The sequence below is a fragment of the Parapedobacter brassicae genome, assembly GCF_051400755.1.
Classification (GTDB): domain Bacteria; phylum Bacteroidota; class Bacteroidia; order Sphingobacteriales; family Sphingobacteriaceae; genus Parapedobacter.
Genome location: NZ_JBLFFL010000009.1, coordinates 1 through 88,072 on the forward strand (window position 1 = coordinate 1; position 88,072 = coordinate 88,072).

Here is an 88,072-nt window from a genome sequence, read left to right on the forward strand (position 1 = left end):
AATATCATCATGCTGGAGAGATTTCCAGAATTAAGTCAATTATCGTTAGCCCGGTTCAAGGTAGATACAAATCTGTACCGATTTCGGATTTCACGCATCGATAAAGATAAACATGCAGAAAAACAACTCTTTTGGCACTTGAACCACGGCCTTGTGAAATACATTACAGAGGAAGGTGAAGTTTGGAGGCGACAACTCGACAACTCGGCAGCCTTATCATTTTGAAATTTTTTTTGCTTTGAAATTCCGGATTATTCACGTAACATTACAGTGGATTGGGATATCTATTTTGGAAACTTGACAAACAGCCTAGACCGAACAAATTACTGCGAATTTCAACCGAACATTAAAGGATGGCTAGAATTTTACGTTTACCCCTGACCTATTGCTGCCTGTTTTTTGCGGTGGTGCTGATGCCCTTGGCGGGAATAGCCCAGCAACCGGATCGGATTGCTCAATTGGAGCAACGGCTGAATGATCTTTCGGTGCAATTGCCGGGGCTGGAGGAGAAGGTGACCCTTTCGGTCTCTGGAGCCTCGGCGCAGGAATTCCTGCGTGCGCTGGCGGAGGCGGCAAACCTGAATATCAATGTGGATCCGACCATCGAGGCCCGCATCTATAACAATTTCCAATCGGAGACGGCGCTGAATGTCCTGCTGTTCATCGCGCAGGAGTATAACCTGGACATCAATTTTATCGGCACGATCCTGTCCGTCCGCCAGCTGAACCCGCTGGATTACCGGTTGCCGAAGCCAATCGCGGCCGATTACAATGCGGACCTGGGCCAGCTGACGCTATCGCTGGAAAATGACAGCCTGGTGAGCGTGGCGCGCACCATCACGCAGAAGACCGGCACCAACGTAATCGTGACTAATGAGCTGAATAGCAAAACGGTGACGCTGTATGTGCAAAATATGGAACTCCCGGCGGCATTGCGCCAACTGGCGTTTAACAATCAATTGAAGCTCGCGGAAACGGCTGATGGCGCATTCGTATTCCTTCCGCTGGGCCAGCGGGAGGAGAATTTCATCAACAGCGATGCGGAACTGGCCACCCGCCGGATGCCGCTCTCGGCACCTGTGGAGGGGGGCATGGAGGGGCAGGGGGGTACCTTCTATGTGGAGGCTCGGGGCACGGAGGGACAGGATTCTATTCCCTTGCTGGATGTGGAGGCGAGTAATACACCGATTGAGGAGGTGATCAAATATGCGGCGGATCAGGTGAATGCTAATTATTTCCTGTTCAGCCCGCTGCAGGGTACCATCACCACGCGGCTGAAACAGGTGAGCTTCGACGACTTGCTGACGGCGCTGCTGCGGGGCACAATGTACTCCCACAAAAGGGAAAATGACATTTACCTGATCGGCGAGCGCCGATTGGAAGGGCTGCGGGAGATGCAGGTCATCCAATTGCAGAACCGATCGATCGATACGATACAGGCGATGATCCCGGCGGAATGGAGGCAGGGGATCGAGATCAAGGAGTTCCGGGAGCAGAATACGTTGCTGGTAGCGGGTCCGTCACCGCAGGTGAATGAAATTGCCGAGGTGGTGAGGCGATTGGATACACGGGTGCCCATGGTGCTGATCGAGGTGACGATGCTGGATATCCGCAAGGGGTATAACATCAAAACGGGCATCACCGCGGGAATTTCCGACAGTGTACGTACCGGGGGCACGATATTGCCGGGCGTGGACTATACGTTTGGCGCGGCGTCCATCAATGATTTTCTCTCCCGGATCGGCACGGGGGCATTCAATCTGGGGCGGGTGACGCCTAATTTCTACGTGACCTTGAGCGCATTGGAAGATAATAATAATGTGGAATTGCGGTCCGTGCCCAAATTGTCTACGCTCAATGGGCATACGGCCACGATGAGCATTGGCAGTACACGGTATTATCGCCTATCCACGCAAAACGTAATGGGTTCATTCAGCCCGCAGACGGTGGTGACCGAGCAGTATAATGAAGTCAATGCGGATATGACGATCGGTATCAAACCCATCGTATCCGGTGATGAACAGGTGACGCTGACCATCAACATCGACATCTCGGATTTTACACAGGATACGCCCATCGACGAGCCTCCGCCCACGACGACGAGCAAATTTGAATCGATCATCCGGGTGCGGAATGAAGAGACGGTGGTGCTGGGCGGGATTGAGCGTTCTGAAACGCTGGACAATTCGTCGGGTATACCGGTGTTGTCGCGTATTCCGATATTGAAATGGCTGTTTAGCAGCCGCAGTAAGGGGCGAAACAAGATTGTTTCGGTGGTATTCATCAAACCGACCATTATCTATCAATAAGTAAGTGATCATGATTGCCGCGGTAGGATCATACATGAGGCATATCCCGCAACTGGCGGGGGTGGAGCTGCTGCTGGCTGATGGGGAGCTGTTTGTGGCCAATGTGGTGATGGTGAAGCGGAGCGGGACGAAGGTAACGTTCGTCAGTGGTGAATACGGGTTGACCGATTTTAGAGCGATAACCAAGCATATACCGCAGGGGATACCGGTGGTGCTGACCGTCGGCGGCCGGGGGGTGATTCACCGGGCGCTGGATAACGGACATCATCAAAACGACTTGGATGGCCTGAAACAGGTATTGCCCAATGCGAAGGTGGATGACTTCTATGTGCAGCGGGCGGAGTTGGGGGGATGTACGATGGTATCCGTGGCGAGGCGGAAACTGATCGACGATATCATCGCGCAAATGGGTAAATGGGGGCTTCCGCTGCTTGGCGTAAGCCTGGGGCCGTTTGCCGTCGATCTCTTTAAGGGGTATCTTTTTCCCGACGATGCGGAATCACGGACAATTGGCCGGCATCGGTTTACAATTCAGCAGGGTATGATCGCGGCGTACAACCTGCTTGGCGAGGAAGCTGCGCAGACTGCCCGTCGGGTGGATATTGGCGGGGAACAGTTGAATGAATGGCTCGTACCCGCATTTGCGGCTGCGTTTGGCGCGATCAGTGAGATTGCGCTGTACCGGCTACCCATCTCCGCGATCGAGCAGCAGGCTGCGGATTACCGGCAGCGGTGGGCATTCCGGCGGTCGGGTACGGTGCTGATGGTGCTTTTCCTATTGGTACTGCTGGTAAATGCCTTCTATTTTATGGATTACTCGCAAAAGGTAGCGGGTTTTGCAGGTAGTGATGCGCTGACCATCCAGCAGGAAATCGATAAGCTGCGGAAGCAGTCTGCCGAGCGGGAGACCCTGCTGGAAGGGCTGTGGCATGACGATGCCGCCCGCTGGGGGATGGCCTTCATGGCCGATCGCATCGCGGGGACGCTTCCAGAGGGTGTGCGCCTCCGTGAGCTGGCCATATATCCCCGGGATGAGGCGCTGAGCCGCAAACAGCGGCGGCCGGTGCACATACCATCGGCCATACGGATCAGGGGGACCTGCGGCGACATGCCGCAGGTGAACGACTGGATGAAACGGTTGCGGTCGCTCGCCTTTTGCGAGGATGTGGAGATTGAGGAGTATGGGTTTGATGAGCAGGACAAGGTAGGGGTGTTTTCATTGCAGATGCGGTTGATGCCATGATGCAGTTTTGGGAGACATACGATTGGCGCACCAAAAACCGGCTGCTTTGGATAGCGGCGGTGTTGTTCGGGGTGGCATGCTACCAGCTGGCGCTCAAACCGACCCTGCGCCTGCGTGCGGAGTATCGGGAGCTGCGGACAGGGGAGGCCGCACGGCAGGCCAACATGCAGGTGCTGGCGGAGCTGCGGGCAAGTGCCAACAAGGCGGGGCAGCTGTTCGATCTGGACGATGCGGGAACAGCAGTGGATACCTTGCTGTCGGAACCGGAGCGGATAGCGCTCTTGGCCCAGCAACGTGGCGTGGAGGTACGTAGCCTGCCTGCACCGCAGCAATTGGACGCCGAGCTGCTGCGCCTGTATTATACGGAATATCAAGTGGAGGGTGTATTTGTGAATGTGCTGCAAATGCTCCGCGACATCGAGCAACAGCAAGATATCCAGGTATTGAGCGCTTCTTTTGTGAAACAACCTAATCCCGCCACCCGGGCACCGGAATTGGTGCTGCACGTGCGGACGGTGAGATTAGTCAACGATTAATGGATGATGAAGACGATAATCCCATACTTATTTGCGGCGGTCACACTTGCAGTGTGCATGCTGGCCGCCTGCTCGGATTTTTTGGAAGAATCGATCGCCGATGGCGGCGTGGAACTGCTGTCGCCGGGTGCCGACGCACAGACGAATGTGTATGTCGTGAACTTCCTATGGGAGCCGCTTGACCATGCCCTGCAATACCGGCTGCAGCTGGCTTCGCCATCATTCGACTCGGTGGCGCTCTTCCATGCGGATACCACGTTGGAGAAAACCGTATTCAGCATCAGCCTGCCACCGGGCGAATACCAATGGCGGGTGAAAGCCCTCAACGGCAGCAGCGAAACGGCTTATACCACGCGGGGATTTACGATACACGAGGCGGCGCTGAGCACGCAGACCGTGCTGCAGGTGACCCCACCGGACAACTTCATTACCGCAGAAAGTGCGGTGGACATGAGCTGGCAGGATATTTTCAGTGCGACGAACTACCGCTTGCAGGTCGATACGAATGGATTTGCGGATGAAACGGAATTGGTGTTGGAGCGGGTGGTAGACGGTGAATCGTTCGCCTATGATCTGCCCGAGGAGGCGGTATACCAATGGCGGGTGCGTGCCGAGAACGACACGGCGCAGTCCCGGTGGTCTACTGTGCGCAGGGTCATCCATGATCGCACGCCGCCACCGCCACCCGTGCTGACCGCCCCTGCCAACGATGCGCAGGTGAACCGTCCGGTGAATTTGCAATGGAGCGGCGGAGAAGGGGCAGTTGCTTACCGGGTATATGTCTACAAAAGCGACTCCACGCTGTACAGCAACCAGTTTCCAGTACAGCAGGAAGCCACGTCCTACACCTTGGATGCCGGTGCCCGCGGCGAACGCCTGCTTTGGCGCGTGCGGGCCATGGATCGCGCGGGGAATGAAAGCGCATACAGCGGCTGGCGGAATTTTGTGATCAGATGAACAAGAAGCTGACCTATCCGCTGCTGGTGCTGGTGCTCATCCTTTGGGGGGTGATTTTCTATCGCATCTTCTCCGGATGGTCTGATGAGGAAAGCGCAATGCCCCTGCCGCAACGCCTGGCGGAGCGGGTGGCACCCGAGCGTCCGGTGGATGACAGCCTGTTGCTGGATTACCGGGACCCCTTTCTGGACAATGTGGACGGGGAGACGCCGATGATGACGGAAGACAGCCTGGCCATGGCATATGAATATGTCGAAGAAACGCCCTATGTCGACTGGTCGCAGGTACAGTATCTCGGTTCGGTAAACAGCACCGGAGGTAAGGCCGTTGCACTGGTGAGCATCAACGGAAAAGAATACATGCTCAAACCCGGGGAGACCGTAGACGGCTATACATTAGTGGGGCAAGTAGGGAGTTCAATTGCGGTGCGCTATCAGGGACAGGTGGGTACCATAGCCCTACAGGGACAATAATTGCTATCAGATGATGATGAAACGATATTTTTTGGAGAGGCCGCGGCAAGTGATGCTGTGGGTTTGCATAATGGCCAGTATATCCCTGGCTCATGAAGCCAAGGGACAACGCTACCTGGAGGAAGCCATTCCCTACCGCAATACAGCCCTGCTGCGGACAGCCGATGGCCTGATCGAGGTGACCTTCACGCAGAGGGATTACATCGGCCGGGCAACGCCGCAGCTGACCTACCATTCGTACTACCGCGACAGCATCTACCATACGCAGGGCGGATACCATGGTCATCCCCTGCACGGCATCTACGTGGAACGGTATGCCAACAGGAGCCCGAAGGTGCTGGGGCGCTATGCCTATGGCCTGCGGACCGGAAAGTGGCAGCATTGGGATGGCAACGGAGTGCTCCGCAAGGTATCCCGCTGGAAAGAAGGACAGGAAACAGGAGCGTTTGCATTATATAACCAATCGGGTAAGCCACAGCAGCGGGGCTATCTCCGCGATGGGAAATTTGACGGTATCGTCATTACCTCCCATTCGGGAGACAGCGTAAATCGGGAAAAGAAACGCTACCGGAAGGGGGAAGAAGTGGCGATGGATGAAGGCAGTTGGCTTGGTCGGATGTACGATAGATGGAGGGTGTGGTTTCAGTAAATTTCTTCTTGGATAATTCAAGTTATTTCATTAACATTACATGGATTAAGACATCAGCCTAAACAAGTGTAAGATTCCAGTAGCAAGGTATTAATTGGCTAATGTGTGTGGGTGCATAGGTGTTCGCCATCGTGTATTATGCGCCGTGGTCTCCTATGGGTTTCCGTAGACATCAATTTAATTATAGCCATGATACTTAAATCTATGATCGCCTCTTTGGCCATTTCCCTTACCGGCGCATGCTGTTTTGCACAGAACACATTTCCGACCTCAGGTAACGCTGGGATCGGGATCACATCGCCCTTGGCCATGCTCCACATCCGAACGTATACTGGGGCTGCTCCCACTTACCCCTCTACTACGAGTAGAGGAGATATTTTTGGTGTCCTGCAAGCGGATAACAACGCGATGGAATTGGGGGTTGCCAAGGGCTCCAACACGCGAAGGGCCTGGATCCTGGCCCGCCACGCCAGCACAGCAGACTTCGGACAATACTATGCGACGCTTCACCTGCAACCGGCGCTTGAAAGTACAACCCAGTATCGGGGTGTGGCCATTGGTTATCCCGCCTCTTCCACGATACCGCTACAGGTAGGCCTCGTCGTCAATGGCAATGTCGGTATCGGCACTACCGACCCCCAAGCCAAACTCGCCGTAAACGGCAACATCCTCGCTAAGGAAGTGAAAGTAAAGACGGATATCTCCGTGCCGGATTACGTGTTTGAGCCGGATTATGAGCTGCCTGCACTGGCCGACGTAGGGGCCTACGTAAAGGAGCATAAGCACCTGCCGGAAATCCCTTCGGCGGCGGATATTGAAAGGGACGGACTGGACCTGGCCGAGATGAATCTGCTGTTGTTGAAGAAGGTGGAGGAGCTGACGCTGTATTTGATTGAGAAGGATGAACAACTAGCAGAATTCAAGAAAATATTCATGGAGAAGCTAGAATCGATTGAGCGGAAATAATAAGTTATATACGGTTCTCTAAATTATATATAAAATGATAGTCAGACTTAAACTTATCCGGTGTGTATTGATGATACCCATTAATATCATTGTTCTTGGCGTCACCGACGGATTTTGCCAAAATACCTTAAGGCCAGCCCAACAGGTGATACCGCCTTCGCCGACGGCGGGGGAACTTGCCAAATACATCACCTATCCGGTGGATCTAAGCAATGGGTTGGTCAAGATCAGCATTCCCTTGTATGAAATAGTCGATGGCGATATCCGAATACCCATCACATTGAATTACCACGCGTCAGGCCTGAAGGCAAACATCAGGTCTGGCGACTGGATAGGAGATGGGTGGAGCCTGAGTACCGGACCGACGTTGTCGCGGAATATAAACGGAGGGCCGGATGAGCTATCTTATTACCATGACATGCTTCAAAATCCGCAGCCAACCTACCAGCAACTAAACCAGGTTGTCAACCAGGAAAAGGACATTGCACTGGATGAGTTCTATTATTCGTTGTTGAATACCGCCGGTCGGCTCTATTTCAAGCGGGTTACCAGCACGCAGCTGAAACCGGTTGCCATCCCAAGGGATTCGATAGAGGTCTCCCTTCCCCAAGCAAACAATCACACGAATTTCATCGATATAGCCGATACAAAAGGACTGCAGTATCATTTCGGGGGGACAGACCGAAAATTCAAAGATTTGATGAACAACAGCTACGGTGTATCCGCAACGGAAGTAGCAACAGCCTGGAAAATCAATGAAATCCATTCTCCGCTGACCAACAGGACCGTCACTTTTGAATATTCCAGCAATATCACCGAAGTTCCATTTTACCGGAATATCGATGACGTGATCATGCTGGATAACACATCCTGCCAGTGCACGAATACCATACCGGCCGTAAGGGTTACAAATGGTTCGAGTGAAAACTACTACCGGTTTAATTTAACCACAAACGAACTGGAACTTACGAATCCAGCTAACCTGTATTTGCCTCCGGGCTATCAATTTCCGATACGGGGAGTCCAGACAATCACGCAATACAATTCCTATATAAACACCATCCGTTTCGGCGGAGGCCGGGTAACGTTCACGAAGAGCGAAGGCGGACGTAAAGGGTTGACTTCCATCCGTGTTTACGACAAAAGCGATGCGCTGGTCAAATATATTGAGTTTATTCAATCGACTTCAGGAACCCCGGCTGTATTGACCTTGGATGAAATCAGGATCAATTCGCTTGAGACTTCGGAGGTCGAGAAATATAATTTTTTATACACTGGGTCGCTTCTGAACAGAGAAACACGTTCCGTCGATCGATGGGGGTACTACAACGGGGTCAACAATAGCACCTTGGTGCCTGCGATCGCTACCCAGGCAACCTTCAATAACTATCCAAGTGCAAGTACGCTGGTTTCCATAAACATACCGGGGGGCAATCGGGAGCCTAATGAGACCTCTATGAAACAGGGTGTTCTAACAGCGATTATCCATCCTACAGGAGGCAGAACCAACTTCGTCTACGAGGCTCACCGATATCAGGATAACGGGAATACCAAGTTGGCGGGAGGTTTGAGGATCAAACAGGTCCAGCATGTGTACGAAACCGGAAAGATCGTTTACCACAATTACAAATATAGTACATTGGGTACCTCGATTAACGGAGCTGGATTGCTGAATGTGGTCGAAACGGGGAATACCTATCCCCCTATGGATAACTTCTATCACTACGCCGAGACCAATTGCTTGCAATTCAGTGGATCCTCGTTGCTTTCATCCACGTTCAAGGAGCGGCGTTGGACCGAAAATTCCATGATCAATCTGTTTTCAGAAAATGGTTCCAGCGTAAGCTATCCCTATGTGACCGAGGCCATTTCTTCGGATGCAAACGGAAACAACGTAATTGGGCAAAAAAGACATATTTTCGATATTTCTCCATCCTATCCCATGAAATATCAGCAGACCAACATCATCCTGGATTCCAAGGATGGTTGGAGCAAAGGAAACCCACAATCTAACACCTTTTTTAAAAGCGGCAGTTCATTGGATACGGTCTTGCACAAAAACTTCAGCCATGACCGGGATTTCGGCTACGGGGATGCGGACAACAGAATAAGGCAGTACTACGTCTATAAATCCAACCGGATTTACGGAGCAAGCGAAGATGCCGTTGCAGAGCAGCATAAAAAGATAGAATTTGTTTGGAAAGATCTCAGCACCGGACATAATCGTTTGGGTGGAGAGGATGAACATACCTATAGCGCCAACGGAACCATCAAGGAGCAAACAACCTATGGCTATGACGTCTACGGAAATATCAGCAGTGTGACCAAGAAAACCAGCGGGTCGCTCAATGGAAATGAGGTCACAACGACGATCTATGCAAAGGACATGGTTGATCAGGCGCGCGATCCGAATGGGATATATGCAAGCATGGTGGGTAGCAATATCGTGGGCGTCCCGATAGAGGTGAAGACATACAGGGGCAGCGTTTCAAGCGCCAACCTGCTGACCACAAACACCACGCAATATGCTAGGTTTAACAATTTGTTTTTTGCGCCGAAGGAGCTCATCAGTAAGAACATAGCTGCTTCATCGGACCGGAAGACCTTGATGAATTCGTATGATTCATTCGGCAACCCATTGGAAATCAAAAATATGGATTTACTAAGCACAGTTTATCTCTGGGGTTACAATGGGCAATATCCGGTTGCAAAGGTCGAAAACGCTACGTATTCAGAGGTGCTAACGGCTTTGGGAGGAGGGACCACGGCGACCAATATCCTCAGCAGCCTGAATTCGGTAACGGTCAGCGACCAGACCATCAATACGCATATTCAGACGATCCGGACCAATCTGGCCAAGGCACAGGTAAGTACCTATACTTATAAGCCGTTAGCGGGGATGACCAGCGTGACGGACGCTCGCGGAATCAAGGAATACTACCAATACGATGGTTTCCAACGATTGCAGCGTGTGCTGGATTTCGAAAATAATGTACTGAAAGACTATCAATACCACTATAAACCTTGATATGAAACGCATATTGTTATATTTTTTGGGGATGTCCCTCACTTCGCAGTTGCTGGCTCAAGAGACGGACATCGTCCTTTCCAGCTATAGCGGGCAGACCACCATCACAGCCCTGAACAGTATCAGGCTGACAAACGGATTCCATATTCCCGCCGGAAGCAATGTGACCATTTCCATTCAGCTTATTCCTAATGTCGGGAGCGCAGTGAGCAGCAACCAGAATTACATCCTAACCCGAACATTCCGGGACAAGGTGCTGGAGGGAGCACTGAACAGTGTCTGGACGATAGACAAGGAAAACCAGACCATCCAATACTTTGATGGACTTGGCCGAGCCATCCAGACCGTGGAGCTCAAGGCCAGCCCGGGCTACAAGGATATCGTGCAACATATCGAATACGACGGATTCGGGCGCGAGGCCGTGTCCTACCTGCCCTATGCGACCAGTAGCAGCAATGACGGGAGCTATAAGACTACTGCCAAAACAGATCAACTGAATTTCTACAAGACCACCGGCTGGGACGCACACGTAGCCAAGACAGACCAGCCATACGCGGTGACGGTATTCGAGCAGAGCCCCTTGGATAGGGTATTACAGCAGGGAGCTCCCGGCAGCGTATGGCAGCCCGCAGGAAGCCGAACGGCCTCTACGGGCCGCTCGGTGGACACTGACTACGGAGCCAACTTGGGGAGTGGTACAGAAGCCGTCAAGCGATGGACGGTCAGCGCTTCGGGAGGGGCCAGCGGCACGACCAATTATGCTGCAACCACGCTGTACAAAACAATAACCAAGGATGAGAACTGGGTAACGACCAACGGAAAAAGCGGTACCGTAGAGGAGTACAGGGATTTTGATGACCGGCTGGTACTGAAGCGGTCATGGAACGGGAGCAGCCAGCTGAATACCTATTACGTGTACGATGATTTCGGAGATCTCCGTTACGTGGTTCCACCCGCGGTGACAGCAAGCAGCTTTACGGAGAGCGATGCCAATTTCACGAATTACATTTACGGGTACAAATACGATGAAAAACGCCGCGTAGTGGAGCAAAAAATCCCCGGAAAAGGCTGGGAATATATTGTTTACAACAAGAATGACCAGTCAGTACTGACACAGGATGCCAACCAGCGGGCCAAGACCACCAAAGAGTGGCTGTATACGAAATACGATGCCTTCGGCAGGGTGATCGAGACGGGCGTATTCACGTCGAGTGCCACGCGCGCCACGCTTCAAACCACCCTGAACAGCGAGGCCAGTACAGCACTCTGGGAGACCAGGAGCAGCGCAGACTACACCAACATCAGCTACCCACGGAGTTCGAAGACCGCGCGGACTATCAACTATTATGACGATTATACATTCAACGGCGCGTCCACGGCCGCGCTGCAGCCATCGGGCATCACGCGTAGCCAGAAGGTCAAAACCCTGCTGACCGGCAGCCGAGTCTACCGAACGGACGGTACGGCGCCACTGCTGACCATTAGCTATTACGACGACCGGGCTCGCCTGATCCAGACCGCCTCGCAGAACCAGTTGGGCGGCACAGATTATGTAACCAATACCTACAGCTTCGTCGGCGAGTTGCTTACCAGCAAGCGGGAGCACAAGGCATCTGCCAGCGGAACGGTCACGACCATATTGACCAACAACACGTACGACCACGTTGGCCGGCTGGCTGAAACCCGAAAGAAAGTCAATACCCAGGCGGAGATCGTACAGAGCAAGCTCACATACAATGAGATCGGTCAGCTCCGTCAGAAAAACCTGCACGTCAATAGCAGCACCGCTATGCAGGAAGTGCTTTATACCTACAACGAGCGCGGGTGGATGACGGGCATCAACAACCCGAACAGCGTGACGGACAAGCGCCGGTTCGGCATGCAGCTGGGCTACGCCAACAGGGCAGGGACCTATAACGGCAATATCGGCACGGCGGTGTGGAACACCAAGGTGGCCCCTTCGCAGATACAGCTCCCGGTACAGACCTACACGTTTGACTACGATCCGCTGAACCGCCTGAAAAAAGGAGCTTACAGCGCCACGGGTAAGGCGAATTTCTACAACGAGGAGCTGGTCTATACCAATATGGGCAATATCGACAGCCTGCGCCGCACCAACGGCAGCACCGGCTGGTACAATCGGTTCAAGTACAACTACACAGGTAACCTGCTCAACAGCGTAACCGATGTAGGCACGGCTACACTGAACAACAGCTACACCTACGATGGCAACGGCAACGTGATCAGCAATTCGCGTTTTGGTATCACCAATATCGAATACAATTACCTAAATTTACCGGATAAGTATGTCAAGGGTTCGCAGAACCTGACCTATACCTACGATGCCACCGGCAGGAAACTGACCAAGCAGCTGGGCACATCGGTGACCCAGTATGTGGACGGCATCCAGTACAAGGACGGGGCCCTCGAGTTCATCCAGACAGAAGCGGGCAGAATATTGCCCAACGGCAGTTCTTTCATTTATGAGTATTTCCTCACGGACCACCTGGGCAATGTACGCGCCATGGTCGACCATACTGGCGCGGTGAAGCAAATACAGGACTACTACCCGTTCGGCATGGAGATGAACCCGGGCAATGCATATTCCGGCTCACCGATGAACCTGTATAAATACAACGGCAAGGAGAAGCAGGTGGAGCTGGGCTTGGATCAGCTGGATTACGGGGCAAGGTTCTATGACCCGGTGATCGGGAGGTGGGGCGTGGTGGATCCGCTGGCGGGCAATCATCATGGGTTCTCTCCGTATGCATACGTACTGAACAACCCGATGATTTTCATCGATCCGTTGGGACTGGACACGATAAGCGTGAATAACCTCAGCATGGCCACGTATAAAGAGGAGGATGTCGTCCGATTGGATGAGGTGTTCCTTAACCTGGGAGACCGCAACCGAGCGAACGCTTTCTCGACCGTGTACAGTGAGGTAAAGGAATCTTACAGGAAGAATGCCGGAGGACTGTTTATGGGGTATCCGGATAACCTACTTAAGCGGGCTTCCGAAGACTTCTATCGGAAATACTATGAAGGCAATGAGGTGGATCCGTTCACCAAGCGGGCGATACCGGGGAGCGGCGCACTGGTGGATGCCAATTGGGTGATCGATCTGGGGGTTGGTGGGGTGACCGGTGGACTAAGGGCGCTTGCCGCGAGGGGAATTGCTAGGGGGACGAGTAACCTTGCGATACGCCCTGACATAGTGCTAAGTGGGGGAAGAAGCGGGCAATTAGTTAAGACGTTAACAGGCCCAGCAAATAGCGTTATAAAAGGAGGTCAAGGAAGAATTTTTATTACGGATAACTCAGGGAAAGTTGTTTGGGATATAACTAAAGACAGAGCAAAATCGGTAATTCCTGGACAGGGCTTCGGACCAAAAGTTACACCAACACAAGAACAATTAAATCTATTAAATCAAGTATGGGGGATTTGATCATGGGCGATAAGTGGAAAACATCCGTAACCGAATTAATGACAATATTTAGAGGGGCATTACTGTCAATCATTCCATGGCTTGAAAAAGCAAAAATCAAATGGAAAGAAAGCGAGGCTTACGATGACTGGGATAATATAGCAGAATCTCTTTATAAGAATATCGTCTGTTCTTCACTAACTGGAGAAGTTGCTTCGGAATATGGAATTGCTAAATACAATTTTAACTATGATAATTATGCATCAATAGATTTTATTGAGGTAAGGGTTGATAATTCTGAAAAGAAATTCGCATTCGTAGCCTTTCAAAACAACGCTTCTCCGTTGGACAGCGTTAAAGTAGCCGAACTCGATAAAACGAATACGGTTATTGATTATACTAATTTAAAGTTTGGTGGCTTAAGGTTTGTTTTTGCAAGGAATATTGATGGTAAACGGGAACTTGTAGGTAGTGTTGAAATTGAATTGTAGATAAAGGTGTTAAGAAGCCTCTGAGCGCATTAGACAAGTAAAAACGTATTCAAAGTATATCAACCAGACCTAAAAGCGGCGATACCGATTATATTAAGTGGGCGGATGATGAATTGATCTAAAGCTTAGGACATTGTAAAACGGCGGAAAAAACGCTGAGCGAGTTACCGCATTAGAAGACATACCAATTGCTATGGATTATGATGCAGTTACTTCCCACTTACCCTCATCCCAACAAAAGAAATCGCCGAAATTCTTGAGATTATAAAAGAAGAGACGAAGCCGGAGAAGGTGATCCTATTTGGAAGCCATTCTTTGGACAACTGGGAGGAGATTGTGGAGCGGATTTGTATTTGCTTAAGCACAAGAGTACGCTCGACAAGATTCCGATATTTTTGGATAAGCGGGTGTTCCAGCTTATCTTCAAGGTTTCGGAAGGAGCAAAATTAAAGAAGGAGGAACGTATGGCTATATGAAGCAAGCTTGAAGTGACCTCCTCCTGATCCCGAGTCATCCTAAAGTAGAGAATTCGGTGTTATTGACCTCCGGGGCTTTTAGTTGACGACACTCCCCTAAAACTTAAACCCCACCGTCAAAAAAACACTATTCCGGGAATTATTAACATCCACGATGGGGCTGTAATGCTCGTTGGCATCATCCAATACATACGGGTTCAGGCTGTACTCCTGCGATAGATTTTGGTAAGCCAGATCGAAGTATACATTGTTGATGCGGTAACCCAAGCCCGCAGAGACTGTCTGTGTAGTGGATTCAATGTCTTGATAGGGGCTGCCGGTATGCCCATAGCCCGCGCGCACCAATAGCGCCGGAGCGATCATGTACTCACCGCCAACCCTGAAGTTGACCGCGCTGCTATACATATCGCCGATGCCGCTGTTCATCTCGCTATCGGTGGTGGAGTTGACCGACGAAAACCGGATACTGGAGTAATCTACATATTCGACATCCGCGCTGATGAGGCCTTCGCCCAGTACGGCAGCAACGCCGCCGCTCAGCCGGTAGGGGGTACGCAGGGTGTAATCATAGTAGGTGGTTTCTTCGGGGTATTCCAAGCCGTCTTCTGTGCCGTCAGTATAGTAATTGGTCACCCCGAAATAATCGGTATATTCATTGGTGAGCTGATACCAGGTAGGGGTGGTGGCGGTGATGCCGATCTGCACTTGGCTGATGGGCCGGTAGATAACACCCAGCTTGGCGTTGAAGCCATTGCCGGTGGTGGTCGACCAATATTCCTCATCATAGGCATACTCCGACTCCAGTAAGGGATTGTATATGTCATAGTCAGCGTGTCCGGCATCGACAAACCGCGAATCAGGATTCATGTTGTAGATGTAATCGAAATTTTCGAAAGCCCCATCCTCCATAAACAGTTGATTGACATCATGGTTGATGCGCGAGAAGCCTGCACTTGCGCCTATATATAACTGATTGCTGTAGTTGGCGCCGAACGATACGTTGGTCTCTGACTGAAAACCGGTGGCGCGGTTGTAGACGGTCTGTACGTTATCCAGCGTGGTCATGGGCACATAATAACCTTCAAAATCTTCATCGATCATCCCGGATTGCCAGCCGAAATCACCGTGTACCGTGCCGCCCATATAGGTCATGAAATCGGAGATGCTGCTTTCGGAATTCACACCGGTATATCCTAAGGTGCTGTTGAAGTTATTCGTTTTGGTGTATCCGACGCCAATGTTAAAATTGAGCCACCCCGTGGTGAGGCTACTGCCCCGCGCTCTGCGCGTGGGGATATGGAAAACGGCCCCTAGCTGATCGAAACCGATCCGGTCTACGCTGTTTTGACCATTGGTGCCGAAATAGCTGGCTTTGTTTAAATCATTGATATAATCAAGGGATATACTGACATCGGATTGGCTAAAGAAGCCAAGGCCGGCGGGGTTGCCCGAAATGGAACTTAAATCGCCGCCCAGCGCGGTTTGTGCATTTCCTAAGCCTTTGAAGCGGGCCGTAGCACCCGATTGGGGCTGTGAAAACCAAAGGACATCCTGTAGGTACTGTGCTTGGACGGCCATACAAACTGCGCCTGACAACAATGCGGAGAGTACAATTCTTTTGATAGGTGTATTCATATTCATGGTTGGTTATGAGTGATGCCGATTATCCCCGGCCCCTGCCGCCTCCACGGCTGCTGCCTCCGCTGCTCCCGCCACTACTGCCTCGGCTGCTGCCGCCTGATGATGAACCAGAAGACCGCGAGGGGGGTGATACCGAACCGCCCCGGCTACCGGATGACGGCCTTGGCGCTACGCTGCTGGGCCTTGATGGCCGTGCTTGCTCAGCACTGGGACGCCGGGAAGATGATGGCTGTGCCGGACGGGCGCTGCTGCCTGTGGGACGCCGTGTTGATGTCGGTCTTGTCGATTGCCCGGCTGGTCTCGCCGTTTGTCCGGCCGGCCTGCGGGAAGTACCGCTCCTCACGCCCTGCGTAGTGCCACGGGTGCCGCTGCTTGGGCGAACGGCTTCGCCCGTGCGAACGCCCGACGAACGGGTGCCGCTGCGTACGCCAGGAGCTGCGCTGCCGCGTGTGGCCACCGTACGGGTAGATATGCGCCCGCTGGCATCACGGGAGATCGCCGTACGGGTAGACGAACCGGCCGTACGGGATGTACGGGTACCCATCCGATCACGTGATGACGAACGTACCGCCATCCGACGGTTATCAACATAGGCATAGCCGGGATAATAGCCGCCCATGCCGCCCCAGCCCCAATTGCTGTAAGCGTATGGTCCGCCAAAGCCCCTGCCGTAGTAGGGTGAACCCCAGCCCCAATACCCACCATAATAGGGGTTATACCAGCCGCTGCCCCAACCAAGGCCCCAGCCCATGCCAAAACCGAGATTCCAGCCACCGCCCCAGCCCCAGCCAGGACCATACCAGCTGTTGAATCCGTACCAGGGGTCAAACCAGGGATCATAGTATCCCAAACCCGGTGTGTTATAATAGAACCGGTTTATCCGGTTAGCATATTCGCTGTCGCTATATTCGTCTGCATAATATTCATTGTCATAGCTGGTATCCGCATATTCATCCGCATAGTATCCGTCTTCCGCGTATTGATCATCCTGTACCGGCTCCTCTTCGTAATAGTAATCCGGACTTTGGTAATTTTCTTCCACAGCCCGGGCGTCCGTATTATAGACATCGTCGCGGAATGCAACTTGCCGTGAAGTGCTACATGCCCCCAAGAACAACGAGATGCTTGATAAGGTCATTATACTGACTATCAATCTGTTGGTTTTCATGTTTATGTTCCTTTCGTTTGGTTAAAGCCCACTTTTTCTCTGTATAGACGCCATTTAACGCGATTGGTTTAATCCCGGCTCATTTTTTTGTTCGGTAATTTGACAAAAGGGACTACCTTTGCTTGGCAAAATTTTAGACGCGCTTCGACGGTGCGTCCATCCGCAAAAGTTAAACTTTTTTTATCAAAAATCCACTATGAGCAAAGGAATTACAAGCCGCGAAACGGATTATTCCCAATGGTACAATGAACTCGTCATGAAAGCAGACTTGGCCGAGCATTCCGCTGTAAGGGGATGCATGGTGATCAAACCTTATGGATATGCCATATGGGAGAAGATGCAAGCCGCGTTGGACAAGATGTTCAAAGACACGGGCCACAGCAACGCTTATTTTCCTTTGTTTATCCCGAAATCCTTTTTTTCGAAAGAAGCTTCACACGTAGCGGGCTTTGCCACCGAGTGCGCGGTGGTGACGCATTACCGGCTGAAGAATGATGGCTCGGGTAATATCGTGGTAGACGAGGATGCCAAATTGGAGGAGGAACTCATTGTGCGGCCTACCTCGGAGACCATTATCTGGAACACGTATAAAGGATGGATCGAATCGTATCGCGACCTGCCGATTTTGGTCAACCAGTGGGCCAATGTGGTCCGGTGGGAAATGCGGACCCGCCTGTTTTTGCGCACCGCCGAATTTCTATGGCAGGAGGGACACACCGCACACGCTACCCGGGAGGAGGCAGTGGAGGAGACCGAGCGCATGCTGGATGTATATGCCGACTTTGCCGAAAACTGGATGGCCTTGCCCGTCATAAAAGGGCGCAAGACCGAAAATGAACGGTTTGCCGGGGCATTGGACACCTTGTGCATAGAGGCACTGATGCAGGATGGCAAGGCGCTGCAAACGGGTACCTCGCACTTCCTGGGGCAGAACTTTGCCAAAGCATTTGATGTGAAATTTACTGCCAAAGACGGGAAACTGGACTATGTATGGGCCACCTCGTGGGGCGTGTCTACCCGATTGATGGGGGCGCTGATCATGGCCCATTCGGATGACCAGGGACTGGTGCTCCCCCCGAAATTGGCACCGATACAGGTGGTCATTGTACCCATCTACAAAACCGACGAGGAGCGACAGGCGATCGGCGCGGTTGCCGATGCGCTCATCGGTGAATTGAAAAGCAAGGATATTTCGGTGAAGTATGACGACCGCGATACACACCGCCCGGGATTCAAATTTGCCGAGTGGGAATTGAAGGGCGTACCGGTACGCGTCGCCGTCGGGACGCGTGACATGCAACAGGGTACGGTGGAGATCGCCCGCCGGGATACCCAAACCAAGGAGACGGTACCCCAAGCCGGCCTGGCCGATCGGATAGCGGGCCTGCTGGAGGACATGCAGCGCAGTATCTACGACAAGGCGGCGGTCTTTCGTGAAGCCAATACGGTGGAGGTCAATACCTACGACGAATTTAAGCAGGTGCTCGAAGGGCAGGGCGGTTTCGTATCTGCCCACTGGGACGGAACCGTCGAAACGGAGAAACTCATCAAGGAAGAAACCAAAGCTACCATCCGCTGTATCCCGCTGAATAACATAGCGGAAGCGGGTACCTGCATACGCACGGGGAAACCCTCTACACAGCGGGTGTTGTTTGCGAAGGCTTATTGATGGGTCACTTTGCCGCATTCCGCACATCAGAAATTTGCAATAACCATGGGATATAAATTCGCAACAAAGGCTATCCACGCCGGACAGCATGCCGACCCCACGACGGGAGCGGTGATGACACCGATCTACCAAACATCGACGTACCAGCAGGCTGCACCGGGCGATCATAAGGGATATGAATATTCACGGGGTACTAATCCTACTCGTAAGGCATTGGAAGATTGTATCGCGGCATTGGAAAATGGCCAATATGGCTTGGCGTTTTCCAGTGGAATGTCAGCTACGGAGACGGTGCTCAAATTGCTTAAACCGGGTGATGAGGTGATCACGGGGGATGACCTCTACGGCGGATCCTATCGGATTTTTACGAAGGTATACGAACAGTACGGCATCAAATTCCATTTTGTGGATGCTTCCGATCCGGAGAAGATCGCCGAAAAAATAACGGCTAAAACGCGCCTGATATGGGTGGAAACACCGACTAATCCGACCTTGAAATTGGCGGATATTGCCGCGATCGGACAGGTTGCCAAGGGCGCAGGGGTACTCTTTGCGGTGGACAATACCTTTGCCTCGCCTTACTTGCAGAATCCACTGGACTTGGGGGCGGACATCGTCATGCATTCGGTGACGAAGTATATCGGCGGGCACTCCGACGTGGTGATGGGTGCATTGGTCGTAAACGATAAGGCACTGTACGACAACTTGTTCTTTTATTACAATGCCTGTGGGGCGACGCCGGGTCCCCAAGATAGTTTTCTGGTATTGCGGGGCATCAAAACGCTCCACCTGCGCATGCGGGCGCATTGCGAAAATGGCCGTAAGGTGGCCGAATACCTCAAGAATCATCCCCGTATTGAGCACCTCTATTGGCCGGGATTGGAAGACCACCCCGGTCACGCCATCGCTAGGAAACAGATGCGTGATTTCGGTGGAATGATATCGATTGTGTTGAAAAACGCATCGCTGGCGGATACGTTCAGCGTAGCCTCATCTTTTAAGGTATTTACGCTGGCGGAATCGCTCGGCGGGGTGGAATCGCTCATCAATCACCCGGCCACGATGACCCATGGCTCGATACCTAAGGAGATCAGGGAGAAAGCGGGGGTGGTAGATAACCTCATCCGCATCAGTGTGGGCGTGGAAGATATTGATGACCTATTGGCGGATTTAGCGCAGGCGTTGGGGTAATGTCGTTCGATATCAAAGATTTTCTGGACCGCAAGGTAGACGAATACAACCGGCCGGCGTTTATTGATGGTGACCCGATATGCATTCCGCATCGGTTTACACGCAGGCAAGATGTGGAGATCATGGGGTTCTTTGCAGCGGTGCTGGCGTGGGGACAGCGGAAGACGATCATCAATAAGTGCACGGAGCTGATCGCCCGTATGGATGGTGCGCCTTTTGATTTTGTGCAACGCCATCAACCGCATGACCTCAAGCATTTGCTGGGGTTCAAGCACCGCACGTTTAATGACACGGACCTGCTTTACTTCATTCATTTTTTTCGCGCGCATTACGGGCGGTATGATTCGCTGGAGGATGCATTTATCCCCCGTGCGACTCACACTGAATTTCGGGAGGAGTACTTGGAGGTGTTTCCGGTGATTGAGGAGGGGATAGGGCTTTCCTCTTCGGTTTGCTATATGGACCGGCTACAGGGGGCTGCCTTCGGGGTGGAGCAGGCGTTGAATAATTTCCGTGCTTATTTTTTCAGCCTACCGGACTATCCCGCGCGCACACGCAAGCACATCAGTGCGCCGCAGCAACATTCGGCATGCAAGCGCCTGAACATGTTCCTACGGTGGATGGTCCGCCAGGACGATAGGGGGGTGGATTTTGGCTTGTGGACGCGGCTAACACCCGCACAGTTGATCTGTCCGTGTGACGTACACGTCGAACGGGTTGCACGGCGATTGGGGTTGATCCAACGGAAGCAGTCTGATTGGAAAACCGCGATGGAGCTGACGGAAAACCTCCGGCGCTTGGATGCTGATGACCCGGTACGATACGACTTCGCGTTATTCGGGTTGGGCGTCGAAGGAGAGATGTAAGGGAGATACGGTTTTTTTGCCTATGTTTGTGTTGACGAACCTGTATCATCGGTATGAAGAAGATTAGCGTTTCAACGATTGTCACCATTGTTTTGGGGTTATTCATTGTTGTGCTGGCATTGACGCCAGACACGCGCGCGTGGGTAAGCCGGGGTTTGATGGCCATGGGCCTGTATAAGCCCGACCTCACCGCCGGTGCGGATCAGGTGGCGCAGCCATCGGCCGGGGCAACAGGCAAGCCGTCCGTGTTTTTTACCGATGGTGAAGGTCATCGTATCGATGCGGCCAATCAGCAAGGAAAGGTGGTGTTTATCAATTTCTGGGCGACGTGGTGTCCGCCTTGCATCGCGGAGATGCCTTCCATCGATAAATTGTATCAGCAGTTTAAGGACAATGAGCAGGTCGTCTTCGTGATGGTAGATGTAGACAACCAATACGAAAAATCAAAGCAATTCATGGATAGCAAGAAATTGAGTTTACCCATACACGTTCCGTCGGGGGAAATTCCCGGAAATTGGCTGGGCAGCGCTATCCCCACGACGCTCATCCTCGATAAGCAAGGGCAGGTAGCCACACGCCATGAAGGCATGGCGGACTATAGTCGACCGGAAGTTGCGGAATTTATCCATAAACTGATTGCGGAATAACCCCTTATCGGCCGTATACTGCTGGATTGACACAGTAAGGCAGGGGGTTGCCTTGGAGACCCGCGAGGAGGTTTTCGACCGTGAGCTGCATCATTTTCATTCGGGTTTCAAGTGTTGCCGAGCCAATGTGGGGCAAGATGGCTACATTAGGCAGCTCGAGGAGCGGATGATCAGGGGCCATTGGCTCGGGATCTGTAACGTCTAGACCGGCACCCCAGATCATCCCCTGTTCTAATGCCTCGAGGAGGTCTTGTTCCTGATGCAAGGCCCCCCTTGCCGTATTGATGAAAATGGCGGATCTTTTCATGTTGGAAAACACATCGCGATTAAATATGCCTTTGGTCTCGCTGCTGAGGTTGGCATGTACACTGAGTACGTCGCTGTGCTGTAGCAATTCGTCAAACGAAACCCGACGAGCGCCCAGCGCTTTTTCGGCCAACTCGTTATGCCCTCTATTGTGGTAGATGACGGGCATATCAAAGGCATAATGGCAGCTCTTGGCCATTTCATAACCAATGCGCCCCAATCCGTATATGCCGAGGGTTTTGCCTTGCAGGTCTACCCCAAGATCGGCCATGGGGTCAAAAAACCCCCAATGGCCACGTAGAATTTCCTTGTGTTTATGGATGGCCTTGCGCGCGACATTCTGCATCAGCAGGAAGGCGGTGTCGGCCGTCGCTTTGCTCAGTACACCGGGCGTATTGCCGATCGGAATGCCAAGCATGGTGGCCTCCGCCACATCGACGTGGTCGTACCCTACGCTGCACACTGCAATGACGCGGAGGTGGCTGCAAGCCTTCAGGAAATGCTTGTCAATGCGATTCCCGCCGACACTGAATAATGCATCACTGTCCAGGGTATGCTGGATCAATTCGTCGGGGGACAGGTCACGTTTCGCTGTCCATTCGGAAAGGGTATAGCCGTGATCAGTTAATGCTTGTTTAATGATTTCGGGGACTGCTCGGGTGATAAAGATGTTCGTCATGATTGGAATGATAAATGTACGGTTTTTATTTTTTTAACAGCGACATTTGTCTTAGGTTTGCGCGAACAAACGCGTAAGTAGTAGCATGACCCGGCAGGAACTCATCCATCAAATCAAAACGAAGCGCTCTTTTTTATGCGTGGGCCTCGATACCGATATTGACCAAATCCCGGAACACCTGCTTGATGGTGAAGATCCGGTTTTTGAATTCAACCGCCAGATCATCGCGGCTACGGCCGATGTATGTGTGGCCTATAAGCCTAATATCGCATTTTATGAAAGTCGGGGCGTAGCGGGCTGGAGAAGCTTACAGAAGACATGGGCGGCACTGCCCAAGAACTGCTTGAGCATCGCCGATGCAAAGCGGGGCGATATCGGCAATACGTCCAGGCGCTACGCACAGGCGTTTTTTGAAGAGGAGGTATCGGGACTTGGCTTTGATGCCATTACCATTGCGCCGTATATGGGGCATGATTCGGTGCAGCCGTTTCTTGAATTTGCCGGGAAGTGGGCTATTGTATTGGCGCTTACCTCGAACGCCGGTGGACTGGATTTTCAGCCGATCCGGGATGAACAGGGGGCGCAGCTTTTCGAGCGGGTTATCCAACAGACCAATGCCTGGGGCAGCATCGACAACCTCATGTATGTCGTAGGGGCCACCCGCGGTGAAGCCTTTGCAACGATCCGCAAGCATGCGCCCGAACATTTTCTGTTGGTGCCGGGCGTGGGTGCGCAAGGAGGGAGCCTGCACGATGTCTGTCGATACGGAATGAACGCCGACTGCGGCTTGCTGGTAAACGCCTCACGGTCTATCATCTACGCGTCTAAAGGAGCCGATTTTGCCGAAAAAGCACGGCTGGAGGCATTGGCCCTCCAGCAGGAAATGGAAGCGGAACTGGCCGCCAAAGGTATTATTTAACGGAAGCAGCGGGTTTTAGCCGTTTATCGTGGCTACCCATGATGCAAAGGCTTCCATGAAATCCCGCAGGAATTTCGTGGTGGAAGCATTGACAAGGCTTCCGTCATCTCCGAAGAGTTTGTTTGCATGGCCGATATAGGCCTCGGGCTGTGCCATGGTGGGTACATTGAGATACGCCAGCGCCTGCCGCAGGTGATGGTTAGCGCCAAACGCGCCGATGGCGCTGGGCGATACACTCACGACTGCCGCCGGTTTGCCATTCCATGCGCTCGCGCCGTAGGGACGGGACCCCACGTCTAGTGCATTTTTAAGGACACCGGGTATCGACCGGTTATATTCAGGCGTCACGAACAAAATACCGTCGCAAGCCTTGAGCTGATTGCGGAAAAGTACCCATTCTTCGGGGGGCGAATCGTCAAGATCTTCGTTATAGAACGGTAATTTGCTGATATCCATGAGCTCGGGCTGGAGCGATTCTGGTGCGAGCGCGATCAGTGCGTTCGCGGTTTTCCGGTTAAAAGAAGCCTGCCTGAGGCTCCCTACATAAACTGCAATTTGATAAGCCATCATATACCTATAAGCATTATGGCGTCAAAAATGTTTGCAATTTATTGATTATCCGAGGAAGGTGACCAATACCTTGTCGATGCGGTTGCCGTCCATGTCCATCACCTCAAACTCATAGTTCTGCCATTGCATCCGTTCGCCGGCGGTCGGCATGTGGCCCAGTTTCAGGAGGACGAGCCCGGCGATGGTATTGATGTTTCCTAGGCCGTTTTCTTCTTCTTCTGAGGCGTCGATGTTGAGTACCGTAAACAGGTTGTCGAGTTGGTACTGCCCGTCGATGAGCATGCTGCCATCCTCGCGCGTTACCATTTCAGGTCGCTCGGCCGTGTCGCCGTCTGAAATATCCCCGACAAGACTGCTGAGTATATCATTGATGGTGACAATGCCTTGCAATGATCCGTATTCATCAAGTACGACGGCCTGGTGTATTTTGGAATCCTTGAATTTGTTGAGTATACTATAAGCAGAGCTATTTTCATGTACATAATTGACGGGCTGCGTCAGCTGCGTGAGGTTGATCGGTTGCTCGACCAGGTATTGCTTGAGCAGGAATTTGATATGCACCATCCCGATGATCTGATCCAGCCCGCCTTTACATACAGGGTACACGGTATGCCCGCTGTCCAGAATGGTTCGCTTATGCTCTTCATATCCGTCATCGATATCCAGCCACACGATGTTGCTGCGGTGGGTCATCAAATTGACCGCCCTTTTATCACCAAGACTGAAAACACGGTCGACAATTTCATGTTCAATGTGTTCAATCGCTCCAATATCAGCCCCTTCATCCACTAATGCCTTGATCTCCTCCTCGGTTACCGCGTGTTGGGACGTCTTGATGCGGAGCAATTTGACGATCCCTTCGGTGGTGGCGCTAAGCAGCCATACAAAAGGCGCGACTACTCGGCTGACAACATGCATGGGAAAGGCCACGACCATGGCGTATTTCTCCGGAATGGCCAGGCCGATGCGTTTGGGTACCAATTCGCCCAATACCAGCGTAAAGAACGTAATGCAGATGACCACGATGAGCACAGAAATCTGGGAGCTATAACCATCCAGCCACGCCACCTCGGAGAGGTGAACATCTAAGCGCTGGGCGATGGTGGTGCCCCCGAAAATACCGGTCAGGATGCCGATGAGCGTAATGCCGATCTGTACGGTTGAGAGGAATCTGTTGGGCGAATCCTTCAGCTTCAGGACCTGTTTGGCGGCGGCGTTCTTCCGGTCTGCGAGCACCTGCAGGCGCGCCTTCCGGCTCGATACAATGGCGATCTCGGAAGCGGAAAAAATGCCATTCAAAAGGATTAACGCTAATATAATCAGCGACTCTGTAAGCATGAAGCTAAGATAATAATTAATTTAGACTTCCGCCAACGCCAGCTTCTTCGGCTTTTTGACCTGTTGCTTCAGCAATGCAATATTAACCACCTCATGCATCTCGGTGACGTAATGGAAGGATAGATCCTTGATATAACTTTCTTTGATTTCGAGCACATCTTTCCGGTTGGCTTTCGAAAGGATCACCTCCTTGATATTGGCCCGTTTGGCAGCCAGAATCTTTTCCTTTATGCCGCCCACGGGCAGTACCCGGCCCCGCAAGGTGATTTCGCCGGTCATGGCCAGTTTATCCTTGACCTTGCGCTGGGTGAAGCTTGAAGCCAGGGCGGTGAGCATCGTAATACCCGCCGATGGACCGTCCTTGGGCGTAGCGCCTGCAGGTACGTGTATGTGCACATCCCACTTGTCAAAGACGGCATAGTCAATCCCGAATTCATCCGCGTTGGCCCGAAGATAAGCCAGGGCAATGCTTGCCGACTCTTTCATGACATCGCCCAGGTTGCCCGTGAGGGTCAGTTTGCCTTTTCCCGGACTCAAACTCGATTCGATATACAGGATATCACCGCCAACTTGGGTCCACGCCAATCCGGTGACCACGCCGGCCACTTCATTGCTTTCATAAAATTCCTTGTCGAATATCGGAGCACCGAGGATCCGCTCGACGGCCTCAGCGTCGATCTGTTTCGGCAGCGGATCCTCCATCACGATATGCGTAGCAATGCCGCGCACGATGGAGCCGATTTTTTTCTCCAATCCCCGAACCCCCGATTCGCGGGTGTATTCATCAATGATCTTCTCCACTACCTTGGGGCGGATCGAGACGTCGATGGCCTGAAGGCCGTGCTGTTCCCGCTGCTTGGGGATCAGGTGTTTCTTGGCAATTTCGATTTTTTCCTCAATGGTGTAGCCGTTGACCTCGATAATCTCCATACGATCGAGCAGCGCAGGTTGTATATTGCTCAATGAGTTGGCCGTAGCGATGAACAGTACATTTGACAGGTCATAGTCCAGCTCGACATAATGGTCGTAAAACGCATTGTTTTGCTCAGGATCAAGCACCTCGAGCAGCGCAGAAGAGGGATCGCCCCGGAAGTCGCTCCCTACTTTGTCGATTTCGTCAAGGACAAACACCGGGTTTGACGCGCCGGCTTTCTTCAGCGACTGGATAATGCGTCCGGGCATGGCACCGATGTATGTTTTCCGATGCCCCCTGATTTCGGCCTCATCCCGGATGCCGCCGAGGGCCATCCGTGTATACTTACGACCAAGCGCCTTCGCGATGGATTTGCCCAGTGATGTTTTCCCCACGCCCGGAGGCCCCACCAAACAGAGGATGGGCGCCTTCATGTTGCTTTTCAACTTCAATACGGCGAGGTATTCAATGATCCGCTTCTTTACCTTCTCCAAGCCATAGTGATCGCGGTCCAAAATGCGCCGTGCGCGGTGCAGATCGAAGTTATCTTTGGTGAACGCTTCCCAAGGCAGTTCGAGCAGCAGTTCCAGGTAGTTGACCTGCACGGAATAATCCGCGGCCGCCGGGTTGATGCGCGCTAACTTATCGAGCTCCTTGGTGAAATGTATATGGACGTCTTTTGACCATTTTTTGGCCTTGGCGCGCTTGCGCAGATCTTCCATCTCCAGGTCGGGCGTGTTGCCGCCCAGCTCTTCCTGAATCGTCTTCAATTGCTGATTGAGGAAATAGTCGCGCTGCTGCTTGTCTAAATCGCCCCTGACTTTATTCTGTATCTGGTTTTTAAGCTCCAGCAATTGAAGTTCCAGGTTAAGCTGTTCCAATACTTTTGATGCCCGTTTATCCAAGTCTGCAATTTCGAGCAATTGTTGCTTGAACTGCACATCCGTATTGAGGTTGGAGGAGATGAAGTTGATCAGGAATGCCGGACTTTCGATGTTTTTGATGGCAATCCCTGCTTCGCTGGGGATGTGCGGCGAAAGCTGGATGATTTGCAACGCCATCTCTTTGATGGATGAGATAAAGGCATTAAACTCCCTGGTGGATTTATGTTTTTTCTCTTCAAACCGTTCGATTTGGGCCTTGATGTATGGCTCAGCCTGGATCAGGCCACGCAATTTGAAACGCTGCTTACCCTGGATGATCACGGTGGTGTTGCCATCGGGCATTTGCAGGATCTTGATGATCATGGCCACCGTGCCAACCTTGTTGAGCTGCTCAAACGTCGGGTCCTCTATCGCCATATTTTGCTGCGACACCACGCCGATGATGCGATCGCCTTTATAGGCGTCCTTGACCAGCTTAATGGATTTATCCCGGCCTACGGTGATGGGGATGACCACGCCGGGGAACAAGACGGTATTGCGCAAGGGCAGGATGGAAAGCGACTCCGGCAAGTCGGCATTGCTCATCTCATCCTCATCTTGCTGGCTCAACAGGGGAAAGAATTCCGTGTCTTCATTGATGATGGGTATTGCCTGGTTAAAATCGAATGGATCAAAATTGCTCATGTATATCTTCTTATCGTTATTGGCGCCATATTGGCAGCCATCAATCGTGCGAACCTTAAACTATATGCGTTTACTATCAATCGCAATGCCTATGCCAATACCTCGCTTTCCAAACATTTCGCTAATAAGGCATGCTTGCTGAAAAAAAGTCAGCTGCTTGGGCAGCATATGGCACGTTTACGGCCGGTATTAATTGGGCAATATGAACGCTAATATATAAAAAGGCTTAAGAAAGCGGGGGCAGGAATAATAAAATAATTCTTTTCAAGTTTTAAGTAAAAGCGTCTACGGTGTGGCACCGGAGCAAATTGTATTTGAACGCAATTATGAGTATGTTTGTACGTAGGGCGATTTTGTAGCACGGAAATTGCAAGGGTGACCTCGTATTGGTGATGGAGCAGTCGTGCAGACCGGATTTTTTTATAATTTAAAAGTGATGAATAAATTGAACATGTTTCTTAAAAAATTTAATCGAAGTGTACTGGGCGGAGTCTTGTGTGTGACGGTATTGGCTGCGCACGGCCAGACAACAGAAACGGCCCCGAGCAATCCCAACGTGCGGTTGGGACAAAAAGCGTTGATCGATGGTGATTTTAAAGCGGCCGCCAATCATTTACAGAAAGCGCTTCCAGCGGAAGCGGGCGATCCGGACGTGATGTACATGTTGGGGTATTCGCAATATCAGATCGGGGAATACCGGAAAGCGTTGGAATCGTTTGGCAAAGTGGTGCAGTTGCTTCCGGATCATGAGTCGGCATATTACTATCGGGGGAAAGCCAGTAATATCCTGGCGGTAGAAACCGATATGAAGATCAGTTCCAGCAGTCGGGAAAAAATGCTGACGGCGGCCATTGCCGATTATACCAAAGCCATTGAGCTAAACGCGGGTGACGTGAAGTATTATCAAAACAGGGGCATTGCCTATCGCGACTTGGGTATATTGCTTGGAACCTCCGGAACGGCCAATTACGATAAAGCGGCGGCGACATCGGCTTATGACAAGAGCATCGCGGATTTCGAACGGGTGCTGGGCATGACCCCCGGCAAAAAAGATATCCAAACGGAAATCAAGAAGGCAAAAATATACCGGGATAACCTCAAATAGATCTTCCCCGTAAAAAAAAATAGAAAGGCTTCGGCAGATGTGTCGAAGCCTTTTTTATGGCATCTGGCCGATCACGGTGTAATCGGTTTTTCCAATGATGCGTACCTGTTGCTGTTTGCTGATGCGGTACAACGAATCGGGATAATAGTCGAGTTCTTCCAGGGTGTTGTAAAGCATGTTGTCGACCCGATTGGTTACATGGATGTGCTTGACGGTACCATCGGTATGCTTTTCTACGATGATCCGTTCGGTACGCAATGCAGGGTCTATGCGGGTATAGGTAAGGGTGGAATGGGTGCTATCCCGCTGATAGCTGCCCTGCCACGCTGGCTTGTTGATATCTGCATCACTAAATAAGGCGAGCTCCTTTTGCCAGTCATCAATCCGGATATCGCGGCTTTCGGCCTCGCCGTTTTTGGATACGGTCTTGTGGATCTGCGGTGCCTGCCGGTCTAATCGCTCCGCCTCTTGGCGGAAATAGTTTTCCAGGCTGAAGTAAGGAGCTGTTTGACGGATACCCTCCACATCCGGTGGTGCACAGGATAAGCTCCAAGCCAAGATGGCGCCAGCCGAACATGCGCCGAAAACCGTGTCGCGATAGCGCATATCCTGATTTAAACCAATGTGTTTCCTGTCATCTCCGCGGGGATGGGCAACCCCATGATCTTCAGTATCGTCGGTGCGATATCGCCTAATTTGCCATCCGATACAGCAGTGTAATCGTCGTCAATCAGTATACACGGCACCAGATTCGTGGTGTGTGCGGTGTTGACAGACCCATCATCATTGATCATGAATTCAGCATTGCCGTGGTCAGCGATAATGATAAACGTATAACCCGAGAGCAGTCCGCATTCCACCACTTGCCGGGTGCAGCGGTCTACCGTTTCCACCGCGTTGACCACCGCCTCGAATACGCCGGTGTGCCCCACCATATCGGGGTTTGCAAAATTGAGGCAAATGAAATCCGGTTTCCGGTTGGTGATATCCTCACAGATGGCATCTGCCACGCCCTGCGCGCTCATCTCGGGCTGCAGATCATACGTGGCCACCTTGGGCGAGGGAATGAGGATCCGGTTTTCATCCTGGAACGCCTGTTCGCGTCCACCCGAAAAGAAAAATGTCACATGTGGGTATTTTTCGGTCTCGGCAATGCGCGTCTGTGTCCGCTTGTTGGCTTCGAGCACTTCACCCAGGGTATTGGACAGGTTATCCTTGACGAACAAGACCTGGACACCCTTGAAGGTCTCATCATAGGTGGTCATCGTGAGGTAATGCAAATCCAATGGATGCATCCCGTATTCGGCAAATGCCTTCTGTGTGAGTGCGAGCGTAATTTCCCGGCCGCGGTCGGTGCGGAAGTTGAAACAAACCACCACATCTCCGTTTTTGATGGTGGTGAGCGGTGCGCCATACGGGTCTGTTTTGACGATCGGTTTTACAAACTCATCGGTGACACCGGCATCATACGAATGCCGCACGGCACTGGCCAGATCCTGCGCTGACGTGCCGATACCGTGTACCAACAGGTCATACGCCTGCTTGACGCGCTCCCAGCGGTTATCGCGATCCATCGCGTAGTACCGGCCGATGGCCGATGCCAATCGCCCCGTACTGGTTTGGAGGTACTGTTCTAGATCGTTGATGTAGCCGATGCCTGAGTGAGGATCGGTGTCACGTCCATCCAGAAATGCGTGGATGAATACCTGTTCGCTGCTCAATCCGGCATTCCTCGCAGCATCACACAGCCCCTTCAAATGCGTGGTATGGGCATGCACCCCGCCGTCGGATAATAAACCGATGAAGTGCACCTGTTTTCCATTGGCTTTTGCGTATTGAAAAGCGTCTTGTAAGGTCTTGTTTTCGTTAAACTCGCCGTCTTTAACCGCTTTGTGGATGCGGCCAAGCTCTTGGTAGACCACCCTTCCGGCACCGAGATTCATGTGGCCGACTTCCGAATTGCCCATTTGCCCTTGCGGAAGCCCAACGGCTTCTCCGGAGGCTTCGAGCGTTGAATGGGGGTAACGGGAAAATAATTCGTCAAGGTAGGGAGTATCTGCCGCGAGGACGGCATTTGACTGATCTTCTTTGCCATAACCCAAGCCATCTAAGATTATAAGCGCTACTTTTTTGTTATTCTTCACAACGGCAAACTTAGCTAAACTTGGTTTCATATACAAGTTTGTCTACCGGTTAGACTTGCCGAAAAATAACGGTATATCGGATTTCGGCGCGCGGAAGCCGGGCGTTCGGGCGGGAAACCGGAGCCCGTGCGATGGGGTGCCTTGACTCCGGCGGACTGGCCGTCGGTAATATTCATGATGAGATACGGCTTAGGAAATATGGCATGTTTTTGGCTATACGTTATCTGTAATAACAAAAGGTTTGTAAAAAAAAGCTTCATGTAGAAAAAAAGCTACATTTTTTACCGCCGAAAAGGATAACATTGTTGAATATTAACTACCGCTAACATTTGAATAAACAATTACCGTGAAACTGAACAAAATCAGATGGATCAAGAAGGCAGGGATGGCCGGGATGATGTGTTTATTGATGGTGACAAGCCTTGCCCATAGTACGGATGTAATCGATGACATTGCATCTTGTATACGAGGAGCCAATACCAAGGAACTTTCAAAATACTTTTCTTCGAGCGTGAACATGACCTTGCTGAACGACGAAGGCATCTACTCGCGCGTACAGGCTGAGATCATCCTGCGTGATTTTTTTGGAAAGAATGCGCCCACAGATGTAAAACTTGCACACAAGCTGGACTCCAGTCCGAATTTCAGGTTTGTGGTGCTCAACTTGGAAACCACGAAGGACACCTTCCGTGTTTCCTACAAACTGACCAATAATGAGGATGTATTTCAGGTGACTGAATTTCGCATTGAACCACTTTACTAGTCTCCTCAATTTTTACTTTTATTCGCTTTATTTGTTTTTAAATAGCCATCTTAGCGGCGTTTTTGTGAGAACGCCCTGACTATGCACGCACTTATTTTTTTACTTCGGTCAGCGGTGTTGCATTTTAGTCTTTGAAGCATGACGGAAGAACAAAGCAAGCAATTGAACCAATTTATCGCCGCAGCGCTCGCCGAAGACGTGGGTGAAGGCGACCATACCTCGTTATCGACGATCCCCAAGGGGAAACAGGGGGAAGCCCAACTGATTATCAAAGCACCGGGCGTGCTGGCGGGGGTTGCGGAAGCCGTCGCCATTTTTGGTCAAGTGGACCAAACGCTGGACATACAACTTTTCAAAACCGATGGTCAAGCCGTACAGATCGGCGATATCGCATTGCTGGTGCGGGGTGATATCCACCATATTTTGATGGCTGAACGACTCGTGCTCAATATCATGCAACGGATGAGCGGAATAGCAACTGCTACCAGGCGTGTCGTTGATGCGCTGTCGGGGACAGGTACGAAGGTGCTGGATACGCGCAAAACAACTCCTTTATTACGGTTTCTGGAAAAGAAAGCCGTTAAGATAGGTGGGGGGGTGAACCACCGTTTCGGTTTGTACGACATGATATTGATCAAGGATAATCATGTGGACTACTCCGGGGGCATAAAGGAAGCGATTGAAAAGGCCGACCGCTATCGGAAAACGTTGAGCTACGCGATCGATATCGAAATAGAGGTACGTAGTCTGGCAGAGCTGAACGAGGTGCTGGAAATCGGCAAGGTAGAACGGATCATGTTGGATAATTTCAGTCCTGCCGACGTACGTGAAGCGGTAGCCCGTACCGATGGCCGATTTATCACCGAGGCATCCGGCGGGATTACAGAAAAAAATGTTCGCGCATATGCGGAAGCTGGAGTAGACTATGTTTCCATGGGAGCGCTCACGCATTCGGTAGACAGCTTAGACATGAGTTTGAAGGCCAAATTGCTCGATTAATCCGGGTGATGTGTTTTTGCCTTCTTTTTCGTTAATTTGCGATTCATGATATCGATATATTTGATCGGAGCGGTTGTATTAGCCTATTTATTTGGGTCCATTCCCACGGCTGTATGGCTGGGCCAATCTTTTTATGGGGTAGACGTGCGGGAGTATGGGAGCGGCAATGCGGGCGCTACCAATACCTTTAGGGTATTGGGAACGAAGGCAGGTGTAGCCGTGATGCTCATCGATATCCTCAAAGGGTGGACAGCCACTAATCTGGCCTATTTTATCGGACCCTCCGTCACGGGTCCGCTCGCTACTGCGCAGTTTGTCAACTACCAATTGGCTTTGGGCGTCATTGCCGTCGTGGGACACCTGTTCCCCGTCTTTGCGGGGTTCAGGGGAGGCAAAGGAGTGGCAACGCTGTTTGGGATGATATTGGCGGTGCATTTTCCGGCAGCATTGGTATGCGTATCCGTGTTTATCATCGTACTGCTGCTTTCCAATTACGTGTCGTTGAGTTCCATCGCCGCAGGGTTCGCTTTTCCGTTTAGCATCGTGTTCCTGTTTCAAACTTCGGTTAAATCGGTATTGTTGTATGGCATATGCATATGTGTGCTGATTTTGATCACGCACCAGAAGAATATTGAGCGTTTGCTGAAAGGCAAGGAATCGAAAGTCCACCTATTCCGAAAACGTGCAAAAGCGTAGCCGGCAATTCGGCATATATATTGCTTGACGTGCCATGGTATTGGCTGTCCAATTACTATATTAATTTGAGCATCATGAACCCACTCGCTAAAAGTACATGTATGATGATGATCGCTGTGGCGATCACATCTTGTGCAACCGTGCCGTTGACCGGCCGGCGGCAATTGAGCTTAGTCAACGAAACAGAAATTCAGCAACAGGCCGCGTTGGTTTATCGCGAATTTTTGGGCGACTCTAAAACCAAAGTCGTCAAAAGTTCATCACAGGCCCAGATGGTGCAGCGCGTTGGAAAGAACATCGCCGCGGCTGTTACCCGTTTCTTGCAGGAGAATGGATACGGCGATCAATATAGTTTTGCATGGGAATTCAACCTGATCCAGGAAGATCAAATTAACGCCTGGTGTATGCCCGGCGGTAAAGTGGCTGTGTATAGCGGTATCCTTCCCGTTACGAAGAATGAAGCCGGATTGGCTACTGTAATGGGACACGAGATTGCGCACGCAATTGCCAAGCATTCGGCCGAACGGATGTCACAATCGATCATCGCACAGGCAGGTGGGGTGGCCGTAGATGCCGCCACTGCAGAGAAATCCAGCACCACCCGCACCGTGCTTAATACCGCTTATGGGTTAGGCGGGCAGCTCGCCCTGCTGAACTATTCGCGTAATCAGGAGAGCGAAGCCGACCGGTTAGGATTGGTTTTCATGGCGATGGCAGGTTATAATCCGAATGAAGCCATCGGGTTTTGGGAACGCATGGCCCAGGCGAAACAAAGCCAGGGCGGCGGGGCTCCTCCTGAATTCCTGAGTACGCACCCCAGCGATGCACGCCGCATCAGCAACATTCAAAAGCTGATACCGGAAGCCATGGCTTATTATAAGAAGTAGCGGTTTTCGGGACGGTTTTTCGTATGTTTGTACAGTAAACAATACACATACGAAATGACGTCGAAGCAAACCGACATCGCGGCGATCCGGGTGACATACGAAATGGGGCAGTTGCATGAAACCGAGGTGGATGCAGATGCCATTGAGCAATTTCGGCGCTGGTTTGATGAAGCCCTTGAGAAGCAGGTCATGGAACCTAATGCCATGGCGTTATCCACCGTATCGGCTGATGGCCGCCCATCTTCGAGAATTGTACTCCTTAAACAACTGGACGAATCGGGTTTCGGTTTTTTTACCAATTATCAAAGCCAGAAAGGGGCGGAGTTGACCGACAATCCGTATGGTGCGCTGTTATTTTTCTGGCCCGAGCTGCAACGTCAGGTGCGGGTCGCCGGTCGGGTCGTGCGCATGCCGGAAGACCTGTCTGAGGCATATTTCCAGTCGCGGCCAAGAGCCAGTAGGTTAGGTGCTATCGCCTCACCGCAAAGCCGGGAGATCCAAGGCCGAGATCTCCTTGATGCAAGGTTTACCGATCTCGAAGAACAATACCGCGACACGGATCAGATTCCGAGACCGGCGCACTGGGGTGGATATAGGCTCGTGCCGGACATGCTGGAATTTTGGCAGGGCAGGGGCAGCAGACTCCATGACCGGCTGGTGTATGAAAGGCAACACGGCGGTTGGAAGATCAAACGGCTGGCCCCCTAATTTACAATAGATAAATGGAACACATCACGCGTATCAAAGCCCTATTGGATACCCAGTTCGGCGAACAGACGATAATTGCTGAGCAGCCAGGCCTGCAGCCGGCGCTGATCATAGATGCCGCATCCTTGCCCCAGGTATGCTTATTCCTGCGCGATCATCCGGAGACTTATTTTGATTTCTTGTCCTGCATTAGCGCGGTGGATGATGGGACCGCCGCCGGCACGTTTACCATCGTATATCATTTGGCATCGATACCGCACAAATCGCAATTGACGCTTAAGGTGGTTATACCAAATGACCGGCAATTGGACAATCTCCCCGTGGTGCCAAGTGTCGCAGCGGTTTGGCGTACGGCCGACTGGCACGAGCGGGAGGCGTTTGATCTGATGGGCATCTATTTCGAGGGACATCCTGATCTAAGGCGAATCCTCTTGCCGGAAGATTGGGAAGGATACCCCCTGCGCAAGGATTATGAAGAGGCGGCGATGTATCATGGAATAGCGATTAAATGAATCATAAACCCTATCAACAAGCGCAACGCGCCTACGAAGCCCGGTTGACAGCCATCGGCGCCGAGGAGATGGTGATTAATATGGGGCCGCAGCACCCTTCTACCCATGGCGTGCTCCGGCTGCAGCTGATCACCGACGGCGAACTGGTGAAGGAAGTCATCCCTCATGTTGGTTATTTGCATCGCTGTTTTGAGAAACATGCCGAGTCCATGAATTACGGAAAGACCATTCCGTTCACTGATCGGATGGATTACTTGGCTTCGATGAACAATAGTCACGCATTCGTAATGGGGGTAGAGCGTATGCTCGGTATCGAAAAGCTGCTGCCGAAACGGATTGAATACATCCGGGTGTTGGTATGCGAACTCAACCGCATTGCCTCCCATTTGATCGCAATAGGTACATACGGTATTGATATCGGCGCATTTACACCTTTTATGTGGTGTTTTCGGGACCGCGAACACATCATGAACATGCTCGAATGGGTTTCCGGATCGAGGATGCTGTATAACTATATTTGGGTGGGTGGATTGTTTTATGACCTGCCTGTGGATTTTGAGACGCGCTGCGGCGAGTTTATAAGGTACTTCAAACCCAAGCTGACTGAACTGGATGAGTTGCTGACCACGAATCAGATTTTTGTCTCGCGCACGGCCAACATTGGGGTATTGCCCGCGGATGTGGCGATCAACTATGGCTGTTCGGGTCCGATGCTGCGCGCCTCGGGCGTGAAGTGGGATCTGAGAAGAGTGGACGAGTATTCGGTATATCCGGAACTCGAATTTGACATTCCAGTCGGCCGGGGAGAAATGGGCAGTCTGGGTGATTGCTGGGATCGGTTCAAGGTTCGGGTAGATGAAATTAAGGAATCGGTGAAAATCATCGAACAATGTTTGGAACGACTAACCACCGCATTGAAACGCACCGCAGAATTTGACCCTCGGGCGCTGGTGCCTAAAAAAGTGAACCTAAAAGCGCAGGATTATTATGTCCGGGCGGAAAATCCAAAGGGCGAATTGGGCTTCTATTTTGTTACGCAGGAGAAATCCGACGTGCCTAAGCGCGTGAAAGCCCGCGGGCCCAGTTTCAATAACCTTTCGGTATTGCCGGAACTGGCCAGGGGTGTACTCATCGCGGATTTGATTGCAATATTGGGCTCAATCGATATTGTGTTGGGAGAAGTGGACCGATAAGGGCGTGAATAAAATATTTTAAAATAATTTTGCAGTGTGTAAAACAAACACTATCTTTGCATCATCATAATTTAGGTTTATAATTGGTTAGTAAAGGTTTCCATTCTCCCCGTTTGGAAACCTTTCTTTTTTTGTTGAACATCGGTCACGCCTTGAATAGCGGCCGGAAGGCGGGTCGCTAAGCATAAAAAAAACCACTCCGGAAATCCCGGAGTGGTTTTTTGCTGAATAAGCGGTTTGGTGTTAGAAGTAAAACTGCACGCCGATCCGCGGAGCCAAAGAGTTAGCATTCAACCCAAAGGAGTTAGTCGTGGTGTTGCTTCCTTCTTCTGGCTTGAGGCTAGCGTTTTGATAGTACAGACCTCTTACCGAAAACTCAACACCAATTTTGCTGGTCGGGAAGTAAGCGAACCCAGGAGCCAATTCAACACCATAGGATTCAATGTTGCCCAATTTGGTGTCGTCTTCTTTAGCGGTTCCCCATGCCATCGGCACGGATAACTGTCCGAAGAATTTGAAATCGCCATCACCTTTGTATACGCGGGCAAATGGGGAGACGCTGAATGCATTCAATTTGTTGCTTCCAAAGGCTCCCGTTGCGCCCGTGTTTTCTTCGTAAGAATACCCGAGACCTGTGCCTACCGCCACATTGTCGCTAACAAAGAATCCAACAGAAGGTAAAATACCCAAAGAGTGGGTTTCTGCGTCCGCATCTTTGACTTTTGAATAGTCATACGAAACATTTCCGCCAAGGATAACTTTTCCTTTTTCGGTTTGAGCGTTAGCAGCAAAGGTTACTGCGATAGCAGCTGATAAGGTTAAAAATAGTTTTTTCATGATGTATAAAATTTTGATTTAACATCCAGTCATCTAGCGATCTTTTGTTTTTAAACTATTTGACTGGTGAAGTCAGCTGTGCAATACAGGTGCCAAACTGTGTCATGGTTTTGTTGGGTCTGTCATCCTGATGTCTCTTTTGATTTTGAGCGCGATTTCAATGCTCATGGTGACCAAAAATGAGATTTTTAAACCTTGTTATTTGTTTAATGGATTTTAGAAACCCGGATTTAAATTGTTTTGGTCGGGTTGTATGACGGTTTTTTAATCATATTGACTTTTTGACACTAAATGTCAGTGACAAAAAAGCAAAGCCAAGCGGTGGAATGCTTGGCTTTTGTTCGTGGTGCCGATATCGATCTAATCCTACTCGAAATATTCCTTAATCCGTTCGAAAAAGGTTTTTTCATTTTTCCCCGGTTGGGGTTTGAAGTTCGGCGAATTGCGCAGGCGCTCGAGGAGTTCCTTCTCTTCTGACGATGTGGCTTTAGGCGTCCACACGTTTACATACACCAGTTGGTCGCCCTTGTGGTAAGCGTTTACCTCGGGTACACCCTTGCCCTTTAGTCGCAAAATTTTGCCTCCTTGGGTGCCGGGTTCTATTTTGATCTTGGCTTTGCCGTCAATGGTCGGAATTTCTGCGGCAGTACCTAATGTAGCATCGACGAAATTAATATATAGGTCGTAGATGACGTTGGTACCATCACGCTTGAGGGTTTCGTGAGGTATTTCTTCGATGAGAATGATCAAATCCCCGGGTACACCGCCACGTGGCGCCGCGTTCCCTTTGCCACTCATGGAGAGTTGCATGCCTTCGCTCACGCCTGCGGGTATGTTAATACTGATGGTTTCTTCGCCTCTTACCAAGCCGTCTCCATGGCACACGGCGCATTTTGCTGAGATCTCTACCCCTTCGCCGTTGCAGGTAGGGCAGGTGCTCGTGGTCTGCATTTGGCCGAGGATGGTATTGGTAACCCGTCTTACCGCGCCGGTGCCTCCGCAGGTATGGCAGGTGTGGAATGACGATTTGTCTTTGGCTCCGGTACCATCGCAGGTCGAGCAGGGAACCTGTTTATTTACTTTTATTTTCTTTTCAGCCCCGTTGGCAATTTCCTGAAGCGTTAGCTTTACCTTAATGCGGAGGTTGGTGCCTTTTGAAACGCGCCTGCCTCCGCGTTGGCTGCCCCCGCCAAAAAAGCTTTCGAAGGGACTGCCCCCGCCGCCGAAGATGTCTCCGAATTGGCTGAATATGTCTTCCATATTCATGCCGCCTCCGTCAAAGCCTCCCGAGGCGCCGCCTGAATGACCAAAACGGTCATAACGTTGCCGCTTCTCGGCGTTGCTGAGCACCTCATAAGCCTCGGCTGCTTCTTTGAACTTATCTTCGGCTTCTTTATTGTTTGGGTTTTTGTCCGGGTGATACTTGATGGCCAGTTTTCGGTAAGCAGACTTTATCTCTGCCTGATCGGCGTTGCGCGAAACCCCCAACACGTCATAATAATCTTGTTTTGCCATTACTTACTCCTTAACTGCCAACGACGACTTTGGCATGCCGCAATACTTTGCCATGTAAAAAATACCCTTTTTCGATTTCGTCGATGACCTTGCCTTTCAGGTCGTCGCTTGGGGCGGGCACATTGGTGATGGCCTCCTGCAATTCGGCATCGAATGGTTTTCCGATAGACTCCATTTCGGTTACGCCCTGGTGGGTCAATATATTCTTTAGCTTATGTCCTACCAGTGATACCCCTTCTTTCAGCGGCGCGACCTCGATAGCCGTCTCAAACGCCCTTAAGGCGCGCTCGAAGTCGTCTACCACGGGCAGCAAGTTAGCTAATATCTCTTTGCCTGCCGTCTGCATGAGCTCAATACGCTCTTTGCTGATCCGGCGCTTATAATTTTCAAATTCGGCATACAGGCGCAGGTACTTATCATTGGCTTCGGCCAGTTCAGCAGCCAGTTGCTGTCCGGCTGTTGATTCTTCCACCGCCGCGTCCGTCTGTTCAGCCTGGGTAGCTTCGGTTTGCATCTCCTCTGCCGCAGCGCTTTGTTTTTCTCCCATTATATCTTGATGTTTCTCTTTCTTGTGTTTAGCCATCGTTGTTCTACCTTGTCAACCGTTGTGTTGCTGCCGCAATTTCATTGCCAAGGGCGAAATATCCGTCAGCCTGTCAGTTTTCGTTGCGTCTACTTACAAAATGGCGCATCAGCCATGGACTTACCCGATTGTTATATTGACACGTTGTCGTGCAACGCGCCGTCGGCTGTTTTGGCAATGCGGGAGGGCATATTACGAATGATCTGATAATCGTGTGTAGCCATCAGGATCGCCGTGCCACCCCGGCTGATTTCCTTCAGCAGCAATACGATCCCTTCTGATGTTTCGGGGTCCAGGTTGCCGGTAGGTTCGTCTGCCAAGATGATCTCCGGATTGTTCAGCAAGGCCCGTGCGATGACGACACGCTGCTGCTCGCCTCCGGACAGCTCATGGGGCATTTTTTTCAGCTTGGAGCGGAGACCTACTTTCTCCAGTACGTCAAGCATCCTGGTGTTGATGAGCGCTCTATCTTTCCATCCGGTAGCCCGCAGTGCAAATTCCAGATTCTTTTCTACGGTGCGGTCGGTCAGCAAATGGAAATCCTGAAAAACGATGCCCAATTTCCGGCGCAGGAATGGTACTTCTCTGGTACTGAGTTTTTTGAGGTCGAAGCCGGCAACCATCCCTTCGCCGCTGGCGATGTGGAGGTCGCCGTAGATGATTTTCAGGAGACTGCTTTTGCCGCTCCCCGTCTGGCCGATCAGGAACACGAATTCGCCTTTATCGATTTTGAGGTTTACATTCGAAAGCACCAGGTGCTTGGGTTGGTAGATATCTACGCCTTTAAGTGTGATTACCGTATCGCCCATCATAAGCTACAAGTCTAATTTCTTTATTTGTCCGAAAGGTATTTCCTTGACAATGTCCATGATGTATCCGGCCTTATCGCCCAACCCCAGCTTTTCCAGGGACTTATCCGGGCGGTCTACTCTGAAGTAGGCGAGCAGCGTGAAGGTATCGTCACGTAATTGGACATAATCCGGTATTTTGGCTACGCCCTTGACCTTGATGACATACATGGTGTGGCAAAGTTAGCATTAATTGGGTGAAAGATAAAGGCTTTATCGCTGTTCGGCCAAAAAATCCAACGTGTTGACGCCATCTGCATAATCGTCAAGAGCGGGTTGTTGCGTCTGTCCGAAACCAACCACGGGCGTGCTAATGCCCAGTTGTTCGGCACTGGCCACGCATTGTAATTGAGGGGCCAACCCGGTCAGCCGGTCAGCCAGCGAGCCGAAGTCGTCGTATGTTTCCAAATAAAGCGTAGCCAACGGCGAAGCTGTGCGTTCATCAGGTTTTACCAGTAAAAAGCCATTGTCATAGTGCAGATCGCCGTTGATCAGGTAGATGGACTTATTATAGTCGTAGTTATTTGCGTATTTGTGGTGGTTGATGACATCAGCAAACGATGCTATACCCTCAAAAAATGCCGAAATGTCATACTCCGCGGGTATAAATAGCTTAGCGACATTGCGGCAGCCTAGACCGAAGTAATCGAATACATCATGGCCGAGCTGCGTTAGTTCGGCAGGGGACTCTTTTCCGGTCAGTACGGCAGCACTGTTGCGGTTTTTTCGAATAATATGGGGTTTATTGCCAAAGTAATAGGTAAAGTATCGCGCACTGTTGTCGCTGCCCGTTGCGATGACCAGATCGAAGTCCTTTAACCTGTCGGTGATGCGGATTTTAGAGGTGAAGCGGGGTTCGAATTCTAGTAACTTGGCGAGCAGATGCGCGGTAAGCTTAGGGTCGTCCGCCGAGGGTTTTATCTGCACGCTGAAGCCCGCACTAAGCACGCAAAGGATATCGTGGAAGCCGACCAGCGGAATATTTCCTGCCAAGATAAGTCCAACGGTCTTATCGGTTTCTTCATCAAACGGATAGGGGGTCAGCCAGTGTTCCAATTGGTCCTTCGATAGGTTCGCCGCCGTGGCATGCAATGCCTTGCGGACATTGGAAGGCGTAAACCAGGGGTTGTAATAGTGGGTGGCGGTTATCGTTTCCTCCAGCTGTTGATCACCGGCAAATAGGTATTCCCCCAATAAGGCAAACGCCTCGATACGTTGTTTCTGTGTCAAAATCTGAATCCTTGATCGGAGTTAGATAATATTATTGTATATTTGCACCAATTAACATTTGACAAAAGACGACTAAATTTGTAGTCAACTTAATTGTCGGGATTAAGGGTACAAAAATAGGTTTTTTATTTATCATAACAGGAAAAGAGTAGATGGCAATCAAGATAACTGATGAATGTATCAATTGTGGAGCGTGTGAACCTGAATGCCCCAACAATGCTATATATGATGCAGGGGTAAGCTGGCGATTTTCCGAGGGAACGGAGCTGAGCGGCGTAATCGATTTCGGTGACGGAACGACCCTCAATGCAGATGAAGAGCAAGCGGCATTATCCGATGAAGTTTATTACATCGTGTCGGATAAATGTACTGAGTGCGTAGGTTTTCATGATGAGCCGCAGTGTGCTGCGGTGTGCCCGGTAGACTGTTGCGTAGACGACGAGGATGTCCGGGAGACAGAAGAAGAGCTACTGGCCAAGAAAGCTTGGCTGCACGGGGAATAACCGCGCTGTCGCGATACGTTTCGTAGAAGATTTGAAGAGCCTTCCGTCAGCATACGGAGGGCTTTTTTTGTTGCTCCGGCTGACGTTTCAGCATTTGCTGGGTACAACCAATACCGGGCAAGAAGCTCTCCTCAAGACACTTTCTGATACACTGCCGGATATAAAATGATCAAATCCGGTGCGCCCGTGGGTACCCATGATAATGAGATCGGCCGCCCATTCGTTGGCCACGGTGAGGATCTCTTGCTTGGGACTGCCTATCCGGCTAAAGGTGAACACTTCTTTTACATCGTGGAAATCCCTGCTGATGCCGTCCAGCAGATTCTTAGAATTCTCCTCTTGTATTTCCGTGGTTTCGGGAATGATGATCGGCTGTTGGCCCATCAGGGGATCAGCACCATAGTTAGTGGGCGCAGCAGGCTCAATGACATGTATCAATGCCACGGATGACTCCATGGTCTTGGCAAGGCTGTAGCCATGCTGCAGCGCTTTCTTTGAGCATTCGCTATCATCGGTCGCGATGAGTATGCGGCTGTATTTAACGGGTTGTGTCTCCATGATCAGAGGCTTATGATGTTAAAATAGTTACCACATTAACAATCATTAATTGGTTTTAGTTTTTGCGGACTATGCAGCGGTACCGGTAGCTACGATAATTCCTGCATCAATTTGTCAAATTCGGCGCGCAGGGTAGCCAACTCGGCCTCCATTTTGGTTACGCGGGCGGTCAGTTGAGCAGTAGACCCAGTGTCATACGCCTCGATGTCAGTTTCATCCGGAATCGTGTCGCCACCCAACAAATGCATATAGCGTGCTTCTTTCTGTCCGGGACGTTTAGTCAGCTGCTTCACATAGGGCGGCTCGGCGTTGGCAAGGTTATCCAATAATGACTGCACCTCATCCAATGATTCAAACGCATGCATCCTGCCCGCATTGGTGTTCAGTTCTCCCGGGGTCTGCGGACCGCGTAACAGCAGGAGGCAGAGGATGGTTACCTCGGCAGGAATGATGGGATACAACACCGCAAAATTATGCTTGTATTTCGTCACCCGGCTGGACCCGCCGGTGACGGTTGACGCCAGTCCCTTCTTCCGGAGCACATCCAGCGTGGTGACGATGGTACTCTCGTCATAGTTGACCACAGGCTTCCGTGACGTTTTTTGGTTACAGGCAGCAAGCAGGGCGTTCAGCGTGAGCGGATAGTATTCCGGTGTCACTTTTGCTTTTTCCATCAGGGAGCCCAGCACACGCTGCTCTTCGGGTGATAAGATGGGGAGTATTGGTGTCGTATCCATGGCATGGTTCATTGAGCGTCTGTCGATTTCCAAAAGTGGAATTTTTATCCCATATAAACAACTTTGTGTAAAAATGGACTCCCCAATTGTTATCTTCGCAGCGACCATCCACCGATACGATTGAATCCATTTTACAGTAAACGAAGGACCATATGTTTTACCATACCGACGCCACCTTGGAGCAACTGGCCATCCATCGGGTAGGCAATAAGTTGCAGAACGAATTTTATGTGCTTAGCGAACGCCCGATGGTGTTAGCAGACGAATTATTGGCGCAACTGCTCCGGCACTATTTTCTCAGTCCGTTTGCCAAAGTCAATGAGGTGTATCGCTTATCCCATTCCAGCGGCACCCTCGCGCTCAATGAAGTGCATCACTTTTCCAATGCATTTTTCAAGGGCGAGCTGGGATTCCATGAATTAAGCCAACAGCTGTGTAAGCACCTGTTTGAGGTATCCAATCATCCCAATATCAAGGGTGGTGAACTCTACGTGGTGCACCTTCGGGATGTGCAATTAGAAGGTGAGCTGCATGAGGCCATCGGAGTGTTCAAATCAGAGAATAAAGAAACCTATCTCAAAGTGTCGCCGCAACAAGGCGCATTTAACATCGGCTATGAGCAGGAAGCCATTAACATCAACAAGCTGGACAAAGGGTGCATCATTTTCAATACGGAAAGCGACGAAGGGTACAAGGTGTTGGCCATAGACCAAACCAACCGCCAACAGGAAGCGGTCTACTGGAAAGACGATTTCCTGGGCCTGCGCGTACGTAATGACGCCTTCAACCAAACGGGTAATTTCCTGAAAGTATATAAACAGTTTGTAAACAAAGGGTTGGATGACGCATTTGAAGTGGAACGTACGGACAAGATAGACCTGCTCAACCGTTCGATGAATTATTTCAAAGAAAAGGAGACCTATAGGCAAGATGAGTTTGAGGAGGAGGTGTTGGGCAACCCGCAGGCGGTTAGCCTATTCAATAACTACCGTCAACAGTTCGAAACCGAGCATGATTCGCCGTTCAGTGATCGGTTCGATATTTCAGGCCAAGCCGTTAAGAAAGCGCAAGCTACTTACAAGAGCGTTTTGAAACTGGATAAGAACTTCCATATATACGTACATGGCAAGCGGGAGTATATCGAGAAAGGCTACGATGACGAAAAGGAGATGAATTACTATAAGATTTATTTCAAGGAAGAGCATTGAGTTTTCCAGATTCTTTCCAGAATGTGCGGCTACTTTGGTTGCCTCAACCGTGTGAAAAAGGCCGGAATAATTATGGGTAAAAACAAGGATAATGTGTTTAGCGAGGTAATCAAAAAACCCTCGGATTTTAAATTCGGCGCCACGGTAGCCAATGCGTTTGACGACATGGTAGAGCGTTCGGTGCCGTTTTACAACGAGATTCAGCGGATGATCATCGAACAGGCGAGCGAATTTGCGGTTGCAGATACCAATGTATACGACTTGGGGTGCTCTACAGGCACTACATTTTTAAACCTGGATGCCCTGGTGGATGAAAGTGTGCGTTTCGTTGGCGTAGATGATTCAAAAGACATGCTGGAGAAATGTGCCGAAAAGTTCAAACAAGCCAACCTCACACGGGCGTATGAATTGAAGAATGCCGACCTCCACCAGGATTTTGACATCAATTATGCCTCCGTTGTGATCTTATGCCTCACCTTGCAGTTTGTGCGGCCGATATATCGCGAAAAACTGATCAAGCGGATTTATGACGGCCTTATCCCGGGGGGTGTGCTGATCGTTGCCGAAAAGATTTTGGCAGAAGACAGCCTGTTTAACCGAAACTTCATCAAGTACTACTACGACTACAAGCGGCGCAACCATTACAGTGAGTTAGAGATTTCGCAGAAGCGGGAGGCATTGGAGAATGTGCTGATCCCGTATAAGCTCAGTGAAAACAGGAAGATGTTGATGGAAGCTGGTTTCAGCCATACGGAAGTATTTTTCAAATGGTACAATTTTTCAGGATTTATAGCCATTAAAGATTAGTTTGTATGGTCCGTATTGGTGATTTTTTCTTTAAATACCGCAATTACTTATTTATTTTCCTTTACCTGGCGCTGTTCATCCCATCGCCACCCATCTTCAGCGAGGCGGATTTCGGCCCTACGTTCTATCGTTATCCATTGATCGCCGGACTGGTCATCACCATCATTGGTCAGCTTATCCGGGGAATCACCATTTCGTTGGCCTATATCGTACGGGGCGGCAAGGACAAGAAAGTATATGCCGATCGGTTGGTTACGGACGGTGTCTTCGCCCATTGCCGCAATCCGCTGTATGTGGGCAACGTATTAATGTTGCTCGGCGTCGGTATTCTTGTCAATTCCCTGCTCTACCTGTTGGTTTTCATTCCGCTTTTTTTGTTTATCTATCAGGCGATCGTGTTGGCCGAGGAAAATTTCCTGCGAAATAAATTTGGCGATCAATTCGATGCCTACGCCAAGCGAGTGCACCGATGGTTGATCAATCCGGTTGGGTTGGGAAAAACCATTTCAAGCATGCATTTTTTGTGGAAACGCTGGCTGACTAAAGAATACAATACCCAAGTCGTCTGGCTAGCCGGTATTGCCGTGATCCTCTGCTATAAATACACCCATTGGCAATGGGATGCGGCTACCCGAAACACGTGGTTTGTAATCGTATTGGTGATCCTGGCGGTCTATTACATCACTGTCCGGTACCTCAAAAAGTCCGGCAAATGGGCGCTGTAACCAACGCGATTCAACCCAAGTGCAGTTCCTGCCGGCTGCCGGTGGCACAGGCGCGGTAGATGGCGTCGATGATGGTTAAATCTTTTAAGCCCTCCAATCCATCAACGGGTACCACAGGTTTATTGTCATCCAGAATGATCCCGGCCATTTCATCGAGTTGAACGGCTTGATGTATCGTGTGCGGCTGCGTGAGTTTGCCCTTGCTGGTACGGCCCTCGATGGGCCCATAGCCTGTGGATGGCTGCATTTCGGCAAACCCCTTTTCGCCATTGAGGAAAAAGCGGTCGAGGTGGTTCATCTGGTAGGTAGACAGGCACGACGCCACGGCACCGCTGGGGAAGCCCAGTTGAAATTGGATGGTCTCGTCTACCCCTTCTTTGAATTTGACTTTGTCGGTCTTGGTTTCCTGTGCGGTCACCCATACCGGGTCTTCGCCCACCATATATCGGGCGCCGTTGATTGCGTAAATGCCGATATCCATCAGTGACCCGCCGCCTGCCAATGCCTTATCAAGCCGCCATTGGTTAGGGTCGCCGATGCGGAAGCCGCATTGTCCTTGGAAGAACATGATTTTACCCAATTCGCCTGCCTTGCGCATGCGTATCACTTCCAGTGTTTTGGGTTCAAAATGCATCCGATAACCTACGAGTAATTTCACGCCGGCATTGGCGCAGGCGTCTACCATTTCTTTTCCCTCTTTGGCATTGAGTGCCATCGGTTTTTCGCAGATGGCATGCTTACCTGCCGTGGCGACGCGAATGACATGATCATGGTGAAGCGCGTTGGGTGTGATGACATAAACGGCATCGATATCCGGATTATCCTTGATGTTGTCAACATTTTCATAATTGTAACGGCTTGTTTCCGGCACGTTATACTTGGCTCCCCATTCTGCCAGCTTGGCCGGGGTGCCGCTGATCAACCCGGTGATCTTAGCCCGCTTGCAGGATTGCATGGCCTCCGCAACCCGGGAGGCATAGCCGCCGAGCCCCATGAGGGCTACCCGCAGTACCCGACCTTGACTGCCGGGGTAATGGATGCCTGTTTTGTCGAGTGCCGGGCGCGAAGATAGGAGGGGCATGACCATAGCCGAAGCAGCCAATTTCTGTAAAAAGTCGCGACGTGAGTTCATCATAATCGTATTGGTTTGTACGTTACAGTTAACAAAAATGATAACCGGTTGGTTTTGCCTTTTCAGACGGTATACAAACTTAGCTAAATTTGCTTTTATATACAACCGGGTAGCGGCCGGTAATTTTTTGGAAAAATTATTGTGCGTCACCAATCGGTATGGCTGGACAATCAAGTAGGGACAATTAAATTAACTTAGCAGTTATGGAAACGACACCATTAATAGTTGAACGCATCTATGATGCGCCCATTGAACGGGTCTGGAGGGCACTGACCGACAACGATCAAATGAAAGCCTGGTATTTCGATATCGCCGATTTCAAACCCGAGCCTGGCTTTGAATTTTCGTTTACAGGCGGCGACGAAAATAATCAATATCTCCACCGATGTCAGGTTGTTGAAGCCGATCCACTTCATAGGCTGTCCTATACGTGGGCGTATGAAGGGTATCCCGGGCAGTCACTGGTGACATTCGAATTGGAAGCATTGGCGCAGCGGAAAACCAAATTGACGTTGACACACGGGGGTCTCGATACCTTTCCTGCGGACAATAAGCATCTGGCCCCTTCAAGCTTCGACGAAGGCTGGACGTTCATTCTCAGCGAGTCGCTCCGCAATTTCGTGGAAACGGAGCCGTTCAGTCGGTCTATGGCTATAACAGCTAGCATTGAAGAGGTTTGGCCTATCCTCCTGAATCCCAATGGACAATGGGGCAATGCTTTCGGCGAAGGGGCATTATTGAACGATACCGATTGGCAGGTCGGGTCTCGCGTTATCTGGACCGATCTGGAGGGGAACGTCGGTGCCACGGGGAGGGTGACGACCAACAACAAGCGGGATTTGCTGGAAATGAGGTATTATGACGACCTCCACCTGGCGCCCGATGCGCAACTTGGCGAGTACATCGAGCGCTTCCGACTGGCACAAAACGAGGCCGGGCAGACCGTACTGACCATCGACATCCAGGGACTGCCAAAAATGCACATTCCCATGCATCAGGAGATGTGGGAACGTGCATTGCAACTAATCAAGAAAGCGGCAGAAAGCTAAGTAAGCGTTTCTTCGTCAGAAATACCCCGGATTCTGCGTGATTTGCGGATTGATGTCGACTTCCCCTTGGGGGACTGGAAACAGCAAGTGGTGCTCGTCGATCACATACGCATCTGACGCGAGGAAAGGTTGCTCCACTTTGATCCGCTCCCCGAAGGCGTTGATGACCTCCAACGCCCGGTCGGTCCTGACCAGATCGGTCCAACGATGGTTTTCAAAGGCTAGCTCAACTCTCCGCTCACGGAAAATGAGGTCGCGCAGTTCGACTTGGTCCGTGGTGGTGATGGGCGGCAGGCCAGCACGCGTCCGAACGGTGTTGAGCGGGGTCAGCGCTTCTCCCGATCGGCCCTGTTCATTCAAGGCCTCGGCCAGTAACAACAGGGCATCAGCATATCGGTAGATCGGAAAATTGTCACTTGAGCCCGTGATGGCAGGCAGCGGGGCATGCAGGTACTTTTTGATATAGGGCACTCCAGTCATACCCGGCGACGGCGTGTAATCGACTGCGCTCTTCACCGCCGAATAAGCCAAGTAATCGCTGGCATTGTAGATACCTTCGACAATCCCGATCGACGCATCGAGGCGCGTGTCTCCGGGTTCAAACGCTTCAATCAAGTCCTGCGAGGGCGTGTTCCACCCACCGGAACCAGTATTGTTGATGGATATCCCGGTGAGCAGCTGCGTGTTGGTGCTTCGGGGCAAGAAATGGAAGGTCAGCGGATTGGGCGTAGCGCCGGTTTCGATACCCCCGGCAAACTGGATATCGAAGATCGACTCGCGACTGCTTTTGTTGGTAGGAGAGAAGGCGTCCGCGTAATTGTCGTTCAACTCATACCCCATAGCGGGCAATGTGCCGAGCAACTCTGCGGCTTCACTCCACCTTTGTTGCACCATGTACACTTCCGCCAGCAGCAACGTGGCAGCGCCTTTGGTGGCCCTGCCCGTCTGGGGGAAAGCGGCCGGTGCGCTCAGCTCGCGGATGGCATCGCTCGCATCGGCAATGATCTGCTCGTAGACCTGATCGACAGATGCTCGTTCTTTAAACGCATCATCAGCCTTAATGATTTCATGAAGGAATAACGGCACGCCCCCGTACAGCCGCACCAGCTTGAAGTAATTCAGCGCCCGCAGAAACTTGACCTCCCCATCCAGCTCAGCCTTCACCGCGTCGGGTATACTGGCGGCAGGGAGGCGGTCGATGACGATATTACAACGGGCAATGCCGGTATAACTGTGCTGCCAGGTTGCATTCGCATAGGCATTGGTAGACGTGTTGGTAAAATCAGAGATGTTTTCCCGCTGCACCATCGCTGTTCCCCGGTTGCCGGGAATGGGCTGATAGACGGTATTATCGGAATGCATTTCGGATGTAAAATAATCATTGACCAGCACATCGCGGAGCGGTGCATAAGCTGCTATGACAGCGGAGCGGAATTGCGCTTCCGTTTTATAAAAGTTTTCAGCGGTGTATGCATCTTCGGGAGTCAACCGGATGAAGTCGCTATCGCACGAGGCGGCCATTGTTGCCGTCAGTGCCAGAATGGGAAGTAGTCTTTTCATATTTGCCGAGTGATCGGATTATTTAAATGTCGTTGTAAAACCAAGGGAAAATGTCCGGGGAATGGGGTAAGCGTTTTCGTCAATACCCACCCCCGCGGTTTGATCTGCGCCGCCCACGTTTACTTCGGGATTCATGCCGGAGTAACCCGTGATGACGAAAGCTTGCTGTACGGACAGAAAGAGCCGCAGCGTAGCGAGGACGCTGTTCTTCAACGGTGTCGCGTATCCCAGTGAAATATTCTTAGCAGCGAGGTAAGATCCATTTTCGATCCATTGGGAGTTGACCGAACGGCCGATCGCTGTGGTGCCGGTTTTGGTGCGGGGATATACACCCGAGCCGGGATTTTCCGGCGAGCGCCAGTAATCAAGGGCAGCGGCCAAGGGCACCCGTGACCCATCCATATTGGTTTGGTATGCCCATTTGGCGGCGTTCAGGATTTTGCCACCCACCGAGTACGTCATGTCGATATTCAAGTCGAACCCCTTATAGGAAAACCGATTTACCAGTCCGCCTGTAAACGTCGGGGTCGGATCGCCGATAAAGGTACGGTCGTTCACATCATCAATGACCCCATCGTTGTTGAGATCTTTCACCTTGATGGTACCCACATCAGAAGATCCGTTCGGATTGGCGGGGGTAGAGAGGTATTTGGCCGAATTTGCTAAGTCTTCCTCATCCTCGTATAATCCCAGGAACTCAAATCCGTAGAACTCGCCGAGACGGTGGCCTATGGCTTGACGGTAATAATCAGATGTGACCGTATTGTTCCGCCGGATGAAGCCCGGGTCGACGAGGTTGGTGATCAGGTTGCGGTCGAACGATAGCGCCAGGTCCGTATTCCAGGTAAAGGTCCCCGTCAAGTTGCGGGTACTGATGGTAAATTCATGCCCCCACATCTTCAATTCACCTACGTTGTAAATGATCTGGGAGAAACCCGAGGACACCGGGATAGCCCGCTGCTGGATCAGCCCATCGGTGATTTTATTGTAGTAATCATAGGTCAGGTTAATGCGGTTATTCAAGACCGACAGCTCTAGTCCCACGTCGAACTGATTATTGCGTTCCCAGCTCAGCTCATTATTGCCGAGCCGGTTGATGGTCTGCCCTTGGGTAACGACATCATTAAAATTATAGTAGTAGGTGCCGATCGTAGCCTGGGGATCATAGTTGCCGAAGAAGTTATTGCCGGTAACCCCATAGCTGCCCCGTATTTTGAGGAAATCGACCACCGGTACGTCCTGCATGAACGCTTCGTCACTAACCACCCATCCGGCCGATACCGAAGGAAAGTTGCCCCACTGCCTGTCTATCCCGAAGCGGGAAGAGCCGTCGCGCCGGAGAGCAGCGGAAAGCAGGTATTTTTTTCGGAAGCTGTAATTAATGCGGCCAATGGTAGACAGCAAGGAATATGCGCTGGCTCCGCTGCTTCCGGTGATGTTCGTCGCGTTATTCAGATAAGGCAGGTCATCACTGGCAAATCCCAGTCCGGTGAGGTTATTACTGTACGTGCTGAACTTTTGGGCCGAATAACCCGCCAATAGTTCGATGTTGTGGTCATTGGCGATGGTTTTATTGTACACCAGGTTTGCCTCGGCCGTCCACGAGCCATTGTCCACCGCAGCGCTGGTGCCGGTCGTCTGGCCTAGCGTGCCGGTGACCTCTCCCGACTGGAAATACTTCCGGGTTTCAGCTCCCTTATCGATACCCACATTGGTTCGGAGGGCCAGCCCCGGGAGAAACTCATAATTCAAGTAAGCATTTCCCAAGATACGCGTGGTGTAATAATCATCGTTGGTCAGCTCCAACGTAGCCAGCGGATTGATGTAAGCCACCATGCCCGGTGAGTACACATCGCGCCGGAAAGTACCGTCTTCATTATACGGCGACAGCAGGGGGCTGGCCTCGAAGAAGCGCTCGAAAAGTCCACCCACACCGTCCGTTGCCAGCCGGTTGTTATGGTCGATCCGGTAGCTCGGAGCGATATTGAAGCCCAGCTTAAGCTTATCGTTGCTGAGGCTGACATCCTGGTTGAACCGCCCTGAAAACAATTTCGTGTGATTGTTAATGATCACCCCCTGTTGTTCCTGATACCCGAGTACAACAGTAGAGGAAGAATGTTCCCGCGCCGACTGCACCGTGAGGTCGTAGCTTTGGATGGGGGCGGGGCGTGTCATCAGCTCAAACCAGTTGGTACCCTCGCCGTATTGCTCGGGGTTGTCATAGGCCGTCTTATAGTCGGCCGGAATCTGGTATCCCGTTTCGTATTTCAGTCGGTCTTCAGCCCGTTGTTTCATGAACGTGGCAAACTCCCGGGCATTCATCGGTTTAGGCAACTTGCCTCCGGGGATCCGCTGCACACCGTAATATGCCGAAAACGCTACACTCGAAGCCCCCGCTTTGGCATGTTTGGTCGTAATCAGCACCACACCATTTGCCGCACGCGAACCATAGAGCGAAGTGGCCGAGGCATCTTTTAGGATGCTGAAACTTTCGATTTCAGCAGGGTTAATGTTGTTGATACTACCGGTGATCGGTATACCGTCGATCACGAAAAGCGGTTGGTTGCTCGAATGGAAAGAGGCGGCTCCACGCAGAATGAATCCAACACCACGGCCCGGCTGTCCGCTGTATTGAGAAATCTGCACCCCCGCGACCTTGCCCTGCAATTGCTGCCCAAATTGCATAACAGGCATATCCTGCAGTTGCTCCGCTTCCACGGTGGCAATCGCTCCCGTTACTTCCCGGGCCTGCTGCTTACCATAGCTGACGGTAACTTCCTTGAGTTGTGCGTTTGCCAACCGGAGGTCAATGTCGAGCGCGGTGGAAGCACCCCCGCTGACCTTGATGTTTTGCGCTTCGAACGGACTATAACCCACAAACGTTGCCGTCACGGTGTAGGTTCCGGCCGGTACATTCATCCGGTACGTGCCGCTGGCATCGGTGCGGGCTCCATAGGGTGTGCCCGGTATCGAAACCGAAGCACCCGCAAGTGGTTCGCCTTCGCCTGTTACCTTGCCGGCAATTGTTCCCGCCTGCTGCCCCACGGCGGTTTGGCATAAAAACAAAATAATGAATAATTGCAAGGATTTTCTCAACGGATAAAAAAGGATGTCATAGTTGGCCATATTCAAAAGATACTGATTTGGTGAAGTTTTTACGGGGACAAAGGTGACTGCGTGATGTTAGGAATGTTTTATCACACAGCTAAGTTTATGTTAAGTTTTGAGAATGTCGCGCCTCTTATACCTTGGAAAGGCTGGTTTCAGAAAAACCATCCCTTGCCCGCGCTGTTAATTTAGGTAGATGACCCTCGAAGAAATAATCATTGACAAGATCAGGACGGACGGTGCCATCACCTTTCGCGAATTTATGGAAATGTGCCTGTATTACCCGGAAATGGGGTTTTACATGTCTCCAGATTGCCGTATTGGCAAAGATGGGGCTTTTTATACCAGCGCCTACCTAACCCCCGCATTCGGTGCCGTGATCGGCAGGCAGCTCGAAGAAATGTGGAAAGCATTAGGAAACGAAGAATTTACGGTAATTGAATATGGTGCTGGCACCGGTATGCTTTGCCATGATATCCTATGTTATCTAAAAAATAATCACCGTGAAATGTACGACCGGCTTTCCTACGGCATCATTGAGAAAAGTCCGGTCATGCGCGACACTGAAAAAAAGCTGCTAACCGAAAAAGTATCCTGGTATCAGTCCGTTGATGAGCTGCCCCAATTCCAGGGATGTGTCTTTTCCAATGAACTTGTGGATAATTTCGCCGTGCACCAAGTGGTCATGGAAAAAGAGCTCATGGAAGTATACGTGTCCTATGACCGCGGTTTTAAAGAAGAATTGCGGCCTGCTGGTCCGGAAGTCATGGAGTATATGGATGAATTACAGATCAACCTGCCAATGGGATTCCGGACAGAAGTAAACCTCGAAGCCAAGCGTTGGATAAAGGAGGTCGTCCATGCGCTCAAGCAGGGATACGTGATGACCATTGATTATGGCCATTTATCAGACGAATTGTATAAGCAATCCCGGAGTAGGGGCACATTGCTATGCTACCGGAACCACGACATCAATGAGTCGTTTTATGATGATATAGGCCAGCAGGACATCACCTCCCACGTGAACTTTTCAGCCCTGCGGTATTGGGGAGAAAACAACGGTTTGAAAGCACATTGGTTTACCGATCAATGCCAATTCCTACTGGCAATGGGGTTCAATGATTTTTTGAACCAATCCCTCTCACAGGAGAAGGACGTCTTGCTAGCCGCAAAGAAAGCGTCTGCGATTCGCCATACCCTGCTCTTCGATATGGGAACGAAGTTTAAGGTATTGGTGCAGAAAAAGGAATGAAATCAGTACGCGGCGATCAGCTTCATCAGACCCTCAGCGAGCCACGGAATCCCCTGGCAGCATAGTATGAGTCCGCTCCATTGTGATACATAAAGACATGGCCGAAGCGGCGATCGCAAAAGATAGCCCCGCCGAGCGCCCGAATATTGGCAGGTGTTTTCACCCAGCTCGAGGTTTTCGTATCAAAATCTCCAAGCTGCTGCAGCTCCCGATACTGTTCCTCCGTTAACAGTTCGATGCCCATATCCGTAGCCATATCCATAACCGTATCTGCCGGTTTATGTTCTTTTCTTGCCTCCCACGCATCCCGGTCATAACAGAGGCTTCTGCGACCTTTAGGACTTTCCGCTGCACAATCATAAAAAATGTATTCACCCGTCTTTTTATCATGACCCACCACATCCGGTTCACCGCCGGTTATTTCCATTTCATTGAGCGACCACAGTTTTTCAGTATTCGCTTCCAGCCGCGCCTGTACATTAACCCATTCAAGGTCTTTATGGCGGTTCATGTTTTTCTCAAATCGGGCTTTCAACACGCTGAGCAGATCCTCATGTTGCATTGGTGACAACTCTTTTTTAGTGCTTTTCATATACGGATATCTTAGCAATGTGATTATGATTAATTAACAGAACTCATTTTTCGGTCGGCCGGCCTGAAATACCACGATACCACCGTCAGGATGAGCAATAATGTTGGCCCGAGAAAATGTATAGTCTCATCTCCGCTGGCTAAATGCGAAAGTATCGCTCCCGACATCGCAAAGAAAAAGCCAGCATAAGCCCATTCCTTTACTAACGGAAATTTAGGGATAAGCACCGCTACCACCCCTAAGATTTTCCAAACACCGAGTATGGTTAAGAAATAGACCGGATAACCCAGTTGATTCATCACATCCACTTCCTCTTTCAGTTTGATCAATTGCACGATCCCGGTCGATAACATGCCTAATGCCAACCAAATGGTCGCAATCCAATAGATAATTTTATTCCGCTTTTTCATGATGTATTATTTTAGTTTACTTACGATTTCCTGCAAACGGTTATGCGCCATGTTGATGCCCTGAGCAAAGGGCAACCGTAGCATTTGGTCTCTGAGGGCCACTGTTCGGTATACGATGTGCATCGTGAGTTTGCTGGTGTCGTCGGTAAGTCTTTCAAATTCTAAAAACTCAAGCTGGGCTTCAAAAGGTGTATGCTCCATTTCAAACGTCCGGATGATTTTCCGGTCCGGCACAAACTCATGGATCACCCCGTTGAATCCATGTTTGTTTCCTTGAGGATCCGTTGTTTCAAATTGCCAACCGCCGTGCTTTTTATTTTCCAGCTTTAGCACACTCGTCCCCATCCATTGCTCCACAATTTCAGGCACTACATATGCCTTAAAAAGCAATTCCACAGGCAAATCAAATTCCCTTATGATCATCAACTCCTGCTTGCCGTCTTCGGCAAGTATTTTGGTCTTTTGCCCCATAATGCTATTTAGCTGGTTTATATGTTTTCATGATCGTTTCCAATTGATTAAACCGATCATCCCACAGTTGGCGAAACGGCTCAATAAAGTCGGCTATTTCCTTTATCTTTTGAGGATTTAAATGGTAGTATATTTCCCTTCCGTTTTGTTCTTGCGCAAGTATTTGACATTCAGTAAGGATTTGTATGTGCTTGGAAATCGTTTGTCTGGACGAGTCAAAATTTTCAGCTATTGCACTGGGCGTCATCGCCTGAAGCGCAACCAATGCAATGATCGCCCTGCGGGTAGGGTCGGCTATGGCTTGAAATACGTCTCTCCTTAATTCCATTAATGCAGCTATTTGACTGCAAATATACATGCAGTCATTTAACTGCGCAAAGTTTTTGACATTTTTTTAAAAAATCCGCATACCGAATTCTCATTTCGGCTACTACAATTCTCAATTAGGCTACAAGGGACGGAAGGGATCTGTTGACCTTTGTCGTATTGTTAGTCAAAATATTAAAAAAATGAAGAAGGCACTAATCACAGGAGCTAATAAAAGTATTGGCTTTGAAACCGCACGCCAGCTATTGCAAAAGAGTTATTATGTTTATTTAGGAAGCCGTGATTTGAAGAATGGTCAGGAGGCAGTAGAAAAGTTGAAGGCTGAAGGCTTGAATGAAGTGGAAGCCATACAGATCGATGTCAGTGATCAGGAATCGGTAAACGCAGCACGAGCCGAAATAGGTAAGAAAACCAACGTGCTGGACGCCCTGATCAATAATGCTGGCATCAATGGCGGATTGCCACAAACAGCACTTGACTCAGATATTACTGTTATGAACGAGGTATTTAATGTCAATGTTTACGGAGTGGTAAGGGTTACCCAGGCATTTATAGATCTATTAAGAAAGTCATCAGAACCACGTATCGTGAATGTGTCGTCCGGCGGATGCTCGCTCACCTTAAGCAGCGATCCTACCTGGAAATATTATCACCATAAAGGGGCTATTTACCCTCCGTCAAAAGCAGCACTCAATATGTATACGATTGTTTTGGCTTATGAATTGCGCGATACGGCCTTTAGGGTGAACGCTGTCGATCCGGGTTTTACAGCAACAGATTTTAATAACCATCGCGGAACAGGAAGTGTTGAAGAAGCTGGAACACGTATAGCAAAATATCAAACCGACAACAGAAAACGAAAAAAGCCGCTCTATTTTACTAGAACGACTTTCGGTGTGATCCCGCTGGGATTCGAACCCAGGACCCATACATTAAAAGTGTATTGCTCTACCAGCTGAGCTACGGAATCATCCTTTTCAAGAGCGCTTTCCGCTTTTGGAAAGTGGTGCAAAGATAGGATTATCGGTAGTATCGTCCAAAATAAATTGAAGATAATTTTCGCTATTCGTTAATCGGCTTGATTTCAGAGATTAAGATTATTCGTTGCTTTTTTTGAAAACGGTTTCCCCTGCAATAACGGTCTGCAATACGGCGATATCACGCAATGTTTCCATGGGAGCGGTCATGATGTCCTGCTCCAGCCGGACAAAATCGGCTTTTTTCCCCACCTCGATGCTGCCGCGTTCGGTCTCTTCAAAAAAGCTGTAAGCGGCCCATATGGTCATGCCGCGCAGGGCGGACTCGCGGTCTATCGTGTTCTCCGGTTGGAAGCCGCCGGGAGGATAGCCGTTTTGGTCTACACGCGCAACGGCGGCGTGGAAGCCCCATAGCGGATTGATGCCTTCGACGGGGAAATCACTCCCAAGCGCTAATAAGCCGCTTTGGTCAAGAAGCTGCTGATAGGCGTAGGCACCCTTGATGCGTTCGGGACCGAGCCGGTCTACCGCCCAGCGCATGTCTGAGGTAGCGTGTGTTGGCTGTACTGAAGGGATAATGTCATATCGATTGAATTTTTCAAAGTCGCTCGGGGCCACTACCTGCACATGCTCTATCCGCCAACGGCGGTCATTTTTTCCATTAAGGTACTTACCATAGTAGTCCAGTACGACCCGGTTGGCCGAGTCGCCGATGGCATGGGTGCAGACCTGAAACGGGCTTTCTGCCAGGCGTGCCAGCGCCGAATCGAGGTCTTGGTGTGTCAACAGCAGAAATCCAGATCTCGGACCATCGGAGTAGGGTTGGAGCAGGCAGGCCCCGCGCGAGCCAAGCGCCCCGTCGGCCATGATCTTGAACGAGCGGACGGTGAAGCGGTCACTCACATAGGGTCCTTCTTTGAGGTAGTAGTCTAGGTTTTCAGGCGAAAGCCGAACCATGGCGTGGTTACGGATATGAAGTTGCTCGGCTTTATATAGGCTGTCTAACAGTCCGATCTCAGAACGCCCCACGCCGGCATCGCTCACGGTGGTGAGGCCTGTTGCCACACAAGCGGTCTCTGCGCTTTGCAGCAGATGTGCCAGATCCGCGGCGGTGGTAGGAGGGATGACCGAAGAAATGCTGCCCATGGCATTATCTACTAAGATGCCGGTGGGGCGCCCGTCTTTTACTTCTACCAATCCACCTTCAATGGCCATTGGCCCATTGATTCCGGCCAATGCCAATGCTTTGCCGTTGGCTAGGGCCGCGTGTCCGTCCACGCGTACGAGGTATACCGGAATATCTGGAAACGCCTCATCCAATAGCATTCGATCGGGAAACGTCTTGGTCTCCCAAAGGTTCTGATCCCATCCGCGGCCCCGCAGCCAGGGCATATCGGGATTCTTGGCCCTGAATGCCTTGAGGCGATCGATGATCTCGTCAAATGAGGTTGCACCGGTCAAATCCGCTTGGCTGAATGTCTGCGCGAAGCCAAAAAAATGGGCGTGGGCATCATAAAATCCGGGATACACCGGCAGTCCCTGTGCATCAATGACCTCCTCCGCTTGGTAAGCCGAAAGAATCTCATCATTCGTGCCCACGGCGACGAATTCGCCATCGCGCACGGCGAATGCCTCGGCGGTGGTAAAGGCAGAATCGACCGTGTACACGACGGCGTTATGCACGATCAGGTCTGCTTTCTTGGTGCCGCTGCACGCAAACAAAGTGGCCGTAGAGGCGATCAGCACCGTGGTTAATACATTGTTCATCATGTGATATAGCGGTTAGTGATTATGCTTGGTTGCGTGCACCATGCGATCGGCCCCCTGCATGTCCCGGTGCAGTGCCACGTGTGGAAAACCCTTTTTGCGCAGGAGGTCGCACGTATCCTCCCCGTAGAGGCGGTTAATCTCGAAATAGAGATCCCCGTCCGGTCGCAAGTGTTTCATCGCGAACGCGGCGATATGCTCATAAAACAATAGGGGAGCGGGACCGTCTACAAACAGTGCGAGGTGCGGCTCGTGGGCCAGCACATTCCCATGCATATCGTGTCGTTCGGCCTCAGTAATATAGGGCGGATTACTGACCACGATGTCAAATAGCATGTCTTCTTGGAAAACCGCATCCCACTCCAGTATGTCCGCCTGGATGAATGCGATGTCTGCCGATTGGCGCTTGGCATTCTGTTTTGCCACGTGCAGGGCTGCTGCCGAAATGTCCAATCCGTAGATAGCAGCATCCGGAAACGACTTCTTTAATGCAATGGCGATGCAGCCGCTGCCCGTGCCGATATCGATGATGCGCAAGGGAGTATTCCGTGATTGGTGTTGACGGATAATGAGGTGGACGAGCTCCTCGGTTTCGGGCCGTGGAATCAGCACAGCTTCATCAACGGCAAGCTTCATGCCCATAAACCAAGCGTATCCGAGTAGGTATTGGACGGGTTTTGCTTCTTTCAACAAAAATAATGCATCGATAAGCCAGTTGATATGCCGCTCACCCAGTGGTTCGTTTCTGCGGATCAGGTAATCACGCTTTGTCCACCCCAGTCGATCTTCTAGCAATAGCATATAAAGCTGCCGGGCCTCATTGGCATCGTATAACGATGCCAACTCGTCTACAAACTGCTGTTCGATGGTCGCTGCGGGTTGCATAAGCACAAACATACAGGATTTTAATTAAGTTTGCATCATGCAGGAGCACGAGCAATACATCAGGCGCTGTCTCGGATTGGCCCGCTTGGGAATCGGATCGGTAAGCCCGAATCCCATGGTTGGCGCGGTGTTGGTTCACGATGGGCGTATCATCGCCGAAAATTACCATCGCAGATATGGCGGTCCGCATGCCGAAGCGTTGGTGGTAGAGGAGGTGCTCAGCCGGTATGGCGATCAGGCGGACGAGCTGTTGCGAAAGGCAACGATGTATGTAAGTCTGGAACCCTGTGCGCATGTCGGCAAGACACCTTCTTGCGCGCGGCTCCTTGCCGAATATGGCATCGGGAGGGTGGTCATCGCGTGCCGCGATCCATTCGAGCAGGTCAACGGTCAGGGAATCCGGATATTGGAAGAATCCGGAATCGAAGTCACCGAAGGAGTATTGGCCAAAGAGGCGCGCTGGCTGAACCGCCGGTTTATCACCCGGGTGAAGCATCAGCGCCCCTACATTATTCTCAAGTGGGCCCAGACAGCCGATGGCTACATGGCGCCTACGGATGGTACGCAACGGTGGATCACCGGTGCCGTGGCCAAACAGCTGGTGCACCGCTGGCGGAGCGAGGAGGATGCAGTACTGATCGGGACCAACACGGCGTTGGCCGATGATCCGCAGCTCACGGTGCGGGAGTGGCAGGGGAGAAATCCCAAGCGGGTGCTGGTAGATAAGCAACTCGCCGTACAGGCCACCGCCAAGGTGTTAGATACAAGTGCCGAGACCATTGTCTTCAATGCATCCAAATCGGATTGGGCAGGCAACATCAAGTACATCGAGTTGGAAGATTTTGACTGGTATTTGCCGCAGAAAATCGCCTACCAGCTTTATTTGATGGATGTGCAGTCGCTCATCGTAGAAGGCGGACGTAAAACGTTGGATCTTTTTGTTGAAGCGGGATTATGGGATGAAGCCCGTGTACTGACATCACAAGATGCGTGGGGCTCGGGCATTGCAGCGCCATTGTTGCATGCCGTGCCGACAGATAGGCAGGTGATCGGCGAAGACCGGTTGGAAGTTTATTATCACACTAGCTAATGGATTTTTACGTCGCGGCAATCATTCAGGCACAATGCTTCGGGCCGTTGGTCATCGGGTTGTTTCTCTCGATGAAGATATTCAATATTCCCGATATCACCACGGATGGCAGTTATACGCTTGGGGCCGTCATTACGGCCGTAGGGCTATCCAACGGCTACCCGCCGTTCGTGACCTTGTTGTTGGCCATGTTGGGCGGTGCCGTGGCAGGAAGCTGCACGGCATGGATCCATACCCGGTTGCGCATCCATGCGCTCTTGGCCGGTATACTGGTCATGACGGCGCTCTATTCCGTCAACCTCGTGCTGCTGGGACGGTCCAATATGCCCTTGATGGGGTTTCGAGATCTATTTACGGTGTTCAGCGCATTTGCCCATGCAGATTATAATACGCTGCTGATGCTGCTGGCACTGGTTGCCGTTTTGTTTTTGGGGATGAGTTACCTGTTGCGCAGCGACTTTGGCATCGCCATGCGGGCCACTGGCGACAGCGAACCCATGATCAGGGCCCAGGGGGTCAACACTGCGCGGATGAAGGTATTTGGTTTGGCAATAGCCAATGCGCTGGTCGCCTGGAGCGGGTCCTTGATGGCCCAATTCCAAGGATTTACCGACATCAACATGGGCATCGGTATTGTCATCAGTGGCTTGGGTGCGGTCATCATCGGCGATACGCTGATCAATTTTCTGAGCGTCCGCGCGATTCCGCTGATGCTGGGTTGTGTACTCTTGGGCGCAATCATTTTTCAATCTATACTGGCTACCGCCCTCCGCGTAGGGATAGATGCCAACCTGCTGAAATTGACGACGGCGCTCTTGGTGCTGATCATCGTGGCGTTGCCCCGTGTAGGCGGCTTTTTGCAGGTCAGCAAGCGCTGAATATACGATAACGACATGTTACAGCTGCAACAGATAACCAAGGTATTTAATGCCGGCAAAGCCACGGAAGTGGCCGCCGTGAGGAACGTGACACTTCAGCTTGCGGCGGGGAGCTACACCGTGCTGGTCGGTGCCAATGGTTCGGGCAAAAGCACGCTGCTCAACCTCATTGCGGGCAGCCTGCCTGCCGACAGCGGCAAGGTGCTGTTGAAGGACAGGGAAATCCAGCGGATGCCCGATTACCGGCGCAGCCCGTGGATCGGGCGTGTCTTTCAAAACCCTTTGGTGGGCACCGCAGCCTCGTTGAGCATCCTGGATAACTTCCGGATGGCTGCCTTGCGCCGGTCACCTAAACGGATGATATTGGGAATGGATACAAAATTCAGGCAATCCGTCGCGGAGAAGGTGGCCACCCTCGGCATGGGGCTCGAACAGCAGCTTACCCAACCCATGGGCACGCTGAGCGGCGGACAGCGGCAGGCACTCACCTTGCTGATGACGGTCATGGCTGGTGTGGATATCCTGCTGCTGGATGAACCTTCTGCGGCATTGGATCCGCGGTCCGCCCGGGAGGTGATGGAAATCGCCGATCGGATCATCCGCGAAAATGGCCTTACGGCCTTACTGGTGACCCACAACATCGCCGAGGCGCTTCGCTACGGTACGCGGCTTATCCAGATGGAAAGCGGCGAAGTGGTACGTGACTACGACCAATATGCTAAATCAGCGCTGAGCCACACCGATGTGGTATCTTGGTTTGATTATTATTGATCAAACGCCTATCTTTGGTGTATCATGTACCTAATACCGTGAGGGATGACCTTGCCAGAAGATATATTGCATTTTATTTGGAAGTACCGCTTGTACCATGGCCGCGATATCCGGACGGTATCCGGCAAAGCGCTTTCGGTCTTGGATCCAGGGGTGCATAACCCGGACGCCGGACCTGATTTTCTTGCCGCACGCCTGCGGATAGAGGAGACCGATTGGGCGGGGAATGTGGAGATCCACGTTAGGGCTTCCGATTGGGATATGCACCGGCACCACTTGGATAGGGCATACAACAATGTGATACTGCATGTGGTATACGAATATAACAAGGCCATCATCCGCGAAGACGGCACCTTGCCCGAAACGCTGGAATTGCAGCCACTGATCCCGCCGCAGGTCCTGCCGCGATACCGTGAACTCATGGGCGACCGATATTGGATACCGTGCGAGCGGCTCGTCCACTCGGTGCCTTCGTTCCAGGTATCCCAGTGGTTGTCCCGGTTGTTGATCGAGCGTTTTGAGCAGCGCGTATCCACCATTTTTGAACTGCTGGACCAGCAGCGGGGCAATTGGGAAGAGACCTGCTACGTATGGATGGCGCGTAGCTTCGGACTTAAGGTGAATGGTCAGGCGTTTGAGCAGCTCGCCCGCAGTCTGCCGCTAGCGCTTGTAGCGAAGCACCAGCACAGCCCCTTATCGGTAGAGGCACTTTTTTTCGGGCAGGCAGGCCTATTGGAGGAGGTCACCTTCGGCGATGAATATCCGCAGCTATTGCAACGGGAATACCGTCACTTACGGCAACTCCACTCGCTCCAGCCAATGGATGCGGCCACGTGGAAGTTCATGCGTACGCGTCCGAATAATTTTCCTACACTGCGCATTGCGCAGTTTGCGGCACTTTGTTTACGATCCGTCAGGCTATTTTCCGCGATCATTGATGCCGGCGATATCGGGAGCATAAAGCCGCTGTTTGAGGCATTGCCGGTGCATTCTTATTGGCACCATCACTACCGGTTTGATGCGCTTTCTTCCCGGCATAGCGGTCAATTGGGCAAGCAATCCATCGATATTTTGCTGATCAATACCATTACTGGTATTTTATTTGCTTATGGGAAATATGTTGACAAAGAAGTGTATATTTACCGAGCTATAGCCCTATTAGAGCGTCTGAAAGCGGAAGATAATGCGGTTTTGAGGCGTTTTTCCGCTTTGGGTGTCCGGGCGCGGCAAGCGGCTGAGTCGCAGGCATTGTTACACATGAAGGTGTCCTATTGCGACAAGAAGAAATGCTTGGATTGTGGTATAGGGCTGCAATTGATTAAACGCGATGATGATGATTAAGCGAATACTTTGGTTCTTTGAGCAGCGCTCGTTTGGCGTATGCACGTACATCGGTGAGCGCTTGGGCATTTCGATATCCAAGCTCCGCTTATTCTTTATCTATACATCCTTCCTCGCCGTGGGTTTTCCGATTATCTTTTATTTTTTGGCAGGGGTGGTGCTAGACTTTCGGAATTACATCAAGCGCATGCGCCACCGTACTTGGGATGCTTAGACCTTCAGGATCGTAGCGATTTCGGCATGTCCCTTCTCGGCTGCCAGGTCGGCCGCCGTTTTGCCCATGTCATTTTTAATGTCTACCAATGCACCGTTTTCCAGCAGCAGGATGATCAGATCGATATTCCCGTTTTGGGAGGCCACGTGCAGCGGACTCGTGCGCGACGCTTGAAAAACATTCACCTCGGCTCCCGCTTCAATGAGCATCTTGGCGATGCCATCGAACCCCGATCCGATGGCGGCATGGAGAGGATAAACGCTATACCCATTTTGAGATTGAATATTCGGATCTGCCCCTTTCGCGAGCAAGAACCGCACAATGTCTTCATGCCCAAAATGGGTGGCCATGCCCAGCGGTGTGAAACCATGGTCCGAAACCTCGTCCAACGAATCAGGATGGTCTTCAATCATCGCCTGCACCTGTTCCAGCAGGTTAGCAGCGGCTGCTTCGTGGATGGTGAGTTCATCGATGTGTTTCAGCAATACTTTTACAATTTGGGGTTTGTTATAATAGCAGGCCAACAAGAGGGGCGAAATATCATGACTTGTTTTTTGTTTGCTCAGGGTTGGGGTTCCATTCAACAAATCATCGATGGCAAGCGTATTGCCTGTTTCGATGTATTCTTCCAATAAACTAAGGCTCATATCTCCAGTTTGGGTAATTCAACAATTCACAGGGACGAATTAACTAAAAAAATATCAAACCTGCATGAATTGTTCATTTCTTGTAGTATTACATCTACAAAAATGTTTTTTAACATTTTATTTATTTTGTTTCCTCATTTATAGATGTACTTTTGTAATGCCCTCCCAAAGGGCATGTTTTTCATAGGTAGATGTAGGGTCGAATATTCAATTATTCGGCCCTTTTTTTATTTTCCCTTCCAAATGTTAAAAAATGTAAAATGTTTTTTTGAAAATTTCATGAATTTATAATTTTGCGCACGTACTGTTTATCATTTCTAAATTAATACAATTTTTTTATGTTAGCACGTGCTCATTCTTTACCTATTATCGTTTTATTTTTATCTTTTTGCGGAGTGGTTCCGATCAGCGGAATCCAACAAACTTCTTTAGCACAAGGTGTTACGCTCTATACCCCGTACACCAAAATTTCTGTTCCACCGGGTGAATCCATTGATTATTCTGTTGACGTCATCAACAATGGCGCCGGCGTGAAAAATGCGGAGATTGCCGTTGTCGGCCTGCCCGAGGGTTGGTCTTACGAACTGAAGTCGGGCGGGTGGACGGTCGAGCAGATCTCGGTACTGCCCAGGGAAAAGAAGAATTTTTCCTTTAAGGTACAGATTCCCTACAAGGTAAACAAGGGTACTTACCGTTTCCAGTTAGTTGCCAAGGGGCTCAGCCAACTCCCGCTGACGGTGGTCATATCCGAGCAGGGCTCCTTCAAATCGGAATTCAATACCGACCAGGCCAACATGGAAGGCGCAGCCAACACCAACTTCACGTTCAATTCCACGCTCCGGAATCCATCCAGCGAGGAGCAGGTCTATGGGTTGAGGGCCCAGGTTCCGCAAGGATGGAATGTGCTTTTCAGGGCAAACGGCAAGCAGGTGTCCTCGGTAAATGTGGGTCCCAATCAAACCCAGAACATCACCATCGAGCTGGATCCGCCGGATCACCTAGGCGCCGGCAAGTATAAGATACCCGTGGCCGCTTCCACTAGCGGGATGTCGTCCAATCTGGAGCTGGAGGTAGTCATCACTGGTTCCTATAACCTGGAGCTGACCACGCCCTCGGGCAAATTGAACACCACCGTCACTGCGGGTGGTCATAAGAAGGTCGAGTTGATGGTGAAAAACACAGGGTCGGCGCCGCTGAAGAACGTCGAGTTGAAGTCTGCGGTTCCGGTAGACTGGACGGTTGAGTTTGCACCGAGTAAGCTAGATGTCATTGCCCCTGGGCAACACGCGCAGGTTTTTGCAACGATCAGGGCCAGCGGAAAGTCCGTTGCCGGTGATTATGTGGCTAATTTGGAAGCGAAGACAGCAGAGAAATCGTCCACGGCCGCTTTCCGGATATCTGTCCGCACCCCCTTACTGTGGGGATGGCTGGGCATGATGATCATTCTGGGTGCGTTGGGGGGAGTATATTATTTGTTCCGCAAATACGGAAGGAGGTAATCCATGGACCGATCCATTATCGATCTTAACGGACTGACCAAACGCTATGGCGATTTCGTAGCGGTAGACCACCTCGATCTTTCCATTTCGAAAGGGGAGATCTTTGGCCTTCTTGGTCCGAACGGTGCCGGCAAGTCGACGACGATCCTGATGATGCTGGGCCTTACTGAACCCAGTGGGGGTGAGGTGAGGGTGTGCGGCTTGGATGCCACCGTTAATCCCATTGCGGTGAAGCGGCGTGTAGGATACCTGCCGGATGATGTGGGCTTCTACGATCAGTTGAGTGGCCGCGAAAACCTGTTGTATACGGCGCGGCTCAACCGCCTATCCTGGGCAGAAGCGGAGCGCCGTGTTGATGCGCTTCTTCAGCGTGTCGGATTGAATGACGCGGCGGAAAAAAAAGCGGGCAACTATTCGCGTGGCATGCGCCAGCGCCTGGGGCTCGCCGATGTATTGGTGAAGCATCCGGAAGTGATCATTTTGGATGAGCCGACACTCGGCATCGACCCCATCGGCGTGCGTGAGTTTCTGGACTTGATCGTTGCCCTCAGCCGGGAGGAGCAGATCACCGTATTGCTTTCGTCACACCACCTGCACCAGGTGCAGCAGGTGTGCGACCGCGTGGGGATATTCGTGGCCGGAAAGTTGCTCGCGCAGGGAAATCTGGCGGAATTGTCCAAGGCCTTGTTTTCGGATCGAGAGCCGTACATCGTCGAAGCGGATGTCGATATTGGCGCAGGCGGAGAGCACGCGATAGGTATTGATCGACTGACCGCACAACTGCGCGGCTTGGATCACGTGGTCGCCGTACAGTATGATGGCGGCAAATTCCTCATCGGCAGCACGCAGGACATGACGGCCGCGGTAGCCCGTACGATCGTTGCTTCGGGGGTTGGACTGACCCATTTGCGCATGAAAGTATATGGCCTTGATGACATCTATACCAAGTATTTTGAAGGAGGTGACGTATATGGAAAAACTGCATAATACTGTCCGCCACTTGAAAGGCCTGCCATGGGTAATCAAGCTGGCCGATACGGCTAATCGTTCGATGGCAATGATCAGGGAACGCCGGATGCATGCGGTTACACATCCTTTTTGGGTGATCGTGCAGAAGGAAGTATCCGACCACGTGCGCAGCTGGCGCTTCAATGTATTGCTGTTTCTGATTTTGCTGACCTGTTTCGGGTCGCTCTATACCTCGATTACCAACCTCACCGGCGAAACGGCAAAAACCAATGATGCCGACGATCCGTTTTTCTTTTTGAAGTTGTTTACCCTGTCGGATGGCTCGTTGCCTCCGTTTCATGTCTTTATTGGCTTCCTTGGTCCGTTGCTGGGCATCGGTCTGGGTTTTGACGCCATTAATTCAGAACAAAATTCCGGTACGTTGAGCCGCATCATGGCCCAGCCCATTCATCGTGATTACCTGATAAACGCCAAGTTTACGGCCGCACTTGCCGTAATCAGCGTCATGTTCTTCTCCTTGGGCTTCTTGGTCATGGGTTTGGGCATACTCATCATCGGCATCCCGCCGACGGCCGAGGAGTTTTTGCGTGTCGTGTGCTTCTTATTGCTGAGCGTATTGTATGTGGCATTTTGGCTCAATTTGTCGGTGTTTTTATCCATACGGTTTAGGCAGGCCGCCACTTCGGCGCTCACGGCCATCGCCGTCTGGTTATTTTTTACGGTGTTTTATCAGTTGATCGTCAACCTGGTTGCACGGGCAATGATGCCCGGAGAATTGGCCTCGCCTCAACAGTTGATCGGCTATCAGCAGGTTGTCCTCAACCTGATGCGGGTAGTGCCCAGCCAGTTGTATAGCGATGCGACCACCACATTGCTGATGCCGGCCGTACGAAGCTTAGGTCCTTTATCCATCGAACAAACCTATGGAGCCATTCCCAATCCCTTGCCGTTGGGCCAAAGCCTGATGATCGTATGGCCACAGCTGACCGGGTTGATTGCGGCTACGGTGGTTTGTTTCGCATTGTCCTATATTTCCTTTATGCGCAAGGAAATACGGTCGAGATGATCCGTGCGGCTCGCGAGGAAAAGCCAGCGGATGTCGCTTCGGCTTTTTTTATGCCAAGCATTTTGGTTATGTTTGACCACGACTATTGTGCATGAAACCAACGAAAATCATCGTAGCGATTACCGGGGCCAGTGGCTCCATTTATGCCAAGGTATTGCTGGACAAGCTGTTGTCCTTGCGGGGGCAGCTGGAGACAGTAGCCGTGGTGATGTCGGATAACGCCAAGGATGTTTGGAAGTTCGAGCTGAAAAACGAAGCGTATACGAACTATCCGTTTACCCTGTACGATAAGCGTGACTTCTATGCGCCTTTTGCTTCGGGGTCGGCTAAGTTTGATACCATGATCGTATGCCCATGCTCCATGGGTACGCTGGCGCGCATTGCGAGTGGCACATCGTCCGATTTAACGACACGAGCGGCGGATGTCATCCTGAAGGAACGGCGCAAGCTTATCCTGGTGCCCCGCGAAACACCGCTTAGTTTGATCCATTTGCGTAATATGGTCACTATCACCGAAGCCGGGGGCGTTATTTGTCCGGCAAGCCCCTCATTTTATAGCCTACCCGCAGATTTTGATGGATTAGCAGCTACGGTGGTCGATCGGGTGCTGGCGTTGGCCGGACTGGAAGTTGGCGGATACGAGTGGGGTACGTGAATATTTCAAAATAAACAGTTATCATTCCTGTTGATTTTGTACTTTTGTTTTTTAATGAATGCGCATACTGCCATAAATCCATTGAAAATCAGCTTTCCAATTCCATTTAACGCCTTTTTCCCTTTTTATATCCATGGATAACGTACTGATCAAAGCCGCCAAAGTTGTTTTCCCCGACACGCCCTTCTATAATAAAGAAGTTGATATCTTGGTGGAAAATGGGATAATCGCTCAGATTGCTACCCGAATTGACGTTGACAGCAACACGGCAGTTTTTGAGGCAAAAGGGCAGTACCTTGCTCCCGGTTTTTTTGATATGAACGTCAATTTCGGTGAGCCCGGCCTGGAGACCAAAGAGGATATCCTGTCGGGATGTGCGGCGGCTGTAGCCGGCGGATTCACGGGTGTCGCTACGCACCCCAATACCCATCCACCGGTGCATAGCCGGTCGGAGGTCGCATTGATTGTGAATCGGGCGAGACCCTTGCCTGTCGAGGTGTATCCGGTCGGCGCGATCAGCAAGTACCGCAAGGGAGAGGAATTGGCGGAGTTATACGATATGAAGCAGGCGGGGGCGATCGCCTTTGGCGATGGCAATAAGGCGGTGCAGCAGGCGGGACTGATGAGCAGGGCACTGCTTTACAGCAAGGGGTTTGACGGGGTGATCCTGTCCTATCCCGAAGATGCTTCGGTCGCTGCTGGGGCGAAGATGAATGAGGGGGTTACCAGCACATACCTCGGCATGAAAGGCAACCCCAACCTTGCCGAAGCGCTAATGGTGGCCCGCGACCTCTATTTGGCCGAATACAATGAAGCACCTATTCATTTCACGACGATCAGTACTGCCGAAAGCGTTGAGCTGATCCGGAGAGCAAAAACCAAAGGCATCCGCGTAACGTGTGACGTAGCGGCACACCATTTGGTCATGACCGATGAGCTGATAGCCGGTTTTGACAGCAACTACAAAATGAGTCCGCCGTTGCGTACCAAAGTCGATGTAAAGGCATTGCGCAAGGGGCTGAAGGACGGCACGATCGATGCCATCGTATCCCAGCATACCCCGCATGAAATCGAATTTAAGAATGTGGAGTACCAGATTGCCGCCGATGGGATCATTGGGCTGCAAACGGTATTGCCGCTCGTGTTGCAAGCGGGACTGCCGGTGGAGTTGTTCGTGGACAAGCTGGCCCTCGCGCCAAGGCGCATACTCGGACTGCCCATCCCTGTACTCGAAGAGCAGGCGGAAGCCAATTTCGTCGTGTTTGACATCGCCAGGAAATGGCGGTTCGATCGACACACCAATCGCTCGAAATCCAGCAACAGTCCGTTGTTCGGCCAGGACCTGGAAGGTCAGGTAACAATGGTAATCAATAAACGTCAAATCATAAACACACTCCGATAATATGAACCACCACGTGCACAGCGCCCTTGAGGCCAGCCTACAGACGTATGGCGACATCGCGCAACTTGATACCGGTGCGCTGTTGCCGCTATTGGAGGATGTCTTTGAACAGGATATTCCCTATCTCGAAAAGGTGTCGCGCATGGATGCCGCTTTTGACGACTATCCCGGTGTTGAGGAGTTGCGCGAGGTCGTTTTTGATTTGCTGCTGATGAATTTCTTTGCCGCCGATGTCGAAAAGCTGGAAGGGGATTACCTCGAATCAGCGGAATGGGACGCGATAGAAGAACAAACCATTGACCGGGGAACCGAATTGCTGAACCTGTTGCTCTATTTGCGGGAGTGCATGGACGAGGAGATCGAACCCCAGCTCGGTGATTACCTGAAGGAGTTTTTGCTGGTGGACGAAGATGAATTTCAGGATGAGCACCGAATATATGAACCGATGATTGCCAATCAGTTATTGGCAGACAGCTCATACGATGAGATCGCGGCGGTGGCCGTTAAGATCCCTGATACCCAGGAGCTGGCCGAATTGTTCTACGCGATGATGGGCTTCTTTTACGAACAACAGCCCACTGCGCAGGATCTGGCTGAGTATACGCGCGAGAGCCCAAATCCGGCTTTTGACACCGCCGTGTACCGCTTATTAATTGCTTATAATCATTAACCCTAAAATACAGAACCATGGCAACAAATCTAAACACGGAAGAACACACCGACGCCAAGAAAGCGGCGATCAGCAATGGCCTTATCTGGGCGGTCATCAACATCATCATTTTTCTATTGGTCTATTATGCGTCACCCACCACATTGGCCAGTCCCGCATTCGGCTTCGTAGGCATCGCGATCGGCATCGGCTTGGCAGTCTATTTCACGCTTGACCTCCGCAAGAAGATCGGCGGTTATTGGTCTTTCCGCACGGCATTAGGCCATATCTTTCTGATGTTTTTTGTGCAGATCGTGGTCTATACGATCTTCACCACCATTTTTGCGAAATGGATAGAGCCTAACTATGCGAATATGATGCGGGAAGCGACCTTAAATGCCACTACGCAGATGGCCGAAGCCTTTACCTCTGATCAGGAGCAGATCGATAAAATGATAGCAGATGCGGAAAAGCGTATAGAAAGCCAGGTCAATCCCGGATTCATGGATTTGCTTCAGGGATTAGCAATTGCCGCGATTATCTATTTCATCGGGGCGTTGATCTTCGCCGCTATATTTAAGCGCAATCCGCCCATATTTGCCCCGGCTGAGGAAGAATAGCCGATATATCATGCGATTTAGCTAAGTTTGCAGCCTTGCATGATTGATCAATATGGATATTTCTGTTGTCGTTCCCTTATATAACGAAGCCGAATCCCTGCCCGAACTTGCGGCTTGGATTAGGCGCGTGTTGGATGAGCATCAGCTCAGCTATGAGATCATTTTGGTGGATGACGGCAGTACAGACGAGTCGTGGATGGTGATCGAAGGGCTCAAGGCCATGAACCCAAAGATTACTGGCGTGAAATTCAGGCGCAACCACGGCAAGTCGGCGGCCCTCAACGTGGGGTTTGCCGCCGCGCAGGGCGATGTGATCATCACGATGGACGCCGACTTACAGGATAGTCCCGATGAGATTCCGGAACTGTATAGGCGGATCATCCAGGAAGATTTCGATTTGGTGTCGGGTTGGAAGAAGCAACGTTACGATCCGCCAAGCAAGACCATCCCGACCAAGGTCTTTAATTCAGTGACACGGTCGATGTCGGGTATCCACAACCTCCATGATTTCAATTGCGGCTTGAAAGCCTATAAGAAGGAGGTGGTCAAAAGCATTGAAGTATACGGCGAAATGCATCGGTATATCCCCGTACTCGCCAAGTGGGCCGGATTTAAGCGTATCGACGAGCAGGTAGTGCAGCATTATCCCCGCAAGTATGGCAAGACCAAGTTTGGTCCCGGACGGTTTATCAAAGGGTTCCTCGATTTGCTGTCTATATTTTTTGTCGGCAAATTCGGAAAACGCCCGATGCATTTCTTCGGAACCATGGGGGTGTTGAGCTTTCTGGCCGGGTTTGTCATCGCCATTTGGCTGATTGCCGAGAAGCTCATCAGCATCGCCAATGAAAGTCCCTACCGTAACGTGACGGACCAGCCGCTATTTTTCTTTGCGCTGATCGCGATCGTCATCGGCACGCAATTGTTCCTTACGGGCTTTATCGCCGAGTTGGTATCTCGTAACAGCACTGATCGCAATAATTACCAGATAGATAAAGTGATTTGAACTATTTCTTCTCGATCATCATTCCGCTTTATAACCGCCCGCAGGAGATTGACGAGCTGCTGGAGAGCCTTACGCACCAGACGTATACCGCTTTTGAAGTATTGGTCATCGAAGATGGTTCCACCCGTGATGCGCGTGCCGTCGTAGAACGCTATCGGGACCGGCTTGATGTCCATTATTATTTCAAACCGAACGAAGGGCAGGGATTTACCCGCAACTTCGGTTTCGAGCGGGCCAGCGGGAATTATTTTGTGATATTTGATTCCGATTGTTTAATACCGCCGGACTACCTGACGCGTGTCTCCCGATTTTTGGAGACCACGCCGTTGGCTGCCTATGGCGGTCCCGATGCCGCACACGAGTCGTTCAGCCCTACGCAGAAAGCCATCAGTTATGCCATGACTTCCCCATTCACCACGGGCGGCATACGCGGCAATAAGCAGCATATCGGCACGTTTCACCCCCGCAGCTTCAACATGGGGGTATCCCGTACGGCATGGGAGCAGGTTGGCGGGTTTAAGCTCACCCGCCTCGGCGAAGATATTGAATATAGCATCCGCATTCAAGCGGCGGGCTTCGCGATCGGGTTGATCCCCGAAGCCGTGGTATACCATAAGCGGCGGACAGATTTTGGGCAGTTTTACAAGCAATTGCATTTTTTCGGCCGTGCCCGCATTAATATCTACAAACATTTTCCCGATGAGCTCAAAGCGGTACATTTTTTTCCGGCGGCTTTCGTGTGCTTTCTGCTTGTCCTACTGGTGCTGAACCTATGGGCGATGGTTGTCACCAGCCACCGACCACCAATCACCCTCATAGGCAATACGATACTGCTCGTTTACACCCTGCTCATTTTTGTTCACGCATGGATCAAGACGCGCAGCCTCCCGGTGGCAGGGCTAAGTGTGGTGGCCTCGTTTGTCCAGTTGGTGGCTTATGGACTGGGTTTTATACAGGATTTTTGGAAGCGGGTGGTCCTTGCCCGCGGCTAAGGGATTGTGGATAAAACACTTTTGCGATTTCATCGGATGAATCGTATTTTGGCACACCAAAAGCATAGACGCCATTGTTACCCAATACAACACATAGCTTGGATAAACTGGAAGCCCTGCTGAAGGACCTGGGATACAAGGTGCGGTATGAAAAAGGAAATTTCAAGACGGGAGCTTGCCTCTTGCAAAGCAGCAGGATAGTGGTGGTCAATCGGTTTTCCAACTTAGAGATGAAAATCAACGCGCTCATGGGCTTACTGCGGGACATGCCGACGGACAGCGGGATGCTCGACGACAAGCAGAAGCAGTTTTTACGAAGTATCAAACAAACGAAGCTAACGATTTGACCATACGATTTTTAGGAACAGGAACATCCCAAGGCATCCCGGTGATCGCCTGTGATTGTGCGGTGTGTACTTCTGTCAACGTTAAAGATAACCGCTTGCGATCGTCGGTATTGATACAGGTAGGGGGGCGAAACATCATCATCGATACGGGACCGGATTTCAGGTGCCAGATGCTCCGTGAACACGTTACCCATTTAGATGCCATCCTGTTTACCCATTCCCACAAAGACCACGTGGCCGGATTGGATGACGTGCGCGCATTTAACCGCCAACAAGGGGAGGCCATCGATATCTATGGCACCATGGAGGTGCATGAAGCGCTGCGGCGGGAGTTCTACTATGCGTTCAGTGCCAAGAAATATCCGGGGGTTCCGCAACTGGAGCTGCACGAGATCACTTCAGCCCCGTTCGGGCTATTTGACATGGAAGTCGTCCCCATTGAAGTGATGCACTATATGATGCCCGTACTGGGGTTTCGGATCGGTGATTTTACCTATATTACCGATGCGAAAACCGTGCACGATACCGAGATCCACAAGATCATCGGGACGAAAACCTTGGTGGTCAACGCCCTGCAGCGCGAATCACATATATCACACTTTACCTTGGATGAAGCTATCGCCTTTGCCCAGCGCATCGGTGCCGAGGATACCTATTTCACGCATATCAGTCACCGGCTCGGCTTGCATGACGACATCGAAAAGGAGTTGCCCGAGGGGATCCACCTGGCCTACGATGGCCTCGTGTTGGATATCGGCTGAAACTTCCCACCCCATCCAAAACATTTTCCAGCAGCGCGTGTTGTACTCGGTATAAGTAATTGTTAATCATTAACCTTATACAGTTATGGGAAATTTGCTTTATATCATCGCCGTGATTTTGGTTATCATATGGGCGATCAGTTTTTTTGGGGGATATGTTACCGGCGGGATTATCCACGTCTTACTGGTCATCGCCATCATCGCCATTTTATTGCGCGTCATCAGAAGCGCCGCCTAAATTCGTTATTCCCCAAAGTATTTCTGCTATACGTAGATCTTCGGGAAAGGTGATTTTGATATTATGGGTATCGCCATCTACCAGTGAGATGGGATACCCATTTGTTTCGACCACCGATGCGTCATCCGTGAAGGCTTCCTGCTCAGGCTGCTCATAGGCACTGGCCAGGACCAAACCGTTGAACGTCTGAGGGGTTTGCATGAGGTAAACGTTTTCTCGGCGGTGCGCATTGTTTTTCAAGCCATTGCCACTCACCAGCCGGACCGAGTTGGTGCTTCGTATGGCCAATGCGGCGGCGCCTGTGCGTGATGCCTGCTCATATGTGAGGTCTATCAAGGCTGGCGTGATCAGCGGCCGTGCGGCGTCATGTATCGCAATGAGGCTGCTGGATAAATCGGTTTGTTCAGCCTTGATCGCCGCTATACCGTTCTTTACGCTTCCAAACCGGCTTTTCCCGCTGGCAACGAGCATATGCGGGATATCGAACCTGTAGGTATCGCAAAGGGCTGTCCAGCGGCTACTCATCTCCCTGGGCAATACCACGATGATCCGGGGCGCACTTTCGCATCGATGGAAAGCGCGGATCGCGTGCATCAGGATGGGGGTATCGTTCAGGAGCAGAAATTGCTTCGGCGTATCCCTGTTCATGCGACTCCCCGTGCCCCCGGCAACGATGATGGCGTAGTTCATTTTGGAGGCGGGGCTAAATGATTAGCATCGCGTCGCCGTAACTGTAAAACCGGTATTTTTCTTTAACGGCCACTTCGTAGGCGTTCATCACGTTTTCATACCCGCCAAACGCGGCGATCATCACCAATAAGGTCGATTCGGGTGTGTGAAAATTAGTGATCATGCTATTGGCAATACTGAAATCGTAAGGCGGATAGATGAACTTGCTCGTCCATTCGTTGGCCGGCTTGAGGTGCCGATCTGCGGACACCGAAGATTCAATGGCCCGCATAGAGGTCGTGCCGACGGCACATACCCGTCTTTTGGCGTCAATGGCCTTGTTGACCACTTTGGCAGCCTCGTCGGGGATAATGAACTGCTCAGAGTCCATTTTATGCTTGGTCAGGTCTTCCACTTCGACTTGGCGAAAGGTGCCTAATCCTACATGAAGGGTCACCTCCGCAAATTCCACGCCTTTCAGTTCCAATCGTTTCATGAGTTCGCGGCTGAAGTGCAGTCCGGCGGTAGGTGCCGCTACTGCGCCCTCGTGCTTGGCGAAGATGGTTTGGTAGCGAAACTTATCTTCGGGGGTGGCTTTGCGCTTGATGTATTTCGGAAGCGGTGTTTCGCCGAGTATCTCGATGTTACGACGGAACTCTTCATCCGTACCGTCAAAGAGGAAGCGGATGGTGCGGCCCCGGGAAGTGGTATTGTCCACGACTTCGGCGACCAATAGGTCGTCATCACCGAAATACAGCTTATTGCCCACGCGAATTTTCCGGGCTGGATCTACCAATACATCCCACAGCCTCAACTCTTTATTCAATTCACGCAGCAGGAATACTTCAATGGTGGCCCCGGTCTTTTCCTTATTGCCATACATCCGCGCAGGAAACACCTTGGTATTGTTGAGGATCATCACGTCCTTGTCATCGAAGTAATCCAAGACCTCTCTGAATATTTTATGTTCGATTTTACCGGTTTTACGGTCGAGCACCATCAATCTGGATTCGTCGCGGTTTTCAGTTGGCTCGTATGCAATAAGGGATTCGGGTAAATTGAACTTAAATTGTGATAGCTTCATTGTTGATGAGAAATTTTAGATATCGGCACAAAATACATGCCCAACGTATAAATTAGCGTGCAAAGTTACTAAATTATTTGATATGGCATGTAGACGATTTTTGCATTATATTGAGAAAAATAGTTTACCTTAGCTCGTAACTTACAAGACAATAATCCGTCTTAATAGCATATGATGTTATTCCTGAAATTAATCGGAGAGAGCTTTAGTTTTGCGTTTTCAGCGCTACGCGAAAATCGTACGCGGACATTGTTATCGCTACTGGGCGTGACGATCGGTATTCTGATCATCATTGGCGTGTTTTCGGCGGTGGATACCCTGCGCGCCAACCTGGAAAGCAGCGTAGAGAAATTAGGAAGCAAGACGGTCTATGTGATGAAATGGCCCTGGGATGGCGGCCCTGATTTCCCTTGGTGGAAATACGTCAATCGTCCCGAACCCGATATCCGCGATTATGAGGCCCTGAAGGAACGGATGACCACCGCAGAAGCCGTTTCTTTTTCCATCGACATCAGCGACCGGACCGCGCAATACCTCAACAACAACGTTTCGGGAATAACGGTGACGGCGACCTCCCACGAATTATATGCGATCCGGAACCTCGAAATTGTGGATGGCCGCTACTTCACCGAATCAGAATCAAACCGCGGGACCAACGTAGCGGTTATCGGCGCTACGATTGCTGAGGGGCTGTTTCCCGGCACAGAACCCATCGGTAAGTCCATTCAGGTATTGGGACGTAAAATTATGGTCATCGGTGTGTTCAAAGAGGAGGGAGAAGGGATGATCTTTGATGTATCCATGGACAATGTCGTGATGATACCGCTGAATTTCGCACGTAATGTGGTAAATATCCGCAGATATGGTCCGGCAATCCTCGTGAGCGCATCCCCGAACATCTCACTGGAGGAAACGGAAAGCGAATTGCGTGGCGTGATGCGATCCGTCCATCGACTCAGCCCTCAAGAAGAAGATGATTTTTCGCTCAATAAAACAACCATCATCACGGCCCAACTGGATTCCATGTTTCAAGTGATCAATACCGCCGGGGGCTTCATTGGTATCTTTTCCATATTGGTGGGCGGTTTCGGGATTGCCAACATCATGTTTGTCTCGGTCAAGGAACGGACGCATATCATCGGTATCCAGAAGTCGCTGGGCGCAAAGAATTATTTCATCCTCTCGCAATTTTTGATCGAAGCCATTGCGCTATGCATCATCGGTGGACTGATGGGCCTCTCCATCGTGTATTTACTCACGTTTTTGGTTAAGCTTATCTTTGACCTGGCCATTATCGTCAATGTGGGAATGGTGATCCTCACCATCGTATTATCCACATTGATTGGCCTCATAGCCGGCATCGTGCCGGCGGCCATGGCCGCCCGGCTTGATCCCGTAGAAGCGATTCGGAGCAAATAGTTACGCCAATTTTCCCAGCGCTTCCTTTATCCGCCGCAGCGCTTCCCTGAGGCTCTCATCGGATGCCGCATACGAGAGGCGGATATAGTTATTGTTGCCGAACGAATCCCCGCCTACGGTGGCCACATGCCCTTCGTTTAATAGATACAGCGCAAGATCGGCTGAGTCCCTGATCACCTGGCCCTGGGGGTCTTTTTTGCCGAAGAATGAGCTGATGTCAGGAAAGAAATAGAACGCCCCCTGAGGCAGGTTCGTCTTCACACCGGGTATCTCTTTTAGGAGATTGTATACCAGTTCCCGTCGCCGGGCAAAGGCTTCCTTCATGTCCAACACCGTCTCCAACCCTTGCTCCAATGCTACGATGCCCGCACGCTGAGCGATCGAGCAGGTACCTGAGGTGGTCTGTCCCTGGAGCTTATCATTTGCGGTGGCGATCTCCTTGCTCGCGGCCAGGTAGCCAAGTCGCCATCCCGTCATCGCGAATGCCTTAGAGAAGCCGTTGATGAGAACAACACGGTCTTTGATGCTTTCAAATTGGGCGATGGACTCATGCTTGCCGATGAAATTGATGTGCTCATAGATTTCGTCGGAAATGATGTAAATAGCTGGATATTTTTCAAACACGCGCACCAGTCCCTCGAGTTCAGCCTTGGTATATACGCTGCCTGTGGGATTGCACGGCGAGGAAAACATGAATAACTTGCTTTTCGGGGTGATGACCGCTTCCAACTCTTCCGGAGTGATCTTGAAATCGCTGTCGATGGTGGTGTTGATGAATACCGATTTGCCTTCGGCCAGCGTCACCATCTCCGAATAAGATACCCAATAAGGGGTGGGGATGATCACCTCATCGCCCGGATTGATCAATGTGAGGATGGTGTTTGAAAGCGACTGCTTCGCACCCGTGGAAACCACGATTTGAGAAACGTCATAATCCAGCCCGTTTTCGTTCTTCAGCTTATTGACAATGGCTTTCCGCAGTTCCGGATACCCCGGTACGGGCGAGTAGCGCGTAAAGTTGTCGTCGAGCGCCTGTTTAGCCGCCGCCTTGACATGTTCGGGTGTATCAAAGTCGGGCTCGCCTACGCTCAGGCTAATCACGTTTACGCCTTTAGCGGCCAATTCGCGACCCAATTTGGTCATTTTGAGGGTAGCAGATTCAGACAGGTTATTGATCCTATCGGAGAGAATGGATGGTGTATTCATGGTGGGCAAAACTAGGTAAAATTGTGGATTTCGCAAACAAAATACCGAGCCGCGTTTAAAAATTCAAAGGGGATTCAGGCAGTTGCTCCGAAACTGGAATCGGTTCGCTTCGCTCCCAATTCCTAGGTTTTCGTCTGCAACCACCTGAATCCCTATGGTTAGCCGCAGGAACCCTCCGTACACCTTAAAATCCCGCCTTGAAGACGCTGCGGTATGCACTGGGAGGCACTACCGACCATAGCAGCGGATTCCAGCGGGGAGTTTATTCGCTTCTTGTCTATTTTCAGCAGCGCTCATGAGCTCCCTTCGGTCGGTTTTTGCCTACTTTTTTGCGATCAAAAAGTGTCATGCCCGGCCGGCATAGCGGCCAAAAGCCTCCGCGGCTTGAGCGGTAATCCAAATTGCTTATCTTTGCCAATTACCGTAAACGCATTGATTTGAACAGACAGAAAAACATCATTCTTCTTGCGTTGGTTATTGGCATGCTGCTGATGCTCACCAAGTTTGCAGCGTATCTGCTGACCAATTCGAATGCGATACTGACCGATGCGATGGAGAGTATTGTCAATGTGGTGGCGTCGGGCTTTGCCTATTACAGCATCCATTTGTCGGCACGCCCCAAAGACCAGAATCATCCCTATGGCCATGGGAAGGTCGAATTTTTTTCGGTTTTCCTCGAAGGTGGACTGATTTTTATTGCCGGATTGCTGATCCTCTGCAAAGCGGGTTATAATATTTTCTTTCCGGAGACCGTCGGCAATCTGCTGGAGGGTATCGGGCTTGTCGCATTTACGGGGGTGGTCAATTTGGTCCTCGGTACCCGCATGATCAAGGCGAGCAGGCAATTGAATTCGCTCACCTTGCATGCTGATGGCAAACATTTGCAGACCGATGCGTTTAGTACGGCTGGCTTGTTGACGGGTTTGCTGCTCATGTACTTCACGGGATGGGTGTGGATTGATGTGGCATTGTCCATCGGACTGGGACTGTATATCTTGTACACTGGCTACAAATTGCTGCGCAAATCGATTGCCGGATTGATGGACGAATCGGACATGCAGCTGGTGGGACAGATAGCAGCGATTCTACAGAAACATCGGAAAGACGATTGGATCGATGTGCATAACCTGCGTGTACAACGGTACGGGCATGAACTCCACATCGATTGCCACGTGACGCTGCCGAACTATTATGACCTTAATCGGGTACATGATGAGGTATCGGCCGTGGACACGCTGATCAACGAGCAACTGCACGCCGATACCGAGTTGTTTGTCCACGCCGACCCCTGCATCCCAGCCTGTTGTCAGTATTGCCGGATGCCAAACTGCCCCATCCGCAGTGAAATCCAGCAGAAAGACATCGTTTGGGATAAAGGGATCATCAGCAAAAACGAAAAACACTTCTAACCGTTAATCCCTAACTTTATATCTTATTCATTTTCAAGCTTCTCCTTGTATTCCGCAAGCTTGACTCGCTGCACCTCAGGAAGCGCCGGAAACTCCGGTTCCATTTGCGCCAAGGTCTCCACAATGATCTTGCCTACGGCATACCGTGCAAACCATTTTTTATCCGCCGGGATGATGTACCAGGGAGACGCCTCGGTAGCGGTAGCGGCAATGGCCGCTTCAAAGGCATTCATGTAGTTATCCCAATACGCCCGCTCTTCGACATCCGAAGAAGAAAATTTCCAGTTTTTATAAGGGTCTTCTATGCGGTCGAGGAAGCGGTCCCGCTGCTCGTCTTTGGAGACGTGCAGGAAAAATTTGATGATCTTCGTACCATTCCGGCTAAGGTGCGCTTCAAATTGCCGAATGCTTTCATAACGCGCTTCCCAAAATGCCGAATCGAAACTTTCCACGGTTCGGTATCCGGGCATGCGTTCGGCCAGGTTATATTCGGGATGTACCTTGCACGCCAGCACATATTCATAATGCGAGCGGTTGTGTATACCGATGCGCCCCCGTTCGGGCAATGCTTTGTAATGCCGCCACAGGAAGTCATGTTCGTAATCGTTGCTGGTGGGTTGCTTGAAGCTGAACACCTGACAACCCTGCGGGTTCACGCCGCTCATGACATGCTCGATAGCCCCATCCTTGCCAGCCGCGTCCATGGCCTGGAAGATGATGAGCAAACTCTGTGAATCTTCGGCATACAGCCGCTCTTGGTATTCCTTGAGCTCGGATTGAAAATCGGCCAGATCAGCGATCGCTTCCTCTTTTTTCATGTCGCCGGGTTGGTCGGTCTTATATTTTTTCAGTTTGAAAGACTTGCCCGAAGTAACTTCAAATTTTTTGATGATGCTTGCCATTATATCAAGTAATTAGGTGATGAATATACGAAAGGCAAAATAGAATTTATTGTTTATATATCACACAAGTTGTAGCGTAAAACGTTTATCACACGTACGCAATATCAAAACATTTCATCATCTTTACAGGATGTTTAAGGAGATACGCAACCGTTATATTCGCTATACCGTTATCGTCATCTGTGGGATTATTCTCTTGATCTGCATGGTAGAACTGAATTTCCTGTGGTTATTTGGTTACTCACCGACATCCCAGGACATCAGCAAACCCATCCAAAGCGTGGCGTCGGAAGTGTACACGGCAGACGGGGTACTGATCGGCCGTTATTTCGAAGAAGACCGGTCCCCGGTAGCTTATGACAGCATTTCGCCGAATGTCGTCAATGCGCTCGTTGCCACGGAAGACATCCGTTTTTTTAAGCACCATGGGGTAGACTATTGGGCAGTCTTTTCGAGCCTCGTTTCCACGGCGCAGGGCGAACGGAGAGGAGGCAGTACCATTACACAGCAGCTGGCTAAGAACCTCTACCGGACGCGATATAATCAGTCCGTCGGACTCCTGGACCATATTCCGGGCATCCGCATCGTGGTGATCAAACTCAAGGAGTGGCTAACGGCTTATAAGCTGGAGAGCAAATACAACAAGGAGGATATCCTGACCATGTACCTCAATACGGTGTCATTCAGCAACAATGCCTACGGCATTAAGACGGTGGCCAAACGATATTTCAATAAGGAAGCAAAGGACCTTACCGCCGCTGAATCGGCTGTGCTCATCGGGATGCTGAAAGGTACGACCTTATACAACCCCATCCGCAATCCCGAACGATCCTTAGAGCGGCGGAATGTCGTACTGGATCAGATGCATAAAGCAGGGTTCCTTTCTAAGGACGAGCACCAGCTGGCACGAGCCGCCGGGCTTGGATTATACATGGGCGAAGTGGAAGAGCCGGGCAAAGCCGATTCCTATTTGCGGGCGGCGGTGGAGCGTTGGCTGGCCACCTGGTGCGAGGAAAACGGCTATGATATGTATGTTGATGGACTGAAGATTTATACAACGATTGATTCACGGGTGCAGCGTCATGCGGAGGAGGCCGTGGCCGAACAGCTGAAACCCTTGCAGCGGCGGCTGGAAAACGCTTGGCAAGGCGATGTCCCTTGGCGCGATTCGGAGGGCAATGTCATCGAGGGATTCCTGGAAAGCCTGGCGGAGCGAACCGCATATTACCGCCAATTAGACACGAAATACAAGGGCAATAAAGACAGTATTTTCTACTATCTCAACCAGCCTAAATCCATGAACGTATTTACATGGGACGGTCCCAAAGAGGTCCAGTACTCCAGCATGGATTCATTAGCACATTATGCGATGATGCTGAATGCCGGACTGATGACCATGGATCCGTATAATGGGGAGATCAAAGCCTGGGTTGGCGGCATCAATCATCAATACTATCAATACGACCATGTGTTTCAGGCCAAGCGTCAGGCGGGTTCCACTTTCAAGCCTTTTGCCTATCTTGCCGCATTGGAAGCCGGCATGTCTCCCTGTGATAAATATGTGGATCAGTTCGTCCGCATCACGTATGCCGAAAACGGGGAAGAGAAAGTATGGGAGCCTAAAAATGCCGATTGGGTATTCAGCGGCAGGGAGATGTCTTTGCGATGGGCCATGGGGCGGTCCGTCAACTCCATCACCGCCCAGATCACCGAAGAGGTAGGGTGGGATAAGGTGGTGGATGCCGCACAGCGCTGCGGCATTACCAGTCCACTGGCGTCCGTTCCTTCGGTAAGCCTCGGCTCCAACGATGTCAGCGTGTTCGAAATGGTCAACGCCTATGCCACGTTCATGAACAACGGGAAACGGGTAGAACCCATACTGGTGTCTAAGATCGTCGACTTCAACGGAAAGACCGTGGCAACGTTTAACACCACCGCTGAGCGGGCTATCAGCGAAGAAGTGGCTTGGCTGATGGGATACATGCTCCGGGGGACAATGGAAGAACCCGAGGGTACTTCTCAAGGGCTTTGGGAATGGGATTTATGGAAGGAAAATAACCAGATAGGCGGAAAAACCGGCACCTCTTCAGACTACGTGGATGGTTGGTATATGGGGTTGACGAAGGACCTGGTCACCGGCGTGTGGATCGGTTGCGACGAGCGGAGCATTCATTTCAAAAATTCGCAAACCGGGGAGGGGTCGCGCACGGCCTTGCCGGTCTTCGGAAAATTCATGGAGAAAATTTATCACGACGATTCCCTGGCATATGAGTACGGACCGTTCCCTGAACCGGGCGTGCCCATAAACCGTAAATATAACTGTCCGAGTCCCCGTATCATCCGTCCCGATACCACCTTGATCGATAGTATCGTACCGTTGCAGTTACCGGATACGCCCGTGCAGATCCCATTAGATATCGGAGAAATCAAACAGCAATTGCAAATTACGATACCGACTCCCGAAAAAAAATCGGGAAGCGATGAGCAAAAATAATATACCGAGGATCATTAAACTTTTTCGTCGACATGCGTTCTAAGTTAAACATATACACCGATTTTTCCATGACTTACCTTAATCGATTCATGAGGCAGGGAATGCTGAATGCATTTTTTTTGTTGGTGCTGATCTTGGCTGCTGCCACCGCGCAGGCCCAGTATTTCGGCCAGAATAAGATGCGGTATAAATCGCTTGATTTCAGCGTGTATGAGACCCCCCATTTTAGCCTCCATTATTACCTGGAAAACGATAGCCTGGTCAAATGGCTGGCCAAGGAAAGCGAAGTCTGGTATGAATTGCACCAACAGGTGTTTCGCGATACATTCCTGCGCAAAAATCCCATTATCCTGTACAACAATCACCCCGAATTCCAGCAGACAACAGCCGTACAGGGCGAAATAGGAGTGGGCACAGGCGGTGTGACGGAAGCGTTCAAGCAGCGGGTCATCATGCCGGTCATGCAGATCAATCACCAAACCCGGCACGTCCTGGGGCACGAATTGGTGCATGCATTTCAGTACCGGGTATTGCTGGAAGGGGGCGATTCCACCCGTTTAGAGAATATCGGAAACATTCCGCTGTGGATGGTCGAAGGGATGGCCGAATACTTTTCAATCGGAAAGAAAGACGCGTTTACCGCCATGTGGATGCGTGATGCGTACCTGAATAACGACATTCCTTCGTTGCAGGCCATGACCGAAAATCAGAATAAATACTTTCCATACCGTTTTGGTCAGGCATTCTGGGCGTACATCGGGTCGACCTATGGCGATACGGTGGTCATGCCGCTCTTTAAGGCCACGGCCATGTACGGGTATGAGATGGGCATCCGGCGCGTGTTTGGCTATGACGCTCAAACCCTATCCAATCTTTGGAAAAACAGCATGGAGAATGCCTACCGCAATCTGCCGATAGACACCTCGAAGGCTCCTATCGGCCGCTCCATTATCAACAGCAAAAATTCGGGCCAGTTGAATGTTTCCCCTGCAATTTCCCCCGACGGCAAATACGTAGCGTTTCTGTCCGAACGGGACCTCTTTAGCATTGACTTGTTTCTGGCGGATGCTAAAACAGGAGATGTGGTCCGGAAGCTATCAAGCAGACTAAGCAACACAGATATCGATGAATTCAGCTACCTGGAGTCGGCGGGAGCGTTTTCGCCGGATAGTAAGCGGTTTGCTTTTAGCGTATTCAGTAAAGGCAAGAGCAAGCTGATGGTGGTCGATGTCTCCAACGGGAAAACACTTTCGTTGGAGGCGATGGGCGATATCTCCGAATTCGCCAACATCGCCTGGGCACCGGATGGGGAGACGGTGGTGTTTTCAGGGTTGCAAAACGGTCACAGTGACATTTACATATACAACCTGAATACCAAAGAGGTTACGCAGCTTACCGACGATTGGTATTCGGATTTTCAGCCGAGTTTTTCGCATGACGGCCGGCACATTGTATTCAGTACCGATCGCGTATCGCTCCAGTCGGATGCCCGGAGCGTCGACATTCCGATGAATATCGCAGTTATTGATGTAGAAACCAGGGAAATCAACAACTTGAATGTATTCCAGGGGGCCAACAATTTGAATCCACAGTTTTCGGCTGACGATAGCCAGGTTTATTTTCTTTCAAACTGCGATGGTTTCCGGAACATGTACCGGTACACCCTGGCCGATAATAAGGTGGAGCGGATGACCCAGTACTTCACCGGGATCAGCGGCATTACCGAGTATTCGCCGGCGCTGAGCCTCTCGGCAACGGGTGATGTGGTGTATTCGTATTACCGCCGTAACGAGTACAGCGTGTACAATGCAAGGGTAGAGGAGTTTGAGCCGGTGGAAGTAGACCCGTATACGGTTAACTTCGAAGCGGCCATGCTGCCGCCACCCGATAACCTCGGGGTCGATGTGGTCAATGCGAACCTGAGCAACTTCAATCTGTTCCAACGCATCGGCAACAGCCAAATCGCATCCGTAGGCTACAAGCCCAACTTTAAATTGGATTATTTGTCGAACAGCGGGATGGGTCTGTCCGTGGGCAGCCGTTACGGCGCGGGTATCGCAAGTGGCATACAGGGCATGTTTTCGGATATTCTTGGGCATAACCAGATCTTCGCGGCATTGTCCATCAATGGCGAGATTTATGATTTCGGCGGCCAGGTAGCCTACATCAATCAGAAGAGCCGCATCAATTGGGGCGGGGCCATTTCGCATATTCCATATATGTCTGGCTACTCTTTTTATACCGAACGCGATGTAGGCAACGGTCCTGAACCCATTTTGGATACCTATATCATCCGCACGTTTCAGCAGCAGGCGGAAGCATTCGGTGCCTATCCCTTTTCCCGGCATCACCGTTTTGAGTTAGGCGGAGCGATCGCCCGGTACAGTTATCGGGTAGACCGGTGGTGGCAAAGTTATTATTATGGATATGGCGGACGGGATAAGGTGCCGAATGAGGAGGCGAGTGCGATATTCGGCGGTAATTTTAATGCCTTTACCATCCAGCAGGTGAGTACGTCGTTTGTCGGTGACAATGCGGTATTTGGAATCGCTGCGCCCTTGCAGGGGTTCCGCTATCGGGTAGGGGCCGAGCAGTATTTCGGTGATTATAACTTCACCGCCTATACATTCGACCTGCGCAAGTACAACCGGTATAGGCCCGTAACCATTGCGGCCCGGGCGTATGCCTATATGCGGGCCGGTAAAAATGAGAACGCATTGTACCCCCTGTTTTTGGGATATCCGCACTTGATACGGGGGTATGAAAGTTCGTCATTCCGGAACAGCACCGGAAGTTTCAACTTCAACAGTTTGATGGGCACACGCATCGCCGTATTCAATTTTGAGCTGAGATTGCCATTTACCGGTCCGGAAAAATTGGCTGTCATCCGATCCGGCATGCTGTTTTCGGATCTGAACCTGTTTTTTGATGCAGGCTTGGCATGGGACAGCGAGTCTACGGTCGCATTCAGGAGCACGCCACGATTGATCGAATCGTACCCCAATCCAAATGGTGCAGATCTTCCACCGATCGACGTATACGAGCGGATTCCGGCATTAAGCGCAGGTATATCCCTGCGGGTCAATCTATTCGGTGCGATGATACTCGAGCCCTATTACGCCTTTCCATTTCAACGTACGGATGTGCGTTTCGGGACGTTTGGGTTGAATTTCGCGCCGGGGTGGTAGCCAGTGAAGACCAACTAACTGGCCCCTTTCTTCCCCCTTTCTCCCGCCATCTCTCGGGTGCCGCTTGGGGCTGGCGCAAGGCGTATCTGTGAAATTGTCACATACGGGCCGCATACAGGCCGCATACGGCACGCATTACGGTAGAAGAACGGCAGAAGAACGTTGGGAGATTGTCTTATCCTGATATAGCTATACAGGTTAATAAATAAATCCTGAATTAATTATACACTGAGATCTGTTATTCCTGCTTGGATTATACCCTGCAATTTGTTAATTCTGACTGAGCTATACAAGAGTAAATTCCTTCCTTTTGTTTTTCCACCGTTTGGGCAGGGTCCCTGCCCTGAGATGTGCCTGCCGGGGGGTGAGGTAATCACAACTGGCATGGGGTCTTACTTCATTGTAAACCCGGATGCTTTCTGCGATCTTCCTTTCCGTCTC

General features: G+C 51.0%; 81 protein-coding genes, 1 tRNA gene and 1 pseudogene. 52 read left to right on the top strand and 31 right to left on the bottom strand.

Features of this window, described 5'->3' with window-relative positions; translation table 11 throughout:
- The 11 genes from ACMGDE_RS17950 to ACMGDE_RS18000 form a co-directional block, all read left to right on the top strand.
- Nucleotides 1–225, top strand: a 225-nt coding sequence (locus ACMGDE_RS17950) for a hypothetical protein (protein WP_436834208.1), incomplete at its 5' end; no start/stop codon positions are given.
- Nucleotides 226–353: 128 nt separating this feature from the next.
- The gene (locus ACMGDE_RS17955) at nucleotides 354–2,309 is read left to right on the top strand and encodes a type II secretion system protein GspD (RefSeq protein ID WP_436834209.1); all 1,956 of its coding nucleotides are present in this window, start codon (nucleotides 354–356) and stop codon (nucleotides 2,307–2,309) included.
- A 10-nt stretch (nucleotides 2,310–2,319) separates the two neighbouring features.
- On the top strand, nucleotides 2,320–3,552 hold the full coding sequence (locus tag ACMGDE_RS17960; RefSeq protein WP_436834210.1) for a hypothetical protein: 1,233 nt from the start codon (nucleotides 2,320–2,322) through the stop codon (nucleotides 3,550–3,552).
- Nucleotides 3,549–4,088, top strand: coding sequence for a hypothetical protein (locus tag ACMGDE_RS17965; protein WP_436834211.1), 540 nt, complete (start codon nucleotides 3,549–3,551; stop codon nucleotides 4,086–4,088). Before ACMGDE_RS17960 ends, ACMGDE_RS17965 begins: the two co-directional genes overlap by 4 nt.
- A gap of 6 nt (nucleotides 4,089–4,094) precedes the next feature.
- Nucleotides 4,095–5,045, top strand: coding sequence for a fibronectin type III domain-containing protein (locus ACMGDE_RS17970; protein ID WP_436834212.1), 951 nt, complete (start codon nucleotides 4,095–4,097; stop codon nucleotides 5,043–5,045).
- Complete coding sequence (locus ACMGDE_RS17975; RefSeq protein WP_436834213.1) at nucleotides 5,042–5,518, top strand: hypothetical protein; 477 nt, start codon at nucleotides 5,042–5,044, stop codon at nucleotides 5,516–5,518. Before ACMGDE_RS17970 ends, ACMGDE_RS17975 begins: the two co-directional genes overlap by 4 nt.
- A gap of 10 nt (nucleotides 5,519–5,528) precedes the next feature.
- Nucleotides 5,529–6,167, top strand: a complete 639-nt coding sequence (locus ACMGDE_RS17980; RefSeq protein WP_436834214.1) for a toxin-antitoxin system YwqK family antitoxin — start codon at nucleotides 5,529–5,531, stop codon at nucleotides 6,165–6,167.
- A gap of 189 nt (nucleotides 6,168–6,356) precedes the next feature.
- On the top strand, nucleotides 6,357–7,133 hold the full coding sequence (locus ACMGDE_RS17985) for a hypothetical protein (protein ID WP_436834215.1): 777 nt from the start codon (nucleotides 6,357–6,359) through the stop codon (nucleotides 7,131–7,133).
- A 70-nt stretch (nucleotides 7,134–7,203) separates the two neighbouring features.
- Entirely contained in the window at nucleotides 7,204–10,161 is a 2,958-nt protein-coding gene (locus tag ACMGDE_RS17990; protein WP_436834216.1) for a hypothetical protein, read from the top strand.
- A 1-nt stretch (nucleotide 10,162) separates the two neighbouring features.
- Nucleotides 10,163–13,609 (top strand): DUF6443 domain-containing protein, encoded by a 3,447-nt coding sequence (locus ACMGDE_RS17995; RefSeq protein WP_436834217.1) that lies wholly within the window; start codon nucleotides 10,163–10,165, stop codon nucleotides 13,607–13,609.
- On the top strand, nucleotides 13,597–14,079 hold the full coding sequence (locus ACMGDE_RS18000; RefSeq protein WP_436834218.1) for a hypothetical protein: 483 nt from the start codon (nucleotides 13,597–13,599) through the stop codon (nucleotides 14,077–14,079). The genes ACMGDE_RS17995 and ACMGDE_RS18000 overlap by 13 nt, the downstream gene beginning before the upstream one ends.
- A 572-nt stretch (nucleotides 14,080–14,651) precedes the next feature.
- Here ACMGDE_RS18000 and ACMGDE_RS18005 read toward each other — a convergent pair.
- Both ACMGDE_RS18005 and ACMGDE_RS18010 read right to left on the bottom strand, forming a co-directional pair.
- Nucleotides 14,652–16,190 carry an OmpP1/FadL family transporter gene (locus tag ACMGDE_RS18005; RefSeq protein WP_436834219.1) on the bottom strand — a complete coding sequence of 513 codons (1,539 nt, stop codon included), beginning with the start codon at nucleotides 16,188–16,190 and terminating at the stop codon, nucleotides 14,652–14,654.
- A gap of 28 nt (nucleotides 16,191–16,218) precedes the next feature.
- Nucleotides 16,219–17,364, bottom strand: a complete 1,146-nt coding sequence (locus ACMGDE_RS18010; RefSeq protein WP_436834220.1) for a hypothetical protein — start codon at nucleotides 17,362–17,364, stop codon at nucleotides 16,219–16,221.
- A gap of 196 nt (nucleotides 17,365–17,560) precedes the next feature.
- Between ACMGDE_RS18010 and proS the strand changes: the two genes are divergently transcribed.
- From proS to ACMGDE_RS18030, 4 genes are read left to right on the top strand one after another with little or no spacing between them, the layout of a single operon-like run.
- Complete coding sequence (gene proS / locus ACMGDE_RS18015; RefSeq protein ID WP_436834221.1) at nucleotides 17,561–19,033, top strand: proline--tRNA ligase; 1,473 nt, start codon at nucleotides 17,561–17,563, stop codon at nucleotides 19,031–19,033.
- A 45-nt stretch (nucleotides 19,034–19,078) separates the two neighbouring features.
- On the top strand, nucleotides 19,079–20,224 hold the full coding sequence (locus ACMGDE_RS18020) for a cystathionine gamma-synthase (RefSeq protein WP_436834222.1): 1,146 nt from the start codon (nucleotides 19,079–19,081) through the stop codon (nucleotides 20,222–20,224).
- Complete coding sequence (locus ACMGDE_RS18025) at nucleotides 20,224–21,090, top strand: TIGR02757 family protein (protein WP_436834223.1); 867 nt, start codon at nucleotides 20,224–20,226, stop codon at nucleotides 21,088–21,090. The genes ACMGDE_RS18020 and ACMGDE_RS18025 overlap by 1 nt, the downstream gene beginning before the upstream one ends.
- Before the next feature lie 53 nt (nucleotides 21,091–21,143).
- The gene (locus ACMGDE_RS18030) at nucleotides 21,144–21,737 is read left to right on the top strand and encodes a TlpA family protein disulfide reductase (RefSeq protein WP_436834224.1); all 594 of its coding nucleotides are present in this window, start codon (nucleotides 21,144–21,146) and stop codon (nucleotides 21,735–21,737) included.
- 4 nt (nucleotides 21,738–21,741) lie between these two features.
- Here the strand turns inward: ACMGDE_RS18030 and ACMGDE_RS18035 are convergent, their stop codons facing one another.
- Entirely contained in the window at nucleotides 21,742–22,722 is a 981-nt protein-coding gene (locus ACMGDE_RS18035; protein WP_436834225.1) for a 2-hydroxyacid dehydrogenase, read from the bottom strand.
- 85 nt (nucleotides 22,723–22,807) lie between these two features.
- Here ACMGDE_RS18035 and pyrF point away from each other — a divergent pair, with 85 nt between their 5' ends.
- Nucleotides 22,808–23,641 carry an orotidine-5'-phosphate decarboxylase gene (gene pyrF / locus ACMGDE_RS18040; protein WP_436834226.1) on the top strand — a complete coding sequence of 278 codons (834 nt, stop codon included), beginning with the start codon at nucleotides 22,808–22,810 and terminating at the stop codon, nucleotides 23,639–23,641.
- Between the two features lie 15 nt (nucleotides 23,642–23,656).
- On the opposite strand, the gene ACMGDE_RS18045 is transcribed toward pyrF, so the two are convergent.
- From ACMGDE_RS18045 to lon, 3 genes are read right to left on the bottom strand one after another with little or no spacing between them, the layout of a single operon-like run.
- Entirely contained in the window at nucleotides 23,657–24,208 is a 552-nt protein-coding gene (locus tag ACMGDE_RS18045; protein ID WP_436834227.1) for an NADPH-dependent FMN reductase, read from the bottom strand.
- 48 nt (nucleotides 24,209–24,256) lie between these two features.
- Nucleotides 24,257–25,549, bottom strand: coding sequence for a hemolysin family protein (locus tag ACMGDE_RS18050; protein ID WP_436834228.1), 1,293 nt, complete (start codon nucleotides 25,547–25,549; stop codon nucleotides 24,257–24,259).
- A gap of 21 nt (nucleotides 25,550–25,570) precedes the next feature.
- The gene (lon, locus tag ACMGDE_RS18055) at nucleotides 25,571–28,030 is read right to left on the bottom strand and encodes an endopeptidase La (protein WP_436834229.1); all 2,460 of its coding nucleotides are present in this window, start codon (nucleotides 28,028–28,030) and stop codon (nucleotides 25,571–25,573) included.
- A gap of 436 nt (nucleotides 28,031–28,466) precedes the next feature.
- Between lon and ACMGDE_RS18060 the strand changes: the two genes are divergently transcribed.
- On the top strand, nucleotides 28,467–29,135 hold the full coding sequence (locus ACMGDE_RS18060; protein ID WP_436834230.1) for a tetratricopeptide repeat protein: 669 nt from the start codon (nucleotides 28,467–28,469) through the stop codon (nucleotides 29,133–29,135).
- Nucleotides 29,136–29,189: 54 nt separating this feature from the next.
- Here the strand turns inward: ACMGDE_RS18060 and ACMGDE_RS18065 are convergent, their stop codons facing one another.
- Both ACMGDE_RS18065 and gpmI read right to left on the bottom strand, forming a co-directional pair.
- Entirely contained in the window at nucleotides 29,190–29,741 is a 552-nt protein-coding gene (locus tag ACMGDE_RS18065; RefSeq protein WP_436834231.1) for a hypothetical protein, read from the bottom strand.
- An 8-nt stretch (nucleotides 29,742–29,749) separates the two neighbouring features.
- Nucleotides 29,750–31,309, bottom strand: coding sequence for a 2,3-bisphosphoglycerate-independent phosphoglycerate mutase (gene gpmI, locus ACMGDE_RS18070; protein WP_436834232.1), 1,560 nt, complete (start codon nucleotides 31,307–31,309; stop codon nucleotides 29,750–29,752).
- A 316-nt stretch (nucleotides 31,310–31,625) separates the two neighbouring features.
- Here gpmI and ACMGDE_RS18075 point away from each other — a divergent pair, with 316 nt between their 5' ends.
- The 7 genes from ACMGDE_RS18075 to ACMGDE_RS18105 all read left to right on the top strand — a co-directional run bounded on the left by ACMGDE_RS18075 (nucleotide 31,626) and on the right by ACMGDE_RS18105 (nucleotide 37,037).
- Nucleotides 31,626–32,042, top strand: coding sequence for a DUF4783 domain-containing protein (locus ACMGDE_RS18075; RefSeq protein ID WP_436834233.1), 417 nt, complete (start codon nucleotides 31,626–31,628; stop codon nucleotides 32,040–32,042).
- Between the two features lie 138 nt (nucleotides 32,043–32,180).
- Nucleotides 32,181–33,041: a carboxylating nicotinate-nucleotide diphosphorylase gene (gene nadC / locus ACMGDE_RS18080; protein WP_436834234.1), complete on the top strand. Its 861-nt coding sequence runs from the start codon at nucleotides 32,181–32,183 to the stop codon at nucleotides 33,039–33,041.
- A gap of 45 nt (nucleotides 33,042–33,086) precedes the next feature.
- Complete coding sequence (plsY, locus tag ACMGDE_RS18085; protein ID WP_436834235.1) at nucleotides 33,087–33,737, top strand: glycerol-3-phosphate 1-O-acyltransferase PlsY; 651 nt, start codon at nucleotides 33,087–33,089, stop codon at nucleotides 33,735–33,737.
- A 101-nt stretch (nucleotides 33,738–33,838) separates the two neighbouring features.
- Nucleotides 33,839–34,624 (top strand): M48 family metallopeptidase, encoded by a 786-nt coding sequence (locus ACMGDE_RS18090; protein WP_436834236.1) that lies wholly within the window; start codon nucleotides 33,839–33,841, stop codon nucleotides 34,622–34,624.
- Between the two features lie 54 nt (nucleotides 34,625–34,678).
- Complete coding sequence (gene pdxH / locus ACMGDE_RS18095; protein WP_436834237.1) at nucleotides 34,679–35,332, top strand: pyridoxamine 5'-phosphate oxidase; 654 nt, start codon at nucleotides 34,679–34,681, stop codon at nucleotides 35,330–35,332.
- Between the two features lie 14 nt (nucleotides 35,333–35,346).
- Nucleotides 35,347–35,844 (top strand): NADH-quinone oxidoreductase subunit C, encoded by a 498-nt coding sequence (locus tag ACMGDE_RS18100; protein WP_436834238.1) that lies wholly within the window; start codon nucleotides 35,347–35,349, stop codon nucleotides 35,842–35,844.
- Nucleotides 35,841–37,037, top strand: coding sequence for an NADH-quinone oxidoreductase subunit D (locus ACMGDE_RS18105; protein ID WP_436834239.1), 1,197 nt, complete (start codon nucleotides 35,841–35,843; stop codon nucleotides 37,035–37,037). Before ACMGDE_RS18100 ends, ACMGDE_RS18105 begins: the two co-directional genes overlap by 4 nt.
- Before the next feature lie 243 nt (nucleotides 37,038–37,280).
- Here ACMGDE_RS18105 and ACMGDE_RS18110 read toward each other — a convergent pair whose 3' ends face one another.
- From ACMGDE_RS18110 to ACMGDE_RS18135, 6 genes are all read right to left on the bottom strand, one after another.
- Entirely contained in the window at nucleotides 37,281–37,874 is a 594-nt protein-coding gene (locus tag ACMGDE_RS18110) for an outer membrane beta-barrel protein (protein WP_436834240.1), read from the bottom strand.
- A gap of 366 nt (nucleotides 37,875–38,240) precedes the next feature.
- On the bottom strand, nucleotides 38,241–39,389 hold the full coding sequence (gene dnaJ / locus ACMGDE_RS18115; protein WP_436834241.1) for a molecular chaperone DnaJ: 1,149 nt from the start codon (nucleotides 39,387–39,389) through the stop codon (nucleotides 38,241–38,243).
- Between the two features lie 10 nt (nucleotides 39,390–39,399).
- Nucleotides 39,400–39,972, bottom strand: a complete 573-nt coding sequence (locus tag ACMGDE_RS18120; protein WP_436834242.1) for a nucleotide exchange factor GrpE — start codon at nucleotides 39,970–39,972, stop codon at nucleotides 39,400–39,402.
- Between the two features lie 131 nt (nucleotides 39,973–40,103).
- On the bottom strand, nucleotides 40,104–40,784 hold the full coding sequence (locus tag ACMGDE_RS18125; RefSeq protein ID WP_436834243.1) for a cell division ATP-binding protein FtsE: 681 nt from the start codon (nucleotides 40,782–40,784) through the stop codon (nucleotides 40,104–40,106).
- A 3-nt stretch (nucleotides 40,785–40,787) separates the two neighbouring features.
- Complete coding sequence (locus ACMGDE_RS18130; RefSeq protein WP_436834244.1) at nucleotides 40,788–40,991, bottom strand: fructose-6-phosphate aldolase; 204 nt, start codon at nucleotides 40,989–40,991, stop codon at nucleotides 40,788–40,790.
- A 42-nt stretch (nucleotides 40,992–41,033) separates the two neighbouring features.
- Nucleotides 41,034–42,050, bottom strand: coding sequence for an aldehyde dehydrogenase family protein (locus ACMGDE_RS18135; protein WP_436834245.1), 1,017 nt, complete (start codon nucleotides 42,048–42,050; stop codon nucleotides 41,034–41,036).
- A gap of 152 nt (nucleotides 42,051–42,202) precedes the next feature.
- On the opposite strand from ACMGDE_RS18135, the gene ACMGDE_RS18140 reads away from it, so the two are divergent.
- Nucleotides 42,203–42,553: a 4Fe-4S dicluster domain-containing protein gene (locus ACMGDE_RS18140; RefSeq protein ID WP_436834246.1), complete on the top strand. Its 351-nt coding sequence runs from the start codon at nucleotides 42,203–42,205 to the stop codon at nucleotides 42,551–42,553.
- A gap of 87 nt (nucleotides 42,554–42,640) precedes the next feature.
- Here the strand turns inward: ACMGDE_RS18140 and ACMGDE_RS18145 are convergent, their stop codons facing one another.
- The gene (locus tag ACMGDE_RS18145) at nucleotides 42,641–43,111 is read right to left on the bottom strand and encodes a universal stress protein (protein WP_436834247.1); all 471 of its coding nucleotides are present in this window, start codon (nucleotides 43,109–43,111) and stop codon (nucleotides 42,641–42,643) included.
- An 89-nt stretch (nucleotides 43,112–43,200) separates the two neighbouring features.
- The gene (locus ACMGDE_RS18150; RefSeq protein WP_436834248.1) at nucleotides 43,201–43,848 is read right to left on the bottom strand and encodes a YceH family protein; all 648 of its coding nucleotides are present in this window, start codon (nucleotides 43,846–43,848) and stop codon (nucleotides 43,201–43,203) included.
- A gap of 152 nt (nucleotides 43,849–44,000) precedes the next feature.
- Here ACMGDE_RS18150 and ACMGDE_RS18155 point away from each other — a divergent pair, with 152 nt between their 5' ends.
- The 3 genes from ACMGDE_RS18155 to ACMGDE_RS18165 all read left to right on the top strand — a co-directional run bounded on the left by ACMGDE_RS18155 (nucleotide 44,001) and on the right by ACMGDE_RS18165 (nucleotide 46,588).
- On the top strand, nucleotides 44,001–45,056 hold the full coding sequence (locus ACMGDE_RS18155) for a nucleoid-associated protein (protein WP_436834249.1): 1,056 nt from the start codon (nucleotides 44,001–44,003) through the stop codon (nucleotides 45,054–45,056).
- 72 nt (nucleotides 45,057–45,128) lie between these two features.
- A complete protein-coding gene (cmoA, locus tag ACMGDE_RS18160; RefSeq protein WP_436834250.1) occupies nucleotides 45,129–45,863 on the top strand; it encodes a carboxy-S-adenosyl-L-methionine synthase CmoA in 735 nt (244 codons plus the stop codon).
- Nucleotides 45,864–45,868: 5 nt separating this feature from the next.
- Nucleotides 45,869–46,588, top strand: coding sequence for a methyltransferase family protein (locus ACMGDE_RS18165; protein WP_436834251.1), 720 nt, complete (start codon nucleotides 45,869–45,871; stop codon nucleotides 46,586–46,588).
- Between the two features lie 10 nt (nucleotides 46,589–46,598).
- Here ACMGDE_RS18165 and ACMGDE_RS18170 read toward each other — a convergent pair whose 3' ends face one another.
- On the bottom strand, nucleotides 46,599–47,723 hold the full coding sequence (locus ACMGDE_RS18170) for a Gfo/Idh/MocA family protein (RefSeq protein WP_436834252.1): 1,125 nt from the start codon (nucleotides 47,721–47,723) through the stop codon (nucleotides 46,599–46,601).
- Nucleotides 47,724–47,923: 200 nt separating this feature from the next.
- Here ACMGDE_RS18170 and ACMGDE_RS18175 point away from each other — a divergent pair, with 200 nt between their 5' ends.
- Nucleotides 47,924–48,769, top strand: coding sequence for an SRPBCC family protein (locus ACMGDE_RS18175; protein ID WP_436834253.1), 846 nt, complete (start codon nucleotides 47,924–47,926; stop codon nucleotides 48,767–48,769).
- 15 nt (nucleotides 48,770–48,784) lie between these two features.
- Here the strand turns inward: ACMGDE_RS18175 and ACMGDE_RS18180 are convergent, their stop codons facing one another.
- Both ACMGDE_RS18180 and ACMGDE_RS18185 read right to left on the bottom strand, forming a co-directional pair.
- Entirely contained in the window at nucleotides 48,785–50,329 is a 1,545-nt protein-coding gene (locus tag ACMGDE_RS18180) for a RagB/SusD family nutrient uptake outer membrane protein (protein WP_436834254.1), read from the bottom strand.
- Between the two features lie 18 nt (nucleotides 50,330–50,347).
- Complete coding sequence (locus ACMGDE_RS18185; protein WP_436834255.1) at nucleotides 50,348–53,395, bottom strand: SusC/RagA family TonB-linked outer membrane protein; 3,048 nt, start codon at nucleotides 53,393–53,395, stop codon at nucleotides 50,348–50,350.
- Nucleotides 53,396–53,633: 238 nt separating this feature from the next.
- Here ACMGDE_RS18185 and ACMGDE_RS18190 point away from each other — a divergent pair, with 238 nt between their 5' ends.
- Entirely contained in the window at nucleotides 53,634–54,689 is a 1,056-nt protein-coding gene (locus tag ACMGDE_RS18190; protein WP_436834256.1) for a class I SAM-dependent methyltransferase, read from the top strand.
- 25 nt (nucleotides 54,690–54,714) lie between these two features.
- On the opposite strand, the gene ACMGDE_RS18195 is transcribed toward ACMGDE_RS18190, so the two are convergent.
- Genes ACMGDE_RS18195 through ACMGDE_RS18210 form a run of 4 tightly spaced genes read right to left on the bottom strand, consistent with a single transcriptional unit; the run spans nucleotide 54,715 to nucleotide 56,490 of the window.
- Nucleotides 54,715–55,281, bottom strand: coding sequence for a DUF4256 domain-containing protein (locus ACMGDE_RS18195; protein ID WP_436834257.1), 567 nt, complete (start codon nucleotides 55,279–55,281; stop codon nucleotides 54,715–54,717).
- Nucleotides 55,282–55,310: 29 nt separating this feature from the next.
- Entirely contained in the window at nucleotides 55,311–55,691 is a 381-nt protein-coding gene (locus ACMGDE_RS18200) for a DoxX family protein (RefSeq protein ID WP_436834258.1), read from the bottom strand.
- Nucleotides 55,692–55,697: 6 nt separating this feature from the next.
- The gene (locus ACMGDE_RS18205; protein WP_436834259.1) at nucleotides 55,698–56,162 is read right to left on the bottom strand and encodes an SRPBCC domain-containing protein; all 465 of its coding nucleotides are present in this window, start codon (nucleotides 56,160–56,162) and stop codon (nucleotides 55,698–55,700) included.
- Nucleotides 56,163–56,166: 4 nt separating this feature from the next.
- Nucleotides 56,167–56,490: an ArsR/SmtB family transcription factor gene (locus ACMGDE_RS18210; RefSeq protein ID WP_436834260.1), complete on the bottom strand. Its 324-nt coding sequence runs from the start codon at nucleotides 56,488–56,490 to the stop codon at nucleotides 56,167–56,169.
- Nucleotides 56,491–56,671: 181 nt separating this feature from the next.
- On the opposite strand from ACMGDE_RS18210, the pseudogene ACMGDE_RS18215 reads away from it, so the two are divergent.
- Nucleotides 56,672–57,271: pseudogene (locus tag ACMGDE_RS18215) on the top strand (SDR family NAD(P)-dependent oxidoreductase); the annotation flags it as partial.
- Between the two features lie 115 nt (nucleotides 57,272–57,386).
- Here ACMGDE_RS18215 and ACMGDE_RS18220 read toward each other — a convergent pair.
- From ACMGDE_RS18220 to prmC, 3 genes are all read right to left on the bottom strand, one after another.
- Nucleotides 57,387–57,459 (bottom strand) — tRNA-Lys (locus ACMGDE_RS18220).
- Nucleotides 57,460–57,586: 127 nt separating this feature from the next.
- Nucleotides 57,587–59,233: an amidohydrolase gene (locus tag ACMGDE_RS18225; RefSeq protein ID WP_436834261.1), complete on the bottom strand. Its 1,647-nt coding sequence runs from the start codon at nucleotides 59,231–59,233 to the stop codon at nucleotides 57,587–57,589.
- A 15-nt stretch (nucleotides 59,234–59,248) separates the two neighbouring features.
- Nucleotides 59,249–60,130, bottom strand: coding sequence for a peptide chain release factor N(5)-glutamine methyltransferase (gene prmC / locus ACMGDE_RS18230; protein ID WP_436834262.1), 882 nt, complete (start codon nucleotides 60,128–60,130; stop codon nucleotides 59,249–59,251).
- Between the two features lie 25 nt (nucleotides 60,131–60,155).
- On the opposite strand from prmC, the gene ribD reads away from it, so the two are divergent.
- From ribD to ACMGDE_RS18255, 5 genes are read left to right on the top strand one after another with little or no spacing between them, the layout of a single operon-like run.
- On the top strand, nucleotides 60,156–61,208 hold the full coding sequence (gene ribD / locus ACMGDE_RS18235; protein WP_436834263.1) for a bifunctional diaminohydroxyphosphoribosylaminopyrimidine deaminase/5-amino-6-(5-phosphoribosylamino)uracil reductase RibD: 1,053 nt from the start codon (nucleotides 60,156–60,158) through the stop codon (nucleotides 61,206–61,208).
- Nucleotides 61,208–62,086, top strand: a complete 879-nt coding sequence (locus ACMGDE_RS18240) for an ABC transporter permease (protein WP_436834264.1) — start codon at nucleotides 61,208–61,210, stop codon at nucleotides 62,084–62,086. The genes ribD and ACMGDE_RS18240 overlap by 1 nt, the downstream gene beginning before the upstream one ends.
- 15 nt (nucleotides 62,087–62,101) lie before the next feature.
- Nucleotides 62,102–62,857 carry an ABC transporter ATP-binding protein gene (locus tag ACMGDE_RS18245; protein WP_436834265.1) on the top strand — a complete coding sequence of 252 codons (756 nt, stop codon included), beginning with the start codon at nucleotides 62,102–62,104 and terminating at the stop codon, nucleotides 62,855–62,857.
- A gap of 45 nt (nucleotides 62,858–62,902) precedes the next feature.
- Nucleotides 62,903–64,198, top strand: a complete 1,296-nt coding sequence (locus ACMGDE_RS18250; RefSeq protein WP_436834266.1) for a DUF2851 family protein — start codon at nucleotides 62,903–62,905, stop codon at nucleotides 64,196–64,198.
- A complete protein-coding gene (locus ACMGDE_RS18255; protein ID WP_436834267.1) occupies nucleotides 64,191–64,412 on the top strand; it encodes a PspC domain-containing protein in 222 nt (73 codons plus the stop codon). The genes ACMGDE_RS18250 and ACMGDE_RS18255 overlap by 8 nt, the downstream gene beginning before the upstream one ends.
- Here ACMGDE_RS18255 and ACMGDE_RS18260 read toward each other — a convergent pair.
- Nucleotides 64,409–65,059, bottom strand: coding sequence for an ankyrin repeat domain-containing protein (locus tag ACMGDE_RS18260; RefSeq protein WP_436834268.1), 651 nt, complete (start codon nucleotides 65,057–65,059; stop codon nucleotides 64,409–64,411). The genes ACMGDE_RS18255 and ACMGDE_RS18260 overlap by 4 nt on opposite strands.
- A gap of 395 nt (nucleotides 65,060–65,454) precedes the next feature.
- On the opposite strand from ACMGDE_RS18260, the gene ACMGDE_RS18265 reads away from it, so the two are divergent.
- The 12 genes from ACMGDE_RS18265 (at nucleotide 65,455) to ACMGDE_RS18320 (ending at nucleotide 75,260) form a co-directional block, all read left to right on the top strand.
- Nucleotides 65,455–66,558: a COG1470 family protein gene (locus ACMGDE_RS18265; RefSeq protein WP_436834269.1), complete on the top strand. Its 1,104-nt coding sequence runs from the start codon at nucleotides 65,455–65,457 to the stop codon at nucleotides 66,556–66,558.
- Nucleotides 66,559–66,561: 3 nt separating this feature from the next.
- Nucleotides 66,562–67,545, top strand: a complete 984-nt coding sequence (locus ACMGDE_RS18270; RefSeq protein WP_436834270.1) for an ABC transporter ATP-binding protein — start codon at nucleotides 66,562–66,564, stop codon at nucleotides 67,543–67,545.
- The gene (locus ACMGDE_RS18275) at nucleotides 67,529–68,593 is read left to right on the top strand and encodes an ABC transporter permease (protein WP_436834271.1); all 1,065 of its coding nucleotides are present in this window, start codon (nucleotides 67,529–67,531) and stop codon (nucleotides 68,591–68,593) included. Before ACMGDE_RS18270 ends, ACMGDE_RS18275 begins: the two co-directional genes overlap by 17 nt.
- A 91-nt stretch (nucleotides 68,594–68,684) precedes the next feature.
- The gene (locus ACMGDE_RS18280) at nucleotides 68,685–69,248 is read left to right on the top strand and encodes a UbiX family flavin prenyltransferase (RefSeq protein ID WP_436834272.1); all 564 of its coding nucleotides are present in this window, start codon (nucleotides 68,685–68,687) and stop codon (nucleotides 69,246–69,248) included.
- 133 nt (nucleotides 69,249–69,381) lie between these two features.
- Complete coding sequence (locus ACMGDE_RS18285) at nucleotides 69,382–70,650, top strand: dihydroorotase (protein ID WP_436834273.1); 1,269 nt, start codon at nucleotides 69,382–69,384, stop codon at nucleotides 70,648–70,650.
- A gap of 1 nt (nucleotide 70,651) precedes the next feature.
- Entirely contained in the window at nucleotides 70,652–71,320 is a 669-nt protein-coding gene (locus tag ACMGDE_RS18290) for a hypothetical protein (RefSeq protein ID WP_436834274.1), read from the top strand.
- A gap of 17 nt (nucleotides 71,321–71,337) precedes the next feature.
- Nucleotides 71,338–71,919: a DUF4199 domain-containing protein gene (locus tag ACMGDE_RS18295; protein ID WP_436834275.1), complete on the top strand. Its 582-nt coding sequence runs from the start codon at nucleotides 71,338–71,340 to the stop codon at nucleotides 71,917–71,919.
- A 52-nt stretch (nucleotides 71,920–71,971) separates the two neighbouring features.
- The gene (locus ACMGDE_RS18300) at nucleotides 71,972–72,922 is read left to right on the top strand and encodes a glycosyltransferase family 2 protein (protein ID WP_436834276.1); all 951 of its coding nucleotides are present in this window, start codon (nucleotides 71,972–71,974) and stop codon (nucleotides 72,920–72,922) included.
- Nucleotides 72,919–73,914 (top strand): glycosyltransferase, encoded by a 996-nt coding sequence (locus ACMGDE_RS18305; protein ID WP_436834277.1) that lies wholly within the window; start codon nucleotides 72,919–72,921, stop codon nucleotides 73,912–73,914. The genes ACMGDE_RS18300 and ACMGDE_RS18305 overlap by 4 nt, the downstream gene beginning before the upstream one ends.
- A 98-nt stretch (nucleotides 73,915–74,012) precedes the next feature.
- Nucleotides 74,013–74,261: a hypothetical protein gene (locus ACMGDE_RS18310; RefSeq protein ID WP_436834278.1), complete on the top strand. Its 249-nt coding sequence runs from the start codon at nucleotides 74,013–74,015 to the stop codon at nucleotides 74,259–74,261.
- Nucleotides 74,258–75,022, top strand: coding sequence for an MBL fold metallo-hydrolase (locus tag ACMGDE_RS18315; RefSeq protein ID WP_436834279.1), 765 nt, complete (start codon nucleotides 74,258–74,260; stop codon nucleotides 75,020–75,022). The genes ACMGDE_RS18310 and ACMGDE_RS18315 overlap by 4 nt, the downstream gene beginning before the upstream one ends.
- A gap of 85 nt (nucleotides 75,023–75,107) precedes the next feature.
- Entirely contained in the window at nucleotides 75,108–75,260 is a 153-nt protein-coding gene (locus ACMGDE_RS18320; protein WP_436834280.1) for a lmo0937 family membrane protein, read from the top strand.
- On the opposite strand, the gene ACMGDE_RS18325 is transcribed toward ACMGDE_RS18320, so the two are convergent.
- Both ACMGDE_RS18325 and queA read right to left on the bottom strand, forming a co-directional pair.
- Entirely contained in the window at nucleotides 75,231–75,950 is a 720-nt protein-coding gene (locus ACMGDE_RS18325) for a 2-C-methyl-D-erythritol 4-phosphate cytidylyltransferase (protein ID WP_436834281.1), read from the bottom strand. The genes ACMGDE_RS18320 and ACMGDE_RS18325 overlap by 30 nt on opposite strands.
- Nucleotides 75,951–75,963: 13 nt before the next feature.
- On the bottom strand, nucleotides 75,964–77,013 hold the full coding sequence (gene queA, locus ACMGDE_RS18330) for a tRNA preQ1(34) S-adenosylmethionine ribosyltransferase-isomerase QueA (RefSeq protein WP_436834282.1): 1,050 nt from the start codon (nucleotides 77,011–77,013) through the stop codon (nucleotides 75,964–75,966).
- Between the two features lie 174 nt (nucleotides 77,014–77,187).
- Between queA and ACMGDE_RS18335 the strand changes: the two genes are divergently transcribed.
- A complete protein-coding gene (locus ACMGDE_RS18335; RefSeq protein ID WP_436834283.1) occupies nucleotides 77,188–78,432 on the top strand; it encodes an ABC transporter permease in 1,245 nt (414 codons plus the stop codon).
- Here ACMGDE_RS18335 and ACMGDE_RS18340 read toward each other — a convergent pair whose 3' ends face one another.
- Nucleotides 78,433–79,638 (bottom strand): pyridoxal phosphate-dependent aminotransferase, encoded by a 1,206-nt coding sequence (locus tag ACMGDE_RS18340; protein WP_436834284.1) that lies wholly within the window; start codon nucleotides 79,636–79,638, stop codon nucleotides 78,433–78,435.
- A 437-nt stretch (nucleotides 79,639–80,075) separates the two neighbouring features.
- Between ACMGDE_RS18340 and ACMGDE_RS18345 the strand changes: the two genes are divergently transcribed.
- Complete coding sequence (locus ACMGDE_RS18345; protein WP_436834285.1) at nucleotides 80,076–81,047, top strand: cation diffusion facilitator family transporter; 972 nt, start codon at nucleotides 80,076–80,078, stop codon at nucleotides 81,045–81,047.
- A gap of 23 nt (nucleotides 81,048–81,070) precedes the next feature.
- Here ACMGDE_RS18345 and ACMGDE_RS18350 read toward each other — a convergent pair whose 3' ends face one another.
- Nucleotides 81,071–81,949, bottom strand: coding sequence for a PPK2 family polyphosphate kinase (locus ACMGDE_RS18350; protein ID WP_436834286.1), 879 nt, complete (start codon nucleotides 81,947–81,949; stop codon nucleotides 81,071–81,073).
- Between the two features lie 130 nt (nucleotides 81,950–82,079).
- On the opposite strand from ACMGDE_RS18350, the gene ACMGDE_RS18355 reads away from it, so the two are divergent.
- Together ACMGDE_RS18355 and ACMGDE_RS18360 are read left to right on the top strand one after the other, a co-directional pair.
- Complete coding sequence (locus tag ACMGDE_RS18355) at nucleotides 82,080–84,443, top strand: penicillin-binding protein 1A (protein WP_436834287.1); 2,364 nt, start codon at nucleotides 82,080–82,082, stop codon at nucleotides 84,441–84,443.
- Between the two features lie 32 nt (nucleotides 84,444–84,475).
- Entirely contained in the window at nucleotides 84,476–87,631 is a 3,156-nt protein-coding gene (locus ACMGDE_RS18360) for a TolB family protein (protein WP_436834288.1), read from the top strand.
- Nucleotides 87,632–88,072 lie beyond the last annotated feature (441 nt).

Excerpts from the sequence above, each read along its gene's own strand:
- ACMGDE_RS18165 (WP_436834251.1), top strand. The coding sequence starts at position 45,869 with ATGGTCCGTATTGGTGATTTTTTCTTTAAATACCGCAATTACTTATTT.
- ACMGDE_RS17965 (WP_436834211.1), top strand. The coding sequence starts at position 3,549 with ATGATGCAGTTTTGGGAGACATACGATTGGCGCACCAAAAACCGGCTG.
- ACMGDE_RS18205 (WP_436834259.1), bottom strand. The coding sequence starts at position 56,162 with ATGGGGCAAAAGACCAAAATACTTGCCGAAGACGGCAAGCAGGAGTTG.
- ACMGDE_RS18120 (WP_436834242.1), bottom strand. The coding sequence starts at position 39,972 with ATGGCTAAACACAAGAAAGAGAAACATCAAGATATAATGGGAGAAAAA.
- ACMGDE_RS18140 (WP_436834246.1), top strand. The coding sequence starts at position 42,203 with ATGGCAATCAAGATAACTGATGAATGTATCAATTGTGGAGCGTGTGAA.
- ACMGDE_RS18335 (WP_436834283.1), top strand. The coding sequence starts at position 77,188 with ATGTTATTCCTGAAATTAATCGGAGAGAGCTTTAGTTTTGCGTTTTCA.
- ACMGDE_RS18285 (WP_436834273.1), top strand. The coding sequence starts at position 69,382 with ATGGATAACGTACTGATCAAAGCCGCCAAAGTTGTTTTCCCCGACACG.
- ACMGDE_RS18210 (WP_436834260.1), bottom strand. The coding sequence starts at position 56,490 with ATGGAATTAAGGAGAGACGTATTTCAAGCCATAGCCGACCCTACCCGC.
- ACMGDE_RS18340 (WP_436834284.1), bottom strand. The coding sequence starts at position 79,638 with ATGAATACACCATCCATTCTCTCCGATAGGATCAATAACCTGTCTGAA.
- ACMGDE_RS18355 (WP_436834287.1), top strand. The coding sequence starts at position 82,080 with ATGTTTAAGGAGATACGCAACCGTTATATTCGCTATACCGTTATCGTC.
- ACMGDE_RS18280 (WP_436834272.1), top strand. The coding sequence starts at position 68,685 with ATGAAACCAACGAAAATCATCGTAGCGATTACCGGGGCCAGTGGCTCC.
- ACMGDE_RS18180 (WP_436834254.1), bottom strand. The coding sequence starts at position 50,329 with ATGAAAAGACTACTTCCCATTCTGGCACTGACGGCAACAATGGCCGCC.
- ACMGDE_RS18250 (WP_436834266.1), top strand. The coding sequence starts at position 62,903 with ATGACCTTGCCAGAAGATATATTGCATTTTATTTGGAAGTACCGCTTG.
- ACMGDE_RS18100 (WP_436834238.1), top strand. The coding sequence starts at position 35,347 with ATGGAACACATCACGCGTATCAAAGCCCTATTGGATACCCAGTTCGGC.
- ACMGDE_RS17960 (WP_436834210.1), top strand. The coding sequence starts at position 2,320 with ATGATTGCCGCGGTAGGATCATACATGAGGCATATCCCGCAACTGGCG.
- ACMGDE_RS18010 (WP_436834220.1), bottom strand. The coding sequence starts at position 17,364 with ATGAAAACCAACAGATTGATAGTCAGTATAATGACCTTATCAAGCATC.
- ACMGDE_RS18025 (WP_436834223.1), top strand. The coding sequence starts at position 20,224 with ATGTCGTTCGATATCAAAGATTTTCTGGACCGCAAGGTAGACGAATAC.
- ACMGDE_RS18155 (WP_436834249.1), top strand. The coding sequence starts at position 44,001 with ATGTTTTACCATACCGACGCCACCTTGGAGCAACTGGCCATCCATCGG.
- ACMGDE_RS18060 (WP_436834230.1), top strand. The coding sequence starts at position 28,467 with ATGAATAAATTGAACATGTTTCTTAAAAAATTTAATCGAAGTGTACTG.
- ACMGDE_RS18035 (WP_436834225.1), bottom strand. The coding sequence starts at position 22,722 with ATGACGAACATCTTTATCACCCGAGCAGTCCCCGAAATCATTAAACAA.
- ACMGDE_RS18360 (WP_436834288.1), top strand. The coding sequence starts at position 84,476 with ATGCGTTCTAAGTTAAACATATACACCGATTTTTCCATGACTTACCTT.
- ACMGDE_RS18125 (WP_436834243.1), bottom strand. The coding sequence starts at position 40,784 with ATGATGGGCGATACGGTAATCACACTTAAAGGCGTAGATATCTACCAA.
- ACMGDE_RS18190 (WP_436834256.1), top strand. The coding sequence starts at position 53,634 with ATGACCCTCGAAGAAATAATCATTGACAAGATCAGGACGGACGGTGCC.
- ACMGDE_RS18050 (WP_436834228.1), bottom strand. The coding sequence starts at position 25,549 with ATGCTTACAGAGTCGCTGATTATATTAGCGTTAATCCTTTTGAATGGC.
- ACMGDE_RS18195 (WP_436834257.1), bottom strand. The coding sequence starts at position 55,281 with ATGAAAAGCACTAAAAAAGAGTTGTCACCAATGCAACATGAGGATCTG.
- gpmI (WP_436834232.1), bottom strand. The coding sequence starts at position 31,309 with ATGAAACCAAGTTTAGCTAAGTTTGCCGTTGTGAAGAATAACAAAAAA.
- ACMGDE_RS17995 (WP_436834217.1), top strand. The coding sequence starts at position 10,163 with ATGAAACGCATATTGTTATATTTTTTGGGGATGTCCCTCACTTCGCAG.
- proS (WP_436834221.1), top strand. The coding sequence starts at position 17,561 with ATGAGCAAAGGAATTACAAGCCGCGAAACGGATTATTCCCAATGGTAC.
- ACMGDE_RS18020 (WP_436834222.1), top strand. The coding sequence starts at position 19,079 with ATGGGATATAAATTCGCAACAAAGGCTATCCACGCCGGACAGCATGCC.
- ACMGDE_RS18105 (WP_436834239.1), top strand. The coding sequence starts at position 35,841 with ATGAATCATAAACCCTATCAACAAGCGCAACGCGCCTACGAAGCCCGG.
- ACMGDE_RS18225 (WP_436834261.1), bottom strand. The coding sequence starts at position 59,233 with ATGAACAATGTATTAACCACGGTGCTGATCGCCTCTACGGCCACTTTG.
- ACMGDE_RS18045 (WP_436834227.1), bottom strand. The coding sequence starts at position 24,208 with ATGGCTTATCAAATTGCAGTTTATGTAGGGAGCCTCAGGCAGGCTTCT.
- ACMGDE_RS17990 (WP_436834216.1), top strand. The coding sequence starts at position 7,204 with ATGATACCCATTAATATCATTGTTCTTGGCGTCACCGACGGATTTTGC.
- ACMGDE_RS18325 (WP_436834281.1), bottom strand. The coding sequence starts at position 75,950 with ATGAACTACGCCATCATCGTTGCCGGGGGCACGGGGAGTCGCATGAAC.
- ACMGDE_RS18145 (WP_436834247.1), bottom strand. The coding sequence starts at position 43,111 with ATGGAGACACAACCCGTTAAATACAGCCGCATACTCATCGCGACCGAT.
- nadC (WP_436834234.1), top strand. The coding sequence starts at position 32,181 with ATGACGGAAGAACAAAGCAAGCAATTGAACCAATTTATCGCCGCAGCG.
- ACMGDE_RS17955 (WP_436834209.1), top strand. The coding sequence starts at position 354 with ATGGCTAGAATTTTACGTTTACCCCTGACCTATTGCTGCCTGTTTTTT.
- prmC (WP_436834262.1), bottom strand. The coding sequence starts at position 60,130 with ATGTTTGTGCTTATGCAACCCGCAGCGACCATCGAACAGCAGTTTGTA.
- ACMGDE_RS18300 (WP_436834276.1), top strand. The coding sequence starts at position 71,972 with ATGGATATTTCTGTTGTCGTTCCCTTATATAACGAAGCCGAATCCCTG.
- plsY (WP_436834235.1), top strand. The coding sequence starts at position 33,087 with ATGATATCGATATATTTGATCGGAGCGGTTGTATTAGCCTATTTATTT.
- ACMGDE_RS18260 (WP_436834268.1), bottom strand. The coding sequence starts at position 65,059 with ATGAGCCTTAGTTTATTGGAAGAATACATCGAAACAGGCAATACGCTT.
- ACMGDE_RS18240 (WP_436834264.1), top strand. The coding sequence starts at position 61,208 with ATGGATTTTTACGTCGCGGCAATCATTCAGGCACAATGCTTCGGGCCG.
- ACMGDE_RS18000 (WP_436834218.1), top strand. The coding sequence starts at position 13,597 with ATGGGGGATTTGATCATGGGCGATAAGTGGAAAACATCCGTAACCGAA.
- ACMGDE_RS18200 (WP_436834258.1), bottom strand. The coding sequence starts at position 55,691 with ATGAAAAAGCGGAATAAAATTATCTATTGGATTGCGACCATTTGGTTG.
- lon (WP_436834229.1), bottom strand. The coding sequence starts at position 28,030 with ATGAGCAATTTTGATCCATTCGATTTTAACCAGGCAATACCCATCATC.
- ACMGDE_RS18130 (WP_436834244.1), bottom strand. The coding sequence starts at position 40,991 with ATGTATGTCATCAAGGTCAAGGGCGTAGCCAAAATACCGGATTATGTC.
- ribD (WP_436834263.1), top strand. The coding sequence starts at position 60,156 with ATGCAGGAGCACGAGCAATACATCAGGCGCTGTCTCGGATTGGCCCGC.
- ACMGDE_RS18255 (WP_436834267.1), top strand. The coding sequence starts at position 64,191 with ATGATTAAGCGAATACTTTGGTTCTTTGAGCAGCGCTCGTTTGGCGTA.
- ACMGDE_RS18065 (WP_436834231.1), bottom strand. The coding sequence starts at position 29,741 with ATGCGCTATCGCGACACGGTTTTCGGCGCATGTTCGGCTGGCGCCATC.
- ACMGDE_RS18320 (WP_436834280.1), top strand. The coding sequence starts at position 75,108 with ATGGGAAATTTGCTTTATATCATCGCCGTGATTTTGGTTATCATATGG.
- ACMGDE_RS18270 (WP_436834270.1), top strand. The coding sequence starts at position 66,562 with ATGGACCGATCCATTATCGATCTTAACGGACTGACCAAACGCTATGGC.
- ACMGDE_RS18175 (WP_436834253.1), top strand. The coding sequence starts at position 47,924 with ATGGAAACGACACCATTAATAGTTGAACGCATCTATGATGCGCCCATT.
- ACMGDE_RS18110 (WP_436834240.1), bottom strand. The coding sequence starts at position 37,874 with ATGAAAAAACTATTTTTAACCTTATCAGCTGCTATCGCAGTAACCTTT.
- ACMGDE_RS17975 (WP_436834213.1), top strand. The coding sequence starts at position 5,042 with ATGAACAAGAAGCTGACCTATCCGCTGCTGGTGCTGGTGCTCATCCTT.
- ACMGDE_RS17970 (WP_436834212.1), top strand. The coding sequence starts at position 4,095 with ATGAAGACGATAATCCCATACTTATTTGCGGCGGTCACACTTGCAGTG.
- ACMGDE_RS18350 (WP_436834286.1), bottom strand. The coding sequence starts at position 81,949 with ATGGCAAGCATCATCAAAAAATTTGAAGTTACTTCGGGCAAGTCTTTC.
- ACMGDE_RS18290 (WP_436834274.1), top strand. The coding sequence starts at position 70,652 with ATGAACCACCACGTGCACAGCGCCCTTGAGGCCAGCCTACAGACGTAT.
- ACMGDE_RS18090 (WP_436834236.1), top strand. The coding sequence starts at position 33,839 with ATGATGATGATCGCTGTGGCGATCACATCTTGTGCAACCGTGCCGTTG.
- cmoA (WP_436834250.1), top strand. The coding sequence starts at position 45,129 with ATGGGTAAAAACAAGGATAATGTGTTTAGCGAGGTAATCAAAAAACCC.
- pyrF (WP_436834226.1), top strand. The coding sequence starts at position 22,808 with ATGACCCGGCAGGAACTCATCCATCAAATCAAAACGAAGCGCTCTTTT.
- ACMGDE_RS17980 (WP_436834214.1), top strand. The coding sequence starts at position 5,529 with ATGATGATGAAACGATATTTTTTGGAGAGGCCGCGGCAAGTGATGCTG.
- pdxH (WP_436834237.1), top strand. The coding sequence starts at position 34,679 with ATGACGTCGAAGCAAACCGACATCGCGGCGATCCGGGTGACATACGAA.
- ACMGDE_RS18295 (WP_436834275.1), top strand. The coding sequence starts at position 71,338 with ATGGCAACAAATCTAAACACGGAAGAACACACCGACGCCAAGAAAGCG.
- ACMGDE_RS18245 (WP_436834265.1), top strand. The coding sequence starts at position 62,102 with ATGTTACAGCTGCAACAGATAACCAAGGTATTTAATGCCGGCAAAGCC.
- ACMGDE_RS17985 (WP_436834215.1), top strand. The coding sequence starts at position 6,357 with ATGATACTTAAATCTATGATCGCCTCTTTGGCCATTTCCCTTACCGGC.
- ACMGDE_RS18005 (WP_436834219.1), bottom strand. The coding sequence starts at position 16,190 with ATGAATACACCTATCAAAAGAATTGTACTCTCCGCATTGTTGTCAGGC.
- dnaJ (WP_436834241.1), bottom strand. The coding sequence starts at position 39,389 with ATGGCAAAACAAGATTATTATGACGTGTTGGGGGTTTCGCGCAACGCC.
- ACMGDE_RS18275 (WP_436834271.1), top strand. The coding sequence starts at position 67,529 with ATGGAAAAACTGCATAATACTGTCCGCCACTTGAAAGGCCTGCCATGG.
- ACMGDE_RS18170 (WP_436834252.1), bottom strand. The coding sequence starts at position 47,723 with ATGATGAACTCACGTCGCGACTTTTTACAGAAATTGGCTGCTTCGGCT.
- ACMGDE_RS18150 (WP_436834248.1), bottom strand. The coding sequence starts at position 43,848 with ATGGATACGACACCAATACTCCCCATCTTATCACCCGAAGAGCAGCGT.
- queA (WP_436834282.1), bottom strand. The coding sequence starts at position 77,013 with ATGAAGCTATCACAATTTAAGTTCAATTTACCCGAATCCCTTATTGCA.
- ACMGDE_RS18030 (WP_436834224.1), top strand. The coding sequence starts at position 21,144 with ATGAAGAAGATTAGCGTTTCAACGATTGTCACCATTGTTTTGGGGTTA.